This is a genomic window from Agrobacterium rosae, from assembly GCF_002915175.1.
In the GTDB taxonomy this organism is placed as follows: domain Bacteria; phylum Pseudomonadota; class Alphaproteobacteria; order Rhizobiales; family Rhizobiaceae; genus Agrobacterium; species Agrobacterium rosae.
Genome location: NZ_NXEJ01000009.1, coordinates 267,548 through 358,968, shown reverse-complemented (window position 1 = coordinate 358,968; position 91,421 = coordinate 267,548). Strand labels below are relative to the sequence as shown.

Annotated in this window: 70 protein-coding genes, 2 pseudogenes and 1 riboswitch (1 of these 73 cut by a window edge); of the genes and pseudogenes, 41 read left to right on the top strand and 31 right to left on the bottom strand. The window is 56.6% G+C overall.

The features are described from left to right. Positions 1–44 precede the first annotated feature (44 nt). The 5 genes from CPJ18_RS21410 to CPJ18_RS21390 all read left to right on the top strand — a co-directional run bounded on the left by CPJ18_RS21410 (position 45) and on the right by CPJ18_RS21390 (position 7,749). A complete protein-coding gene (locus tag CPJ18_RS21410; protein ID WP_103659964.1) occupies positions 45–995 on the top strand; it encodes a phosphoribosylaminoimidazolesuccinocarboxamide synthase in 951 nt (316 codons plus the stop codon). Positions 996–997: 2 nt separating this feature from the next. Beyond that, positions 998–1,657 (top strand): TetR/AcrR family transcriptional regulator, encoded by a 660-nt coding sequence (locus CPJ18_RS21405; protein WP_245445451.1) that lies wholly within the window; start codon positions 998–1,000, stop codon positions 1,655–1,657. Positions 1,658–1,809: 152 nt separating this feature from the next. After that, positions 1,810–3,024, top strand: coding sequence for an efflux RND transporter periplasmic adaptor subunit (locus CPJ18_RS21400; protein ID WP_077121147.1), 1,215 nt, complete (start codon positions 1,810–1,812; stop codon positions 3,022–3,024). Between the two features lie 43 nt (positions 3,025–3,067). Next, entirely contained in the window at positions 3,068–6,157 is a 3,090-nt protein-coding gene (locus CPJ18_RS21395) for an efflux RND transporter permease subunit (RefSeq protein WP_103659927.1), read from the top strand. 140 nt (positions 6,158–6,297) lie between these two features. Continuing rightward, a complete protein-coding gene (locus tag CPJ18_RS21390; RefSeq protein ID WP_103588027.1) occupies positions 6,298–7,749 on the top strand; it encodes an efflux transporter outer membrane subunit in 1,452 nt (483 codons plus the stop codon). A gap of 130 nt (positions 7,750–7,879) precedes the next feature. On the opposite strand, the gene efp is transcribed toward CPJ18_RS21390, so the two are convergent. Continuing rightward, positions 7,880–8,449 (bottom strand): elongation factor P, encoded by a 570-nt coding sequence (efp, locus tag CPJ18_RS21385; RefSeq protein WP_103588028.1) that lies wholly within the window; start codon positions 8,447–8,449, stop codon positions 7,880–7,882. 206 nt (positions 8,450–8,655) lie between these two features. Between efp and epmA the strand changes: the two genes are divergently transcribed. From epmA to CPJ18_RS21370, 3 genes are all read left to right on the top strand, one after another. After that, positions 8,656–9,720 (top strand): EF-P lysine aminoacylase EpmA, encoded by a 1,065-nt coding sequence (gene epmA / locus CPJ18_RS21380; RefSeq protein ID WP_103659962.1) that lies wholly within the window; start codon positions 8,656–8,658, stop codon positions 9,718–9,720. Next, positions 9,717–10,769: a lysine-2,3-aminomutase-like protein gene (locus CPJ18_RS21375; RefSeq protein ID WP_103659926.1), complete on the top strand. Its 1,053-nt coding sequence runs from the start codon at positions 9,717–9,719 to the stop codon at positions 10,767–10,769. Before epmA ends, CPJ18_RS21375 begins: the two co-directional genes overlap by 4 nt. 384 nt (positions 10,770–11,153) lie before the next feature. Further along, positions 11,154–11,345 carry a hypothetical protein gene (locus CPJ18_RS21370; RefSeq protein ID WP_077102858.1) on the top strand — a complete coding sequence of 64 codons (192 nt, stop codon included), beginning with the start codon at positions 11,154–11,156 and terminating at the stop codon, positions 11,343–11,345. An 81-nt stretch (positions 11,346–11,426) separates the two neighbouring features. On the opposite strand, the gene CPJ18_RS21365 is transcribed toward CPJ18_RS21370, so the two are convergent. Then, the gene (locus tag CPJ18_RS21365; protein WP_077121157.1) at positions 11,427–11,663 is read right to left on the bottom strand and encodes an Lrp/AsnC ligand binding domain-containing protein; all 237 of its coding nucleotides are present in this window, start codon (positions 11,661–11,663) and stop codon (positions 11,427–11,429) included. Between the two features lie 264 nt (positions 11,664–11,927). Between CPJ18_RS21365 and CPJ18_RS21360 the strand changes: the two genes are divergently transcribed. From CPJ18_RS21360 to modC, 4 genes are all read left to right on the top strand, one after another. After that, positions 11,928–13,211 carry an NAD(P)/FAD-dependent oxidoreductase gene (locus CPJ18_RS21360; RefSeq protein ID WP_103659925.1) on the top strand — a complete coding sequence of 428 codons (1,284 nt, stop codon included), beginning with the start codon at positions 11,928–11,930 and terminating at the stop codon, positions 13,209–13,211. Between the two features lie 132 nt (positions 13,212–13,343). Next, positions 13,344–14,138: a molybdate ABC transporter substrate-binding protein gene (gene modA, locus CPJ18_RS21355; protein ID WP_103659924.1), complete on the top strand. Its 795-nt coding sequence runs from the start codon at positions 13,344–13,346 to the stop codon at positions 14,136–14,138. A 69-nt stretch (positions 14,139–14,207) separates the two neighbouring features. Beyond that, positions 14,208–14,909 carry a molybdate ABC transporter permease subunit gene (modB, locus tag CPJ18_RS21350; protein ID WP_103659923.1) on the top strand — a complete coding sequence of 234 codons (702 nt, stop codon included), beginning with the start codon at positions 14,208–14,210 and terminating at the stop codon, positions 14,907–14,909. Further along, entirely contained in the window at positions 14,906–15,982 is a 1,077-nt protein-coding gene (gene modC / locus CPJ18_RS21345) for a molybdenum ABC transporter ATP-binding protein (protein WP_103659922.1), read from the top strand. The genes modB and modC overlap by 4 nt, the downstream gene beginning before the upstream one ends. Here the strand turns inward: modC and CPJ18_RS21340 are convergent. From CPJ18_RS21340 to thiC, 6 genes are all read right to left on the bottom strand, one after another. Beyond that, on the bottom strand, positions 15,976–16,344 hold the full coding sequence (locus CPJ18_RS21340) for a winged helix-turn-helix domain-containing protein (protein ID WP_103659921.1): 369 nt from the start codon (positions 16,342–16,344) through the stop codon (positions 15,976–15,978). The genes modC and CPJ18_RS21340 overlap by 7 nt on opposite strands. Further along, positions 16,341–17,339, bottom strand: a complete 999-nt coding sequence (locus CPJ18_RS21335) for a P1 family peptidase (protein WP_103659920.1) — start codon at positions 17,337–17,339, stop codon at positions 16,341–16,343. Before CPJ18_RS21335 ends, CPJ18_RS21340 begins: the two co-directional genes overlap by 4 nt. A 64-nt stretch (positions 17,340–17,403) precedes the next feature. After that, positions 17,404–18,177 carry a thiazole synthase gene (locus CPJ18_RS21330; RefSeq protein ID WP_103659919.1) on the bottom strand — a complete coding sequence of 258 codons (774 nt, stop codon included), beginning with the start codon at positions 18,175–18,177 and terminating at the stop codon, positions 17,404–17,406. Positions 18,178–18,180: 3 nt separating this feature from the next. Continuing rightward, positions 18,181–18,378 carry a sulfur carrier protein ThiS gene (thiS, locus tag CPJ18_RS21325; protein WP_103588038.1) on the bottom strand — a complete coding sequence of 66 codons (198 nt, stop codon included), beginning with the start codon at positions 18,376–18,378 and terminating at the stop codon, positions 18,181–18,183. Continuing rightward, positions 18,347–19,342, bottom strand: coding sequence for a glycine oxidase ThiO (gene thiO / locus CPJ18_RS21320; RefSeq protein ID WP_103659918.1), 996 nt, complete (start codon positions 19,340–19,342; stop codon positions 18,347–18,349). Before thiO ends, thiS begins: the two co-directional genes overlap by 32 nt. 1 nt (position 19,343) lies before the next feature. Next, complete coding sequence (thiC, locus tag CPJ18_RS21315; protein ID WP_103659917.1) at positions 19,344–21,167, bottom strand: phosphomethylpyrimidine synthase ThiC; 1,824 nt, start codon at positions 21,165–21,167, stop codon at positions 19,344–19,346. A 99-nt stretch (positions 21,168–21,266) separates the two neighbouring features. Then, a riboswitch (TPP riboswitch) is annotated at positions 21,267–21,378 on the bottom strand. A gap of 165 nt (positions 21,379–21,543) precedes the next feature. On the opposite strand from thiC, the gene CPJ18_RS21310 reads away from it, so the two are divergent. The 9 genes from CPJ18_RS21310 to CPJ18_RS21270 all read left to right on the top strand — a co-directional run bounded on the left by CPJ18_RS21310 (position 21,544) and on the right by CPJ18_RS21270 (position 33,614). Further along, complete coding sequence (locus CPJ18_RS21310; RefSeq protein ID WP_067645693.1) at positions 21,544–21,795, top strand: acyl carrier protein; 252 nt, start codon at positions 21,544–21,546, stop codon at positions 21,793–21,795. Next, complete coding sequence (locus CPJ18_RS21305) at positions 21,795–22,976, top strand: acyl-CoA dehydrogenase family protein (protein WP_103659916.1); 1,182 nt, start codon at positions 21,795–21,797, stop codon at positions 22,974–22,976. Before CPJ18_RS21310 ends, CPJ18_RS21305 begins: the two co-directional genes overlap by 1 nt. A 4-nt stretch (positions 22,977–22,980) precedes the next feature. Next, entirely contained in the window at positions 22,981–23,889 is a 909-nt protein-coding gene (locus tag CPJ18_RS21300) for an amino acid--[acyl-carrier-protein] ligase (RefSeq protein WP_103659915.1), read from the top strand. A gap of 7 nt (positions 23,890–23,896) precedes the next feature. Then, positions 23,897–24,883: a DUF1839 family protein gene (locus tag CPJ18_RS21295; RefSeq protein ID WP_103659914.1), complete on the top strand. Its 987-nt coding sequence runs from the start codon at positions 23,897–23,899 to the stop codon at positions 24,881–24,883. Between the two features lie 29 nt (positions 24,884–24,912). Continuing rightward, positions 24,913–27,339 carry a glycoside hydrolase family 2 protein gene (locus tag CPJ18_RS21290; RefSeq protein WP_153366887.1) on the top strand — a complete coding sequence of 809 codons (2,427 nt, stop codon included), beginning with the start codon at positions 24,913–24,915 and terminating at the stop codon, positions 27,337–27,339. 203 nt (positions 27,340–27,542) lie between these two features. Further along, the gene (locus CPJ18_RS21285; protein ID WP_103659912.1) at positions 27,543–30,260 is read left to right on the top strand and encodes an ABC transporter ATP-binding protein; all 2,718 of its coding nucleotides are present in this window, start codon (positions 27,543–27,545) and stop codon (positions 30,258–30,260) included. 44 nt (positions 30,261–30,304) lie between these two features. Then, positions 30,305–30,760 carry a cyclic nucleotide-binding domain-containing protein gene (locus tag CPJ18_RS21280; protein WP_103659911.1) on the top strand — a complete coding sequence of 152 codons (456 nt, stop codon included), beginning with the start codon at positions 30,305–30,307 and terminating at the stop codon, positions 30,758–30,760. 193 nt (positions 30,761–30,953) lie between these two features. Next, entirely contained in the window at positions 30,954–31,814 is an 861-nt protein-coding gene (locus tag CPJ18_RS21275) for an MBL fold metallo-hydrolase (protein WP_103659910.1), read from the top strand. A 141-nt stretch (positions 31,815–31,955) separates the two neighbouring features. Next, a complete protein-coding gene (locus tag CPJ18_RS21270) occupies positions 31,956–33,614 on the top strand; it encodes an adenylate/guanylate cyclase domain-containing protein (RefSeq protein ID WP_103659909.1) in 1,659 nt (552 codons plus the stop codon). A 5-nt stretch (positions 33,615–33,619) separates the two neighbouring features. Here the strand turns inward: CPJ18_RS21270 and CPJ18_RS21265 are convergent, their stop codons facing one another. Together CPJ18_RS21265 and CPJ18_RS21260 are read right to left on the bottom strand one after the other, a co-directional pair. After that, positions 33,620–34,102 (bottom strand): class I SAM-dependent methyltransferase, encoded by a 483-nt coding sequence (locus tag CPJ18_RS21265; protein WP_103659908.1) that lies wholly within the window; start codon positions 34,100–34,102, stop codon positions 33,620–33,622. 14 nt (positions 34,103–34,116) lie between these two features. Beyond that, a pseudogene (locus CPJ18_RS21260) lies at positions 34,117–35,477 on the bottom strand (nucleotide sugar dehydrogenase). 104 nt (positions 35,478–35,581) lie between these two features. Here CPJ18_RS21260 and CPJ18_RS21255 point away from each other — a divergent pair. Together CPJ18_RS21255 and CPJ18_RS21250 are read left to right on the top strand one after the other, a co-directional pair. Then, complete coding sequence (locus CPJ18_RS21255) at positions 35,582–36,679, top strand: glycosyltransferase family 4 protein (RefSeq protein ID WP_103659961.1); 1,098 nt, start codon at positions 35,582–35,584, stop codon at positions 36,677–36,679. Next, positions 36,676–37,419: a polysaccharide deacetylase family protein gene (locus CPJ18_RS21250; protein ID WP_103659907.1), complete on the top strand. Its 744-nt coding sequence runs from the start codon at positions 36,676–36,678 to the stop codon at positions 37,417–37,419. Before CPJ18_RS21255 ends, CPJ18_RS21250 begins: the two co-directional genes overlap by 4 nt. Here CPJ18_RS21250 and CPJ18_RS21245 read toward each other — a convergent pair. Further along, a complete protein-coding gene (locus CPJ18_RS21245) occupies positions 37,411–38,367 on the bottom strand; it encodes a glycosyltransferase family 32 protein (RefSeq protein WP_103659906.1) in 957 nt (318 codons plus the stop codon). The two genes, CPJ18_RS21250 and CPJ18_RS21245, sit on opposite strands and share 9 nt — an antisense overlap. Positions 38,368–38,564: 197 nt before the next feature. Here CPJ18_RS21245 and CPJ18_RS21240 point away from each other — a divergent pair, with 197 nt between their 5' ends. From CPJ18_RS21240 to CPJ18_RS21210, 7 genes are all read left to right on the top strand, one after another. After that, entirely contained in the window at positions 38,565–40,457 is a 1,893-nt protein-coding gene (locus tag CPJ18_RS21240) for an ABC transporter ATP-binding protein (RefSeq protein ID WP_103659905.1), read from the top strand. After that, a complete protein-coding gene (locus tag CPJ18_RS21235; RefSeq protein ID WP_103659904.1) occupies positions 40,454–42,355 on the top strand; it encodes an ABC transporter substrate-binding protein in 1,902 nt (633 codons plus the stop codon). Before CPJ18_RS21240 ends, CPJ18_RS21235 begins: the two co-directional genes overlap by 4 nt. Position 42,356: 1 nt before the next feature. Then, complete coding sequence (locus CPJ18_RS21230) at positions 42,357–43,355, top strand: ABC transporter permease (protein WP_077102910.1); 999 nt, start codon at positions 42,357–42,359, stop codon at positions 43,353–43,355. Continuing rightward, the gene (locus tag CPJ18_RS21225; protein ID WP_103659903.1) at positions 43,352–44,524 is read left to right on the top strand and encodes an ABC transporter permease; all 1,173 of its coding nucleotides are present in this window, start codon (positions 43,352–43,354) and stop codon (positions 44,522–44,524) included. Before CPJ18_RS21230 ends, CPJ18_RS21225 begins: the two co-directional genes overlap by 4 nt. Before the next feature lie 70 nt (positions 44,525–44,594). After that, complete coding sequence (locus CPJ18_RS21220; protein WP_103659902.1) at positions 44,595–45,803, top strand: glycosyltransferase family protein; 1,209 nt, start codon at positions 44,595–44,597, stop codon at positions 45,801–45,803. 23 nt (positions 45,804–45,826) lie between these two features. Beyond that, positions 45,827–47,074, top strand: a complete 1,248-nt coding sequence (locus tag CPJ18_RS21215) for a glycosyltransferase family 4 protein (protein ID WP_167397952.1) — start codon at positions 45,827–45,829, stop codon at positions 47,072–47,074. Next, entirely contained in the window at positions 47,056–48,222 is a 1,167-nt protein-coding gene (locus tag CPJ18_RS21210; RefSeq protein WP_103659901.1) for a glycosyltransferase family protein, read from the top strand. Before CPJ18_RS21215 ends, CPJ18_RS21210 begins: the two co-directional genes overlap by 19 nt. A gap of 6 nt (positions 48,223–48,228) precedes the next feature. Here CPJ18_RS21210 and CPJ18_RS21205 read toward each other — a convergent pair whose 3' ends face one another. After that, positions 48,229–49,461: an FAD-dependent oxidoreductase gene (locus tag CPJ18_RS21205; protein WP_103659900.1), complete on the bottom strand. Its 1,233-nt coding sequence runs from the start codon at positions 49,459–49,461 to the stop codon at positions 48,229–48,231. A 23-nt stretch (positions 49,462–49,484) separates the two neighbouring features. After that, complete coding sequence (locus tag CPJ18_RS21200; RefSeq protein WP_103659899.1) at positions 49,485–50,177, bottom strand: phosphatase PAP2 family protein; 693 nt, start codon at positions 50,175–50,177, stop codon at positions 49,485–49,487. 132 nt (positions 50,178–50,309) lie between these two features. Here CPJ18_RS21200 and dxr point away from each other — a divergent pair, with 132 nt between their 5' ends. Next, the gene (dxr, locus tag CPJ18_RS21195; protein ID WP_103659898.1) at positions 50,310–51,509 is read left to right on the top strand and encodes a 1-deoxy-D-xylulose-5-phosphate reductoisomerase; all 1,200 of its coding nucleotides are present in this window, start codon (positions 50,310–50,312) and stop codon (positions 51,507–51,509) included. Positions 51,510–51,688: 179 nt separating this feature from the next. Further along, positions 51,689–52,345 carry a metal-binding protein ZinT gene (locus tag CPJ18_RS21190; RefSeq protein WP_103659897.1) on the top strand — a complete coding sequence of 219 codons (657 nt, stop codon included), beginning with the start codon at positions 51,689–51,691 and terminating at the stop codon, positions 52,343–52,345. A 70-nt stretch (positions 52,346–52,415) separates the two neighbouring features. Here the strand turns inward: CPJ18_RS21190 and hemA are convergent, their stop codons facing one another. After that, complete coding sequence (hemA, locus tag CPJ18_RS21185; RefSeq protein ID WP_103659896.1) at positions 52,416–53,633, bottom strand: 5-aminolevulinate synthase; 1,218 nt, start codon at positions 53,631–53,633, stop codon at positions 52,416–52,418. A gap of 374 nt (positions 53,634–54,007) precedes the next feature. Between hemA and CPJ18_RS21180 the strand changes: the two genes are divergently transcribed. From CPJ18_RS21180 to CPJ18_RS21155, 6 genes are all read left to right on the top strand, one after another. Then, positions 54,008–54,259, top strand: a complete 252-nt coding sequence (locus CPJ18_RS21180; protein WP_077102927.1) for a YMGG-like glycine zipper-containing protein — start codon at positions 54,008–54,010, stop codon at positions 54,257–54,259. Positions 54,260–54,429: 170 nt separating this feature from the next. Continuing rightward, complete coding sequence (locus tag CPJ18_RS21175) at positions 54,430–56,355, top strand: autotransporter assembly complex protein TamA (RefSeq protein WP_103659895.1); 1,926 nt, start codon at positions 54,430–54,432, stop codon at positions 56,353–56,355. A gap of 40 nt (positions 56,356–56,395) precedes the next feature. Continuing rightward, positions 56,396–60,556, top strand: coding sequence for a translocation/assembly module TamB domain-containing protein (locus CPJ18_RS21170; protein WP_103659894.1), 4,161 nt, complete (start codon positions 56,396–56,398; stop codon positions 60,554–60,556). Between the two features lie 174 nt (positions 60,557–60,730). Continuing rightward, positions 60,731–62,542: a methyl-accepting chemotaxis protein gene (locus CPJ18_RS21165; RefSeq protein WP_103659893.1), complete on the top strand. Its 1,812-nt coding sequence runs from the start codon at positions 60,731–60,733 to the stop codon at positions 62,540–62,542. Beyond that, positions 62,542–63,018: a chemotaxis protein CheW gene (locus tag CPJ18_RS21160; RefSeq protein WP_077102935.1), complete on the top strand. Its 477-nt coding sequence runs from the start codon at positions 62,542–62,544 to the stop codon at positions 63,016–63,018. Before CPJ18_RS21165 ends, CPJ18_RS21160 begins: the two co-directional genes overlap by 1 nt. Positions 63,019–63,381: 363 nt before the next feature. Continuing rightward, positions 63,382–65,088: a methyl-accepting chemotaxis protein gene (locus CPJ18_RS21155; protein ID WP_103659892.1), complete on the top strand. Its 1,707-nt coding sequence runs from the start codon at positions 63,382–63,384 to the stop codon at positions 65,086–65,088. 72 nt (positions 65,089–65,160) lie between these two features. Here the strand turns inward: CPJ18_RS21155 and CPJ18_RS21150 are convergent, their stop codons facing one another. The 11 genes and pseudogenes from CPJ18_RS21150 to CPJ18_RS21100 form a co-directional block, all read right to left on the bottom strand. After that, complete coding sequence (locus tag CPJ18_RS21150; protein ID WP_077121582.1) at positions 65,161–66,816, bottom strand: OFA family MFS transporter; 1,656 nt, start codon at positions 66,814–66,816, stop codon at positions 65,161–65,163. A 342-nt stretch (positions 66,817–67,158) separates the two neighbouring features. After that, complete coding sequence (locus CPJ18_RS21145) at positions 67,159–69,168, bottom strand: sensor histidine kinase (RefSeq protein WP_103659891.1); 2,010 nt, start codon at positions 69,166–69,168, stop codon at positions 67,159–67,161. Then, positions 69,161–70,546, bottom strand: coding sequence for a sigma-54-dependent transcriptional regulator (locus CPJ18_RS21140; protein ID WP_245445450.1), 1,386 nt, complete (start codon positions 70,544–70,546; stop codon positions 69,161–69,163). The genes CPJ18_RS21145 and CPJ18_RS21140 overlap by 8 nt, the downstream gene beginning before the upstream one ends. Before the next feature lie 165 nt (positions 70,547–70,711). Beyond that, on the bottom strand, positions 70,712–71,509 hold the full coding sequence (gene fdhD, locus CPJ18_RS21135; protein WP_245445449.1) for a formate dehydrogenase accessory sulfurtransferase FdhD: 798 nt from the start codon (positions 71,507–71,509) through the stop codon (positions 70,712–70,714). A 208-nt stretch (positions 71,510–71,717) separates the two neighbouring features. Next, on the bottom strand, positions 71,718–72,125 hold the full coding sequence (locus CPJ18_RS21130; protein ID WP_077102942.1) for a F0F1 ATP synthase subunit epsilon: 408 nt from the start codon (positions 72,123–72,125) through the stop codon (positions 71,718–71,720). 76 nt (positions 72,126–72,201) lie between these two features. Next, positions 72,202–73,659, bottom strand: coding sequence for a F0F1 ATP synthase subunit beta (gene atpD / locus CPJ18_RS21125; protein ID WP_077121241.1), 1,458 nt, complete (start codon positions 73,657–73,659; stop codon positions 72,202–72,204). A 24-nt stretch (positions 73,660–73,683) separates the two neighbouring features. Beyond that, on the bottom strand, positions 73,684–74,562 hold the full coding sequence (locus CPJ18_RS21120; protein ID WP_077102946.1) for a F0F1 ATP synthase subunit gamma: 879 nt from the start codon (positions 74,560–74,562) through the stop codon (positions 73,684–73,686). 28 nt (positions 74,563–74,590) lie between these two features. Further along, positions 74,591–76,120 (bottom strand): F0F1 ATP synthase subunit alpha, encoded by a 1,530-nt coding sequence (atpA, locus tag CPJ18_RS21115; RefSeq protein WP_065700562.1) that lies wholly within the window; start codon positions 76,118–76,120, stop codon positions 74,591–74,593. Continuing rightward, positions 76,120–76,685 (bottom strand): annotated as a pseudogene (locus CPJ18_RS21110) (F0F1 ATP synthase subunit delta). The gene atpA and the pseudogene CPJ18_RS21110 overlap by 1 nt, the downstream one beginning before the upstream one ends. Positions 76,686–76,944: 259 nt before the next feature. Then, on the bottom strand, positions 76,945–77,331 hold the full coding sequence (locus CPJ18_RS21105) for an AGROH133_08824 family phage infection protein (protein WP_077121252.1): 387 nt from the start codon (positions 77,329–77,331) through the stop codon (positions 76,945–76,947). 65 nt (positions 77,332–77,396) lie between these two features. Further along, positions 77,397–79,628 (bottom strand): primosomal protein N', encoded by a 2,232-nt coding sequence (locus CPJ18_RS21100; RefSeq protein WP_103659959.1) that lies wholly within the window; start codon positions 79,626–79,628, stop codon positions 77,397–77,399. A 134-nt stretch (positions 79,629–79,762) separates the two neighbouring features. Here CPJ18_RS21100 and CPJ18_RS21095 point away from each other — a divergent pair, with 134 nt between their 5' ends. From CPJ18_RS21095 to CPJ18_RS21085, 3 genes are all read left to right on the top strand, one after another. After that, positions 79,763–80,698, top strand: a complete 936-nt coding sequence (locus CPJ18_RS21095) for a tyrosine recombinase XerC (RefSeq protein WP_103659887.1) — start codon at positions 79,763–79,765, stop codon at positions 80,696–80,698. A 138-nt stretch (positions 80,699–80,836) separates the two neighbouring features. Then, positions 80,837–81,931, top strand: a complete 1,095-nt coding sequence (locus CPJ18_RS21090; RefSeq protein WP_103659886.1) for a TraB/GumN family protein — start codon at positions 80,837–80,839, stop codon at positions 81,929–81,931. 155 nt (positions 81,932–82,086) lie between these two features. After that, a complete protein-coding gene (locus CPJ18_RS21085; RefSeq protein WP_103659885.1) occupies positions 82,087–84,084 on the top strand; it encodes a BCCT family transporter in 1,998 nt (665 codons plus the stop codon). A 71-nt stretch (positions 84,085–84,155) separates the two neighbouring features. On the opposite strand, the gene lpdA is transcribed toward CPJ18_RS21085, so the two are convergent. The 6 genes from lpdA to sucD form a co-directional block, all read right to left on the bottom strand. Continuing rightward, entirely contained in the window at positions 84,156–85,562 is a 1,407-nt protein-coding gene (lpdA, locus tag CPJ18_RS21080) for a dihydrolipoyl dehydrogenase (protein WP_103659884.1), read from the bottom strand. 62 nt (positions 85,563–85,624) lie between these two features. Further along, on the bottom strand, positions 85,625–86,269 hold the full coding sequence (locus CPJ18_RS21075) for a LysE family translocator (RefSeq protein WP_103659883.1): 645 nt from the start codon (positions 86,267–86,269) through the stop codon (positions 85,625–85,627). Positions 86,270–86,281: 12 nt separating this feature from the next. Then, on the bottom strand, positions 86,282–86,695 hold the full coding sequence (locus CPJ18_RS21070; protein ID WP_103587357.1) for an MAPEG family protein: 414 nt from the start codon (positions 86,693–86,695) through the stop codon (positions 86,282–86,284). 69 nt (positions 86,696–86,764) lie between these two features. Beyond that, a complete protein-coding gene (gene odhB, locus CPJ18_RS21065; RefSeq protein WP_103659882.1) occupies positions 86,765–88,003 on the bottom strand; it encodes a 2-oxoglutarate dehydrogenase complex dihydrolipoyllysine-residue succinyltransferase in 1,239 nt (412 codons plus the stop codon). Between the two features lie 55 nt (positions 88,004–88,058). Continuing rightward, positions 88,059–91,055: a 2-oxoglutarate dehydrogenase E1 component gene (locus CPJ18_RS21060; RefSeq protein ID WP_103659881.1), complete on the bottom strand. Its 2,997-nt coding sequence runs from the start codon at positions 91,053–91,055 to the stop codon at positions 88,059–88,061. A gap of 157 nt (positions 91,056–91,212) precedes the next feature. Continuing rightward, on the bottom strand, positions 91,213–91,421 hold the end of the coding sequence (gene sucD, locus CPJ18_RS21055; protein ID WP_077121265.1) for a succinate--CoA ligase subunit alpha. The gene runs 694 nt beyond the window's last position; 209 of the gene's 903 nt are visible here — the last part of the coding sequence; its start codon lies off the right edge, out of view; its stop codon occupies positions 91,213–91,215.

Sequence of the window (91,421 nt, the reverse complement as noted above, 5' to 3'; positions counted from 1 at the left end):
GCCTGAACCGACGATCGCATTATAGAGATAGATTGGACAATTCCGTGCGTGTTCTAGCAGAAGCCGTCATTCCTGAACTTCCACAGTATTATCGCGGCAAGGTTCGCGAGAATTATGACCTGCCCGACGGCAATCGCGTCATCATCTCGACCGATCGTCTCAGTGCCTTCGACCGTATCTTGACCTGCATTCCTTATAAGGGTCAGGTTTTGACGCAGACAGCGCGCTACTGGTTCGAACAGACCACAGACATCTGCCCGAACCATGTCGTCTCCTATCCGGATCCGAATGTAGTGATCGGCAAGAGGCTCGATATTCTGCCCGTTGAGATTGTGGTGCGCGGGTATCTGGCTGGCACGACGGGCACGTCCATTCTGACGCTCTATAAGAAGGGTGAGCGCGATATGTATGGCGTTACCTTCCCGGACGGCATGAAAGACAATCAGGTCCTGCCCGAGCCGATCATTACACCAACCAGCAAAGAATTCGATGGCGGCCATGATGAGCCGCTCACACCGGCTGAGATTATCGATAAGGGATTGCTGACGCAGTCACAGTGGGAAACGCTTTCAACCTACGCTCTGGCCCTTTTCAAACGAGGACAGGAGGTCGCAGCCAAGCAAGGTCTCATCCTTGTCGACACTAAGTATGAATTCGGCACCGATGAAAACGATACCATCATTCTGGCCGACGAAATCCATACGCCTGACAGCAGCCGTTACTGGATGGCTGACACCTATGGACAGGCTTTTCAGGATGGCACCCGTCCTCAGAGTTTCGATAAGGATTTCGTTCGGGCATGGGTGGCAGAGCGTTGCGACCCCTATAAGGATGACATTCCGGAAATTCCGCAGGAACTGGTTCTGCAAACCTCCAAGGTCTATATCGAGGCCTTCGAGCGCATCACCGGGGAAACATTCAAGCCGGATGACAGCGAGCCTTCGACCATTCAGCGTGTGCGGAAGAATCTGGAACCCTTTTTTCAGGGAGCGTAGTCTTGGCCAAAGCCAGCGCACAAACGTCATCATCACAGAAAAACGAAACGAGTGGGCGGCAAATCCGTCCACGACGATCCGGTGAAGAGACGCGCCGCGAGATTCTGGCGATGACCGAGCGGCTTTTTCGCGAGCGGGGGTTCGGGGCCGTATCGATTGCAGATATCGCCGCTGCGCTGGCCATGTCTCCGGCAAATGTCTTCAAGCACTTCAGCTCCAAGAACGCCTTGGTCGACGCCATCTTCCTGCAGCAAATTCGCTTGCTGGAACACAGGATCGATCCACTCGACGCAACTCATTCTCCCTTCCAAAGAATGCGGCATCTGGCACACAGCCTGATGGAGAACCATCGTCGTGATTTAAACGACAATCCGTATATCTTCGAAATGATTTTGATGACCGCTAAAAGAGAGCTTGCTTGCGGTCACCATTATGAGAATGTGATTACAGAGCAATTCGCCAAGATCATCCGCGATGGAATAAAGACGGGGACATACCCTCCAACGGATATCGATCGATCATCTCGGACGGCTCTTTTTGCTTTGACCAGCGTTTTGCATCCTGCATTGATTGCCCATGAAGACGTCGACATTTTAGCAACACGATGTGATGAACTGATCCACTTACTTCATGCTGCACTGCGATATGGGATTGATAAGTGACGATAGCGACTATACGTCACTTTGCCTGATAATGTGTTGCGTCATGCCCGTTTTGACGCGCAATGAGCGCTGATAATTGCAAAAGATATGTATCCGCATTTTTGACCGCCCAGACAACCAATCGAGATTTGACCGCTGATATGAGAAAAACGATGAAAAGACGTCTATATCCTCTCTTCACCACATTGCTCGTGGCGGGCATTCTTGCCGGTTGCAGCGACAGCGACGAGGCCAAGAAGGCTCCGGCGCAGGGCAATCAGCGCCCCCCTGCCCCCGTCAGCGTCGTTACCATGAAAAAGAGCGACTATCCGCTCACGACTTTGCTTCCGGGGCGCGCCGACGCTTTCCAGACGGCGGATATTCGTCCGCGTGTGGGCGGTATCATCAAGGACATCGCCTTCAAGGAAGGTAGTTTCGTCAAGGCTGGCGACCTGCTGTACAAGATCGACGACGACACCTATCAGGCGTCTCTCGCAGAAGCGCAGGCGTCTCTGGAGCGGGCAGAGGTCAGCGTACCTGCCGCCGAAGCGAATTTGCAGCGCTACGAGCGCCTCGCCAATAGCGGTGCGTCGCAAAAAGAATTCGAAGATGCGCGCACGACGCTGCTTCAGGCGAAAGCCTCCGTTGCGGAGGCCCGCGCGACCTTGCAGACAGCACAGATCAATCTCTCCCTGACAGAAGTTCGCGCGCCCTTCGACGGCGTGACATCTGCCACCAATTTCTCGATCGGCAACGTCGTCACCGCCAGCCAGACCGGCTCACTGATGACCCTTCGAAAAATCAATCCGATCTATATTCAATTGAACGAGTCCAGCGTGAACCTTCTTCGCCTTCAGTCTGCGATCAAGGCTGGAAAGCTGGAGCGACGCGACAACAGCGAAACGACGGACATTCGCCTGACGCTTGAGGACGGTTCGGAATACCCGAATGTGGGCAAGCTCGACATGTCGGAAATGGCCGTCAGCACGACGACAGGCACGGTTTCCATCCGCACCCTTTTCGACAATCCGGAAAACACCATTCTTCCAGGTATGTATGTGCGTGCCACGATTACCGTTGGCAAGGAAATCGGCTATCTCATTCCCCAGCGCGCGGGCAGCCGAAACGCGAATGGAGAGCTGACCGCAAAGTTCGTCACGGCTGAAAACAAAGTCGAGACCAGAACATTTCCAACCAGCCAGCTTTCTGGAAACAACTGGCTCGTCACGGAGAATGTCGCGGATGGCGACAGGCTGATCGCAGACGGATTTCAATGGATAGCCGACAATGCCACGGTCAAACCCATACCGGCCGAAATCGATGAAAAGGGATCCATCATAGAAAAGCAGGACGCTCAGGCTGCTCCTGCTCCCGCGCCGAAATCATGATGTCTGAAGACATGCTCGGCAACATCGTGATCAGGAACTAGATATGTCAAAATTTTTCATTCGACGGCCGATCTTTGCTTGGGTGATTTCCATCGTCATCATGTTGGGTGGCGCATTGGCCATCAACACGCTGTCGATTTCCCAATATCCGGAAATTGCGCCGCCAACCATCCGCATCAGCGCAAGCTACACCGGTGCCAGCGCCGATACGGTGCGCAAAACCGTGACGCAGATCATTGAAGACGGCATGACCGGCCTTGACGGGCTGACCTACATGAACTCGTCTTCCACAACAGGATCTGCGAGCATCACCCTGACGTTCGACAACAGCGTCAATGGCGATATCGCCCAGGTTCAGGTGCAGAACAAGCTTGCGCTCGTCACATCGCAACTGCCGGCCGTGGTTCAGGATCTCGGCATCGGAGTCACCAAATCGACATCGAGCATTCTGCTCGTCGGCGCGTTGGTTTCGACCGATGGAAAGCGTTCGTCAGCCGATCTCGGTGACATTTTTTCCACCCAGATCGAAGATCAGGTGAAACGCATCGAGGGTGTCGGCAACATCAATGCCTTCGGCTCCGCCTTCGCCATGCGCATCTGGCTCGACCCTTTCAAAATGAAGAAATTCCAGCTGACGCCAGCTGATGTCACCTCGGCCATTCAGTCGCAGAACACGCAGGTGTCTGTTGGCTCCGTGGGCGGACTGCCGGCATTGGAAGGTCAGCAGATCAACGTCACGATGACGGCACAAAGCCAGCTGACGACGGTTTCCGACTTCGAGCGCATCATTCTCAAGGTGGATAACACGGGTGCCAATGTTCGATTGAGCGACGTTGCACGCGTCGAGATAGGCCAGGAAACCTACGCCTCGACCTCGCGATCCAACCGTCAGCCAGCGTCGGGTTTTGCGGTGAATCTTGCCACAGGCGCAAATGCGCTCGATACGGCCGCTCTTGTCAAAGACAAGATGGCGCAGATCGCACCGACCCTGCCACAGAACGTCAAGGTCATCTATCCTTACGATACGACGCCTTTCGTTTCGCTGTCGATCGAGAAGGTCGTGCACACGCTGATCGAAGCCATCGTGCTGGTCTTCGTCGTGCTGCTGGTTTTCCTTCAGAACATGCGCGCCACCTTCATTCCGATGATTGCGGTTCCCGTGGTGCTGCTTGGAACCTTCGGCATTCTTGCGCTCACCGGTTATTCGATCAACACGCTGACGATGTTTGCGATGGTGCTTGCCATCGGCCTTCTCGTCGATGACGCCATCGTCGTCGTTGAAAACGTCGAGCGCATCATGTCCGAGGAGGGGTTAGGACCGCTTGAAGCCACGGAGAAATCCATGGGCGAAATCACCGGTGCAATTGTCGGTATCGCGCTGGTTCTGACCGCCGTGTTCATTCCCATGGCCTTCTTCGGCGGCTCGACCGGTATCATCTACCGTCAGTTCTCCGTCACCATCGTATCTGCGATGCTGCTTTCCGCCGTTGTGGCCATCGTGCTGACACCGGCGCTTTGCGCCACGATGTTGAAGCCGATCGACCATAATAAGAAGAGCCGTGGCCCCGGCGCATGGTTCAACCGTAATTTCGACCGCACCACCACGGGATATGTGAGTTCCGTAGGTTACCTGCTGAAGCGTCCATTACGCGTGTTGCTCATGTTCGCAATCGTCTTGGGTGGATGTGCCTGGTTCTTCACACGGTTGCCATCGTCCTTCCTGCCCCAGGAAGACCAGGGCGTTCTAATGACGATCATCCAGCTGCCCAATGGCTCCACGAGCACGCAGACGGCAAAGGTGATCGAGAAAGTCGAGAACTATTATCTCGACCAGGAAAAAGACGTCATCGACAGCATTTTTGCGGTCAACGGCTTCAGCTTTACCGGTAGCGGACAAAGCTACGCGCTCGTCTTTGCCAAGCTGAAGGATTTCGATCAGCGAACAGACCCGAAAATGGCCGCTTCGGCAGTTGTCCAGCGCGCTATGGGAACGTTCATGACCTTCCGCGAAGCGCAGGTCTTCCCGATCCTACCGCCTGCCATTCAGGGCCTGGGTAACTCCAGTGGCTTCTCCATGTACCTGGTGGACAGCGGAAACCAGGGAAGTGAAGCGCTCGTAGCTGCATCGAAAGAGTTGATTGCAGCCGCAAATTCCAGCGGCAAAATCACGTCCATGCGCGCCAATGACCGTGACCAGGAAAGCCAGGTCAAGCTTGAGCTGGACCAGGAGAAGCTCGGGGCCATGGGCCTCAGCATTTCCGAAGTCAACTCCATGCTGACCACGATTTTTGCTGGCAGCCGGGTCAACGACTTCACGCTCAACAACAAGATCAAGAAGGTCTATGTACAGTCGGATGCGCCATACCGCATGCAGGCCGAAGACCTGAAATACTGGAACGCCCGAAATTCGGGCAACGAAATGGTGCCTTTCACATCCTTTGCGACCGCAAAATGGGTCAATGGATTGCCATCCGTCTCCGCTTATAATGCGGCAAATGCCTTCTCTCTGGAAGGTGCCGCTCCTCCAGGCGTCAGTTCCGGCGACGCCATGAACGAGGTGGACCGAATCGTCTCCCAAATGGATGGCGGGTACTCGGTAGCTTGGACTGGTCTTTCCTATCAGGAGCGACTTTCCGGATCTCAGGCACCGTTGCTCTACGCGCTTTCCGTTCTGATCGTCTTCCTGTGCCTTTCTGCACTTTATGAAAGCTGGTCGATCCCCTTCTCCGTCATCATGGCCGTCCCCGTGGGCGTGGTCGGTGCATTGCTCGCCGCACACTTCTTCGGACAGTCCAACGACGTCTACTTCAAGGTGGGTCTGCTGACGACGATCGGGCTTGCCGCGAAAAACGCGATCCTGATCGTGGAATTCGCCAAGGAACGGCAAGAGCACGGATTAAGTCTGCTCGACGCGACACTCGAGGCTGCAAAGCTGAGATTGCGCCCGATCATCATGACTTCGCTCGCGTTCATTCTCGGCGTCGTTCCACTGGCCATTGCCAGCGGAGCGGGCTCTGCGGCGCAAAATGCGATCGGTATCGGCGTTCTGGGTGGTATGCTTTCTGCAACACTCCTCGGAATTTTCTTCATTCCCTCGTTTTTCGTCATGATTCGGCGTCTATCTAAACGTTAACAAACCAAAAATGTGCTAGCAAAGCCGGAAGACGCTGTTAGAAATGTTGGAAATTATGAACCGCATTTTTGTCAGCACGCAGCAGCGCTAAGCTCGTTTTGACTGGTGTGTCATGTGCACCAAAATATTGGGATAACTTCATGCTGTCTATTCGCGCTACCATTCCTCTGACGTTGCTTTTGCTCTCGGGCTGTGTTGTCGGACCTGACCATAAAGAACCGGAAATCCAGCTGCCCGGCAAATTTGCCGAAGGTGGAAAAGCAACCAACGGCGACGTTGCGACAGTCGCTTGGTGGAACGCCTTCAACGACAGCCGTTTGAATGGATATGTCGCGACCGGCCTTGCGCAGAACCTAACCGTTCTACAGGCAATCGAGCGCATCAATCAGGCTCAGTCGCAGATCACCGTTGCAGGCGCAGGCGCTCTTCCAAGCCTCACCGGCTCCGGCAGCCATACGACGTCCCAGACCAAGGGCAGCTTCCCAAGCAACAACAGCTCGGTTCAAAACACCTCAAGTGGCGCTCTCGACGCATCCTGGCTGTTGGACCTTTTTGGCCAGTACCGCCGCGCCAAGGAAAGCGCCAGCGCTTCGCTGGATGCAGCCTACTCGACCGCCGACGTACAGCGCCTGACGCTGATCTCTTCGGTTGTCGCAGCCTATATCGACGTTCGCTACTATCAGGAACGTCTGGCAATCGCGCGCGAAAACCTCAAGTCACGCCGCGAAACACTGGACCTGACGAAGCTCCAGCTTGAAGCCGGTGCGGCTTCGCGTCTTGACGTCGTTCAGTCTGAAGGCCTGGTCAACTCCACGCTCGCGGATATGCCAGGTCTGGAAACCAGCTTCCGCCAGGCGGCACACCGCATCGCCACGCTGCTTGGCATGCCGGCATCGTCGCTGGTGGTTGAGTTGCAGCGCGGGGCACGTCAGCCTGTTGCCCGCAGGGCACCGCTCACCGGTATTCCGGCAGACCTCATTCGCAATCGCCCCGACATCCGCGTGGCCGAACGCAATCTCGCAGCGGCTGTCGCAGAAATCGGCGTTGCCGAATCACGCCTCTATCCAAGCATCACGATCAGCGGGTCGATTTCGCCAAGCTACGTAAACCTTTCCAACAACGGTTCGCGCGGAACATCGAATTCCTGGTCCTTCGGCCCAAGCCTTGTTCTCCCGATCTTTGATGGTGGTAGCCTGCGCGCCAATGTCGATATTGCCAAGTCCTCTGCTCGCGAACAGTATCTGGCATGGAAGGAAACCGTGCTGAACGGCATCGAAGAAGTTGAAAATGCCCTGGCTGCCGTAAACCGCGATAAGCAGACGGAAGATGCCCTTCGCAGAACCGTCAAGTCCTATCAGGAAGCCCTGTCGCTCGCCACAGCAAGCTACCGCGACGGTGCCTCTTCGCTGCTCGACGTCCTCGACGCGCAGCGTCAGGTGTCTACGGCCCAGGCAAACCTGGCGACGGCGGTTCAAACCACCGCACAGGACTATGTGCGTCTCAGCGTCGCACTGGGTGGCGGCTATGCCGTCGGCAGCCCAACGACATCCTCGAACAACCGCATTGCAGCCAACACTCCCAAGGGAATGTAAGAGCCGCAATCCGGTTTGCAGAAACATTGTCCCGCAACGAAAGTTGCGGGATTTTTTATGGGCAATGCAGCCAAAGAAAAAGCCTCGGAGTGATCCGAGGCTTCTTTCAAAATAACGATGACTGCGAAAATCAGTTCTTCGCGCGCTCGACGTAGGAATTGTCTTCCGTCGCAACAACGACGCGGATACCGGCATCGATATGCGGCGGCACCATGGTGCGGATGCCGTTGGACAAAATAGCCGGCTTGTAGGAAGACGAGGCCGTCTGGCCTTTCACAACCGGTTCCGTCTCCATGATTTCCAACGTTACGTGGCGCGGCAGGATGACAGCAAGCGGCAGACCTTCATGGATAGACAGAACGCATGTCATGCCTTCCTGAAGGTAGGCTTTCTGGTCGCCCATGGTTTCCAAGTCCACGACGACCTGATCGTAATTCTCAGGGTTCATGAAGTGGAAGCCTTCGCCGTCTTCATAAAGGAACTGGAAGTTCAGGTCTTCAACGAATGCGCGTTCGACCTGCTCGGTCGTGCGCCAGCGTTCCGCAACCTTCACGCCATCCGAGATGCGGCGCATATCGACCTGCGTCACAGGTGTGCCCTTGCCGGGATGAAAGTTATTGGCGTTGAGAACGACGTAAAGCTTGCCATCGACGTCGATAACATTGCCCTTGCGCACGGATGAGGCGATAACCTTGACCATATGATTTCCTTGTAACTCAATGAAATGCGTCGTAAAGGACCGCGCGGCGGCACTGACCCAATGGACGTTTTGTATGTTTTCTGGGGCGCAACTACCTTAAATCCGTGGTAAATGCCAGCCTTCAAAAGCCTCGAACCGAAAACAGTGCAGCGGTTTTCGTATAAATCGATATCTGGGCGTGGTTGGCATCGGAAAGAAAGCAACAGATGGGCTCAGACCTCAACACAAAGTCCGCATGGTGGACGCCCGATGTGCATCAGGATCGCCGTCCGTTTCTGATTGGGCGAAACGCCATCCAGGCCGCCATGCGCGGCTTTTTTGCCGCCAATGATTTTCTGGAGGTCGATACCGCAACCTTACAGGTGTCACCCGGAAACGAAGCGCATCTGCATGCCTTTGCAACGACGGGGATAACGACGAGCGGTGAACAGACCCCGCTTTATCTGCACACATCACCTGAATTTGCCTGCAAGAAGCTGTTGGCCGCTGGCGAAAAACGGATCAACTGTTTTGCGCATGTTTATCGCAACCGCGAACGCGGGCCTTTGCACCACCCGGAATTCACGATGCTGGAATGGTATCGCATGGGTGAGACATATGAGACGCTGATGCGTGACAGCGCGCAATTGCTGGCCCTGGCCGCCGAGACCGCAAAAACGAAGACCCTGACCTATCGTGGGCACAGCGTCGATCCGTTTCTTGAACCGGAGCGATTGAGTGTTGCCGAGGCGTTTCAACGCTATGCCGACATAAATCTGCTAGCGACGATTGACACGACCGGCGAGACGGACCGTGATCATCTGGCATCGAAGCTCAAGGCGTCGGGAATTCGCGTGGCTGAGGATGACAGCTGGGCCGATTTGTTCAGTCGCGTGATCGTCGAGCGGGTCGAGCCAAAGCTCGGCTTCGGGCGCGCGACTATTTTGGATGAGTACCCAACAAGTGAAGCAGCACTCGCCCGCCGTTCGCCGAGCGACAACCGAGTCGCCGAACGCTTCGAGCTCTATGCCTGCGGTGTAGAACTGGCCAACGCCTTCGGTGAATTGACGGATGCTGCCGAACAGCGCCGCCGTTTCGAGGCCGAAATGGCGGAGAAACAACGCGTCTACGGCGAAACCTATCCCATAGATGAGGATTTTCTAAAGGCGCTCGACATCATGCCGGCAGCCAGCGGCATCGCGCTCGGCTTCGATCGGCTGGTCTTGCTAGCAACTGGCGCACCGCGCATCGATCTCGTCATGTGGGCACCCGTAACGGATTATGGCTCATGACGACACGCAGCCTGAAATCGGCGGAAGACCTATTCGCTGCCGGTCTGATCGACAGCCCTACACTCGAGCGAATTCGCCCCGTGACTGAACGCTACGCTGTGGCGGTCACACCCACTGTCGCCGATCTCATGAATAGCGACGATGCCAACGATCCCATCGGATTGCAGTTCATTCCGCAGGAGGATGAGCTGTGGCATACGCCGCAAGAGCGTGCCGACCCCATCAGCGACGATGCCCATAGCCCCGTCCACGGCATCGTTCACCGATACCCTGATCGCGTATTGTTGAAGGCCGTGCATATCTGCCCGGTCTATTGCCGCTTCTGCTTTCGCCGGGAGATGGTTGGCCCGCAGGGCAATGGTACCATGTCGAGTGAAGAGCTGTCGGTAGCGCTTGGTTATATAGAAACACACCCAGAAATCTGGGAGGTCATTTTAACCGGTGGTGACCCGCTGGTCTTATCCCCGCGTCGGCTGTCAGCCATCATGGAAGGCTTGAAGGCTATTCCGCATGTCAAAATCGTGCGCTTTCACACGCGTGTCCCGGTCGTTGATCCTGACCGGATCGATGCGGCACTTGTGGAAGCACTGAAATCCAGCGGGAAGACGACCTATGTCGCGCTCCACGCCAACCATCCACGCGAGTTGACAGACGAAGCGCGGGGGGCCTGCGCACGCATGATCGATGCCGGCGTCGCCATGGTCAGTCAGTCGGTGCTTCTGAAAGGCATCAATGACGACCCCAAGGTTCTTGGTGATCTGATGCGGGCGTTCGTGGAAACGCGGGTGAAGCCCTACTATCTGCATCACCCGGATCTGGCACCTGGTACCAGCCACTTCCGGCTGGAGATCGAAGAAGGGCAGCGAATCGTTGCCGCCATGCGCGGACATGTTTCGGGTCTATGCCAGCCGACCTATGTTCTGGATATTCCCGGCGGCCATGGAAAAGCCGTCATAGGTCAGAATGCGGCGGCGAAACATGCCGATGGTTGCTATTCGGTTTCCGATTTCAACGGCAGGGATCACCTCTATCCACCTTCGGACGAATAAAAACCGCTAATAAACGCGGCTTTCCAGAGCGTTGTCTGCAACCTGGCTAAAGAAACAAAAATTTCACAATTCCGCCCCCATCCTGTCATCATAAAGAAAAATATTCTACCTATATTGATAATCATTGATTACGCCGCGAATCCGGAGTATCAGTGATTCAACTGGAGAGGGATTCTCTTCAGCATTCCGGATCCAACACCAATGCAGGGAGAGTGACATGTCAAAAATGAAACGCATCGCCGCGATCCTTGACCCGCGGTTTGTGAATGCCGGACACACATCCATGTGTTCCCGCTGCTGTCGAATGTGACTTAACCGTCCACCAATCTTTAAAATTCGATTCGACGAAATGCTGTGTGCCAAGCCACAGCGGGAGTATGTATAATGCAAAAGCAAGTTATTGAATTCGCTGGTGAACCCGTCGGCATCGTCGTGCCTGATGACAACCGCCTGAAGTTCATCGCCGTCAAGTTCCACGTCCATGACCTTGACGAGCAGCGCTTCGACAGTGCCGAAGACGTGCGCGTCGCCATTCGCAATCTCGTTCGCAACCAGAAGATTGCAGCGCTGGTCTGAAAAATGCGCATGTTTTTTCAATGCATGAAGGCGTTGTCTCCAGACGGAGGCAACGCCTTCATTCGTTTGTAGATACCAACATTAGAATGCGGTGAATGTCAGCGTCGTCAACGACCGTACAATACCTGGGATGCTAACGATGTTGTCGTTGATGAATTTGCCGGTATCCTGTTCGGGCGAAAGATAGATCTTCAGCAGAAGATCATATTCCCCACTCGTCGAATAAAGTTCGGAAACCAGTTCCGTCTTATAAATGGCATCGGCAACATCATAGGTCTTGCCGGGTGTGCATTGAAGCTGAACGAAAATGGGCTTCATGATTTGTTCCCGTCGCATATGGAATGATGCACAAAGCCAGTGAGCCTTGCGCGTGTGCTGCACTATTGTCCGAGCCGGGCGCGTGTTTCAAGCCCATAGGTTGATCGCCGATGACGCATACCAGCGTCATCGCCATTGCGAAAACCACATTCCGCACTGGCATGACATGATCACGATATGTCGGTATTCACTGATGCAACTGAGTTGTAAGCTGGTCAGCAGACAGCGCACTGCGCGCGACGTTCCAATTCTTGGGTGATTTCGATGTATCATGATCCGCGCTCTCACGGCCTTTGGGAAAAAACCGCGCCGAAACCACCCGTGACATCGTCGATTGAAGGCCACGAAAGGGCGGATGTCGTCGTTGTGGGCGGCGGCTTTACCGGTCTTTCTGCAGCGCTGCATCTCGCGGAACGTGGCATCAAAGTCATCGTTCTCGAAGGCAAGGAGATCGGCTTTGGCGGTGCTGGCCGCAATGTCGGCCTCATCAATGGCGGCATGTGGGTCATGCCCAAAGAACTTCCCAATGTGCTCGGCCCCGTCTATGGCGAACGCCTCCTCGATCTTCTCGGCAACGCACCGTTCCTCGTGCGCGAGATCATTGAAAAACACCAGATCGAATGCCAGCTTGAAAAAAACGGAACCCTCCATTGCGCCGTGGGTGAAAAGGGACTTGCTGAAATCCGCGAACGTTGCGCCCAATGGGCTGCACGCGGAGCGCCGGTTCGGGTTCTCGATGCCCAGGAAACAGCCGACCGGATCGGCTCGTCCGCCTATAGCGGTGCCTTGCTGGATGAGCGTGCAGGCACGCTGCAACCGCTGGCGTATGTGCGCGGCCTCGCAACCGCAGCACAGGCGGCAGGTACCACGATCTACACCTCCAGCCCCGTCATCGACAGCCAGGCGGATGGTGACGGCTGGGTGGTCAAGACCGCTAAGGGTTCGGTTCGCGCAGACTGGGTCATCGTTTCGACGGAGGCCTACAGCACCGGCCCATGGAAAATCATGCGCGAAGAGCAGGTCTATCTGCCCTATTTCAACGTCGCGACCAAACCGTTGGGCGATAATGTGCGCAAAACCATACTGCCGAATCGCGAAGGTTGCTGGGACACAAACGAAATCCTCTCCTCCTTCCGCATGGACCAAGCGGGACGTCTCGTCTTCGGCAGTGTCGGCGCATTGCGCAACACGGGTGCGAGTGTTCACACTGCATGGGCAAAGCGCGCGATGAAGCGACTATTCCCGCAGCTGGGCGAAATCGAATTCGAGTGTGAATGGTACGGCCAGATCGGCATGACCGACGATTCCGTGCCGCGCTTCCATAAATTCGCAACGAACGTCGTCGGCTTTTGCGGTTATAACGGCCGCGGCATCGCGCCGGGAACGGTATTCGGCAAAACGCTTGCAGCGCATGTTGCAGGCGAGATCGCAGAGGACGCCCTGCCCCTACCCGTCACGGATCCACAGGCCCGTAGCTTCCGCGCCGTGAAGGAAGCCTATTACGAGGCCGGCGCGCAGATCGCACATTTTGCGGGTGAACGCATCTAAGCATCGATGGATGGAGGCCCCAGAGAAGGCCTTGTTTCGCATTAATCGATATATCCTTGAAAATATAATGCCCGCCGTCTAAACAGTTTCGATATATTCATCAGGATATGTCGCTAAAAGGGGCCAAAGGGCATGGGAATTCTTCGTCGCACTCTTATCAGAACCACTCTGGCAGCCGTCATCGGCTCCGTAGTGGCAACCGCCGGAATGTCTGCTCCGGCATTCGCCCAAGACAAGGTCACCGTTTTTGCCGCTGCCAGCATGAAGAATGCGCTGGATGCGGCCAATGCGGAATGGGCCAAGGAAACCAACAACGAAGCTACGGTGTCCTATGCGGCGAGTTCGGCGCTGGCCAAACAGATCGAGGCGGGAGCACCTGCCGATCTCTTCATCTCGGCAGACCTCGCATGGATGGACTATGTCGCGGGCAAAAAGCTGATCAAAGAAGACACGCGCACCAACCTGCTGGGCAACCGTTTGGTGCTGGTGGCCCCTGCCGATAAGGCAAAGCCGGTCGAGATCAAACAGGGCTTCGACCTTGCAAAGCTGGTGGGTGACGGCAAGCTGGCCATGGGCGCGGTCGATAGCGTTCCAGCTGGAAAATACGGCAAGTCCGCGCTTGAAAAGCTTGGCGTCTGGTCTTCCGTGGAAAGCAAGGTTGCGGGTGCGGAAAGCGTTCGTGCCGCGCTGGTTCTCGTGTCTCGCGGCGAGGCACCCTATGGCATCGTCTACCAGACCGATGCTGCAGCAGACCAAGGCGTCAAGATCGTCGGCACTTTCCCGCAGGACAGCCATGAGCCGATCATCTATCCGGTTGCCATCCTGTCTGAATCCAAAAGCCCGGCAGCGGCCGCTTATCTCGAATTCCTGAAATCAGCCAAAGCCGCCCCGTTCTTTGAAAAGCAGGGCTTTACCATTCTGAAGTAAGATCGGCTTTCACGATCCTCATGGCTCCGGCAATCGTCGGAGCCATCACCTTTTGACGGGAATGGCGTATTGGACTGGCTCACCCTCAGCGCGGAAGAATGGACGGCGATACGCCTGAGCCTCTGGGTGTCCAGCATCGCCATGTTCGCGAGCCTTCCCTTCGGCATCTTGATCGCGCTGGTGCTGGCGCGCGGCCAATTCTGGGGCAAATCGCTGCTCAACGGCATCGTGCACCTGCCGCTCATCCTTCCCCCGGTCGTGACCGGCTTCATCCTTCTGGTCACCTTCGGACGCCGGGGCGTTATCGGCCAATTTCTCGACCAATATTTCGGCATCGTCTTTTCCTTCCGCTGGACGGGCGCAGCCTTGGCCTGCGCTATCATGGCTTTTCCGCTTATGGTGCGTTCCATTCGCCTTTCGATCGAAGCGGTGGATCGCAAGCTGGAGGAGGCGGCAGGCACGCTGGGCGCTAGCCCAATCTGGGTGTTCCTCACCGTCACATTGCCGCTCACCCTGCCCGGCATTATCGCGGGCATGATCCTCGCCTTTGCCAAGGCCATGGGAGAGTTTGGCGCGACCATTACCTTCGTCTCCAACATTCCCGGCGAGACACAGACGCTGTCGGCAGCCATCTACACTTTCACCCAGGTTCCGGGTGGCGATGCGGGCGCGATGCGGCTGACACTGGTGGCCATCGCCATTTCCATGGTCGCCCTTCTGGCGTCGGAATATCTGGCGCGCATCGTCGGTAAAAGGGTGAATGCGGAATGACGCTGACGCTCACTGTCAAACATCGGCTGGGTGCCTTCACGCTGGACGCCGATCTTACCGCTGGTAAAGGCGTAACCGCGTTGTTCGGACGTTCCGGCTCCGGAAAAACCTCCGTCATCCGCATTATCGCCGGATTGACGAGGCCCGATCATGGGACTTTGACTCTTGATGAAACGGCGCTGGCCGACAGCGCCAAACGCCTCTTCACACCCTGCCACAAACGTCGCTTCGGCACCGTGTTTCAGGAAGCGCGCCTGTTTCCGCACCTCACCGTCGAGCAGAACCTGCATTATGGTCGTTGGTTCGCTGGTAAAACTGACGCACAAACGGAAAGCAGAAAAATCATCGAGATGCTCGGCATCGGAGATCTGCTGAAGCGCCGCCCGGAAAAACTCTCCGGCGGCGAAAAGCAACGCGTGGCGATTGGCCGTGCACTGCTGTCTTCGCCACGCCTGCTGTTGATGGATGAGCCGCTGGCCGCACTCGATGAGGCGCGCAAGGCGGAGATCATTCCCTATCTGGAGCGGTTGCGCGACGAGACGAAAATTCCGATTATCTATGTCAGCCACTCCGTCAGCGAAGTGTCGCGTCTCGCAGACCAGATCGTGGTCATGAAGGACGGCAGGATAGAGGTCGCAGGCCCGGCCGCGGACATCCTGTCGCGCCCCGCTTTTACTGCGCAGCTGGAACGCCGGGAAATCGGCAGCATTTTATCCGGCAGTGTTGAGGATTTCGATCCTGCGCATGGCCTTGCCACGATCAGGTTGAGCAAGGTGGCGTTGCAAGTTCCCGCACCATCGGCGGTGACCGGGCACCGCGTTCGCGTCCACATTCCGGCCCGTGACGTGATGCTGGCGACAGTGAAGCCAGAGGGTCTGAGCGCGCTTAACATTCTGGAAGGCCGTATCGCAGAGATCGCGCTGTCAGAGGATGGGATGGCGATGGTTCAGGTTGATTGCGGCGGCGACATCATTGCATCGCGCATCACCAAACTGTCGGTCGAACGCCTGGCGCTGGAGCCGGGAAAGCCGATCTTTGCCATCATCAAATCGGCTGCGCTCGATCCTTACTGATCGGACTGTCGGTTCGCTTCCAGCCAGTCGAGGTCGGCTTTCAGTGTATCGTTCAGACGCTGCTGCATGCCACGATAGCGCTCAAGCAGCTCTTGTCCGAAGGTGGTCAAGCTAGCCCCACCACCTTGGCTGCCGCCGCGCTGGGATTCGATCACGGGTTCCTTGAACATATGGTTCAGCGCATCCACCAACAGCCATGCCCGGCGATAGGACATATCCATGGCCCGCCCGGCAGCGGAAATGGAGCCGGTAGAGCCAATCAATTCCATCAGCTGGATTTTTCCCCGCCCGAGCCTGTCGCCCGGTGGGAAATCGATCCGCAGAACCGTTTTCAGTGGCGTTTTCTCGGTTTGATCGCTCATTCGGCACCTGTTCCGAAATGATCGCGCCAGGATTTTTGCGCACCCTCATGCGGTAAAGCCGTGGCTTCATAAACGCCGCGTGCAATGGCGCGACTGACGACCATGCCCGCAAGATGGCAAAGCTCGGCAAAGTCGCTCGCCGCACTCATGGGTTTCTGACCGGTCGCTGCGGCAAACATGGTGTCACCATCGCTGGCGAGATGTGACGGCAGAATCGCGCGGGCAAGCCCGCCATGTGCCATGATCGAAAGCCGATGCGCCTGCGCTTTTGTGAGTAAGGCATCCGTTACCACCGCACCGATTGTCGTTGCCGTTAGCGTCACGCCTTTGATGCGCATGGCCGTATCGGCGGGTGAAAACTGCGGTGGCAATCCAAGCCCGCCGAATTCGTCGTCGCGCTCGAAGGGGGCCGCCCAGAAATGCTGGCTTGTTCCCACAGTCGCGGAGCCCATTGCGTTAACCGCGACAATCGCCGCAACCTTATGGCCACCCGACGTCACGGCGCTGGCAGAGCCCAGCCCGCCCTTGAATGTAGCCGTCGTTGCGCCCGTGCCCGCCCCGACGCTGCCGAGCGCAAACGGCTGGTGAGTAGCGGATTTGAAAGCGTCATAGCCCATCTCGCGATAGGGTGAATGCAGGCCCCAATCCTTGTTGCCGCCATTCAGCAGATCCATCAGGATCGCCTGCGGCACGATGGGAACGCGGGTAGAGCCGACAGCAAAGCCGCGCCCGATATCGCGAAGGCCCGATTGCACACCGCCTGCCGCGTCCAGACCGAAGGCCGAGCCGCCTGACAGCACGAAAGCATCCACCATCTCCACCATCATGGACGGATCGAGCAGCGCCGTATCCCGCCCACCCGGTGCGCCGCCAAGAACGGAGCCGGAGGCGATGGCCGGTTCGTCAAAGACGATGGCGGTGACGCCCGATCCGAGTTGGAGATCGGTGGCATGGCCGACGGCCACACCATCGATATCGGTCAGCAGATTGTGCATGTCTGGTTACCCTTTGAGGCTCATCCCAGTCGGTATCCCGCCCTCACCTCATCTTGTCAACGGCTCAGGAAAACACCGCCTTGCCAATCACAGGCGTGGATGGCACCGCCATGTCGCGCGGCTCCAGCATGCCTGAGAGATAGGCCTCGCGCCCAGCCGTCACCGCTTTTGCAAAGGCGCCAGCCATGATGACCGGATTGCCCGCACCGGCTACAGCCGTATTGAGCAGCACCGCGTCGTAACCCAGCTCCATGACGGTCGCGGCATGCGAAGGTCGCCCAAGCCCGGCATCGACAATCATCGGCACATCCGGGAAATGGGCGCGCATGGAGCGCAGAGCGGTAATGTTCAGCGGCCCCATGGCGCTGCCGATGGGTGCGCACCACGGCATCAGAACCTTGCAACCGGCATCCACAAGCTTTTCCGCCACCACAAGATCATCGGTCGTGTAGGGAAACACCTCAAAACCGTCGTCGCTCAGAATGCGGGCCGCTTCCACCAGCGCAAAGACGTCGGGCTGAAGCGTATCGTGATTGCCGATCACCTCCAGCTTGATCCAGTTGGTCTTGAACACCTCCCGCGCCATCTTGGCCGTCAACACGGCTTCCTTGGCGGTGTGGCAACCCGCCGTGTTGGGCAGAATGTGGCGGTCCAACTCGCGGATCAGCTCGAAGAACTGTCCACCATGCCTGCCACCCGCTGTTTCACGTCGCAGAGAGATCGTCAGAATATCCGTCTTGCTGGCCCGCACCGCATCCGCAAGAACGGCAGGCGAAGGATAACGCGCGGTGCCGAGCAGCAGCCTTGATCCGACCTCACGTTCATAGAGTTTCAACATCGCCTATCCTCCCTGCATGGGTGAAAGAACTTCGATCCTGTCGAATTCCTTCAGCCGAAAATCATCGCGATCCTGCGCATGGACGAGATCGCCATTGACCGCTGTTGCCAGCCAGTCGCCTTCGTAGTCCAGCGCGGTCAGCAGTTGCGAAAGCCTGTCGGTAGCAAGGTCATGCTCTTGCCCGTTGACGAGAATTTTCATAGTAAACCTCCTTTGACATCATAATATCGGCGGCCTGTTGCGCCATGGCTGGCGACAGCAGAAAGCCGTGCCGATGGGCACCATTGATAAACAGCGTGCCGTCCTCTTCGCGAATGCTGGGCAGATTGTCGGCAAAGGCGGGACGGATGCCGGCACCCGTTTCGATGATCTGCGCCTCACCAAAAGCGGGGTGCAGCGCGTAAGCCGCGTTCAGCAACTCCATCATCGAACGAGCGGTAATCGGTCCCGCCTCATCCGTTTCGATCATCGTCGCGCCCACCATGAAACGCCCCGCTTCCCGCGGCACGATGTAAAGCGGAATGCGCGGATGAAGCAGCCGCACGGGACGGGATAGCGTCACCTCACCGGTAGAGAGGTAAAGCATCTCGCCACGCACGCCGCGAAGGCCGGAAAGCTTGCCGGTCTGTGCCGCCCCGGTGCAATCGATGACGTGATCGAATTCACCTTCATCCATTGCCTCACCGCCGAAGTGAAAGCGGGCACCCATCGAGACGAGACGCTCATACAGTGCCGAGAGAGCCAGTCGCGGGTCGAGATGCCCCTCTCTTTCAAAAAACAACCCGACACGGAAACGCCCGGCGAGGTCGGGCTCAAGCACTGCAATCTCGTCCTTATCCACCCACCGATAGCCTGATGTGCGGGAGGCAAAGCGTGAAAGTTCTGCCTTGTCCCGCGCCGGAGCCACGACCAATGTGCCTTTGCGTTTCACCAGCCCCGGCGTCGCCTCGTCCCACCAGTCGAGCGCCGATTGGCCTAAAGTCAGCACGGTTTCCTCGGCGCTTTCGCGTTCGCACCAGGGTGCCAGCATGCCGCCCGCATACCAGGACGCACCGCGCCCCGGTTCGCTTGCAAGATCGCAAACCGCGACCTCCATTCCATGGCGGGCAAGCTCCAGCGCAGCCGTCAGACCGGCAACGCCTGCTCCTTTGATGAGAATGCGCATCTCATTCCCCCGCCACCGGCTTTTCCAAGGGCATATAGAGGTCGCCACCCTGCTGGAATTTCTGTGCCATGGCCTCCAGGCCTTCCTTCTGCGCCTCGGCGCGGATGTCATGCGAGATGCGCATCGAGCAGAATTTCGGACCGCACATGGAGCAGAAATGCGCCACCTTGTGCGCCTCCTTCGGCAAAGTCTCATCATGGAAAGACCTTGCCGTTTCCGGGTCGAGCGACAGGTTGAACTGGTCTTCCCAGCGGAACTCGAACCGAGCGCGCGACAGCGCATTGTCACGGATTTGCGCTGCCGGATGCCCCTTGGCGAGATCGGCGGCGTGGGCTGCGATCTTGTAGGTGATGACACCGACCTTCACGTCGTTACGGTCCGGCAGGCCGAGATGTTCCTTGGGCGTGACATAACAAAGCATGGCCGTGCCGAACCAGCCGATCATCGCCGCACCGATGCCTGATGTGATGTGGTCGTAGCCCGGCGCGATATCCGTTGTCAGCGGTCCAAGCGTATAGAAGGGCGCTTCGCCGCAGACCTTCAGCTGCTTGTCCATGTTTTCCTTGATCTTGTGCATCGGCACGTGGCCAGGGCCTTCGATCATGACCTGACAATCCTTGGCCCAGGCGATCTGCGTCAATTCACCCAGCGTTTCGAGCTCGGCAAATTGCGCCGCATCGTTTGCATCGGCAATCGAGCCGGGGCGAAGACCATCCCCCAGCGAAAAGGACACGTCGTAAGCGCGGCAAATGTCGCAAATTTCCTCGAAATGCTCGTAGAGGAAGGATTCCTTATGGTGATGCAGACACCACTTGGCCATGATCGACCCGCCACGCGAAACGATGCCGGTAACGCGATTGACAGTGAGTGGAATGTAATGCAACCGCACGCCGGCATGGATGGTGAAGTAATCAACGCCCTGTTCGGCCTGCTCGATCAGCGTATCGCGGAACACCTCCCAGGTCAGGTCTTCTGCAATGCCATTGACCTTTTCCAGCGCCTGATAAAGCGGCACGGTTCCAATCGGTACCGGCGAATTGCGGATGATCCATTCGCGGATATTGTGAATGTTGCGGCCGGTGGACAGGTCCATGACCGTATCGCCACCCCAGCGGATGGCCCAGACCATCTTGTCGACCTCATCCGCCATGGAGGAGGTCACCGCCGAATTGCCGATATTGGCGTTGATCTTGACGAGGAAATTTCGGCCGATGATCATCGGTTCTGCCTCGGGGTGGTTGATGTTGGCGGGAATGATCGCCCTGCCCGCTGCCACTTCCTGGCGCACGAATTCGGCTGTGACGAAATCTGGAATATTGGCCCCAAAACTTTCGCCATCGCGTAGCAGCTTTTCCTTGATCGCCTCGCGCCCAAGGTTTTCACGGATGGCGATGAACTCCATTTCCGGCGTGATGATACCGGCGCGGGCGTAGGCAAGTTGCGTCACCGCCTTGCTATCCTTCGCTTTCAGCGGCTGATGGCGCAGCGGAAACTCAGGCGTCAGGCGTTCGCCCGTCGCAAAACCATTATCCTCCGGTTTGACGTGGCGACCGTCGTAAGCCTCCACATCCCCCCTTGCGACAACCCAGTCATGGCGCAGACGCGGCAGACCGCCGTCGATGCTGACGGCATGGGTGGGGTCGGTATAGGGACCGGAGGAATCATAAACCGTAACCGGCGGCTCGCCCGCCGTCGGATGCACGGCGATCTCGCGCATGGGCACGCGGATGTAGGGGTGGATGATGCCCGGCTTGTAGACCTTGGTCGAAGCGGGCAGCGGACCTGTGGTAACGACAGGGGAGAGATTTTTAGCGGCAATGTTCATCGTGAGGCTCCAAAGCAAAAACAGTGGAGACCCAGTTCGAGCATGAAGACGAAAAACCACGGGAACGAATAGCGACGCATTCGGCAAGGCCGAACTGCTGTTCCCGTGTTTGCACCGTCCCTACGCCAGTATGAACTGGATCAGGTTCAACGGGTCACTGCGCGCGCTAGCAGTATCTCAGCCCCTTGCCGGGACTCCCCTGGTGAATGCCGCAATCAGAAACCCGACGCAGAAATTTGTCAAGCCATCTGTGGATGACTGTCGAAAAATGGAAAGTTACGCTAAGTTAACCCATCCATTTATTTGAATGTTATTTTTTGGAGCTTAACTCGAAGAATGCGTTATGATGACGCGTTTTGAAGGGAGACTACTGAGAATGAATTCAACTATTCGTGAAATACTGTCGAAATTCGGCCAACTCCCGGTGCCGGTCGATACCATTGAAGATGAAGCTGACCTTTACGCAGCCGGACTTTCTTCTTTTGCATCCGTGCAACTGATGCTCGGCATAGAAGATGCATTCGATATCGAGTTTCCCGATAGCATGCTCAACCGAAAGTCTTTTGCCAGCATCAAGGCCATCGAAGACACGGTCAAAACCATTCTCGATGGCAAAGAGGCGGCCTGATGAACCTGTCGGTCGCCCCGCCTGATGCAACGCTGACCGCGCGCGCCTCTCGCGTCGCGTCGATTGCCGCACGTCATGCCGACGATGTCGATACTGCCGCACGGTTTCCAATAGAGGCCGTTGACGCACTGCGCGCCGAACGTCTTTTGGGAATACAAGTGCCAGTTCATCTGGGCGGTGAAAGTGCAAGCATCGCGCAAATTGCCGATCTCTGCTGTATACTTGGCCAATCCTGCTCCGCAACCGCGATGATTTTCGCCATGCACCACATCAAGGCCTCCAGCCTTGTGGAACATGGCGAAGACAGCGAATGGCATATTGCCTTCATGCGCCGCGTGGCATCAGAACAGTTGCTTTTGGCGTCTGCCACCACCGAAGGCGGCATCGGCGGAAACATGCGCAATTCCATCTGCGCCATTGAGGTCGATGGCCCCGATTGCACCTTGGAAAAAGACGCCACGGTTATTTCCTACGGCGCGCATGCCGATGCCATTCTCATCACTTCGCGTGCCAATGCGGCGGCGGCCCCGGCCGATCAGGTGATGACCGTTTTCCTGAAGGATCAGTACACACTCGAGCGGACCCATATATGGGACACGCTGGGCATGCGCGGCACCTGCTCCGATGGATTTCTGTTCAAGGGAAACGCCCCCTCCGAGCAGATCTTTGCCAAGCCTTTCGCTGAGATAGCTGCACAATCCATGCTGGCGACGTCACATCTTTTGTGGAGCGGCGTCTGGTACGGCATTGCCTCTGACGCAGTCCTGCGGGCGCAAGCTTTCGTCCGTGCAGCCGCTCGTAAATCCCCTGGCGTAACGCCACCCGGTGCGATCCGCCTGGCGGAAGTGTCAAGCAAACTCCAAACGGTCAAATCGAACGTCATCGCCGGTCTCAAAGCCTATGAAGGCACCAAGTCCGATCCCGACAAGCTAATGTCGATGGGTTTTGCCATTGCCATGAACAACGTCAAGATTTGCTCGTCGGAAACCATTCTTGAGATCATCAATCATGCCATGCTGATCTGCGGCATTATGGGTTACAAAAACGGTACGCCCTACAGCTTAGGGCGGCATCTGCGCGATGCGCATTCGGCACAACTGATGATCTCCAACGACAGAATTCTCAGCAACTCCGCCAATCTCCTGCTCGTCCAGAAGCAGGACACCAGCCTTTCGGGATAAGACCATGGACATGCAAACATCCTTTCTCGATCGCCTGTTTGAAAAGGGCCTGCTGATCGATACCGGCGTGGATGGCCTTTATGGCCGCAGCGGTCAGTTCGAAGATGTGATCGCCGGTTTTGAGCGCCTAATCGGAACGGTCGGCGGAGCAGACAAAGCCGAAGTCATCCGCTTCCCGCCGGGTATCAACCGCGCCTATTTCGAAAAAAGCGGCTATATGAAAAGCTTCCCGCAACTGGCAGGCACAGTCCATTCCTTCTGCGGCTGCGAGCTAGATCATGTCAGCCTGATCAAAAGCATGGACGAGGGCACGGACTGGACGAAAGACCAGAAGATCACCGACATCGTGCTGACGCCTGCTGCCTGCTACCCGCTTTATCCAACCATCGCCAAGCGCGGCAACCTGCCTGCTGGCGGCGGCCTTTACGACATTCAATCCTATTGTTTCCGCCATGAGCCCTCCAAGGACCCAGCCCGCCAGCAACTGTTCCGTATGCGCGAATATGTATGCATGGGCACCGAAAGCGACGTGACGGAATTCCGTCAGCTGTGGATGGATCGCGGCGTGGACATGATGGAAAAGATCGGTCTCGATGTGAAGATCGATATCGCCAACGATCCATTCTTCGGGCGTGCCGGCAAGATGCTGGCCAACAACCAGCGCGACCAGAACCTGAAATTCGAGCTTCTAATCCCGGTCACCTCCACCACCAACCAGACCGCCTGCATGAGCTTCAACTACCATCAGGACGCTTTTGGAGCCAAATGGGGCCTGAACCTCGATAACGGCGACGTTGCACACACGGCATGCGTCGGCTTCGGGCTGGAGCGCATTGCGCTGGCGCTATTTGCCAAGCATGGACTGGATGTCGAGGCATGGCCACAGCCGGTTCGAGACACGCTTTGGGGTTGAAGACGGCATGACGAGCATCTTTCCGGCCCTCAACGCTGAGACCTACGTTCCGCATCCGTTACATTCGCTGGAGCGGATGTGGCCGGAAACCAATTGTTATGTCGATCTGTGGATCGAACTTCTGGCCTCAAGCGGCCTGCCGCCTGAAGCCATGCTCGGCTTTACGCTGGCCCAGGATTTTGAGGGCGACCAGTTCACGTTCTTCAAAGTGCCGCTGGAAGACCTCGAATCGCTCTATGGCATCCGCGTCACCGAACTGGCTATTTTCGACAGGCTCGAAAGCCATATCGAAACGCAGTTGCAGCGCGGTCGTATCTGCCTGATCGAGATGGACAGTTTCTACATGCCGGATACGCACGGCACCGCCTATCGCAAGGAACATGGCAAAACCACCGTCGCCATCAACCGGATGGACGTGGCAGGTCGGCAGTTAGAATATTTCCACAATGGCGGTTATTTTGCGCTGGAGGGAGACGATTTCTCCGGTATTTTCCAGCATCATCTGACAGACGAAGACTTGCCTTTCCTGCCCTATACCGAATTCGCGAAATTTCCTGAAAAGCCGGTGTCCGATGTGGAAAGACGAGCGATAGCGCTGCGTCTTCTGGCATCGCATTTTGCAAGACGGCCTAAGCAAAATCCGATCAAAGCCTTCGCCGAAGTCTTTCCTACGCAAGTGGAAAACGTAGCCGACCGGCCCTTCGGCTTTTTCCATAAATACGCCTTCAACACGCTTCGCCAGTTTGGTGCGAACTTCGAACTGGCTGCCAGCCATCTGGAATGGTTGGGTGGTGAGCGACGCTTCGGCGAAGCATCTGCGCATGCACTTCGCGTTTCGGAAGTAGCGAAAACCGTACAGTTTCAGCTTGCCCGCGCCATTGCCCGCCGCAAGTTTGATCCATTAGCCACCGCTCTCGACCCGGCGGTCACGGCTTGGGACGCGCTGATGGCGGATTTGGAGACCTCGCTCGCCCAGACAAGCGAGGCCGCGTGACGGCCCCCTGCATCGATAAAGGGCAATCCTTGAGCGAGGGCTGGACCCTGACGCTGACCGAGCCCGATGCCTATCTAACGCCGGTCGATATTCCCTTCGACGCCGAAACGCTGACAGCACCCGTACCGGGAACTGTCGCACAGGCGCTTGAAGCGCTGGGCAAGTTTGATCGCCTTCAACCAGAACCTCTGAACAATCGTGATGCCTGGTATCGGCTGACATTGGTGTCCGATGAGATCGGTCCGGCCATTCTGCGCTTTGAAGGACTGGCGACGATTGCCGAAATTTTCCTGAACGGTGAACTGGTCGCGCACTCCACCAGCATGTTCGAAGCACTGGACGTGGCCTTTGAACTAACCGGCGCAGACGAACTCGCCATCTGCTTTCGAGCATTGGCACCACGCTTGGACAAAACCGGACCTCGCGCCCGCTGGCGTCCGCAAATGATGAACTCCCAAGGGCTGCGACTGATCAGAACGACAGCGCTCGGTCATATGCCCGGCTGGTGCCCGGAAATCCACGCCATCGGACCATGGCGACCCATTCGTTTGATCCGTGAAAACAAGCGAGCATTCGAAGTCCTGTCGTTTCAATCGCAACTGAATGAAGACGGCACTGGATTGCTGCATATCTCAGTCCGCAGCAAGTCTGCAGCCATGGAGCTGGAGTGCGCGGGTTTTTGGGTGCCACTCCACGCTACGGGGGACAACACATTCAAAGGTGAAATGAGGCTCGAAAACATCGAGCCTTGGTGGCCCGCGACGCACGGCAAGCCGGTGCTTTACGATGTAAACCTGCGCGTAGATGGCCAAACGCAACTGGCTGCAAGGACTGGTTTTCGCCGGGTAGAGATCGACTGTGGCGCGGATGGAAAAGGCTTTGGCCTGAAGATCAACGGCGAGCCCGTCTTCTGCCGGGGTGCCGTCTGGACCAATGCTGATATCGTCCGCCTGCCCGGTGGCCGCGCAGATTACGAGCCCTGGCTTCGCCTTGCCGCTGAGGCTGGCATGAACATGATCCGCATCGGCGGCACCATGACTTATGAGACGCCGGAATTCTTCGCGCTGTGTGATGAGCTTGGTCTGATGGTCTGGCAGGACATGATGCTGGCCAACTTCGATTATCCGGCTAAGGATGAGGCCTTTCTTGCCCACATCGAGCAGGAAATATCTCAGCTCCTTGCAAAAACTGCGCACTCCCCATCGCTGACCGTTCTGTGCGGCGGCAGTGAAATGTACCAGCAAGGCGCTATGCTGGGCTTATCGGAGCAGTTCTGGAAGGGACCGCTGACGGAAGAAATTCTGCCTGCACACGTTCGCCGTCTGCGACCTGATATTGCCTATGTGCCAAACTCCCCGTTCGGCGGTGCTTTACCGTTCGTCCCGAACGAAAAAGTAGGCCACTACTACGGCGTCGGTGCCTATTGCAGACCGCTGGAAGATGCGCGCCGCGCCGATGTGCGTTTTGCGGGTGAATGCCTCGCCTTCGCAAACGTCCCGCATCAACGCACGCTCGACAAATATCTGCCGGCAAAACCGATTCACGATCCGAAATGGCGAGCCAGAGTGCCGCGAGACAGAGGGGCGTCCTGGGACTTCGAGGACGTGCGCGACCACTATCTCAAGCTGCTTTATGACGTGGACCCGGCAATATTGCGAAGGGAGGATGTCGATCGCTATCTCGATTTTTCCCGCGCAGCGATTGCCGAGGTCATGGAAGCCACGTTTGCGGAATGGCGGCGTGTCGGTTCAAACTGTCAGGGCGCGCTGGTGTGGACGTTGCAGGATCTGCTACCCGGTCCCGGCTGGGGAGTTATCGATTCGACAGGTCAGCCGAAGTCTGCCTTCTACGGCCTGAAACGTGCGTTTCGGCCTCTGCAAATCAACCTTCTCGATGAGGGTACCAACGGCCTCGATATCCACGTCATCAATGAAACACCTGAAAATGTGGATGCGGTGGTGGAAATCGCGTGTCTGCGCGATGGCCTCCAGCCGGTCGTCAGCGGCAGGCGCACAATCAGTCTGCTAGCGCGTGCAAAGCAGGCGATTGCCGCGACCGATCTGTTCGGTGCATTCTTCGATACGACCTATGCCTATCGGTTCGGCCCACCATCACACGACGTCACGGTGGCGAAACTTCTGGATGCCCAAACAGGTGAATTGCTTGCCGATTCTTTCCATTTCCCAAGCGGCAGGCAAGTCGCCCTTCATCGTGCCAGCATTGAGACCATCCTGACACAAACCGAAAACGGACGGTGGATTTTGCATGTGACGACGGACCGTTTCGCGCAGTCCGTTCACATCGATGCAGACGGCTTCCGTCCCACAGATGATGGCTTCCATCTCCCGCCGGGCGCAGGCAGGCAAATCGAGCTTACCCCATTCGGGTCTGCAAAAACGGAAATACCGCGCGGCGAAATTCGCACGCTGGGCAACGCCCAACTATTCCGTTTTTGAGGAATTGCGCTATAAGGCGCTTATTCATAATTCGTGAAAGAATGATCCGCGCCGTTTCCGGCGTCCCATCCCGCCTTTTCACGACAAAAGACGCATCTTCATTTATCTCTCTAACGTCCTTCGCCGTTACGCAACAGCGGCTTTGACGCAGTGACAAACATCAACTACCTTCCAGTCAGACCGGCAAGGCATAGAAGTCCTACATGGAAAAAAGTCTAACCCGCTACATCTGGAATCACACGCGGCGGCAGCAGCTTTTCATTCTGCTGATCGTCGCCTTTTCGATGATCCCCTATTTCCTTGCTTTCGATCTTCCCAAGCAGATCGTCAACGGCCCCATACAGGGAGATGGCTTCGAGGGCGTGAATTCCACTCAGCTCTTTATGCATCTGACGCTCGATATTCCCTATATGGGAACTGTCACGCTGTTCCCAGGCCTCGAGCTCACCCGTCTGGGCATGTTGATGGGTTTGAGCCTTACGTTCCTTGCGCTCGTCATCATCAACGGGCTCTTCAAATACTACATCAACACTTACAAGGGCCGCCTTGGTGAGCGTTTGCTACGCCGCATTCGCTTCCAGTTGATCGATCGTATTCTGCTGTTTCCCCCTTCCCACTTCAAGCGGGTAAAGGGTGCGGAAATTTCCAGCATGATTAAGGACGAGGTGGAACCGCTTGGCGGTTTCACGGGCGATGCTTTCGTTCAGCCAGCACTTCTTGGCGGCCAGGCGCTGTCGGCTCTCTTCTTCATTCTCGTTCAGAATTTCTGGCTCGGGCTGATTGCTGCCTTCATGGCGGCTATTCAGGTCGGTATCATTCCCCAGATGCGCCGTCGCCTGATCGAACTCGGCAGGCAGCGCCAGTTGAGTGCTCGACAACTGGCAGGCAGGATCGGCGAAATGGTGGATGGTATCGGCACGATCCACGCCTATGACACCTCCAATTATGAACGCGCGGACGCTGCCCACAGGCTCGGCGAAATCTTTAAAATCCGCTACGACCTGTACCAGTGGAAATTCATCGTCAAGTTCATCAATAATTTCCTCGCTCAACTGACGCCGTTCTTCTTTTACTCGTTGGGCGGTTATCTGACGCTGAGAGGCAGCCTCGATGTCGGTCAGCTCGTTGCCGTCATCAACGCCTACAAGGAACTACCGGGCCCGCTGAAAGAACTGATCGACTGGGACCAGGCGCGTCAGGATGTTCAGGTAAAATACGAACAGGTTTTCGAACAGTTCGATTCACCAACCATGATCGATTCGAAAATTCAGGCGCTGTCACCGGAAGCGGCAGCGGCGATCACCGGTCCAATCGTTATTGCCGGTTTGGCACTGGATGATGACAGCGGTACTCGGCTTCTCGATCAGGCATCCTTGACGATCAATCCGGGAGAAACCGTGGGCATTGTGGGCGGCTCAGGGGCCGAAGCCCTTGCCGATGCGCTGGGGCGGACCCTGTGGCCGACATCCGGCAAGATCACCTTCGGTGATAGAGACCTGCACGAATTACCGGAATCCGTAACCGGGCGACGCATTTCCTACGTTTCGGCGGACACGTATTTCTTCCATGCGAGCCTGAGAGAAAATCTCGTTTACGGCCTGAAACATGCGCCTTTGAAGGCTAAGGACTATGCGGGTACGGAACTCGAACATAGAAAATGGGAAATTCGCGAAGCAAAGCTCGCCAAAAATCCCGACATCGATGTGAACAGCGACTGGATCGATTACGCCTCCAGCCCCTTTGGAAGCGATGAAGAGGAAAAATTCCTCAAGGCCATGCTGTCCGTTCTCGATACGGTTCAGTTGTCGCCCGACATTCTCGAGTTTGCATTGCGCTCGTCCATCGATCCTTTGACCGATCTGCATCTGGCAGCCAGGATCGTGGAGTTGCGGCAGGCGCTGCGCATGGAACTCGACGAGGAAAATCTGAGCGGTCTGATCGTGCCATTCGAACCGAACAGCTACAATGCCGAGGCAACCGTCGGTGAAAACATCATGTTCGGAACGATGCGCGATTCCTCGACCGCCAGTCGGAAAATCATCGACAGCGATTATTTCCGCTCGCTGATGCGCAGCAGCGGACTGTCCGAGACGCTTTACGATATGGGTTATACGATTGCGGAAAACGTCGTTGAAATCTTCAGCGATCTTGCGCCCGATCACCCGTTTTTCCAGCAGCTCACCTTTATGACGGCTGATGATATTCCGACCTATCAACAGACGCTGCAGCGCCTTCAGGGCAAGAGCTACAAGGACGCCAACGACGCCGACAGGCGCGCCATGCTGCGGCTCAGCTTTTTCTACATCGAACCCAGACAGCGTTTTGGTCTTCTGACGCAGGACGTCATGGACAAGATCATCGAAGTCAGACACATGTTCCACCAGAACCTGCCCGATGATCTGCGCAGCTGGATCGAGCCGTATGATCCCGAAAAATACGCCGCTTCGACCAGCCTTCTCGACAATATCCTGTTCGGCAAGATCAGCCATCGTTATGCCGATGCATCACGGCGCATCACCAAGATCGTGGCCGAAGCGATGAAAAAGCAGGGTCTTTACGAAAAGGTTCTGGCCGTCGGACTTGAGTTCAATCTCGGCGCGGGCGGTAAGCGGCTAGGTCCTTTGCAGCGGCAAAAGCTTAATCTGGCCAGGGCCTTGATGCGAAAGTCGGACTACTATGTGCTCAATCGCCCATTGCCGGGTCTCGATCACCGCATGCAACAGGAAATCGTCGACAACGTGATCTCATTCCTCAAACGTGATGAGGCCAATCCGGCGGTCATCTGGATACTGTCCAATGCTGCACTGTCAAAAATGTTCGACCGTGTTATCGTTATTAACCACACGACCATTGTTGCTGATGGAACATACGAGACTCTTCTGGAAGAAAACGGTACATTTAAAGAAATGATCGCCGCATAGTTGGTTTATCTTGGGTAGAACAGGAATACGGACGGGACAGGGCAATGCTTTTCAAAGACGAAATTCAAATGCTGAAACGCGTTCCCTTCTTCAGCGAGATGGAGCCTTCCAAGCTGAAGCTGTTGGCTTTCGCATCAGATCGCGTGTCCTATCACGCCGGGGACGAGTTGTTCCGGCAAGGTGATCTGGGAGATGCGGCCTATGTCCTTTTGACGGGCAAGGTGGACGTCCTGATCGATTCCCCTTCAGGTCAGATCAAGCTGACCGAGATGAGCGGCAATGCCATCGTCGGCGAAATCGCCATCCTGTGCGACAGCGTCAGAACCGCAACCGTCCAGGCGTCTACGTCCGTCGAAGCTTTGCGCATCGGTAAGGAACAATTCTTCAAGCTTATGTCGGATTTCCCAGACGTGACGATCAAGGTCATGCGGGTGCTGGCGGAACGCCTGACGCAGACAACCACCGAGTTGAGCAAAGCACGATCAAATTCCAACGCCTAAAAGAAACAGCCTTTTCCGCCCACGTTTCTCAAAAGAAAAATAAAAGTGGCACTATTGTCATAAAACTGAAATGCTGACCCTACTAATGGCGGAGACATAACATGTCTCCTCGAACCGGGGTGGCGGCAACACAGACAAGACGGTGCCTATCGGAGAAAGCCTTGCGGCTGTCCGTGGTAAATTGGGGTGTATCATGGCGTTGAATTCCGACGATCCACGTCGGGACAATAAAGAAGAATTTCGGGTCAAGATTTGGGGAGCACGGGGAACGCTTCCCGTATCGGGAGACAAATTCCGGAAATATGGTGGCAATACGATCTGCATCGAAGTCAGATGCGGAGAGCATGTCCTTTTGTTCGATGCGGGTTCAGGGCTGTTGCCAGTCGGTCAGTCGCTCAAGGCGGAAGGCGTCGGCGACGTCAACATGTTCTTTTCTCACTGTCACTACGATCACATCATTGGATTTCCGTACTTCAAACCCTTCTTCAACCGCGAGAATGCCGTTCGCATATGGTCAGGCCATCTGGCTGGACAAAAGACGACACGCGAGATGCTGGCGGAGTTCATGAGCCCGCCATGGTTTCCGGCCCCGCTCGATATATGCTGCGCCCAGATCATCACTAGGGACTTTCAGGCGGGAGACGTTCTGCCTGTCCATCCTGAACTGAACATCACGACCGGAATGCTCAACCATCCCGGAAATGCCATCGGCTACCGCATCGACTGGCAGGGCCGAAGCTTCGCCATCATCACGGATACGGAGCATGAAACGGGCAAGGTCGACAAGACCGTTTTGAAACTCATCGAAAACGTCGACCTTTTCCTCTACGACGCAAGCTTCACCGAATCCGAGATGGAAACCTATCGCGGATACGGCCACTCCTCGTGGCAGCAGGCTGTTCATCTGGCCAAGCTGGCGAATGCAAAGAGCGTCGGTCTCATCCACCATGCCCCGTTCCGCACCGATGCCGAGCTTGATGTCATCGATGCCGATGCCAAAAAAGAGTTTGCGGGTGCATTTGCCGCATGGGATGGGCAGACGATACAGCTCTGACGCTGAAAAATGCCGATGACGTGATCGTTGATCTATTCTGCTTTTCCGACCGTTAGAGTATAGCGGCAAACGGCTATCAGCAGAGAACTCTCTGGCAATCTGCCGAACAACGAGCGCAAGCGGCAACCGGAGACAGTCAGCATGACCAAGATGGTGTCGGAAACGTCGCTGAGGCATGCGCGCCTTATGTCCGGCCTGATTATGCTGAGCTTCGTGTTCACCCATTTGGCGAACCACGCGCTTGCGCTGATCTCGATCGATGCGGCAGAATATGGACGCATGTGGTTCAGCCTCGTCTGGCTCAATCCACTCAGCAGCCTGATACTCTACGGTTCTGTGCTGACCCATGTCGCATTAGTGTTGCGCTCGCTTTATCTGCGGCGCTCCTTCAAGATGCCGATCCGGGAAGCGCTCCAGATCATCATCGGCCTGCTCATTCCCTATCTGATCATCGACCACGCCACCGGCATCCGCATATCGCGCATGCTTTATGGCGTCGATGTCGGCTATGAAACCGTGATCCATAACTTCTGGATACGCAATCCGTGGCTGGGGCTGCGTCAAAGCACGGCACTGGTGCTGATCTGGTTTCATGGCTGTCTAGGCGTGTTTTTCTGGCTGCGCTACCGCGAATGGTACAAGAAAATCTCCCCATATCTTCTGACCGTTGCTGTGCTGCTGCCTATCCTTGCGCTTCTCGGCTTCAGCGATGCGGGCCGCGCGATGGAAAATAGTCCGCCACCGCTCCGTACACCCGTTGCCAATCAGGCTGAACTGGAAGCAACCGTCGACGCGGTTACCACCGGACTGAAAGCCACGTTTGGTGCAGCAATTGCTCTGGTTATCGCCCTTCGTGGCGTTCGCAGTTGGCGGCAGCGTTCGAATTCGTTCGAGATCCGCTACGATCACGGTGCGCTGGTTCGGGCACCAGCAGGGTTGAGCATATTGGAAGCCAGCCGCTCCGGTAACGTCTCCCATTTTTCGGCTTGCGGTGGCAAAGGGCGATGTTCGACATGCCGGGTACGGATCATCGATACGGATGGGCCTCTGCCAGAAGCATCCTCGATGGAAAGAGCAACACTACAGCGCATTCACGCGGACACCGATGTCAGGCTCGGTTGTCAGCTTCGCCCCAAACATAACCTCAAAGTGGCTCTGTTGCTGGCGTCCAAACAGCAACGCGACATTCCGGCCAGCGGCGAGCCGATCCGGCCCGGTCGCGAAGAGGAGATTGCCGTTCTGTTTTGCGATCTTCGCAATTTCACGGCGCTGTCCGAGGCGCGCCTGCCCTATGACATGGTATTTTTGCTCAACAGCTATTTCACCGTCGTGGGTCAGGCGGTGGAGGAGGCAGGCGGACGGCTGGACAAATTCATCGGAGATGGTGCCATGGCGCTCTTCGGTCTTTCGGGCGACACGGAAAACGCAAGCCGCAATGCGCTCAAAGCGGCGGCCCTCATTCTGCGCAACATCGAGACGCTCAACGAGGAATTGGAAAAGCAATTCGCAGTGAGGCTACGCATTGTGGTCGGCATTCACGCAGGCCCATCCATCGTCGGCGTCATGGGCTACGGGGCTGCGAAAAACCTCACGGCCATCGGTGACACAGTCAATGTGGCGAGCAGGCTCGAAACCGCCGCCAAGGAGTTCAACACTGCCATTGTCGTCTCTGAACCAGTGTTGAAGCAGTCCGGGCATGACACCAAGGCGCTGCAAAGCCGGACCATTCCCATTCGCGGCAAAAGTTCGCAAATGAAGGTGTTTCTGATTTCAGAGGCGGAAAGTCAGCTCTTTCTGTAAGCCGCTTATATTTTCCGATAGAGGAAATAACGATCCGTCGGCACCGACGAAGGCACGGGCAGCGGATTGAGCGTTTTTTCTTCCAAAGGAAGGCCGCTGATCGCAACTCCACCCTTGGCCAGCATGCCCGCAACCAGTTGCGGCAACCACGTCAACGTGACGGCATCTTTCTCCGGATAACCTGTGCCGATATCGGCATGAACCAGCGCCGCCTCTACACCCAGATAGGCCTGAGCCGTTTCGGCGATCTCGCCGATCACCAAATCCTTATCGTCCGGCACAGATGACGCATGCGCACCCATGGCCCTGTCGAAAGCCACGATGCGACGATCTGGAAACAGCTCGCGCAGATGGTTGAACGTACGGCCGTTGCCAAGCCCGATCTCCATCACCGGCCCTTCGACCGGAAGGTCGAGATCGGCTTGGACATGGTTGAGAATATCCCGCTGCGCCGTCAGGCGGCGAATGAAGCTGTCCAGTCTGCTCATCTCTTATTCTTCCATCAGGCTTTGATGATGTGGCTTGCCACGATACCGCGCTTGGCAAAAGCATTGCGCGTGTCGATGATCAGCGGCGACCATTCGCTCAGGCTTTTATAGTCGATATTGTCATGATCGGTTGCGACCAGAACTGCGTCGAATGCACTAATGGTCTGCTGGTCCCACTTGACCGACTGCATGCCCAAAAGATCGATATATTCGCGGGTTCTGGGAATTTCCGCGACATAGGGGTCGAAATAGGAAGGCTGGCCGCTGCGTTCCAGAATAAGCTCGATCAGCTTCAAAGAAGGGCTTTCGCGAATATCGGGCACGTTTTTTTATAGGCCAACCCCACGATCAAAACCTTCGAGCGGCTGAGCGCCTTGCCACGGTGAATATCCAATGCCTCCGCCAACCGGCTGACGATATGGCGTGGCATGCCGGTGTTGATCTGACCTGCCAGTTCGATGAAGCGCGTCGGTAACTCGTATTCACGCGATTTCCAGGTCAGGTAGAACGGGTCGATAGGAATGCAGTGGCCACCAAGTCCTGGGCCGGGATAGAACGGCATATAGCCGAACGGCTTGGTCTTGGCCGCATCGATCACTTCCCAGATATCGATGCCCATCGCTTCGTAAACGACCTTCAATTCGTTGACGAGGGCGATATTGACGGCGCGAAACACGTTTTCGGTGATCTTCACCGCCTCTGCCGTGGCATTGGTTGAAACGGGAACAACCGTTTTAACCACGGAGCCATAAAAGGTCGTCATCAATTCTGCTGCATCCGGACCTTCACCGGCCACCACTTTGGGAATGGTCGACGTCTGGAAATCGCGGTTGCCGGGATCTTCCCGCTCCGGTGAAAAGCCGAGGAAGAAATCCACACCGGATTTCAGCCCAGTCTTTTCCAGAATGGTCTTGACGATACCGTCAGTGGTGCCGGGATAAGTGGTGGATTCCAGCACGACAAGCTGCCCGGGGCGAAGCGTTTTGGCAATTTCGCGGCAGGTGTTTTCGACATAGGAAAGATCAGGGTCGCGATATTTCGTCAGCGGTGTTGGAACGCAAATTGCAATGACGTCACAATCGGCAAGCCTGGAAAAATCACAGGTTGCGACAAAGCCGCCGTCTTGGCGCGCACCGTTCAACACATCGTGTGATACCGCTTCGATATAGCTTTCACCGGCATCGATGGCAGTAATCTTGCCCGGATCGACATCAAAACCGACCACCTTGAAACCGGAATGGGCAATGGTCATCGCCAGCGGCAGACCGACATAACCGAGGCCAATAACGCCTGCGGTTGCCTTTTTGGACTGGATGAGACCCAGAAGATGTTGTGCGTTTGAAGAGGAAGTCAAAGCTGATTGCGCCCCGCGCATGGAAGAACATGCCCATCAGTTGGGCGAGAACAGGCACAGTGTCAAGGTTTGCCTGGGTCAAATTCCCATTGACGAAACGTTGAATGGCGAAGCAAAACTCTCCCATGAAAATCGCATTCTACTGCCCACTAAAATCTCCCAACCATCCCGTACCCTCCGGCGACCGATTGATGGCGCGCCTGCTGATGCGGGCCATGCGGCTTGGCCGGCATGAGGTGGAGGTGGTCTCCGAGCTTCGCAGTTTTCTGCGACAGCCCGATGGTGACGACATGGAAAGCCTGAAACGGGAAGCGCAAGCGGAAAGAAAGCGAATTGCGGCCGAATGGCTGCGAGACGGCAAGCCGGATATCTGGTTTTGCTATCACCCCTATTACAAGGCACGGGATTTTCTCGGACCCGAAGTCTGCCAGCTTTACGGCGTGGCCTATGTCACCGCCGAAGCATCCTACTCTTCCAAGCGAAACAAAATGGGCTGGGCAGAAACGCAGGCTGGACTTCTCACGGATATACGCCTCGCGGCCGTCAATATTTGCTTCACCCACCGCGATCGGGACGGGCTGACAGAGGCCGACGCTGACATTCGATGCACCATGCTGCCGCCCTTTATCGATGCATCCGCATTCACGATGGTCGCGCCGTCGCCCACCCGCTACCGGATGGTAACCGTGGCCATGATGCGCGCCGGCGACAAACTCAGCAGCTACCAAGCGCTGGCCGGTGCCCTGAAGCTGTTACCGCAGGACCTGCCATGGACACTGGATATCATTGGGGACGGACCCGAGCGCGAGACTGTCCATAGGGTATTCGACACGATCGACCGATCACATCTCATCTGGCACGGCGAACGAAATACCGCTGACATCGCCAACATCCTGTCGCATGCCTCGATCTACGTCTGGCCAGGGCATGGTGAGGCCTATGGCCTGGCCTATCTCGAAGCACAGGCTGCGGGCTTGCCTGTGGTCGCGGAACGGATCGCCGGCGTCCCGGAGGTCGTCAGACACGGAGAAACGGGAATTCTGACCGAACCCGGTGATACGGGGTGCTATGCCGATGCATTGGCGTCACTGATGACGGATGACGACATGCGCAGGAGGATGGCGGAAACGGCGCGCCGCTTTGCGAGTGATGAGCGCTCACTGGAAAACGCGGCCATAACACTCAACAACATTCTCACGCACCTGCCGGAACATGCATCATGACCGAAAAATTGCTTCTGGACACATTGGATGATTTTGCCAGGAGAAACGCCATCACAGACTTATGGCTGAGGGATGATGATGCCACGCAGCCCAGCGCCGCACTGGACCAGCTTCTGGATTTGTCTGAGCGGTACTCGATACCGATGACGCTGGCGGTCATTCCTGAGCCGACGGGCGGGGCACTGGCAAAGCGGCTCGAGCACACGTCACACATAGACGTCGCGGTCCATGGCTGGGCGCACCAAAACCATGCTGGGCCGGAAGAGAAGAAGCGGGAGCTTGGACTACACCGACCATTGGAAACCGTGCTTGGGGAACTGCAGGCCGGACTTGAGAAACTCAACTCATTGCATGAACCGCGTTTCGTACAGCTACTTGTGCCGCCGTGGAACCGCATCGATGAGACCATTATCGAGCACTTGTCGGCGGCTGGTTATCAGGCACTGTCTGTTTATGGACCTGAAAAGCCGGGCAGAATCCCTCTCCTCAACACGCACGTCGATGTCATCGATTGGCGTGGCACCCGGGGCGGCAAGGATCATGATCTGCTGTTTGCCGAAACTGCCGCACGGATGCGCGACGCGCATGATACAGGCGGCATGACGGGCATTCTGACACATCATCTGGACCATGACGAAAGCGTCTGGAGCTTTTTACAGAGACTTTTTACGCTGACCGCGGATCATCCCGGATGCCGCTGGCGGTCGTCGCGCCAATGGCTCGAGGCGTTGTCACCATGATTTCCATGCGATCAAAAGGCCATCACCCTTTACATCCGCACGCGCAGCTTCCACCGCGCTGAGGGGCGAGCGATCTGGTAGGAAGGCCGCGACGAAATCTCCACCAGCGAGCGATACCGAGCCCGATCTTGCCACAACAGTGAAAATCAGCGGTCCGGTTGCCCACCACGCGGGCGCTTTCGGCAGTGTCTCCAAAATCGCGGGGAAGGCCTCAAGCATCCGGGTAAAGACGGGATGGGAAGGTGGCGTTGCGATGAAGGAATTGGCCAACAACACATTGCCCTGCCCTGTCTTGCGCGGCACATCTTCTGCAAAAGCCGTAAGGCCGATCATCGGCAAAATATCGCCAAAGCTCAGATCGTCGCGGGCGGGATAAAAATCGCAGTCGAGATAAATGCCGCCCAGCTTCGACAGGATGATGTATCGCGCCACGTCCACCGCACCAGGGTAATCCCGCTCAGCCAGCATTCCGGCAAAGATCGGATTTGCAAAGACGCCTTCCCGTTCAAGATCAGCCTCTCGCCACAGTCGGTATTCATAGCCGTGCTTTTCTGCATGAGCCGCCCAAGCCCCTGTCGATACCGGCACCGGTTTGTCGCCGATCCATATCTGGTTAATGATGTGAGGCACCGGCTCCCGATTTTTGGCGGCGATCAAACGCCGTTCATCCGCTGAAAAGCGGCCATAGGGCTGGAAAACATCAGGCGAGGGAACCAGATGATATTGGTAGCCGACGCGGGAGACCACATCCCCTTGCGCCTTGGCCAGAGCAAGAAACACGGAATGGAGCCTGCGGGGCAGACCCAGCGCGGTCGTTTCTCCCATCAGGTGACCATCATGCGCGTTCGAAAGTTCATCAAGAACAGCTCGCGCTTCCCCGAAATTCTTCTCGGCAATAGCGTGCCGGGCGGCGGTCAGCTTTTTGTCGAAATAAGCTTTGTCGGGCATGGCAGTCCCTCATGTCTTCATCACTCAGACATATCTTCGAAATAGATGTTTTTCCGCAAGCCCGATTTATTCGGAACTTCCTGAAATTTTCGTTGTTTCAGGAGCATAGACAGAAGTTGAGGCCTGCGATAACGTAACTTTTATGGCCCCTAAGTAACTGCCACAGGCAAAATAAAAACGGTGAGGACACCCTTGGCATGAGTTCAGGCGCCGATCTGCTTCGCATCGAAAATCTGCAAGTATCGTTTTCCTTAATGGGCGGGAAAATCGATGCCGTCAGAAATGCCAGCCTCCGTATTTTACCGGGCAAAGTCACCGCACTCGTGGGCGAATCCGGCTCTGGGAAATCCGTCATCGGCCAGACGATCATGGGCATTCAACCACGAACGGCACATGTCAAAGGCCGTGTCCTGTTTGCCGACCCGCAGCGCACGTCCGGCGAGCCGGTGGATTTGCTGCGACTGGAACAGGACGGCAAACCCATGCGTGCGATCAGAGGAAACCGCATCGGCCTGATCTTTCAGGAACCGATGACATCCTTTTCGCCGCTGCACACAGTCGGCAACCAGATCGATGAAGCGTTGCGGATCCATTCCGTTCTGACGCCAAAAGAGCGTCAGGAAAAGCTTGAGGAAACGCTGGATCTCGTCGGTTTTTCCAATCCGTCCAAGATTTGCAACATGTACCCCTTCGAGCTGTCCGGCGGCATGCGCCAGCGCGCAATGATCGCCATGGCGCTCATTTGCCGTCCGGCCCTTCTGATCGCCGATGAGCCCACGACGGCTCTCGACGTGACGATACAGGCACAAATTCTGAAACTGCTCCGGGACCTGCAGAGCCGCCTGAACATGGGCATGTTGCTGATCACCCATGACCTCGGCGTCGTCGCCAATATCGCCGATGAAGTCGCCGTGATCTACCAGGGCGAGATCATGGAATCCGGTCCGGTCGATGAAATTTTCCGCAAGCCTTCGCATCCTTATCTCAAAGGGCTGATGGCGGCGGTGCCGCATTTCGACATGAAGCCCGGAGAGCGACTGAAGGCACTCCGCGATGTCGTCATCGACAAGGAAAGCCTGATCGGCAAGAAGACGGCTAATGTCGATAAGACGCAGGGCGTTCTGCTGACCGTCGACAATATCGGCAAGACCTTCACGACCCGCAAATCGAGCTGGTTTACCGCTGGCAAAGCTCACACGACCAAAGCAGTGGATGGCGTGAGCTTTGAAATCCATCGAGGCGAATGTCTTGGGCTTGTTGGCGAAAGCGGCAGCGGCAAGACCACCGTCAGCAAAATCCTCATGCGCGCCGTGAGACCGGATGAAGGCTCCATCACTTTCCACAGCCGCACAGGCGACATCGACGTTTTGAGTGCCAAGGACGACGATCTGCGCGAATTGCGCACGAAGATACAGATGGTGTTTCAAGACCCCATCTCGTCGCTGTCGCCACGCATGACGATCAGCAATATCCTCAGCGAACCTCTCGAAATTCACGGTCGCGGCGATGGCAAGTATCGCGCTGAAAAAGTCCGCAATCTGCTCAAGGCCATCGGGTTGGGGGAAAGCGCGCTCAATCGTTACCCGCACAGTTTTTCCGGCGGCCAGCGGCAGCGCATCGGCATTGCCAGAGCGCTGACTTTGGGGCCGGAACTGCTGATCTGCGATGAGCCGGTATCGGCGCTCGACGTTTCGGTGCAGGCGCAAATCCTCAATCTGCTCAAGGATTTGCAGAAGGATCTGGGCCTGACCTACCTGTTTATCTCCCACAATCTGGCTGTGGTGGATTATATGGCGGACCGCGTTGCAGTGATGTGCGAGGGCAAAATTGTGGAGCTTGCGCCGCGCGAAACACTGATGCGGAACCCGGTACACCCCTACACCAAGTCCCTTCTGGCTGCGGTGCCGTTCCCCGACCTCGACAGGCCGCTCGATTTCAGCACCATCGCCAAGATCAGCGCCACCGGCAAATTCGACTGGGGCAAACAGTTCCGCGATAGCGACGAAGGAGGATTGGTGACTGCCGATCTAGGCGGCGGCCATCTCGTTCTCGCCAACGGAAATGTCGATGTTGCGGAGCTAAGATCGTGATTACGCGCCGAACCACACTTGCCCTCCTCGCCTCCGTTTTTGCGCCATGGAAAGCATTCGCAGCCTATAGCGATTCCAATTTCTTCAAGGAAAAGCTGGAAAAGGGTGATCTGCCACCGGTCGATCAACGTCTGCCAAAGAACCCTCGTGTCCTGAACATGAAGAGCCTTGGTCGTGAGCCGGGCAAGCATGGCGGCTCCGTGCGCATGCTGATTGGCGGCCAGCGTGATATTCGCCTGATGCCGATCAACAGCTATGCGCGCCTGGTAGGCTATGATGAGAGTTTCAATTTTCAGCCTGATATTCTGGAGAGCTATAACGTCGACCAAGAGCGTGTCTTCACGCTGAAACTGCGCGATGGCCACAAATGGTCCGACGGTAGCGATTTCACCACTGAAGACTTCCGTTATTTCTGGGAAGACGTGGCGCTCAACCGGGAGATTCACAAGGGCGGCCCGCCGATCGAGTTGCTGGTTTACGACAAGCCGCCGACGGTGGAAGTCGTCGATCGCCTGACCGTGCGTTACTCATGGGAAGGTCCGAACCCGGACTTTCTGGCCAAGCTTGCCGGTGCATCGCCTGCGCGTTTATGCCTGCCAGCCGCCTATATGAAGCAGTTCCATGCGAAATATCAGACAGAAGAAAAACTCGCCAAGCTCATCAAAAAGAACAAGGTCGATGACTGGAGCAGCCTGCATGTGAAAATGTCACGGCAGGTGCGCCCTGAAAACCCCGATCTTCCGACGCTCGATGCGTGGCGCAACATCACCTCGCCGCCATCCGAACAGTTCATTTTCGAGCGCAATCCCTACTACCACCGCGTCGATGAAAACGGCCTGCAACTGCCTTATCTCGACCGGTTCCTGCTCAACGTGACGTCATCGGAAATCATCGCTGCAAAAACGGCTTCCGGTGATAGCGACCTGCAATTCATGGGTCTCGATTTCAACGACTATACGTTCCTGCGAGACGCCGAAGACCGTTATCCGATCAAGGTCAATCTATGGAAACGCAGTCAGGGCTCGCGGGTCTGCCTGCTGCCCAACCTCAATGCGGCCGATGATGTCTGGCGCAACCTGTTCCGTGATGTGCGGATGCGCCGGGCGTTGTCTGTCGCCATCGACCGGCATGAAATCAACATGGTCTGTTTTTACGGGCTGGCCAAGGAAAGTGCTGATACCGTTCTGCCGGAAAGCTCTCTTTTCCGTCCCGAATTCGCCAAAGCCTGGGCCGACTTCAACCCTGCCATGGCAAATGCGTTGCTGGATGAACTGGGACTGACAAAGCGCAACGACAAGGGCGTTCGCCTGCTTCCAGATGGCCGCCCCGCCCATATCATCGTGGAAACCGCAGGTGAAAGCACGCTCGAAACGGACGTACTGGAGCTGGTGACGGATCACTGGCGGAAAATCGGTATATCCCTGTCCAGCCGACCCACCCAGCGCGATGTGTTCCGCAAGCGCGCCATGGGCGGCGAAGTGCTGATGTCGGTGTGGTTTGGCATGGACAACGCGGTGCCTACGCCCGACATGCTGCCAGCAGGCCTTGCCCCAACAGGCGACGATCAGCTTCAGTGGCCCGTCTGGGGCATCCATTATCTGTCCGGTGGACGCGAAGGCAAGGAACCCGATTTGCCGGAAGCGGCCCAGCTTCTCGCCCTGCTCAAAAAGTGGCGCATCAGTATAACGGATGAAGAGCGTCGCGAAATCTGGCTGGAAATGCTGTCGCTCTATTCGCAGCAGGTCTTTTCCATCGGCATCGTCAACAGTGCGCTGCAGCCCATCGTGCATGTGACAAAAATGCGCAATGTGCCAGAAAAGGCGCTCTACGGATTCGAGCCTACCTCCTATCTCGGTGTCTATATGCCAGATGCCTTCTGGTACGACGGAGACGCATGACATGCTCAGATATATTCTAGGGCGCCTGCTTGTGATGATCCCGACGCTCATCCTGATTTCGATGCTCGTCTTCACCATCATCGAATTGCCACCGGGCGATTATTTCGAAAGCTATGTTTCCGAAATGCGTGCCATGGGTGAAACCGCCAATCTCGCCGAAATCGAAGAATTGCGCGCCCGTTACGGTTTCGATCAACCAGCGCCGATCCGCTATCTTCGTTGGGCATCCGGCATGCTGGTGGGCGATTTCGGTTACTCTTTCGAGTATCAGCTTCCCGTCAACGAAGTGGTTGGCGACCGTCTCTGGCTGACAATTCTGGTGTCGTTCGTCACAATCATTGTCACCTGGATCATCGCATTTCCCATCGGCATTTATTCTGCCACCCATAAATACAGCTGGGGTGATTACGGCCTGACGTTCGTCGGTCTTTTGGGTATCGCCATTCCCAACTTCATGCTGGCGCTTCTTTTGATGTATTTCGCCAATATCTGGTTTGGCACATCCATCGGTCACCTGATGGACCGAGAGTATCTCAACCAGCCCATGAGCTGGGACAAGATGAAGTCTATCCTCGAACATTTGTGGATACCCGTTCTCATCATCGGCACGGGCGGCACCGCCGGTATGATCCGCAGACTACGCGCCAACCTTTTGGACGAGTTGCAGAAGCAATATGTCGTCACCGCCCGCGCCAAGGGACTGCACCCTTTCAAGGTGCTGACGAAATATCCGCTGCGCATGGCGCTGAACTTCTTCATTTCCGACATCGGCTCCATTCTGCCCGCCATCATTTCCGGCGCGGAAATCACAGCCGTGGTCCTGTCGCTGGAGACAACCGGACCCATGTTGATCCGCGCCTTGCAAAGTCAGGACATGTATCTGGCCGGTTCCTTCCTGATGTTTCTCGCTTTCCTCACCGTCATCGGCGTACTCGTCTCGGATATCGCGCTGGCCATTCTCGATCCGCGCATTCGCTTTGGAGGCGGTAACATCAAATGACCACTCTTCCTCAGCCCGGCGCGCCACTGCCACATTATGTCTCGACAGCACCTTTCGACCCCAACCTGATCGAACCGACGACTTCAGGCATGGCTGCCTTCAGTAAAGCATCGCAGTTCAAGCTGATGTGGTGGCAGTTCAAGCAGCACAGGCTTGCGGTGTATTCCGGGGCGTTTCTGCTGTTCGTCTATTTGTCGATCGTGATTTGCGAGTTTCTGGCCCCGTATAATCTGCACACGCGCAATGTCGAAAGCATCTATACGCCACCGCAGTCCATCCATCTGTTTCACGATGGCAAGTTCGTCGGTCCGTTCGTCTACGGGCGCACGATGAGCCTTGATATGGACAATCTCAGGCGCGTCTATAGCGACGTGCCGACAGACGTCCAGAAACTGCGGTTCTTCTGCCGAGGCGATGGCTACCAGTTCTGGGGCCTCTTCGAGAGCAATGTCCATCTGGTCTGCCCTGCTGAGGGCGGACAGATGTATCTGCTCGGAACCGACCGCCTGGGCCGTGACGTTCTCTCGCGCATCATCTATGGCGCGCGCATTTCGCTGACCATCGGCCTTCTTGGTGTGGCGATGAGCTTCGTTCTCGGCATAGTGATCGGTGGCCTCGCCGGCTATCGTGGTGGCGTGTTCGACCTGATCGTCCAGCGCATCATCGAGGTACTGCAATCCATTCCGAGCATCCCGCTGTGGCTAGCACTCGCCGCCATCATGCCGGTCACGTGGAGCCCCATCCTCGTCTACCTCGGCATTACCCTCATCCTCGGGCTTCTGGACTGGACCGGCCTTGCTCGTGCGGTGCGCTCCAAGCTCCTGGCGTTGCGCGAAGAAGATTATGTTCTGGCGGCCCAACTGATGGGTGCAAGTACGTCGCGCATTATCGGTCGACATCTCATTCCAGGCTTCATGTCCCACCTCATTGCATCTGCAACGCTGACCATTCCGGGCATGATTCTGGGCGAAACCGCACTCAGTTTCTTGGGCCTTGGCCTACGCCCGCCAATCACAAGTTGGGGTATTCTGCTCACAGAAGCGAGAAGCGTGAGCGTGATTGCCCTGTATCCATGGCTTCTTCTGCCCACCATACCGGTGGTGCTCGTCATCTTGGCCTTTAATTTCTTTGGCGATGGACTACGTGATGCGGCAGATCCTTTCAAATAACCACGGACCGTCCAGTGACATATCTACCCGATACGACGTGCTATCAGAGCCTGAACAAGAGGTGCCCGCTGTGAGCACCCGTCTGAACGATGCCCGCATCCTGATGTACAGCCATGATTCCTTCGGGCTGGGGCATCTGCGCCGCTGCCGCACCATTGCCCACGCTCTGGTCGAGGATTATCGCGGACTGAATGTCCTGATCATATCAGGGGCCACCATTGCCGGCGCGTTCGACTATCGCGCCCGCGTGGATTTCGTGAAAATTCCGAGCGTCATCAAGCTGAGAAACGGCGAATACACATCGCTCGACCAGCATATAGATCTTCAGGAAACCCTGAAAATGCGCCGGTCGATCATCTATCATACGGCAGAGAGCTTTCAGCCGGATATCTTCATCGTCGACAAGGAGCCTATGGGCCTGCGTGGCGAGGTCGAGGAAACTCTGACCTATCTCAAATCGAAGGGCACCAAGCTCGTTATAGGGCTGAGAGACGTGATGGATTCGCCGCAACTGCTGGAAGCGGAATGGAAGCGAAACGACATTCTGAACAAGATCGAACGCTATTACGACCACGTCTGGGTGTACGGCCCGCCGGATTTTCATGATCCTCTCATCGGTCTGGATGTGCCGCCAAAAGTGCGCGAAAAGATGGATTTTGTCGGCTTCCTGCAACGCTCCAAGACGCAATCGGAAAGCACCTCGCACCGCACCGCAGGCGACTACATTCTGGTAACGACCGGCGGCGGCGGCGATGGCAGCGAACTGATCGACGATGTGATCAACGCCTACAAGTCCGACCCGGAACTGACCCAAAAAGCTCTGATCGTGCTTGGCCCCTACATGCCCGGCGAACAACGTCTTCGCTTCATGCAGAATACCTCCGATATTCCCTATATCGAAATCATAGAATTCGATAATCGCATGGAGGACATCGTGGCCGGTGCCAAGGCTGTCGTGTCCATGGGCGGTTACAACACGGTTTGCGAAATCCTGTCCTTCGATAAGCCGGCGCTTATCGTACCCCGCATCGTACCCCGTGAAGAGCAGTTGATCCGCGCCAGCCGCGCATCGGAACTGGGTCTGTTCGACATGCTTTTGCCGGAGGACGCCGAAGATCCAAAGAAGATGGCGCAGGCACTCAAGGACCTCCTCAATCGCGCGCCACCATCGGCGAATGGCAGAAACCTCAAGCTTGATGGGCTGGAAAATCTTTCCAAACGGATTGCCGAGTGGCTTCAACCTGATGAAACCGTCAAAGCCCTTAGCCCCAGCGCCTGAGTTCAGAAAGAGACGCGGATATCGTGACCGTCAAAAAGAAAATCGTGGTTCTTCTGAAGGGATATCCGCGCCTTTCGGAAACTTTCATCGCGCAAGAGCTTCTTGGACTGGAGAAAGCAGGCTTAGAGCTGGAACTCGTCTCCATGCGTCGCCCGACGGACAAAAAACGCCATCCGGTGCATGATGAAATCCGTGCCAGTGTCACCTATCTGCCGGAATATTTGCATGAAGAGCCGTTGCGCGTGCTCAAAGCGGTCTGGGCCTGTCGGGTAAAACCTGGATTCGGCAAGGCCTTGCGCCGCTTAGCCCACGATCTGCGTCATGACTTCAGCCGCAACCGCTTTCGCCGCTTCGGACAAGCCGCCGTGCTGGCCCATGAATGGCCAACGGATGCGGAGTGGCTGCATGTGCATTTTATCCACACGCCAGCATCGGTTGCCGCCTACACCCATCTGATGACGGGCACCCCGTGGACGATCTCGGCACATGCCAAGGATATCTGGACCTCCAGCGATCAAGACCTCTCCGGCAAGCTGGATAGTGCCCGCTGGGCCGTCACCTGTACTGCAAGCGGGTTCAGGCATCTGCAAAGTCTCTCAGCCGATAAGGCAAAGGTTCACCTGAGCTATCACGGGCTCGACCTCACGCGCTTCCCGCATTTCGAAGGTCAGCGAACACCGCGTGACGGCTCCGATCCCAACGAACCCGTTCGGATTCTCAGCGTTGGTCGTGCCGTGAAGAAAAAGGGCATCGACATCCTGCTGCGCGCACTGGCTGCCTTGCCCACATCGCTGCACTGGCATTTCACCCATATCGGCGGTGGTGACGAGCTCGCCACACTCAAGGCGCTGGCCGACGAACTCGGCCTTTCCCAGCATATCATCTGGACGGGTGCCATGGACCAGAAGCAGGTGCTTGAACATTACCGGCAAGCCGATCTGTTTGCACTTGCGTGCCGCATCACCAGCGATGGTGATCGTGATGGACTGCCCAATGTTCTGGTGGAAGCTGCAAGCCAGAACCTTGCCTGCATTTCCACCAACATCTCAGGCATCCCCGAGTTCTTCATCAACGGCGAAAACGGACTGTTGACGGCATCGGAAGACGCGACCGCGTTTTCGCAAGCCCTGCAAGCGGCGATCACCGATCCTGAGCTTCGCGCACGCCTCGGCGCAGCCGCAGAAAACCGGGTGCGCACCTCCTTCGATCATCGCAACAGCATCACCGAGCTGAAAGCTCTGTTCGAGCAGAAATGGGAGAAGCCCCTGTGACCGCCACGAAATCTGCGCCAAGCGTCTTCTTCTACGTGCAACACCTGCTCGGCATCGGCCATATTGCCCGCGCAAGCCGGGTCACGCGCGCGCTGGTGGAAGACGGGTTCGATGTAACACTGGTGACCGGCGGCACACCCGTTCCCGGATTTCCGGGTGAAGGCATACGCCACATCGAACTGCCGCCGATCGCCGTCAGCGATGGCAGCTTCTCCGGGCTAGTGGATGCGACGGGCCAGCCGGTGGATGATGCCTTCAAGGATAATCGCACCAGCATGCTGCTGGGTGCCTATCGCGGTGCCAGACCCGATATCGTCATCATCGAGGCTTTTCCCTTCGGGCGCAGGCAAGTGCGTTTCGAACTCATGCCGTTGCTGAGCGCCATAGAACACAGCCTCGAGCGCCCGCTGGTGATGACGTCGCTGCGTGATATTCTACAGGAACGGGCAAAGCCCGGTCGCGATGAAGAAACCATCGCGCTCGTCAAAAAGCACTTCGACGCCGTTCTCGTGCACGGCGATCCGAACTTCGTGCGTCTGGAAGATACGTTTCCTCTAGCCGACCAGATCAGCCAGCGCATCGTCTACACCGGCCTTGTCGCACCGTCCAAGCCGCAGCCGCCGCAGGAACGGTTTGACGTCGTGGTGTCCGCAGGTGGTGGCGCTGTAGGTGCTGCCCTCATCCGTGCCGCACTGGATGCAGCACCTTCGATCAAAGGCATCAAGAACTGGTGCTTTATCACCGGACCCAACATGCCGCAGTCCGATTTCGATGCCATCTCGGCACAGGCCGGAGGTGACATCTCTGTTTTCCGCTTCCGCAAGGATTTTGCCAGCCTGTTATCCGGCGCACGACTTTCCATTTCTCAAGCGGGCTACAACACCGTTTGCGATATCTTGCAGGCGAAGTGCCGTTCGCTTCTCATCCCGTTCGCCGCGGGCGGAGAGACGGAACAGGGCGCACGCGCGTCGCGGCTGGCCAAATTGGGACTGGCTCATGTACTGGAGGAAAGCGCCGTATCTTCGCAATCCATGGCCAATGCCATCGAACAGGCGCTGGACCTTCCGGAACCGGACAGCGTCAATCTCGATCTTGACGGAGCGGCTGGTACCGCAAAAATATTGCGACGCCTTTATGATGAGCGGTAAGCGGCATTAATATTTAAGCTTTTCCCGCCTGAAGCCGAGGCCGATCAGCCTGCCAGCCAGATGCGCCAGCAAGGGAAATCGCATGATCGCCAGAACGAAAGCGGGCGGACCCTTCGCGCGCTTTACATCGGCTTGATCCTTTTTGTTGCGGCTTCGCATCATCAATTGCAGCCGTTGGGTCGCTTTGGTTGGAAAGGAGCGGCGGTTTTCGATCGCCGCAAGATCGACGTCCATTATCAAACGCCCGGACGATAACACCGGAATAAGCACATTTGCAGTCGCCACGGCGTCCTGAATGGCGAGGTTGACGCCGACACCGCCAATTGGCGACATCGCATGCGCGGCATCGCCGATACAAATGAGACCGGGCTTCCACCATTGTTTCAGCCTGTCGATGCGCACCGTCAAAAGATAAGCGTCGTCCCAGCTTGCGATTTCCAACAGTCGCTCCTTCGGCAACGGGCAAACCTCCGCAACCCGCTCCCGGAAGGCTTCCATCCCATGTGCCTTCAACTCTGCAAACACACCCTTGCGGACCACATAACCGCACTGCCAATAATCACCACGGTCGATCAGTACGAAACCCTGTTGCGGACCAGCATGGCCCATGGTCTGGGTCGGGTCACCAGGCTGCTTGGAAAGCCGCATCCACACGACTTCGGTCGGAACGCCGAAACGCTGGATTTCCAAACCGGCCTTTTCCCGCACAACCGAGCTTCGCCCATCCGCACCGACGACCAGATCAGCCTCGATCGTAAGCTGCCCCTGCGGTGTCTCGACACGAAGGCCGGTGACCTTGCCGGCATTTTGCATAAGCTCCGTCACCGGAGCATTCATCAGCAGCCGGAAATTCTCGTATTGTCCGGCTTTTCCCGCGATGAAGTTCAGAAAGTCCCATTGCGGCATGAAGGCGATGAAGCGGTTCTTCACGGGCAACCACGAAAAATCGGCAATCGTTATCTTTTGCTCGCCAATGTCCGCATAGAGCTTTTCCGCCTGCGTATGCGGCAGCGCCAGAAACTCCTTGATGAAGCCGAGTTGTTCGATGATCTCCAACGTCGATGGATGAATGGTATCGCCGCGGAAATCTCGCAAAAAATCCGGGTGTTTTTCAATAACCACCACGTCCACATTGGCGCGCGCCAGGAGAAGCCCAAGCATCATACCAGCGGGACCACCGCCCGCTATCGCAACCGTCGTCTTTATGGTTTGACCTGCTGCAAAATCAGCATTTTCCATTGGCAATCCCAACCCCTCGCCGATCAAATTGCGGACTGTGGCACATTTTTCGGATGTGGCCAGCCATTGACGTCGAAACGGAACAGCCATTCGGAACGTGCGAAGATGAAGGCGAACGCCATTGCCGTCCATGTTCCCAGCAGCAAACCTGCTGCCACGTCGCTCGGATAATGCGCACCGACAATGACGCGAGACACACCGATGACCAGCGCAAGGCCGAGGAAAACGAAACGAAACCGCGGTACCAGCATGAAAAACGCGCCGAAGAAGGAACCTGCCGCTGCCGAATGGCCGGATGGGAAGCTCTCATAGAGATTGTCACCGGTAAACGGTGTCAGGCTATAGGCACCCATATCCATCAGCAGTTCTGGTCTGGCACGGCCGATCACGAATTTCAGCAGATGAACCAAAATGCTCGCCGTGCCGATTGTCAGGAAGAAGTAGAGAAACAACCGCCACGCCGTTCGTATGCGGCTGGAATGGGTTGAGCCCGTCAGCACGCGCGCCGCGATATAGGCCGCGATCGCCAGCAGGCCGGTGCTATAGAGCATCCAGCGAAATGTGCCGAAATCGGTAATTGCATTGTTGAAGCCGACGATGGGACCCGGAAGGGCTTGCGCGCGTTGTGAGATAACCGGATCGAACGGAATGAAAACCAGAACCAGAATAAAGGTCGCTGCCAAAATCCAACCACTGGAAACAAAAAAGCGCCGCATGCTATTCCCTTGCGTTAACAGCTTCGAATATGCGGGCGGTGGAGGCCAAAGACAATAGTGGCTTACCTCCTTGTTATACCCACCTTTCGCTTGTAGAGGCTTCACTGAAACATTTGAAAAAACCGGATTGATATGACGCACCCGCAGGGCTCGACTTTACCTGAAAAACTGACCGTTCTGGGTGCCACCGGTTCCATCGGCACCAACACGCTGGATGTCATAGGCCAGCTTGGAGGCCGGGACCGGTTTGACATCATGGCTCTGACCGGTGCTGGAAACATAGCGCTGTTGGCGCAGCAGGCACGCATGGTGGGTGCAAGGTTAGCGGTGACGTCGGAAGACGACAATTATCACGCTTTGAAAGATGCACTGACTGGCAGCGACATCAAGGTCGCGGCAGGCCGAAGCGGGTTGCAGGAAGCAGCCGAGATGGAGGCGGACTGGGTGATGGCAGCGATTGCTGGAACACCAGGCCTCGAACCGACGCTGACGGCTGCCCGACGCGGAGCCAATATCGCACTTGCCAATAAGGAATGCCTCGTTTCCGCCGGAGACGTTTTTATCCGCACCGTCTCCCAAGGTGGTGGCCAGCTGATACCTGTCGACAGTGAACACAGCGCCATTTTCCAATGCCTTGAACCCGCAAACAAACAAAACGTCGAGCGTATCGTGCTGACCGCATCCGGCGGCCCCTTCCGCACTTTCAGCCGTGAGCAGATGGCGGGCGTGACGGCAGATATTGCCCGCGCTCACCCCAATTGGTCGATGGGCCTGAAGGTTTCCATCGGCAGCGCCTCCATGTTCAACAAGGCGCTGGAAATGATCGAGGCGAAGTACCTCTTCGATCTGAATCCGAGCCAGATCGAAGTCATCGTCCACCCGCAGTCGATCATTCATTCGATGGTGGCCTATACGGATGGATCCGTCATAGCCCAACTTGGCTGCCCGGATATGCGCACGGCAATCGCCTACGCCCTGACCTATCCAGCGCGCGGCGAGATCAATGTGGAGCGACTGGATTTTACCAAGCTTGCGAGGCTTGATTTCGAAGTACCCGACGAGGTTCGCTTCCCGGCCTTGCGGCTGGCCAGAACCGCGCTGGAACGCGGCGGCGCGCAAGGCGCGGTTCTGAATGCCGCCGACGAGACAGCATTTCACGCCTTCGTCGATGGTCAGATCGGCTTCCTCGACATGGCCGATATCGTCGAGATCGTCATGGACAGAATGAACGATGGGCAGTCGGCACAGACAATAGACGCCGTGCTCGCCGCAGACGCTCAGGCGCGCGCCTATGCGCAAGAAGCCGTTCTGCAAAAGCAACAGGCCGCCTGAAGCCATCACGTACAGATTGTCTTCCGCGCCTGCCTTACTGGTAGGTGCGATGGAAACCCGTGCCAAGAACTCCACAAAATGTGGGTTGCCTGACCTCTCAATAGCGGCTATGTGCATTTTTGTAATGTAATTACATTACATATAATTTGGCACGATAAACGATTTTGAGGAACGCATAGATGATCACCAGAAACGCCCTAGCGCTAGCGATCGGCACCACTCTGCTTCTAAGCACGGCAGCACTGGCAGAAGAAACCAAGGCACATTCTCACAGCCATTCGCATGATCATGCCAAGGGTTCGAACGAGATTTACAAGGGCTATTTCGAGGACAGCCAGATCAAACCGCGTATGCTTTCCGATTGGGAGGGGGACTGGCAGTCCGTTTATCCGTATCTGGTTGATGGCTCGCTCGACCCTGTCATGGCGCATAAGGCGGAGCATGGTGACAAAAGCGCCAAGGAATATCGCGACGAATACGACACCGGTTATAAGACCGACGTCGACCGCATTGTCATCAAGGGCGATAGCGTCACGTTCTTCCGCGATGAGAAGCCGTCAGAGGCGAAATACCTCTCCGATGGACACGAAATCCTGACATACAAGAAGGGCAATCGCGGGGTTCGTTACATCTTCAAAAAGAGCGCAGGGGATGCGTCCGCTCCTGAATTTATCCAGTTCAGCGATCACACGATTGCACCGCAAAAAGCGGGCCATTACCATCTTTTCTGGGGAAATGACCGCAGCACCGTTCTGGCGGAACTCACGAACTGGCCGACATATTATCCGGCCTCGCTCGATGCGAAGCAGATCGTCCATGAGATGCTGGAACACTGACAACACCCAGCAATAAAAAAGGTCGCGACTTGCGCAAGTCGCGACCTTTGATCGGATGGCTTGACCGATATCAGGCCACTGCTCTCGCCAGAGCACAACGCGCCCAGAGCTGATGCAATGCGCCGACCAGTTGCTCCAGATCGGCATCACTGTGCAGCGGTGTCGGTGTGATGCGCAGGCGCTCGGTCTTGCGCGGCACCGTTGGATAGTTGATCGGCTGCACGTAGACGCCGTGATCATCCAGCAGAATGTCCGAAATCCATTTGCACTTGGCGGCATCGCCAACCATGACAGGCACGATGTGGCTGGGATTGTGCAGATGCGGAATACCGCTGGCGTCCAGCATAGAACGCAGTGTCCGTACGCGCTCCTGATGGCGGGCGCGCTCAAACGGGCTGGCCTTGAGGTGCTGGATAGAAGCAACCGCACCGGCTGCGAGAGAAGGCGGCAGCGCAGTGGTAAAAATGAAGCCCGACGCGAATGAGCGAATGAAATCACACAACGCTACGGAGGCTGCAATATAACCGCCCATCACGCCGAATGCTTTGCCCAACGTGCCTTCGATGATCGTCAGGCGATCCATCAGGCCTTCGCGTTCGGCAATGCCGCCACCGCGTGGACCATACATGCCGACTGCATGAACTTCGTCCAGATAGGTCATGGCACCATATTTGTCAGCCAGATCGCAGATTTCCTTGATAGGAGAAATATCGCCATCCATCGAATAGACGGATTCGAACGCAATCAGCTTCGGTGCCGCAGGGTCTGCCGCTTTGAGCTTGGCGTCGAGGTCTTCAATATCATTATGCTTCCAGATGACCTTCTCACAACGGCCATAACGGATGCCCTCGATCATCGAGGCATGGTTCAGCGCGTCTGAGAAAATGATCAGGCCAGGAATTTTCTGTCCAAGCGTGCCGAGCGTCGCCCAATTGGAAATATAGCCGGATGTGAAGACCAGCGCTGATTCTTTTCCATGCAGGTCGGCAAGTTCTTGTTCCAGCTTGACGTGGTGATGGTTGGTACCAGAGATATTCCGGGTGCCTCCCGCACCCGCGCCACAGTGATCGATGGCCGCCTTCATGGCCTCGACCACCTTGGGGTTCTGACCCATGCCGAGATAGTCGTTGGAGCACCAGACCGTCACGTCCTGCTTCACACCATCTGTGGTGTAGCGGGTCGCGCGCGGGAAATTGCCTCGCTGTCTCTCGAGATCGGCGAAGACGCGGTATCGACCTTCCGAATGCAGGCCATCCAGCTCGGTCTTGAAATATGCCTCGAAGTCCATTTCATGCTCCAGAATTCTTGTGGTTGTTTTCGGTCCGCGTCCCCGGACCGTCAACCCCTCTGACGCGTATTGCTCGAAACTGCGTCAATTCGCCCTTAGTTTTGAACCATTCCAAGGAGACTTATAAGAGATTTGGCAAAGCGTAAAATTGATTCACATCAAAGTGAGACAGAAATGGAACTTTTCTTCCCGCACCTCGTTCAGTAGGGCACAATCGATTTGGGACGGGAGGCGTAGCCTGGCAAGGGGAGGCTTCCATAAACACATTCGACTTGTTAGATATCTGTTGCGGTCGGAGGTAGCAGTCGCCGCAGATAACCTATGGGACGCCTACCAAGAGCCATAGAGCTCGTATGTAACGTTGGAGAGAGTTCATGAAAAAGGCTATTATTTTTGCCGTAATCGGCTTGACGCTGGCAGGCTGCACGCAGACTGAAAAGGGTGCGGGTACAGGCGCAGTTGTAGGCGGTATCGCAGGCGCAGCAATCACTGGTAACGTACGCGGCGCAGCTGTTGGCGCAGCACTCGGCGGCGTGACAGGTGCACTTATCGGTAACGCTTCCGAGCCAGGCTATTGCTACTATCGCGACCAGTACGGTCAGCGTTACACGGCACGTTGCCGCTAACATCGCCAGATTGGCACGTTATGAAGCCCCGGTTCGCCGGGGCTTTTGCGTTTATGGCCGGAAAAAGCGCTTTTTCGGGTGCCCAATCCGGCCATTTATGCTTAAGCTATCATGTTAACGGACGGTCAACCGCTAGGGCCGATAATAAATGCTCAACCATAAAGTAGCCCATGCCGATAGTGCGGACTAACCCAAAGAAGAGTATTGCGTTCTGGAAGGCAGGCACCGTTTTGGCGGTGGCAGCAACAGTGTCGTTTTATCCAGGGTTCGCCCGTCAGGCTTACGCACTCAAGATTTTTGGCATCACCATTTTCGGTTCCGACGACAAGAAGGATGAGGTTCTCGATCCTGTTTCCTTCACCGTCACGTTGAACGCGCCGGATGCAGATGCAAAGCTGAAACAGAGCCTCGAAAACAGTTCTCTACTGACATCCGAGCCAGACAAGCCCGCATCGGGCGATCTGGGTCTGATCATCCGGGCGCGAGACGACCGCGAACGCTTGATCGCATCCCTTTACGAAAACGCACGATATGGCGGCATCGTCAAAGTGACGGTTGCTGGGCAGGATATCGATTCCATCCCGCCAAACCCCTCCTTTAATCGCTCGGGCCCCATCCCGGTTGTTATCGATGTGACGCCCGGTCCCGTCTTCACGCTGGGAACGGTCAGGCTTGAAGGCGACGTGACCGGACATGACCTTTCCGAATACGGGCTGGTTACGGGTGGAAATGCGGGTTCGCTGGCTATCATTCGTGGCGGCAACAAGCTGATCGAAGACTTGAAAGCCGAGGGACGGCCTCTTGCCGAACTGACCAAGAGGGAAGCCGTCGCCAATCATGCAAACAACACGGTCGACCTCACCTTGTCCGCTAAGGGTGGGCCGGTCGCGCCTCTTGGCGAGGTTGCGGTCAAAGGCCAGCGCACGGTCGATCAGGATTTTATCCGCAAATACTCGCGTCTCAACGGCGGTGAGCCCTACTCGCCGGAAAAATTGCGCAAGGCTTCTGATCGCTTGCGCAAACTGGGTGTCTTCTCCAGTATCACCATCAAGGAAGCCAACACGCTTGCCCCCAACGGCACCATTCCGCTGACCATCGAGGTGTCGGAAGGCAAGCACCGTTATCTCGGCGTCGGCGCGCAATATTCAACGACAGAGGGTATTGGTCTTCAAGGGTATTGGGGCCACCGCAATCTGTTTGGAAAAGCCGAATCGCTGCGCATCGAGGGTGCGGTTTCTCGCCTGGGTGAAGCGTCCAATGTGCAGGATATGGATTATTCCGCAGGCATCATTTTCACCAAACCCGGCGTCTTCAATCCGGCAACGACATTTACCGCAAGCCTCAAGGCCAAGACCGAGCATCCCGACACTTATGATGCGCGATCAGTCACTGGCTATGGTGGATTCGCCTATGAGTTCAACGATTACGATACGGCATCCGCTGGATTGGAGGTCGAGTGGACGGATTCAGACGATGCATTCGGGAACAACCAGTATCTGACGACGTCTGTACCGCTGGAATTCGTGCGGGATATGCGCGATGACAAGCTGAACCCGACAGAGGGTTTTCGTGCATCGATTTCCGCCAAACCCAGCTATGAGGCGCTCAACGGCACGTTCTTCACATCCTTCGAAGGCTCTACGACAGGCTACAAGGGCCTGGGTGCCGAAGACCAGGTGGTTCTGGCCGGAAAGATCGCTGCCGGTGCACTGATTGGCGTCGGCGCGCTGGAAGATATTCCACCAACCCGCAGGTTTTATGCAGGTGGTGGCGGATCGGTGCGTGGCTACAGCTACCAGGAAATTTCGCCTTATAATGCCGCAAACGAAGCCACTGGCGGGCGCTCCTATGTCGTCACCTCGCTCGAGGCCCGCGTCAAGATCACCGAGACCATCGGCCTTGTTCCCTTTTTCGACGCAGGCGTGGTATCATCCGATCTTGCACCGGATTTCTCGGATATTCGCGCCGGTGCGGGCATAGGCCTTCGTTATGCCACGCCTTTCGGCCCATTGCGTCTCGATGTTGCCATGCCACTCCAAAAATACGAGGGCGGAAGCAGCTTCGGCATTTATGCCGGCATCGGGCAGTCGTTCTGAAAAGAACCTCAGATAACCAGCAGAGTGTAGATAGCTTCAGATGACCGCATTGATTCGATTGCTGAAATGGTTCGTCTATATTGCCGTTGGCATCGTTGCGCTGGTCGTGATCGCAGTCCTCTTCATCGGCTATACGCCGACAGGTGCACGGTTTGCCGCAAACCAGATTTCTGCACTCATCTCGACCCCCGACCAAAAAATTGAAATCTCACCCCCTTCCGGTCTGCTGACAGGCGACTTGAGACTGGATAGCGTCGTTCTTTCAGACCGCGAAGGCGTCTACGCGCGCGTTGGCGGCATAGAGGTCGACTGGTCGCCGTCCGCTCTTTTGAAGCGCACGTTTCATGCGCAACGAATTGCGGCCGCCAATGTGACCTTCGACAGGTTGCCGCTGCCATCCACAGCGCCAAAAACCCCGGATTCAAGCGGCTTTTCCCTGCCCGTTGCGATAGACATTGACGACATCTCTTTGCCGGACATCCGCCTTGGCGAACGACTCGCTGGTCGTCCCTTTGAGTTGGCAGCCACGGGTAACGGAACGGCGGCAAACGATGCCATCGCACTGTCTCTCTCTGCCAATCGCAAGGATGAGCCACAGGCGAAGGTCACCGCAGACATCGCCTTTGCGCCTGATGACAACGTGCTGAAACTCGATGCGGCTTTGAACGAACCGCAAGGTGGATTGCTGGCCACTCTTCTGCGCCTTCCCGGTGCGCCCGCAGTTGCCCTGACGGTGAATGGCGAAGGTGCATTATCGGACTGGAGCGGCAAGCTAAGCGGAGCAGTGGCTGGCAACCCGGTTCTCGATCTCAACGGGCGTCATCAACTTGGGCCGGACGGGACCCGACGTGTCGAACTGCATGGTGGAGGTCAGCCGGATATGCTGTTGCCTCCGCTCGTCCGTCAGCTTTTTGCCGGTCAGTCGAAGCTCGATCTCGCCGCGAGCATATCGCCGGAGGGCCGAATCAGCGTCGAAAGCGGCAACCTGGAAACCGGAAAATTGCTGCTGACGGCATCCGGCGCAATGGACACGCAGGGACAGAACGACCTCATCGCCAATTTGATCGGTACGAACGGCCCCGTCGATGTTCGGCTGCCTCTGGAGGGCGGAGAAATCGCCGCTCTGATCAACGGTGTCGATCTGTCTCTTCGTGGCGATGCGAATGCCGCAAAACTGAATATGAGCGCATCGTTGCGATCCCTAACCATGCCGCAGGGTCGTCTGGATGACGTGAAGCTATCGGCAAACAGCGATGATCTCAATCTGACAAACCAGACCGGCACGGTACAAACCTCACTCAGCATTGCCCAGTCGGCAATGACGACACCTGATATTGAGAGGGCCGTCAAAGCGCCGTTGAAGCTGAATGCGCCTTTGCGTATCTCGCCACAGACCATCGCATTCGAAGGTGCAACGCTTGAGAGCGCCAGCATCGGCGGCACTGGCAGCGGGACCTATGATCTGTCTGCGGGCACGATTGCATCCAACCTTCGCCTGTTCGTGCTTCCGGCCGTTTTGCCGCCCGCACTCGCAGAGAAATTCGACACCACCATCGCCATCGACGCCTATGTGAACAGCACGATGGGTGGCGCGACCCGCGTCGAGAACCTCGTCGTCAAATCCGGAACGCTGGAAGCCAATGGCGATCTCTCACTGGAGAATGGCAATGTCAGTGCAAAGCTCGGCGGGCGTTTGCCCGCGCTTGAAAAGCTGACCCCACAAGCCTCGGGTGCACTTGGATTTTATCTGGATGCCACTGGCCCTATCAACGCTGCCGATTTCCAGGTTAGCCTGAACTCGGCCAAAGCGACGCTGGCTGGTCGTGCGCTGGAAGCGTTAAAAGTCTCAGCAAAGGGCAAAGCCGATTTCAACGCACCGCAGGCACAGTTGCAGGCCAGCGGAACACTGGACGGACAGGTCATCGATGCGTCTGGCGACTTGGTTCAGAGTGAAAACGGCACGGCTATTCCGAAATTGAATGTTACGGTCGGGCGCAATGTTTTGACCGGCAACCTGCAATTCACACCGCAATTCCTGCCATCCGGCAACCTCTCTTTCGATTTCCCCGATCTTTCTCTGCTGGCCGCACTGGCGGCCCAACAGGCCAATGGCGACGTCAAAGGCGACGTCGTGGTGTCCAATGCGGATGGAAAGATCGCAGCAACGATCCGTGCCGCCGGTGGCATCATCTCTCAAGGCACGACGACCGTCTCCAAACTTGCGGCCGATCTCAAGGTCGATGATGTCATGGCGCTCGCGGCAAATGGCAAGGTAACCGCTGAAACCATCAATGCTGGTGCAGTCTCTATCTCCGGCCTTGACCTCGACATCAATCACTCCGGCACGGCAACCGCGTTCGACCTCAACGCCCGTTACGACAATGCACCTATGCTCCTCAAGGGAAGCATCGATACGGGTGCTGCCCCGATCACGGTGAAACTGGACGCCCTCTCAGCCACGCCTCGCGGCATTCCGGTCAAGCTGTCACAACCAACCTCCATAGCCATCAACAACGGAACAGCACGCATCTCCGGCCTCGTTATCCAGACCGGAAATGGACGTATCGAAGTCAATGGCACGGCCGGATCGGCGCTCGATCTCAATACGGCCATCCGTGCGCTTCCCGCCAATCTGGCCAATGCGTTTTCCCCTGGCCTCGACGCATCCGGAACGATTTCCGGAATAGTGACCGCAAAGGGCTCGGCATCCGATCCGACGGTGGTCTATGACCTGACATGGTCCGATGCCGCGGTCAGCCAGACACGCAGTGCAGGTCTGGGCTCGCTTGGCGTGAAAGCCAAAGGGCAATTCGCCAGCGGCACCTTGAGACTGGATACCAATGTCACGGCGCAGGGCGGGCTGACGATTTCCGGCGGTGGAACACTCGGCATCAGCGGTAACCGACCATTGTCGATGGCTTTCAAGGGAAACCTGCCCCTTGGTGTTCTTGGCGCTCAGACATCGGCACAGGGTTTTGACGTCGCGGGCACGGCAGCCGTCGATGTCAAGATCGAAGGCACAGCCAGCTCCCCTATCGTGACCGGCAGCATAACGACGAACGGCACACGCGTCACCGATGTACGCCGCAATCTGACGGTCAACAATCTTGGCGTCGCAATCAATTTTGACCGCGATAGAGCGACAATCTCCCGATTAAGCGGGCAACTTGCAGGCGGTGGAACGATCTCCGGTACTGGCTCCGTCGGCATCTTGCCAGCCTCCGGTTTCCCGGCAGATCTGACCATTACTCTCAATCGCGCCGCCTATAATGATGGCACGCTGTTCACAACCCAGGCCAGCGGCACTCTGACGCTGAAAGGTCCCGTACTCTCGTCACCGGTCCTGGGTGGCACGATCACACTGGACAAAAGTGCCATCACCATACCGGAGCGCCTGCCGGCCTCCCTCCAGCAGATCGATGTGAAGCACAAGAACGCGCCACGGGCGGTGCGTGTGCAGGACCAGAAATTGAACGGTGACAAGGGCGGTAGCGGCAGATCGTCGTCCATGGCACTGGACCTCAAGATCAATGCGCCCAGCGGTATCTTCGTTCGCGGCCGGGGCGTCGATGCGGAATTGACCGGCGGCGTGACCGTGCGCGGCACCGCCGCCAATCCCGAAGTCTCAGGCGGCTTCGAGATGAAGCGCGGCAGACTGGAAATTTTGACCCGGCGCCTGGATTTCACCACCGGCGACATCACGTTCGGCGGCGGGCTGGTGCCGGTTCTCAACATGGCGGCCGACTCGACAGCTGGCTCCACGACCGTGACCGTATCAGTCACCGGGAATGCGAATGACCCAGCCTTTGCATTCACATCGTCCCCCGCATTGCCACAGGACGAGGTGATGGCGCAGTTGATCTTCGGTCAGTCCATGTCGAAGCTCTCCGCCTTGCAGATCGCAAGACTTGCAGATGCCGCAGGACAACTGGCCGGGGGGCGCTCTACATCGCTTTTCGATAGTCTGCGCAGCAATCTCGGTATTGACGATCTCGATATATCGACCGATTCCGAAGGTCAGGCACGCGTTTCGGCCGGCAAATATCTCAATGAAAAGACCTATCTGGAACTGGAGCAAAGCGGAAGAACCGGCGCAAAAGCCATCATCAATCTCGATGTCGGCAAGGGCGTCAAACTGCGCGGGTCAGCGGGCGGCGACGGTGAAGGTGCTGCCGGTATTTTCTACGAAAAAGAATATTGATCGGCATGAGGCGGCGGGAGCCCTTATGGTTTCTCGCATCTCACCTTAATCGAATATCAATAATCGGCGAATTCAGAGATCCTTAAAGATAATGTTGTAGATGAATTGTTGTTGCCTTGAACAGTTCGCTGACTGTTCACGTCCGCGCGCAACAGCAAAAGCCGCAATGCGCACATGCGTGTGCCATTGTCATGGAGTGTCATCCACGTGCTATCTCTTCTTGGAACGCATGCGAAAGCCGTTCTAACCGCTCTTAGCCACTCGCAGGCGATGATCGAGTTTGACACCGGTGGCATAATTCTTTCAGCCAACGAAAACTTCTGCCGAGCCATGGGCTACACCGCCGAGCAAATCGTCGGGAAGCATCACAGCATGTTTTGCGAAGCTGACTATGCCAAAAGTCAGGATTACCGCACGTTCTGGAAAAATCTCGCCGATGGAAAATATCAGGCGCAGCAGTACAAGCGACTCGCCAATGGCGGACGCGAAGTCTGGATTCAGGCCTCCTATAACCCTGTTGTCATCGGTAGCAGGGTAAAGAGCATCGTAAAGATCGCGACCGTGATCACCGAGGCCAAGACGAAGTCCGCCGAAGACTCCGGCAAGCTCAACGCATTGTCGCGCGCTCAGGCCATCATCGAGTTCACCACGTCTGGCGACATCATCACCGCCAATGAGAATTTTCTCTCCTGCCTGGGTTACAGTCTTCAGGAAATCCGTGGGCAGCACCACCGCATGTTCTGCGACGAGCAGTTCCGCAACAGTTCCGACTATGCGGAGTTCTGGCGCAAGCTTGCGGCAGGAGAATTCATTTCCGCCGAATTCAAGCGTATCGGCAAGGGTGGCAAAGAGGTCTGGATTCAGGCATCTTACAATCCCATCATGGATCAGGATGGTCGAGTTTTCAAAGTCGTGAAGTTTGCGACCGATGTCACTGAACGCGTTCGCGCAGTGGATGAGCTGGCACACAGCCTGACAGCCTTGGCAAATGGTGACCTGACTGCAACCATTGAAACACCTTTCATTCCAACGCTGGAAAAGGTGCGTCAGGATCTGAACGGCTCGCTGCAAAAGCTGCAGAGCGCCATGCGTGATGTTGCGGAAAGCACCGGCAGCATAGCCACCGGATCGCGCGAAGTTAGCGAAGCCTCGGATAATCTTGCCAAGCGCACGGAGCAGCAAGCCGCAGCCGTCGAAGAAACCTCCGCAGCCCTCAACGAAATCACCAGAACCGTCGCGCAGAACACAGTCCGCGCGGAAGAGTCCGGTCAGCTCGTCGCAAAAACAAAGGCAGGTGCCGAACGTTCGGGAGCTGTCGTTGGCAAGGCGATAGAAGCTATGGGGCGCATCTCGCAATCATCGAGCGAAATCAGCAACATTATCAGCGTCATCGACGACATCGCCTTCCAGACCAATCTTCTTGCGCTGAACGCTGGCGTCGAGGCTGCTCGTGCTGGTGAAGCCGGAAAAGGCTTTGCAGTTGTCGCCCAGGAAGTACGAGAGCTTGCGCAACGGTCTGCCAAAGCTGCCAAGGAAATCAAAACGCTCATCAACACCTCTGCCGAACAGGTGAAGGAAGGCGTCGAACTGGTTGGTGAAACCGGCAAAGCGCTCGATACGATCGTAACGCAGGTCTCCGAAATCAACAATCATGTCGGTGCGATCGTTGAAACTGCACGAGAACAGGCCAACGGTCTGAAAGAGATCAATCACGCCGTCGAAGCAATGGATACCAATACGCAGCAAAATGCCGCCATGGTGGAAGAAACGACTGCCGCCAGCCACAGCCTTGCTCACGAAGCTGATGTACTGAGAAATTTGTTAACGCAGTTTAGATTTGGGAAACATTCTTCTGTTACGAATCATAGGATGAAGCCGGAAGAAAAAGCCCCGGTTGTTCGTACACCAGGCAGGATGCCAAAATCCGGATACGCTAGCGTCGGTGCGCTCGCACTAGCCCAGAACAAGGATTGGGAAGAATTCTGATGGTTACGATTAATTCTACGAACTTTGGTGGCGATACCCTCGAAATCATCGCGTTTCGTCTCCACGATCAGGAGTTCTGCGTCAAAACGACCACGATCCGTGAAATTCGCGGCTGGGCTCCGTCCACACCATTGCCACACGCGCCAAAAGACGTGATCGGCGTTATGAACCTTCGCGGATCGGTCATTCCGATCATCGACCTCGCTTACAAGCTTGGCATGAAGAGCACCGTTGCCAACGAGCGTAGCGCCATCGTCGTCGCTGAAGTTCACAACATGGTCATCGGCATGCTTGTTGACCGCGTTTCGGACATTCTGACGATCCCAGCAAGCCAGGTACAGCCCGTTCCGGAAGTCTCCGCCTCCTTCGACAAGTCGTTCTCGGAAGGTATCATTGCCAACGAACACGGCATGATCTGCTTCCTGAACCTTGCCAAGATGTTCAAGGGTGCCGACCTAGAGGACATCGCCGCTTAAGCGCTGCGCCGATCACTTTTTTATTGAGAGACTTTAAAACGCTGTTGGGCAGATGCCGGACAGCGTTTTTTGCATTTGCGCGCAACGACAAAAAATCTGCGGACTTCATGAAACATGTCTCCATCTGCGGGATACAACGCAGAAATAAACAATTATCCGACATCGTTAAAATCCAGCCCAAAATTAGTCTTGCGAACGCGAAAAATAAACTTCGGCGATAGTTGTCATCAACTTTGTATTAATATTAATAAGCTCTAATGCAATTAAAGAACGAACTTATAAATGCAACCTAAACCTCAATCGAAAACGCGCGCGACGTAGCAATGTACAGCCGCGGCTTTTTTCAGCTCACTTGGAGACAATATGCTTTGGCTGGGAAAAAATGCGGACAACAGACACGTCCTTGAGGCCTTTTCAGCCTCTCAGGCCATGATCGAGTTCGATCTGAAAGGAAATATTCTCAACGCAAACGAGAACTTTTGTAAGGCACTTGGTTACAAGTTGGAAGAGATCGTTGGCAAGCACCACCGCATCTTCTGTGATAGAGACTATGTGGGCACCCAAGCCTATGCCGAGTTTTGGAAAAGCCTGGCGAGCGGGAAATTTGACGCACAGGACTATAAACGCATCCGCAAGGACGGCACCGAGATATGGATCGAAGCATCCTACAATCCTGTCTATCGCAGCGGTCAGCCCTACAAAGTCGTAAAAATCGCGACCGACATCACTGCGAAAAAATTGAAGGCAAAGGAAGATAGCGGCAAGCTGGAAGCGATCTCGCGCTCGCAGGCCGTCATCGAATTTCTGCCAACGGGCGAAATCATCACCGCCAACGACAATTTCTGCGCCACGTTGAACTACGCACTGACGGAGATAGCCGGTAAGCATCACCGCATCTTCTGCGAGCCTGCTTATGCGGCCTCCAGCGAATACGCAAACTTCTGGAAACGACTGGCAGCAGGCGAGTTTATTTCCGATGAGTTCGTGCGTTTCGGCAAGAACGGCAAGGAAGTCTGGATCCAGGCCGCATACAACCCCATCTTGAACGACAAGGGAGAGGTCGTCAAAGTCGTCAAATTCGCGACGGATGTGACGCCTCGCATGAGCGCTATTTCAACTCTGGGCGATGCATTGCGCCTTCTGGCGGAAGGAGAGCTTCGCCAGCGTCTCGATAAACCCTTCGTCCCGAGCATGGAGAAGCTGCGTGGCGACTTCAACGAGGTGATCGAAAAACTGCGCTCGACCATGCAAACGGTGGCACAAAACGCTGCCACCATTGCCTCGGGCTCTGCCGAAATCCGCGTGGCGGCAGACCAGCTGGCGCGCCGTACCGAACAGCAGGCCGCATCTTTGGAAGAAAGCGCCGCCGCCCTGGAGGAAATCACCACGACGGTGAAGGATTCCAGCAAAGGCGCGGACGAAGCAGGAAAACTGGTCGGCTCCACCAAGGAAAGTGCGGAGCGCTCCGGCGACATCGTCCACCGGGCTATTGGAGCGATGGATAAGATTTCCCAGTCTTCTGGCGAAATCACCAATATCATCGGCGTCATCGATGACATCGCGTTTCAGACCAATCTTCTGGCCCTGAATGCTGGTGTGGAGGCTGCACGTGCCGGTGAAGCTGGCAAAGGTTTTGCCGTTGTTGCCCAGGAAGTCCGTGAACTTGCGCAACGTTCTGCAAGCGCTGCCAAGGCGATCAAGGAACTTATCAATACGTCTCGCCAGCATGTCGCCAATGGCGTCGATCTCGTTGGTCAGACGGGTGATGCCCTCAAGCAGATTGCGTTGCAGGTCAGCCAAATCGATGTCAACGTCTCGACTATCGTCAGAGCATCCAAGGAGCAGGCGACCGGTCTGGCTGAAATCAACAATGCCGTGAACCTGATGGACCAAGCCACCCAGAAAAACGCCGCGATGGTGGAGGAAACCACCGCAGCAAGCCACGGACTGGCGCGCGAGGCGGAAAGCCTGCGAGAGTTGCTGACGCAGTTCAACGTTGGCAACCCGACCACGGCAGGCGCCTCCGCCAGCTATGACGCACAACCTGTTTCGAAACGGCTATCTGCCTGAAGGTAATAGCGTAGAGACTTTGAAAATAAAAAAGGCGGCCCGAGAGCCGCCTTTTCTGTTGAGATGAGATGATCAGGTGAACAGAACGAAAGTCTTCTGCAACGTGATCCAGATACCCCAGGCGATGGGAATGCCGACGATGGCCCAGGCGATCAGCGCCTTGGCATCGAAGCCACCCTTGCCGATGCCGAAGGAACCGGAAGGACCGGTGTCTGTCGACTTGGTTTTGGCCTGAAGCGAAGCGACCTCTTCGTCCGACATGTACCACTTGTCTGCCAGCGGCTTGACCATGAGGTTGGCGATCAAACCCAACGCCAGCATGCCCGCGAGAATATACATGGTGAAGTCATAGACCTGCGCGCGTGGAATGCCCGCTGCGATCTGCGCTTCGCGAATGTAGTTCACGACGACAGGACCGATGATGCCAGCCGTTGCCCAAGCTGTGAGCAAGCGACCGTGGATCGCGCCCACGAATTGCGTGCCGAAAATATCCGCCAGATAGGCAGGCACCGTGGCAAAGCCACCGCCATACATCGAAACGATGATGCAGAGCATACCGACAAACAGCGCCTTGCTACCGATACCGGCAGCCCATGGAGCCGATGCGTATAGCACGATGCCAAGAGCAAAGAAGGTGAAGTAGGTTGCCTTGCGGCCAATACGGTCGGACAGCGACGCCCAGAAGAAGCGGCCACCGATGTTGAAGACCGACAGCAGACCGGTGAAACCAGCAGCAATGGCGGCGATGGAGGCCAGCTGTTCCGTCGTCAGATCCGAGAACTTCACGTCCGGCAGACCCAAGAGCGAACCGGCAAAGATTTCCTGCAGCATTGGCGACGCCATGCCGAGAACACCGATACCAGCAGATACGTTCAGGCACAGAACCAGCCAGATCATCCAGAACTGCTTGGTCTTATGCGCGTTTTTCAGGTGAACGTGGCGCGTCGTGATCATGGAGTTCTTGGCAGCCGGAGCGGTCCAGCCTTCAGGCTTCCAGCCTGCTGGCGGAATGCGGTAGCCAAATGCACCCGCCATCATGAAGACGAAATAGATTGCCGCCATGACGAGGAAGGTTTCCCAGACGCCGATGGAAACATCGGTGCGGAAATGGCGCATCAGGGTATCGGCCAAAGGCGCGCCGATCATCGCACCACCGCCAAAGCCCATGATTGCCATGCCGGTCGCCATGCCGCGACGGTCGGGGAACCACTTGATCAGCGTCGAAACCGGCGAAATATAGCCAAGTCCAAGGCCGATACCACCGATGACGCCAGCACCGAACCACATCAGCCACAGCTGGTGGGTCATGATGCCGACAGCCGCAACGGCCATGCCGCCGCACCAGCAGATGGCGGATACGAAACCAGCCTTGCGCGGACCGGCACGTTCCAGCCAGCCGCCCCAGATGGCAGCGGAGCAGCCAAGCAGAACGAAGAACAGCGTGTAGATCCAGCCAAGGTCACTGACGCGCCAGTCGCAGGTCGTCGTGAACAGGGCCGAGCCCAATGTCAAATCGGCACAGGCGACGGAAGAGGTGATGCCGATGGCCTTGGTCAACGGCAGCCAGAAAACGGAAAAGCCGTAAGCCATGCCGATGCAAAGATGGATGCAGAGCGCAGCCGGTGGCACCAGCCAACGGTTGAAGCCCGGCTTTGCGATAATTCTTTCACGGTCCAGAAGACCAGCACCCGTCGCCCCCGGCGCGAATGCTTCGTTCGTAGCAGTCATTGTGATGTCCCTCCATTCACCGCAAAGCGATGAATTTCGATTGTTGTTTATGTTCCGGCCCTGCTCGCGCGCCCTGCCATAATCGGGCAAGGCGCGCCCCACTCTTCCGAAACAATGTCCCAAGCCCCACGGGCTTTGCCGAAACCGGTCACCTCTGACGGGAACGCTTGTTTTCAGCAGCCTTTGTGATGCAACCACTGCTCAGCAATTCATGTGCCAGAATGAAAATTGTTATTTATCAAAACGATAGGGTGCGCCGAGTTGAACACCGAGACAAAATGTCCCACCCGCCGCGACAAAATGTCCAGCCTACATGATTTTGAATACTGAGAACGACGAAGATCAGACAGTTTGCGGCAGCCAGATCGTAAATGTCGTGCCATGGCCGACGGTGCTTTCGACGGTGATGTCACCACCCTGGCGCACGATCAGCATCTGGCTGACGGAGAGACCAAGCCCGGTCCCCTCCTGACGCTTCGTGGTAAAAAACGGATCGAAAATACGCTCGACCACATCCGCGCTCATGCCAATACCGGTATCAGCCACAATGATCGAAACGCCCTGAGAGCCATGTCTTTCAGCATCATGGCTGCGCAGAGCAAGCGTGCCGCCTTGCGGCATGGCATGTGCGGCGTTGACGATGAGATTGACAAGCACCTGCTGAAGCTCCGTGCGGTTCATCATGACCTGCCCGTCAGCGCGGTCATCACGCACCACATCGATGCCCGCCCGGCTCAACACATGTTTGACGAGCGGCATGCAATCGGAAATCACATCTGCAGGGTTTTGTCGTTCCACATAACCGGCGAATTCCTCCGGCCTTGCAAACTGCAAAAGCTTGCCCACGATCCGGCTGATACGGTCCACCTGCTCGTCGATCAGGTTGAATTCCGTTGTCGCAGCATCCGCCTGCTGTCCCAGCACGGCTCGTGCCACCTCCAGATTGCCCTGTATGACGGCGATCGGGTTGTTGATCTCATGCGCAACGCCTGCGGTGATTTCACCGATGGTTGCAAGCTTCTCGGACATGACGAGCTGCTTCGTCGTCGCTTCGATTTGCAGGTTGGCGAGCTGCAATTCCTGTGTCCGCTCTTCCACGCGCACGTTCAACTCTTCATTCCAGGCCCGCAACTCACCCTCGCGCTGCTGAAGCCGTGCCAGAAGACCATCGAGATGCACAGCCACGCGCCCGATTTCATCATTCATGGGTGGCAGGCCGGTTCTGGCACCCATATCCCCCTCCTCCACACTGGCAATGGTCTGGGTCATGCGCTCCAGCGGCTTGAAGATGCCACGCGCCCAGCGCAGAAAAACCGGAATGCTGAGGATCGTGATCCCCAAAAAGGCGGCGATAACGGAGCCCAGCGTCTCATATTTGGCGCGTGCGAATGGCGCTTCGAGAAAGCCGACATAAAGCATGCCAATCCGCTTGCCATAGCTGTCGGTCAGCGGTTCATAGGCCGAGATATACCAGTCATTGACGACATAAGCGCTGTCGAGCCAGACCCGCCCGTTATCCAGCACGGTCGATCGCACTGCATCAGACACCCGCGTTCCCAGCGCACGGCGGTTTTCGAACAGGCGCACATTGGTGCTGATGCGCACATCGTCTAGAAACAGCGTCGCCGTTCCCTGACTACCGTCGGGAAGACTTGCCTCGCGGTAGACCAGATCGTTGATCGTATCGATGAAATCGAGATTCTGGTTCAAGAGCTTGCCGCCCACCAGCGCCGCCACCTCTCCACCGGGCAGCATCACCGGGCTTGCGGCGTGGATCACCATGCCGCGCGTCTCGAACTGTTTTTCCGCTGATGCAGGCACCAGCTCCAACGTTGCGCGGTCACCCAGATCGGGTGAGATATCGCGCAGTTCATTTTGCGAAAATACATCCATCGCAAAGGAAGGACTGCCGCCAAGCGCCTTGGCACGAACCGGCCAATCCGTGCGCACCTTTGCCACCTGCGAACCGGCGCTGGCCGTGACAGCACCATTCCTGTCGATGACGAACAGAAAATCGAGGCCCAGCCTGCCCCGGCTCGTTTCCAGATATTCGGCAAGCGGCAGCGACTGCTGCTGCACCAATATGTCGTGAAGCCGTGCTGAATTGGCGATGGCATCCAGACGCTCGCCGGTGTTCTCCAGAATTGTCGCGAGATATTGGTGCGCAATGGTCAGATCACCATTCACTTTGGAAATCAGCAACGCATCGAACTTGGAGCTCCACCGCGTCATCGTTACGCCGAGCAGCAGCGGCAACACGACCAGCATCGGCAAAAGCGCAATGGCAAGCAGGCGAACACGAACTGATCGCGATGACTTCACAGTTTTTGGGAGCGGGACGTCGTCAGCCATGCCAGGATGACAGCTTGCGATCTATCGTCTTGCGGGAAACGCCCAAACGACGCGATGCCTCATCCCTGTTGCCGCCCAACTCCTCCAGCACCGCTAGAATATGCCGCCGCTCGACATCATCAAGCGTGCCACTGGCAACAGGCGCTGGAGAACCACCGCGCAAATCGTTGGGGAAACGACCAAGGATAAGACTGCGCTCGATCAGATTGCGCAACTCACGCACGTTGCCCGGCCAATGATAAGCCAGCATCATGGACCTTGCAGCATTGTCGATTTGGACCGGCGGCATCCCGAGTTGCTGCGAAAGCTTGTGCATGAACAGATCGGCCAGTTCCACCACATCCCGCTCGCGGTCTCGCAGCGGTGCGAGATAAATCTGCATGACATTGATGCGATAATAAAGATCGGCCCTGAAACGCCCCTTCTCGACGTCGCTCGCCAGATCCGCATTGGTGGCGAAAACGAGCCTGATATCCACCGGCACTTCGCGCTCCGCCCCAACCGGCCGTACCTTCCGGTCTTCGATTACCCGCAGAAGCTTGCTCTGCAACGCCATCGGCATTTCACCGATTTCATCCAGAAACAATGTGCCGCCCTGCGCGTGCATGAAAAGCCCCTCGCGCCGATTGTCCGCGCCTGTAAACGCGCCCTTCACATGGCCGAACAACTCGGTTTCCAGCATATCGGAGGGAATGGCTGCGCAGTTGATGGGGACGAATGGCTTGCCAGCGCGGTCGGACAATTCATGGATAGAGCGGGCCAGCACTTCCTTGCCGGTGCCAGATTCGCCGGTCAGCAAAACGGATGTGGGAAGCGGGGCAACGCGGCTGATCATCTCCCGTGTCTGCTGGATGGTGGCGGAACTGCCCACCAAGCGGTCACGCAGGAAAAGATGATCGGACGCAGCCTTCAGTTCGTATTTCAGTGCAAAGTTTTCGCGCTGCAACTGGATTCGGTCCAGCGAACGGGAAATCGCATTGAGAAGCTGGTTGGAGCGAAACGGTTTCAGCAAGAAATCGGCAGCACCGGCCCGGATTGCCAGAATGGCGGTTTCGAGATCGGCATAGGCCGTCATCAGAATGGCTTCCGCATAAAGCCCAATGGCGCGCTGTTCGGTCAGCCACTCCAGTCCGGTCTTCTTCGGCATAATGTTGTCAAGGATGACGATATCGAAATGCCGCTCATCCAGCTTGCGGCTCGCCTCGGTGGTATCGGCTGCCTCATCCACGAATTTGCAACGCGGCTCCAGCGTGCGCATGAGAAAATTGCGGATTCCCGGCTCGTCATCCACAACCAGAATGGACGCCTTTGCAAGCCAAGGACCGAACTCGGATTCTTGAGCCACACCTCGCGGCTTGGGAATCACTTCTTGCTGCACATCGCTCTCCTGCGATTAGCGTTCATCAACGCGCGACGCTCTCCAGCTAAGAGCGGCTCACGGATCGACCAACGCATCATGCTAATTCATACCGACCGGCCCACAGCGCCGCACCGAAATTGACGAATAGCAGAGGCAGAGCCAAAAGCAAAATCGGCAAAACCTCTACGAAGTAGAATGAGCCTGCGCTGTATCAAGAACGACGCGATTGAAATGTGTGAAGACTTCGAAGTCGTCGCCGCGTGCGAGCGCAATCAACGTCATCCCCGCGGCATCTGCCGTTTCAACCGCAAGCGCCGTTGGGGCGGACACGGCAACCAATATGCCACTTCCAAGGATTGCAGCCTTCTGCACCATTTCAACGGAGAGACGGCTCGTGACGACCACGACACCGTCCCGACCGGCATGCCCTGAGCGCAGCACCGCACCGGTCAGCTTATCGAGTGCATTATGCCGACCGACGTCCTCCCGCACGGCAATTAACCCGATTTCTGGCACGTAAAAGCCTGCGCCATGGACGGCTCGTGTTTCTGTGTGAAGCGGCTGCGCACCATTCAGAGCGTTCATTGCGGTCGCGATTGTCTCCGCGTCGAGGCCGAGACGCACGTTGGACACATCAGGTACGACACGCACAGCCTGCTCGATGGATTCAATACCGCAAAGACCACAACCGACAGGACCGGCCATATGCCGACGGCGAAGGCGCAGGGCATCCGCCTGCGCATCGCGAAGCGTGACTTGCACGTCGAATCCTCGGTCTGCATCCAGAACATCGATGCAGTCGATCTCGTCAGCGCTGGAAATGATGCCTTCGGTCAAGCTGAAACCGGTCGCAAAATCTTCAAGGTCAGCGGGTGTTGCCATCATCACCGCATGGGTCGAACCGCCATAGGAAAAAGCGATCGGCACTTCTTCCGGCACAATGCGTTTGCCGGTGGCAACAACGCCATCGCGACGCGACATTCTGATAACTGGTCTGGATATGTTTTTGCCTGGCATCACATGGGACCTTATCCATCATCGACCGCGCTGCATCACATGTCGGCTCTATTCATGGCGGATGCGGCATCTTGGCCGCGACACCCTCATATGAAAACAAAAAAGCGGCCATCTAGGCCGCTTTCGTAAACCGGAGGGGGCGTCATTCCTTTGGAGAACCCGCCCTGTCCTTTCAAGCTGCGACGAGAACCTCATGAAGGTTCGTCAGTTCGTACATGTACTTCTCAAGCTTCGTGCGATGTTCGTGATGACCGGTCTCGTCAATTTCTGCCTTGGCAGCATCGATCCGCTTCTGAAGCGTATCCGGTGTCATCTCATCGGCTGCAACGGCAGATTCGGCAAGCAATGTGCAGCCGCTCTGTACGATGTCGGCAAAACCACCGAAGACAACGTATTTATGCGTTTCGCCAGAAGCGAACTTCACTTTGACGACGCCGGGCTTGATGGTCGTCATAACAGGCGCATGGTTCGGCAGAATCGTCATTTCGCCAAGCGTGGCGGGAATGACAACTTCAGTGACCGTTTCGGAAACAAGCAGACGCTCCGGAGAAACAAGTTCGAATTTGAAACTGTCGGCCATGGCTATTCACTTCTTTTCTGTTGCGCGACGAACAAAGGCGCGTGGAAAAGCCACGCGCCTTTTCTTGATAGCATTATCAGGCGACTTCAGCAGCCATCTTCTTGGCCTTCTCGATGGCTTCTTCCATCGAACCGACCATGTAGAAAGCAGCTTCCGGCAGATGATCATACTCGCCGTTGACGAGACCCTTGAAGCCCTTGATCGTGTCTTCGAGAGCCACGAGCTTGCCAGGGGCGCCGGTGAAGATTTCAGCCACGAAGAATGGCTGCGACAGGAAGCGTTCGATCTTACGAGCGCGCGCAACGGCCAAACGGTCTTCTTCAGACAGTTCGTCCATGCCGAGGATGGCGATGATGTCCTGGAGAGCCTTGTAGCGCTGCAAGGTCATCTGAACCTTACGGGCAACTTCATAGTGCTCTTCGCCAACGATCAGCGGGTCGAGCATGCGCGACGTGGAGTCGAGCGGGTCAACAGCCGGGTAAATACCCTTTTCGGCGATCGAACGCGATAGAACCGTCGTTGCGTCCAAGTGGGCGAACGATGTTGCCGGTGCAGGGTCGGTCAAGTCGTCGGCAGGCACGTAAATGGCCTGAACCGAGGTGATCGAACCCTTGGTCGTGGTGGTGATGCGTTCCTGCATCTGGCCCATGTCGGTTGCCAGCGTTGGCTGATAACCCACAGCCGAAGGAATACGGCCCAAGAGAGCCGACACTTCGGAACCAGCCTGCGTGAAGCGGAAGATGTTGTCCACGAAGAACAGAACGTCCTGGCCCTTGTCACGGAAGTCTTCAGCGATGGTCAGACCCGTCAGAGCAACGCGAGCACGCGCACCTGGTGGCTCGTTCATCTGGCCGTAAACGAGCGCAGCCTTCGAGCCTTCGCCGCCGCCGTGCTTGTTCACGCCGGATTCGATCATTTCGTGGTAAAGGTCGTTGCCTTCGCGGGTACGTTCACCCACGCCAGCAAACACCGAGTAACCACCGTGCGCCTTGGCAACGTTGTTGATCAGTTCCATGATCAGAACGGTCTTGCCAACGCCGGCACCGCCGAACAGGCCAATCTTGCCGCCCTTAGCGTAAGGTGCCAAGAGGTCGACGACCTTGATGCCGGTAACCAGAATCTGGCCATCTGTCGACTGCTCGACGTAGGAAGGCGCTTCCTGGTGAATGGCGCGCATGCCTGAAGTAACCAGCGGGCCTGCTTCGTCAACCGGCTCGCCGATGACGTTCATGATACGACCAAGCGTCTCAGGACCGACGGGAACGGTGATCGGAGCGCCCGTGTCACGAACGGCCTGACCGCGAACCAGACCTTCGGTCGAGTCCATGGCGATTGTACGCACGACGTTTTCGCCGAGGTGCTGCGCAACTTCGAGAACCAGACGGTTGCCGTTGTTGTCAGTTTCAATCGCGTTGAGGATCGCAGGCAGGTCGCCTTCGAACGCCACGTCGACAACAGCGCCGATAACCTGCGTAACCTTGCCGGTCGCGCCAGTGATCGCTGCGGTTTTCTTTGGGGTAGCTGCCTTAGCCATTATCCTTACCCTCTTTCCTTAACCTCAGAGCGCTTCCGCGCCCGAAATGATTTCAATCAGTTCCTTGGTGATCTGAGCCTGACGCTGACGGTTATAGGAAAGCGTCAACTTGTTGATCATTTCACCGGCGTTGCGCGTGGCATTGTCCATCGCGCTCATCTTGGCACCCATTTCGCCAGCCACGTTTTCGAGCAGAGCCCGGAAAACCTGAACCGAAATGTTGCGCGGAATAAGATCTTCCAGAATGGAAGCCGCATCCGGCTCGTATTCGTAAATCGCCGTCGTCGCAGACTGCTCGACCTCGACCGCAGGTGCCGCAGCAGGAATAAGCTGCAGACCTGTCGGGATCTGGCTGATGACCGATTTGAACTCGGAATAGATCAGCGTGCAGACATCGAACTCACCGGCGTTGAAACGCGCGATGATCTTCTTGGCGATGCCATCGGCGTTCTCGAAACCCACCCGCTTCACGTCACGCAGTTCAATGCGCTCGATGATGTTGGATGAGAATTCGCGACGCAGGCTATCGTAGCCCTTCTTGCCGACGGTCATGATCTTGACCGTCTTGCCCTGCGCGATCAGCTTGCGAGCACGATCACGAGCAAAACGGGAAATCTGAGCGTTGAAACCACCGCAAAGACCACGGTCAGCCGTGCAGACGACGAGCAGATGCACGTCGTCCTTGCCCGTACCGGTCATCAGAACCGGAGCAACGTCTGCCTCTACCGCCTGAGCGATATTGGCAAGCACGGCACCCATGCGCTGCGAGTAAGGCCGGGCGGCCTCCGCAGCTTCCTGGGCGCGCCGAAGCTTCGCCGCGGCGACCATTTTCATCGCCTTGGTAATCTTCTGCGTCGCCTTTACGGAGGCTATGCGGTTTTTCAGATCCTTTAGTGAAGGCATCCGTTATCCGTCCCAGTCACGAGGCTAATCAGGAGAAAGACTTGGCGAAGTTTTCAAGAGCAGTCTTCAGCTTGCCCTTGGTGTCATCGCTAACAGCCTTTTCCGTGCGGATGGTGTCGAGAATGTCCTTGCCTTCCGAGCGGAGGTAGGAAAGCAGACCCTGCTCGAACTTGCTGATGTCTGCAACAGCGACCTTATCCAGGTAGCCATTTACACCAGCAAAGATCACCGCAACCTGTTCTTCCGTCTTGAGCGGAGAGAACTGTGGCTGCTTGAGCAATTCGGTCAGACGTGCACCACGGTTCAGCAAACGCTGTGTGGAGGCATCGAGGTCGGAACCGAACTGGGCGAACGCTGCCATTTCACGATACTGGGCAAGCTCGCCCTTGATCGAACCGGCAACCTGCTTCATGGCCTTGATCTGAGCGGCAGAACCAACGCGCGAAACCGACAGACCGACGTTAACGGCCGGACGGATACCCTGATAGAACAGGTCGGTTTCGAGGAAGATCTGGCCGTCGGTGATCGAGATCACGTTGGTCGGAATGAACGCGGAAACGTCGTTACCCTGCGTTTCGATGACAGGCAGAGCCGTCAGCGAACCATTGCCAGCATCGTCACCCATCTTGGCGGCGCGCTCGAGCAAGCGGGAGTGCAGGTAGAAAACGTCGCCAGGATAAGCTTCGCGGCCCGGAGGACGACGCAGAAGAAGCGACATCTGACGGTAGGCAACAGCCTGCTTGGAAAGGTCGTCGTAACCGATCAGCGCATGCATACCGTTATCACGGAAGTATTCGCCCATGGCGCAACCGGCAAACGGTGCCAGATACTGCATTGGAGCAGGATCGGAAGCCGTTGCAGCAACGATGATCGAGTACTGCAGAGCGCCACGCTCTTCCAGAACCTTCACGAACTGGGCAACGGTCGAACGCTTCTGGCCGATAGCGACGTAGACGCAGTACAGCTTTTCGCTGTCTGGACCACTGTCGTGAATGGCCTTCTGGTTCAGGATCGTATCGAGAATGATCGCTGTCTTGCCTGTCTGGCGGTCGCCGATAACAAGCTCGCGCTGGCCACGACCAACCGGGATCAGAGCATCGATGGCCTTGAGGCCTGTCGACATTGGCTCGTGAACCGACTTGCGCGGAATGATACCAGGAGCCTTGACGTCAACGCGCGAACGGCGCGTTGCGTTGATCGGGCCCTTGCCGTCGATCGGGTTGCCGAGAGCATCGACCACGCGGCCGAGAAGCTCTGGACCGACAGGAACGTCAACGATAGCGCCAGTCCGCTTGACGGTGTCGCCTTCCTTGATGTCACGGTCGGAACCGAAAATAACAACACCGACGTTGTCGTTTTCGAGGTTGAGTGCCATGCCGCGAATGCCGCCTGGGAACTCGACCATTTCACCGGCCTGAACATTGTCGAGGCCATAAACGCGGGCAATACCGTCACCGACGGAAAGCACTTGGCCGACTTCCGAGACTTCCGCCTCGTTGCCGAAATTTTTGATCTGGTCTTTTAGAATTGCGGAAATTTCCGCGGCGCGGATATCCATCAGCCAACCTCTTTCAGTCAAGCTTAAGGGTGGAAAGTTTGGTGCGAAGAGACGTATCAATCTGGCGCGAGCCAACCTTGACGATAAGACCGCCAAGAATGGATGGATCGATGGTCAGCGCGACCTTCACATCCTTACCAGTGACGCTCTTCAACGCCGCTTTCAGTTCAGTTTCCTGCGCCTCATCCAGCGCATGTGCCGAAGTTACTTCGGCAGTAATCTCACCGCGATGAGCGGCAGCGATTTCACGGTAGGCAACGATCATGCCGGGAACAGCAAACAGACGACGATTGCCAGCAACGACCTTTAGAAAATTTGCAGACAGACCAGAGATACCAGCCTTTGTCGCAAGAGCAGAAATGGCACGCGACTGATCTTCCGAAGAAAAGACCGGGCTCGCAACCAGACGCTTCAGATCATCACTTTCATCAAGCAGAGCCTGAAACGTATCGAGATCGGCACCGACTGCATCAACAACACCCGCTTCCAAAGCGAGCTCGAAAAGCGACGACGCATACCTTTCCGCTACACCGGATGTTCCATGGGAGGCATTTGCCACGGGCACTTTTTCCCTGCTAATCGTCCAAGAAACAGGGGCCGATTTCGCGGCGCGCCAAATTCTTGAAATCGTTTCAATTTCCCCGAAAAAGACCGGAATTCCCCCCTGCCTTTTATCGATTTCGCGGTCCGTCTAGCATAGGAAGCCGGGACTCGCAACACGCGTGGTAACGGAAAGTGTCTTTTGAGCCAGAGCTGGAACGTTAATTTTTTCAAATTACGCAGTTGTGACCCGCAATGACATCATTATCGACGCAAAATCGTTTTTAGAACAACCCGAAGACGTACATCAGCGGCAATGCAGCCAAGACGGAATGAACAACCAGGAGTAGGCAATTTCGCACCGTTGCTCCACCATCCGACAGGATAGAGAGAATGGCACCGAACACGGCAAGCGCAAAAGAAGCGCCGAACGCAAGATAGACCATGGGCTGCGCCAAAAGCAGCGCTGTTGCGCCAAAGCCGAGATAAAAGCCGCCGAGAGACGAGCGTAGAAGCACCAGCCCGTCGCGTCGATCCGTCATGAATTGCAAACCGAACAGGCGGAACGTTACCCCCGGTGCAAACATGACGAAAAGCCCGATGATCGCAGACACGGCCGCAGCGACAAAAGCCATTTGCTCGCCGAATTCGGTCGGAAAATAAAACTCCATGATAGTCCCCAAATCAGTGATCCCCTGCCGCCTTATGCCATGGCAGATCGCACATCGAAAGAAGCTCAAAGAAAACTTTGTGGGTCTATATCCACCTGCACATGCACCGATCCACGCTCTTTCGGTCCGCCAGTCAGCATGGCACGCATGAAACCTTGCATGTCGGAGTTCCGCTTGCCGTGGACAAGCAGCCGGAAACGATACCGCCCGCGGATAAGTGCCAGCGGCGCCTCCGCTGGCCCCAGAAGCATGATGCCTGAAGCCTGCGGTGCGGATGCGCGCAGACCACGTGCATGGGTCTCGGCTTCCGCTCGCGTATCGGCTGAGACGATGAGAGAGGCCAAACGACCGAATGGCGGCAGTAATGCCTTTTCCCGCTCGATCACTTCGCGTTCGTAAAATGCGGCAGCGTCGCCTGAAACAATGGCCTGCATGACGGGATGTTGCGGCTGATAGGTTTGCAACAGGCCATGGCTCTTCAGGCCGGTTCGGCCTGCACGGCCCGTGACCTGTGACAAAAGCTGGAATGTGCGTTCCGCCGCGCGTGGGTCACCATTCGCCAGCCCCAGATCCGCGTCGACGATACCGACGAGTGTCATCAGCGGAAAGTTATGACCCTTGGCGACAAGCTGCGTGCCGATCACGATATCCGCCTCGCCTTTGACGATGGCCTCTAATTCCAGCCGCAAGCGTTTGACACCCATCAGGTCGGAAGACAGCACGATCGTCCGCGCCTCGGGAAAATGTTTCTCGACCTCCTCGGCAATACGCTCCACGCCGGGACCGCAGGCCGCCAGATGATCGAATGTGCCGCATTCCGGGCAGTGATCAGGCGTCGGCTGATTGTAGCCGCATTGATGGCACTGCAATTGGCTGCGAAAACGGTGTTCCACCAACCAGCTGGAACATTGCGGGCACTGGAAGCGATGGCCGCACACCCGGCATAGCGTCAGCGGTGCATAGCCGCGCCGGTTCAGGAAAAGCAGCGACTGTTCGCCCTTCTCGATGGTTTTGGCGATGCCGCGCAGAAGCACCGGCGACAGAAAGCCGCCCCTCTCTGGGGGGTGACGACGCATATCGACCAGATGCAGGTCCGGCATTGCCGCATCGCCAAACCGCGTGTGAAGATGAATGGTGTTGTAGCGACCCGACGTGCCGTTGACCTGACTTTCCACCGATGGCGTGGCAGACACAAGCACGACCGGAAAGTCAGCGATTCGCGCCCGAACAACCGCCATGTCACGGGCATTATAATAGACGCGGTCTTCCTGCTTATAGGCAGGGTCATGCTCTTCATCAACGATGATCAGGCCAAGATTATCGAAAGGCAGAAACAGCGCAGAGCGCGCACCGGCAACCACCCGCACCTCACCCGTCACAGTTTGCCGCCAGACTTTCTCGCGCATGCGCGGTGACAGATCGGAATGCCATTCAGCCGGTTTCGAGCCGAAGCGGTCCTGAAAGCGATCCAGAAACGACGCCGTCAGCGCGATTTCCGGCAACAGGATCAGCACCTGTTTGCCCTGTCGCAAGGTTTCGGCCACCGCCTCGAAATAGACCTCGGTCTTGCCGGACCCGGTGACGCCGTCGATCAGCGAAACCGCAAAACCACCCTTCTCGACGTCTTCCAGAATCTCTGACGCCGCCTGCTTTTGCGGCCCTTCGAGGCGGGGCTCGGTATAATCAGGATCGGGCTCTGCCACGACAGGCGGGGCGGGCAGGAAAACGGTTTCGAAAATGCCCTGCTTGGCCAAACCGTCGATGACACTGGTCGATACGCCGGCGGCATTGGCGAGACCGCTTTTGGTCCAGGCATGTCCCTCACCGGCCAACTCGATGACACGCCCGCGCGCAGGCGTCAGCCGTTCCGGACGCGCTTCCGTCAACCGCAAACCTTCGATCATCGGTTCAGGGTCGAACGCGGCGGGTGCTCGCAACGCCATGCGCGCCACCAGCCCCGGAGGCGACAATGTGTAGGTGGCCACCCAATCGATGAAACGGCGCATTTCATCGCGCATCGGCGGGCAATCGAATTTTTTCGTGATCGGTCGCAGCTTCTTCGGATCGACAGAGGCACCATCCGTCTTATCCCAGACGACACCGATGACCTGTCGCGGACCCAAGGGAACCTGCACGATGGACCCCGGCTCCACCACCATGTCGTTTGGAACTGAATAGCTGTATGGCCCCGGCGCTGGCATCGGCACCAGAACAGGCACCGACGTCACAGGCGCACCGTGTGTCGGCTGTTGATCGCCAAACAGCGCTCCAAACAGATCGGTCGAATCTTTTGCCATGATGTCGGCGACCATGCCCTTTGCCAAACGAAAAGGGAACCTTTAGCGGAACACGTCGCGCCCTGTCACCCGCATTTTAACCAAATACTGACGGCAGTTCTCTAGTGTCCATCCAGATATAAGGAAGACGCGACGTGGATGAAATTCTGACCTTTGCCGATCCGGACCTTCTGAGCGAACGCCAGTCATGGCTTGGCGCACTGGATGGTGAGCGTCGTCTGTCGGACAACACGGTCGAAGCCTATGAACGCGATACCCGCCAGTTTCTAATGTTCATGACAGGATATCTCGGGCATCCGACGCGCATCAGCGATGTCAGCAATCTGCGTGCCGTCGATCTGCGCGCCTTTCTGGCGTCACGCAGAAAAGAGGGTGCCGGTGCCCGCTCATTGGGCCGGCATCTGGCCGGTCTTCGATCTTTCCTGCGGTATCTGGAGAAAAAGGGGCTGGTCAATGCCGCCGGTGCCACGGCCATGCGCTCGCCCAAACAGCCGAAATCCCTACCAAAGCCGCTCACGGACCGGCAGGCCCTGACAATAACCACAAAAGAAGCACAGCTTTCCGAAGAACCGTGGATCGCAGCACGCGATGCCGCCGTGCTGGCCCTGCTTTATGGGTGTGGTCTGCGTATCTCCGAGGCCCTAGGCCTGAGGCCCGCCGACTTGACCAGCGGCACACGCAGTCTGCGGGTCACCGGAAAAGGCAACAAGATGCGCATCGTCCCGCTGCTTCCCGTCGTTCTGGAAGCGGTCGATGCCTATCGCGCACTCTGCCCTTATCATCTGCCCACGGACGAGCCGCTTTTTGTCGGTGCGCGTGGTGCTAAACTTCAGCCCGCCATCATCCAGCGCGAAATGCAGAAATTGCGCGGCGCATTCGGTCTGCCGGAAAATGCCACGCCGCATGCGCTGCGCCATTCCTTTGCCACGCATCTGCTGGCGGGTGGGGGCGATCTTCGCACAATCCAGGAATTACTCGGCCATGCCAGCCTGTCCACCACGCAGATTTACACCGGAGTGGACACCGCCAGACTGCTCGAAATCTACGACAACGCTCATCCGCGTGCGTAGCGCATAAGATCGAAAGAGTAACGGTGTTTCGATCCATGTTTAAAAAGAAACGACCACTAACAGTCTGTTAACTATAGCTATTAACCCTCCATGCAACCCCCGCCGCTATAAACGACGGCAGAAAACCGGGGTGATTCGATGACCGTTCTTTCCAGGCCGCAGAGCCTGACATCGCTGTTGATGGGCCGTTTGGGTGACACGCTGTTGTGGCTGCTCGCCTCCCTGCATGTCACGGCCCTTGCCGTTCTGGCTTTGACCCTGCTGTCGCTGAGCCAGGCCAATGCAGCCGAGCAATCCATCACCTGCGCGGGAAGCGATCTTCTGATCGACATGCAGAAAAGCGATCCGGCGCGCTATGACACCATCCTTGCGGATGCCAAAAAAATACCAAACGGCAAAGGCGCTTTCTGGAAAATCGAAAAGGCAGGCGTCGAGCCATCATGGTTGCTCGGCACCATGCATATTTCCGATCCTCGCGTATTGGCAATGCCCAATGGGGCAAAGGAAGCATTTGCCAAGGCCGCGACGGTCATCGTTGAATCCGACGAAATCACCAGCGAAAAACAGGCGTCCGCATCCCTGCTGTCAAAGCCGGAACTGACGATGTTTCTCGACGGCAAATCCATTACGGACATGCTGTCGAAAGACGATGTCGCAAAACTGGAAAGTGGCCTTAAGGAGCGCGGTATTCCCCTGAACGCTGTGGTAAAAATGAAGCCTTGGATATTGTCGAGCTTCGTCGCCCTTCCGGCTTGCGAATTTGCTCGCAAGGCAAAAGGCGCAAGCTTTCTGGACATGCAGCTTGCCAATGATGCCGTGCGCGACGGCAAGCAACTGGTGGGTCTTGAAACGCTGCTGGAACAGCTAACCGCCATTTCCGAACTGCCCATGTCCTTCCACATTCAGTCCTTGATCGAAATGCTGCAGATGGGCGACCGCATGGACGATGTGATGGCAACGATGATCGATCTCTATCTCGCAGGCGATATCGGCACCATCATGCCCATGATGAAAAACATCGATGCCAAGGATGACAGCCAGACACAGGATGGATACGCAGCCTTCGAACAGCGCATCATCGATGATCGAAACCATGTCATGGCGGATGGTGCCGCGCCGCATCTGGGACAGGGCAACGTCTTCATGGCCGTCGGTGCGCTGCATCTGCCGGGCGACGTTGGCGTCATAGAACTTTTGCGCGCTAAAGGTTTTATCGTCACAGCCGTTCAGTAAGGCGAACTTTGCCCCCTAACCCACTGTAAATTTAGAATATTCTAAATAAAAAACCGCCTCGCGTCATGCAACCATCTGGCGCGCAAACCATTCCCTCCGTCAAGCACAGCGCTGTCTAGCGCCGTTTACGACTTGTATCTGGAGAGGGGATTTCCATGACCGAACCGCAAACGCCCGAGGTCCGCAAACGTGTGGGCCTGACGGAGGGCGTCAACAAACCGGTATTCATATGGTCCGTTGCACTGACGCTGATATTTGTGATTGCTGGCGTGGTAGCGCCTGAAGGCTCGGCTGCCTTTTTCAGTTCCATGCAGTCATGGATCGTTGCCGAACTCGGCTGGGTTTACTTGCTGTCCGTCGCAATTTTCCTCATGTTTATGCTCTATCTGGGCTTTTCCAGCCACGGCAAAATCAAGCTCGGCCCCAATCATTCGGAGCCGGATTACAGCTATGGTGCATGGTTCTCCATGTTGTTTGCCGCCGGCATGGGCATCGGTCTCGTCTTTTTCGGTGTGGCTGAGCCGGTCAAACATTTTACCGCACCTCCCGTCGGCGACCCTGCTACCATCGAGGCCGCCCGCACCGCGATGGAGATCAGCTATTTCCATTGGGGCCTGCATGCCTGGGCGGTTTACGCCGTCATCGGCCTGTCGCTGGCCTATTTCTCGTTCCGCCATGGCCTACCGCTGACAATGCGTTCGGCGCTTTATCCGCTGATTGGTGATCGCATCTACGGTCCCATCGGCAATGCTGTCGATATCTTCGCGGTCATCGGCACACTCTTCGGCGTCGCCACATCGCTTGGGCTGGGCGTGCTTCAGGTCAATGCGGGCTTCAACCACGTCCTTGGCTGGCCGATCAGTTTCTGGATACAATTGCCGCTGATCGTCGTCATCACAGGAATGGCAACGGTGTCCGTCGCAACCGGGCTCGATAAGGGCATCAAGTTTCTGTCCAATCTGAACATGCTGATGGCCGTAGCCCTGATGCTGTTCGTTTTCGTCATGGGACCGACGACATTCCTGCTTCGTGCATTCGTGCAGAACCTCGGTGCCTATCTCGACCAGTTCGTTCTGCGCACATTCTACATGTATGCCTACGCCCCCAACCAGGGACCAGCCGACTGGCTGGGCGACTGGACATTGTTTTATTGGGGATGGTGGATCGCGTGGTCGCCCTTTGTCGGCATGTTCATCGCCCGTATTTCGCGTGGCCGAACAATCCGTGAGTTCATTGCCGGCGTGTTGCTTGTGCCCACAGGTTTCAGCTTCGCGTGGATGACAGTCTTCGGCGACACCGCGCTTTCCATGCATTTGACAGGCGCAACGACTGCCGTCTCAGAGGCCGTGGCTAATGACGTCACGCTCGCGCTCTTTGTTTTCCTCGAACAGTTCCCACTTGGCGTTTACGTTTCATGGTTTGCCATGGCGCTCATCGTGTTCTTCTTCGTCACCGGTGCAGATTCGTCAGCCCTCGTTATCGATACACTGACATCGGGCGGACGCGAAGATGGACCGACGGCGCGACGCGTTTTCTGGGCCATCGTTTCCGGCGTCATCGGTGCCATTCTCCTCTCGACGGGTGGACTGGATGCCCTTCAAACCGCCTCGATTGCAGGCGCACTGCCCTTCACATTCGTCATGCTTTTGATGTGCTGGGGCCTGTGGAAGGGGCTGCAACGCGAAGGCCTGCGCCAAAACGCATTGGTCCAGAGTCTGCGGCCACGCCAATCGGCAAGCTGGCAGCGGCAATTGCAGGGCATTCTCAACCATCCCGGCAAGGCTGAGACGGAACGCTTCCTTCAGGAAACGGCAACGCCAGCACTGGAGGCGGTTGCTCTGGAATTGGAGAAACGCAGCTTGACCTCGAAACTGGATAAGGAAGCGGACAGGCTTAAACTCACCGTCACGCCGGGAGAGGCCGAAGAATTCATCTATGGCATTCGCATGCGTCGTTATGAGACGCCGGGCTATAGCTTCTTCGAAAGCCAATCGAGCCGCCAGAAAGCAGAATATTACTATCGTGCAGAAGTGCTTCTGGCAGATGGTGGTCAGGATTACGACGTGATGGGCTTCACCAAGGAAGAACTCATTCAGGACGTGCTGCTGCAATATGACCGGCACTTCCAGTACCTGCACGCCATTCGCGCGTAACGTCGTCAAAGAAAAGCGCCCAAGAGAAAGGCCGTATTCCACGGGAATGCGGCCTTTTTAATGTCTATCGATTACATGTGGATCGGCTTGAAGAAGGTCGCGAGTGCGGCTTCCTTGACGGCTTCCGACATTGTCGGGTGCGCATGGCAGGTACGACCGAGGTCTTCGGACGAACCGCTGAACTCCATCAGGACAGAAATTTCCTGAATCAATTCACCGGCACCAAAGCCGAGGATGTGACCGCCGAGAACACGATCTGTCTCCTTGTCGGCAAGGATTTTCACGAAACCGTCGGTAACCTGCATGGCGCGCGCGCGGCCATTGGCCGTGAAGGGGAACTTGCCGACCTTGTAGGCAATGCCTGCGGCTTTCAATTCCTCTTCCGTCTTGCCGACGGAGGCGACTTCCGGCTGGGTGTAGACGACGCCAGGAATGACGTCATAATTCACGTGGCCGTGCTGACCTGCGAGAATTTCCGCCAGTGCAACGCCTTCGTCTTCAGCCTTGTGCGCCAGCATAGGACCCTTGACCACGTCGCCGATGGCATAGATGCCTTCCACGTTTGTCTTGTAGTGACCGTCGATTTCGACGCGGCCACGGCTGTCCAGAACGACGCCTGCCTCCGCCAGACCAAGACCTTCGGTGTAAGGCTTGCGACCTGTTGAGATCAGCACAATATTGGCGTCCAGCGTTTCAGCCGCGCCGCCCTTGACCGGTTCGAACACGACCTTGGCGCCATCGCCAGATTTCTCGACGGCGGTGACCTTCGCACCGAGCTTGAAATCAATACCCTGCTTGGCAAACAGACGCTGCGCCTGCTTGGACAGCTCGCCATCCATGCCAGCGAGGATATTATCAAGATACTCGACAACCGTAACCTTTGCACCCAGACGCGACCAGACCGAGCCGAGCTCGAGGCCGATAACACCGCCGCCAACGACGATCATCTTTTCAGGGACCTTCGTCAAAGCAATGCCGCCCGTCGAGGATACGATGACCTGCTCATCGATATCGACCTGCACGCCTGGAATACCTGCAATATCGGAGCCGGTTGCGATGACGATGTTCTTGGCTTCGATTTCCTGAACCTCGCCCGCATCGTTGGTGACGGAAACCTTGCCAGCTGCAACGACCTTGCCGAGACCCTGAAAGGTGTCGATCTTGTTCTTCTTGAACAGGAAGGCAACGCCATCGACATTGGCCTTCACCACGCCGTCCTTATGGCCCATCATCTTCTCAAGATTGAGCGTTGGCGCAGCAACCTCAATGCCAAGGCTATCAACGCCGTGGGCGACATGCGCGAAAACTTCCGATGCGTGCAGCAAAGCCTTGGAGGGGATGCAGCCGACATTGAGGCACGTACCGCCATAGGTCGCGCGCTTTTCGATAACGGCAACCTTCAAACCAAGTTGCGCTGCCTTGACCGCGCAAACGTAACCACCGGGTCCGGTGCCGATAACAACTACATCATAAGCCATGTTCTTGTTCCTGATTAACTACGGACGGGACTGCCGCCCGCCCTGTCCGATTTGACCTGATCTCAGGCCGCTTTTTCCGTTGCGAGTTTAATTCCGAGCGCGATGAAGACCACGCCGCTGGTGCGGTCGATCCACTGGCTGGCGCGCCCGAAAGCGGCACGCATGCGCGGCGTCGTCATGAACATGCTGACACCGACAAACCAGATGATCAGGCAGCTTGCCATTACCAGTCCGTATCCGAATTTGATGGGGATGGGCGTATGGACGCTGACGACCGTCGAGAAGATCGAGAGAAAGAAAAACACCGGTTTTGGGTTCAACGCATTGGCTGCAAAACCGAGTGTGAATGCCTTGAGCGCCGATTGCTGGCTGGCGCGCGGAGCGTTTTCTGGTGCATCCACCACCGTCATATCCGTTTTGCCCGCACGCAGTGACTTGATGCCGATATAGATGAGATAAGCGACGCCGAGCCATTTGACGATGTTAAAGAGGTAGACGGACTGCGAGATGATCAGCCCAAGACCGAGGATCGTATAGGTCACATGGAACATCAAAGACGTTCCGACGCCGAAGCTGGTGATGATGGCCTGGCGGCGTCCATGCACCATGGCCTGACGCATGACCATGGCGAGATCAGCGCCGGGCGAAACAATGGCGAAAAAGAAGATCGCCATCAGCGACGCCAGTTCGATCACATATTGGTGCATGAGCCTAAACCTTTAGAACAGCAACACGAAGAGCATGAGCAACAGCCCTACCATCGAACCGATCCATACCAGCGACCGCACATATGGGATGCCCGCGAGATAAAGTGGTATGTAGACGATGCGGCAGACGATCCATATCCAGGCGCCAATCAGCGCAATCCCGATCGGGTCACCGGCCATGATGACGCCGAAGGCCAGCGCGATGAAGGCAGGATAGGTTTCCAAAAAGTTTGATGAAGCGCGCTCTGCGCGACCAGCCTGTTTGCCCTGCACTTTTTTGCCGTCATCACGCGGACTGGCATTCCAGCCGCTGCCGAGCTCTTTCGTCGCCGTCAGAGCCTGCAGCGAGATATGCACCATAAGAATGATGACGCTCACCCCGATCAGGGGCAGAAATGGTGATGCGGCAAGGAAAGTGGGTTGCACAAGCAAACTCCTGAGACAATTTCAGCGGGATTCCAGTTGAAACCCCGCTGATGAAAAAAGCAAGTTCGATCAGAGATCGAGAACCAGACGCTCAGGATCCTCAAGGCTTTCCTTGACGCGAACCAGGAAGGTTACGGCTTCCTTGCCGTCGACGATGCGGTGGTCATAAGACAGAGCGAGATACATCATCGGACGGATGACGACCTGACCGCCGATAGCGACCGGACGCTCCTGGATCTTGTGCATGCCCAGAATACCCGACTGCGGCGCATTCAGGATCGGCGAAGACATCAGCGAGCCGTATACGCCACCATTGGTGATGGTGAAGGTGCCGCCCTGCATGTCGGCCATGGACAGCGAACCATCACGGGCAGACTTGGCAAGACGTGCCAGTTCCTTTTCGACTTCGGCAATCGACATCTGGTCGGCATCGCGAATAACCGGAACGACAAGACCCTTGTCGGTGCCGACAGCCATGCCGACGTGACAATAGTTCTTGTAGATGATGTCCGTGCCGTCGATTTCAGCGTTGACCGCAGGCAGTTCCTTCAGCGCATGCGTGATGGCCTTGGTGAAGAAGCCCATGAAGCCGAGCTTGACGCCATGCTTCTTCTCGAACACGTCCTTGTACTTGGTGCGCAGGTCCATCACGGCCTTCATGTCCACCTCGTTATAGGTGGTCAGCATGGCAGCTGTGTTCTGTGCATCCTTGAGGCGACGCGCGATGGTCTGGCGCAGGCGCGTCATCTTCACGCGTTCTTCGCGGACAGCATCACCTTCAGCAGAAACGGGGCGTGCTGCGACAGGAGCAGCTGGGGTAGCCGCAGGAGCCGAAACGCCCTTGGTGACAGCAGCCAGAACATCGCCCTTCAGCACCTGTCCCCGTTTGCCCGAACCATCGACCTGATCAGCAGAAAGATTGTTTTCAGCCAGCAGCTTTCCAGCAGCAGGTGCAGGAGGCATGGAGCTTGCGGCAGGAGCCGAAACAGCGGCTGGTGCGGCAGCAGCAGGTGCAGGCTCAGGAGCCTTTGCAGGTGCAGCAGCCGGTGCGGATGGAGCCGCGCCTGCTGCACCTTCTGCGATCTGGCCGAGCAGCGCGTCGAGACCAACGGTTTCGCCGTTCTGGGCAACGATTTCTGTCAACACGCCGGAGGCTGGTGCCGGAACTTCAACCGTTACCTTGTCGGTTTCCAGTTCCACCAACGGCTCATCAGCCTTGACGGTATCGCCAACCTTTTTGAACCATGTTCCGACAGTTGCTTCGCTGACGGACTCGCCGAGGGTTGGTACGCGGATTTCAGTGGCCATGATCTAGTTCCGTTTCATCAAATATCTGTTGTGCGAGGGTGCGTGTGGGAGAGGTCTACTCTCCCAGCGCGTCTTCCAGGAATGCTGCGAGCTGAGCGAGGTGCTTGGACATCAGGCCAGTTGCGGGCGATGCAGCAGCTGGACGGCCCGTGTAACGGACCTTCTGATACTTGGCATCGATATGCGCCAGAACCCATTCCAGATAAGGGTCGATGAACGACCACGCACCCATGTTCTTCGGCTCTTCCTGGCACCAGACCATCTCGGCGTTGCGGAAGCGGGACAGCTCGTTGATGAGTGCCTTGGCCGGGAACGGATAGAGTTGCTCGATGCGCAGCAGGTAAACGTCGTCGATGCCACGCTTTTCGCGCTCTTCGAGAAGATCGTAGTAGACCTTGCCCGTGCAGAGCACGACGCGACGGATCTTCGAATCCTTCTGCAGCTTGATTGGACCGTCCTTGATGACCTCGGCATCGTCCCACAGCAGGCGGTGGAACGACGATTCACCGGCCAACTCCGTCAGCGAAGACGTTGCACGCTTGTGGCGCAGCAAAGACTTCGGTGTCATCAGGATCAACGGCTTGCGGAAATCGCGCTTAACCTGACGGCGCAGAACGTGGAAGTAGTTCGAAGGCGTCGTAACGTTGGCGACCTGCATGTTGTCTTCGGCACACATCTGCAACCAGCGTTCCAGACGAGCGGACGAATGCTCCGGACCCTGACCTTCATAACCATGCGGCAGAAGGCAGACGAGACCGGACATCCGAAGCCACTTGCGCTCACCAGACGAGATGAACTGGTCGAATACGACCTGCGCACCGTTGGCGAAGTCACCGAACTGGGCTTCCCAAAGCGTCAATGCATTCGGGCGAGCCAGCGAGTAACCGTATTCGAAACCAAGCACGGCTTCTTCAGACAGCATCGAGTTGATGACTTCATAGCGAGCCTGCGTCGGTGCAAGATTTGCCAGCGGAATGTAGCGCTCTTCGCTCTCCTGATCGTAAAGAACCGAGTGGCGCTGCGAGAATGTGCCGCGTTCGCAATCCTGACCGGACAGACGGATCTTATGACCGTCAACGACGAGCGAGCCGAATGCCATGGCTTCCGCCATCGCCCAATCCAAACCTTCGCCGGTCTCGATCATCTGCGCACGGTTTTCCATGAAGCGCTGGATCGTCTTGTGTGCCTTGAAGCCTTCCGGAATGGTTGACAGCTTGCGGCCGATTTCCTTGAGCTGCTTCATCGGAGCGCCGGTCTTGCCACGACGCTGCTCATCGGCATTGTCGGCAGCACGCAGACCAGACCACTGACCATCCAGCCAGTCGGCCTTGTTTGGCTTGTAGGACTGACCCGCTTCGAATTCCTGCTCGAGATGAGCGCGCCAATCGGCCTTCATCTTCTCGAATTCGCCTTCGGTGATCAGGCCCTCGGCAATCAAACGCTCGGCATAGATATTGGCAACCGTCTTGTGCGCACGGATAACCTTGTACATCTTCGGCTGCGTGAAGGATGGCTCATCGCCTTCGTTATGGCCGAAGCGACGGTAGCAGAACATGTCCACCACAACAGGCTTGTGGAACTTCATGCGGTATTCGGTGGCAACCTTGGCTGCATAGACAACAGCTTCCGGATCATCACCATTGACGTGGAAGATCGGAGCTTCGATCATCTTGGCAACGTCGGACGGGTATGGCGACGACCGCGAGAAGCCCGGATTCGTCGTAAAGCCGATCTGGTTGTTGATGATGAAGTGCATGGTGCCGGCAACGCGGTGACCGCGCAGGCCGGAAAGGCCGAGAATTTCAGCAACCACGCCCTGACCCGCAAAAGCAGCGTCGCCGTGCAGCAGCAAAGGCAGAACCTTGGCGCGTTCGGACAGCGGAATGGTGTCACCTTCCCAAACCTTCGCCAACTGATCCTGCTTGGCGCGAGCCTTGCCCATGACGACAGGGTTGACGATTTCAAGGTGAGATGGGTTGGCCGTCAGCGACAGGTGAACCTTGTTACCGTCGAATTCACGGTCGGAAGATGCACCGAGGTGGTACTTCACGTCACCAGAACCTTCGACATCATCAGGCTTGAACGAGCCGCCCTTGAACTCATGGAACACGGCGCGGTGTGGCTTGCCCATGACGTTGGTCAGAACATTGAGGCGACCACGGTGGGCCATGCCCAAAACGACCTCTTCGAGGCCTTCCTGACCACCACGCTTAATGATCTGCTCCAGCGCTGGAATGAGCGATTCACTGCCATCCAGACCGAAACGCTTGGTGCCCTTGAAACGAACGTCGAGGAACTGCTCGTAGCCTTCGCCTTCAACCAGCTTGGAAAGAATTGCCTTCTTGCCCTCAGGCGTGAAGTCGAAACCTTTATCCGGGCCTTCGATGCGGGACTGAATCCATGCCTTTTCATCCGGGTTGGACATGTGCATGAACTCGACACCCAGCGTCGAACAATAGGTGCGTTCCAGAATCTCCACGATTTCACGCACAGTCGCATATTCGAGACCAAGAACGTTATCGATGAAAATCTTGCGGTCGTAATCGCTCTCTTCGAAGCCATAGGACTTCGGCGACAATTCATCGTAATCTTCGACGGCACTGGCGATACCCAGCGGGTCAAGCTTGGCATGCAGGTGGCCGCGCATACGGTAGGCACGGATCATCATGATGGCGCGCACGCTATCGCGGCTCGCCTGAAGAACTTCAGCTTCGCTGACTGGCTTGCCGGTTTCAGCGCTCTTGGCGTCAGCCTTGGCTTGAACTTTTTTCTCGATGGCCTTTTCAACCGTTGCCCAGTTGCCGTCCAGCGCTGAAATCAGATCGCCATTGGCAGAAATCGGCCAGTTGGAACGCTTCCAGGACGCGCCTTTAGCGGCCTTTTTTACATCGTCGGGATTTTCCGCAAGGCCCTTGAAGAAGCTTTGCCACTCTGGAGAAACGGAAGACGGATCGTCTTCGTACCGGGCATAGAGCTGCTCGATATACGCCGCATTCGCGCCGTCGAGAAACGACGTGATCTGAAACTGCTCGTTAGCTTCTTGCCTTGCCATGGTATTTTCGCGGACGTCTGCGCCCGCCTCCTCAATCCCGTTGATGACCGTTCGGTCTGCCGCTTTAGTCTTCGCCGCTGAGCGGCCGTCGTTCTATCGTGGCTTCGGGCAGGCTATTGCTTCCAATGCCTGCCCGCTGCCCTTCATCATACAAGTCTCAGCCCTTGAGGACTTCGACCAGTGTCTTGCCAAGGCGTGCTGGGGAAGGCGACACCTTGATACCAGCCGCTTCCATGGCCGAAATCTTGGATTCCGCATCGCCCTTACCGCCAGAAACGACAGCACCGGCGTGACCCATAGTGCGGCCCTTTGGAGCAGTACGACCAGCGATGAAGCCAGCCATTGGCTTCTTACGGCCCTTCTTGG

Coding starts and splice junctions, on each gene's coding strand:
- CPJ18_RS21150 (WP_077121582.1), bottom strand. CDS start 66,816: ATGACTGCTACGAACGAAGCATTCGCGCCGGGGGCGACGGGTGCTGGT.
- thiS (WP_103588038.1), bottom strand. CDS start 18,378: ATGAAAATTCTCGTCAACGGGCAAGAGCATGACCTTGCTACCGACAGG.
- lpdA (WP_103659884.1), bottom strand. CDS start 85,562: ATGGCTTATGATGTAGTTGTTATCGGCACCGGACCCGGTGGTTACGTT.
- CPJ18_RS21130 (WP_077102942.1), bottom strand. CDS start 72,125: ATGGCCGACAGTTTCAAATTCGAACTTGTTTCTCCGGAGCGTCTGCTT.
- CPJ18_RS21270 (WP_103659909.1), top strand. CDS start 31,956: ATGACCAAGATGGTGTCGGAAACGTCGCTGAGGCATGCGCGCCTTATG.
- CPJ18_RS21085 (WP_103659885.1), top strand. CDS start 82,087: ATGACCGAACCGCAAACGCCCGAGGTCCGCAAACGTGTGGGCCTGACG.
- CPJ18_RS21190 (WP_103659897.1), top strand. CDS start 51,689: ATGATCACCAGAAACGCCCTAGCGCTAGCGATCGGCACCACTCTGCTT.
- CPJ18_RS21295 (WP_103659914.1), top strand. CDS start 23,897: ATGACGAGCATCTTTCCGGCCCTCAACGCTGAGACCTACGTTCCGCAT.
- CPJ18_RS21400 (WP_077121147.1), top strand. CDS start 1,810: ATGAAAAGACGTCTATATCCTCTCTTCACCACATTGCTCGTGGCGGGC.
- modC (WP_103659922.1), top strand. CDS start 14,906: ATGACGCTGACGCTCACTGTCAAACATCGGCTGGGTGCCTTCACGCTG.
- CPJ18_RS21245 (WP_103659906.1), bottom strand. CDS start 38,367: ATGCCCGACAAAGCTTATTTCGACAAAAAGCTGACCGCCGCCCGGCAC.
- CPJ18_RS21365 (WP_077121157.1), bottom strand. CDS start 11,663: ATGAAGCCCATTTTCGTTCAGCTTCAATGCACACCCGGCAAGACCTAT.
- CPJ18_RS21165 (WP_103659893.1), top strand. CDS start 60,731: ATGCGTGTGCCATTGTCATGGAGTGTCATCCACGTGCTATCTCTTCTT.
- CPJ18_RS21225 (WP_103659903.1), top strand. CDS start 43,352: ATGACCACTCTTCCTCAGCCCGGCGCGCCACTGCCACATTATGTCTCG.
- atpD (WP_077121241.1), bottom strand. CDS start 73,659: ATGGCTAAGGCAGCTACCCCAAAGAAAACCGCAGCGATCACTGGCGCG.
- CPJ18_RS21375 (WP_103659926.1), top strand. CDS start 9,717: ATGACGACACGCAGCCTGAAATCGGCGGAAGACCTATTCGCTGCCGGT.
- epmA (WP_103659962.1), top strand. CDS start 8,656: ATGGGCTCAGACCTCAACACAAAGTCCGCATGGTGGACGCCCGATGTG.
- atpA (WP_065700562.1), bottom strand. CDS start 76,120: ATGGATATCCGCGCCGCGGAAATTTCCGCAATTCTAAAAGACCAGATC.
- efp (WP_103588028.1), bottom strand. CDS start 8,449: ATGGTCAAGGTTATCGCCTCATCCGTGCGCAAGGGCAATGTTATCGAC.
- CPJ18_RS21250 (WP_103659907.1), top strand. CDS start 36,676: ATGACCGAAAAATTGCTTCTGGACACATTGGATGATTTTGCCAGGAGA.
- CPJ18_RS21180 (WP_077102927.1), top strand. CDS start 54,008: ATGAAAAAGGCTATTATTTTTGCCGTAATCGGCTTGACGCTGGCAGGC.
- CPJ18_RS21175 (WP_103659895.1), top strand. CDS start 54,430: ATGCCGATAGTGCGGACTAACCCAAAGAAGAGTATTGCGTTCTGGAAG.
- CPJ18_RS21145 (WP_103659891.1), bottom strand. CDS start 69,168: ATGGCTGACGACGTCCCGCTCCCAAAAACTGTGAAGTCATCGCGATCA.
- odhB (WP_103659882.1), bottom strand. CDS start 88,003: ATGGCCACTGAAATCCGCGTACCAACCCTCGGCGAGTCCGTCAGCGAA.
- hemA (WP_103659896.1), bottom strand. CDS start 53,633: ATGGACTTCGAGGCATATTTCAAGACCGAGCTGGATGGCCTGCATTCG.
- fdhD (WP_245445449.1), bottom strand. CDS start 71,509: ATGTCGCGTCGCGATGGCGTTGTTGCCACCGGCAAACGCATTGTGCCG.
- CPJ18_RS21280 (WP_103659911.1), top strand. CDS start 30,305: ATGCTTTTCAAAGACGAAATTCAAATGCTGAAACGCGTTCCCTTCTTC.
- CPJ18_RS21160 (WP_077102935.1), top strand. CDS start 62,542: ATGGTTACGATTAATTCTACGAACTTTGGTGGCGATACCCTCGAAATC.
- CPJ18_RS21240 (WP_103659905.1), top strand. CDS start 38,565: ATGAGTTCAGGCGCCGATCTGCTTCGCATCGAAAATCTGCAAGTATCG.
- CPJ18_RS21155 (WP_103659892.1), top strand. CDS start 63,382: ATGCTTTGGCTGGGAAAAAATGCGGACAACAGACACGTCCTTGAGGCC.
- CPJ18_RS21120 (WP_077102946.1), bottom strand. CDS start 74,562: ATGCCTTCACTAAAGGATCTGAAAAACCGCATAGCCTCCGTAAAGGCG.
- CPJ18_RS21205 (WP_103659900.1), bottom strand. CDS start 49,461: ATGGAAAATGCTGATTTTGCAGCAGGTCAAACCATAAAGACGACGGTT.
- CPJ18_RS21335 (WP_103659920.1), bottom strand. CDS start 17,339: ATGCACAATCTGCTGACCGATATCGATGGTGTGGCCGTCGGCCATGCC.
- modA (WP_103659924.1), top strand. CDS start 13,344: ATGGGAATTCTTCGTCGCACTCTTATCAGAACCACTCTGGCAGCCGTC.
- CPJ18_RS21310 (WP_067645693.1), top strand. CDS start 21,544: ATGAATTCAACTATTCGTGAAATACTGTCGAAATTCGGCCAACTCCCG.
- CPJ18_RS21210 (WP_103659901.1), top strand. CDS start 47,056: ATGGGAGAAGCCCCTGTGACCGCCACGAAATCTGCGCCAAGCGTCTTC.
- CPJ18_RS21265 (WP_103659908.1), bottom strand. CDS start 34,102: ATGAGCAGACTGGACAGCTTCATTCGCCGCCTGACGGCGCAGCGGGAT.
- CPJ18_RS21395 (WP_103659927.1), top strand. CDS start 3,068: ATGTCAAAATTTTTCATTCGACGGCCGATCTTTGCTTGGGTGATTTCC.
- CPJ18_RS21275 (WP_103659910.1), top strand. CDS start 30,954: ATGGCGTTGAATTCCGACGATCCACGTCGGGACAATAAAGAAGAATTT.
- CPJ18_RS21090 (WP_103659886.1), top strand. CDS start 80,837: ATGACCGTTCTTTCCAGGCCGCAGAGCCTGACATCGCTGTTGATGGGC.
- CPJ18_RS21105 (WP_077121252.1), bottom strand. CDS start 77,331: ATGGAGTTTTATTTTCCGACCGAATTCGGCGAGCAAATGGCTTTTGTC.
- thiC (WP_103659917.1), bottom strand. CDS start 21,167: ATGAACATTGCCGCTAAAAATCTCTCCCCTGTCGTTACCACAGGTCCG.
- CPJ18_RS21340 (WP_103659921.1), bottom strand. CDS start 16,344: ATGAGCGATCAAACCGAGAAAACGCCACTGAAAACGGTTCTGCGGATC.
- CPJ18_RS21200 (WP_103659899.1), bottom strand. CDS start 50,177: ATGCGGCGCTTTTTTGTTTCCAGTGGTTGGATTTTGGCAGCGACCTTT.
- CPJ18_RS21330 (WP_103659919.1), bottom strand. CDS start 18,177: ATGTTGAAACTCTATGAACGTGAGGTCGGATCAAGGCTGCTGCTCGGC.
- CPJ18_RS21100 (WP_103659959.1), bottom strand. CDS start 79,628: ATGGCAAAAGATTCGACCGATCTGTTTGGAGCGCTGTTTGGCGATCAA.
- CPJ18_RS21305 (WP_103659916.1), top strand. CDS start 21,795: ATGAACCTGTCGGTCGCCCCGCCTGATGCAACGCTGACCGCGCGCGCC.
- CPJ18_RS21170 (WP_103659894.1), top strand. CDS start 56,396: ATGACCGCATTGATTCGATTGCTGAAATGGTTCGTCTATATTGCCGTT.
- CPJ18_RS21060 (WP_103659881.1), bottom strand. CDS start 91,055: ATGGCAAGGCAAGAAGCTAACGAGCAGTTTCAGATCACGTCGTTTCTC.
- CPJ18_RS21255 (WP_103659961.1), top strand. CDS start 35,582: ATGAAAATCGCATTCTACTGCCCACTAAAATCTCCCAACCATCCCGTA.
- CPJ18_RS21285 (WP_103659912.1), top strand. CDS start 27,543: ATGGAAAAAAGTCTAACCCGCTACATCTGGAATCACACGCGGCGGCAG.
- CPJ18_RS21230 (WP_077102910.1), top strand. CDS start 42,357: ATGCTCAGATATATTCTAGGGCGCCTGCTTGTGATGATCCCGACGCTC.
- thiO (WP_103659918.1), bottom strand. CDS start 19,342: ATGCGCATTCTCATCAAAGGAGCAGGCGTTGCCGGTCTGACGGCTGCG.
- dxr (WP_103659898.1), top strand. CDS start 50,310: ATGACGCACCCGCAGGGCTCGACTTTACCTGAAAAACTGACCGTTCTG.
- CPJ18_RS21390 (WP_103588027.1), top strand. CDS start 6,298: ATGCTGTCTATTCGCGCTACCATTCCTCTGACGTTGCTTTTGCTCTCG.
- CPJ18_RS21300 (WP_103659915.1), top strand. CDS start 22,981: ATGGACATGCAAACATCCTTTCTCGATCGCCTGTTTGAAAAGGGCCTG.
- CPJ18_RS21370 (WP_077102858.1), top strand. CDS start 11,154: ATGCAAAAGCAAGTTATTGAATTCGCTGGTGAACCCGTCGGCATCGTC.
- CPJ18_RS21075 (WP_103659883.1), bottom strand. CDS start 86,269: ATGCACCAATATGTGATCGAACTGGCGTCGCTGATGGCGATCTTCTTT.
- CPJ18_RS21360 (WP_103659925.1), top strand. CDS start 11,928: ATGTATCATGATCCGCGCTCTCACGGCCTTTGGGAAAAAACCGCGCCG.